General features: G+C 70.1%; 76 protein-coding genes and 2 pseudogenes. 31 read left to right on the forward strand and 47 right to left on the reverse strand.

Annotated features, from left to right (window positions below; all coding sequences use genetic code 11):
* Positions 1-326 precede the first annotated feature (326 nt).
* A pseudogene (locus ACLQ3K_RS24900) lies at positions 327-1,592 on the reverse strand (IS3 family transposase).
* On the opposite strand from ACLQ3K_RS24900, the gene ACLQ3K_RS24905 reads away from it, so the two are divergent.
* Together ACLQ3K_RS24905 and ACLQ3K_RS24910 are read left to right on the forward strand one after the other, a co-directional pair.
* Positions 1,591-1,920 carry an integrase core domain-containing protein gene (locus tag ACLQ3K_RS24905; RefSeq protein WP_426002097.1) on the forward strand — a complete coding sequence of 110 codons (330 nt, stop codon included), beginning with the start codon at positions 1,591-1,593 and terminating at the stop codon, positions 1,918-1,920. The pseudogene ACLQ3K_RS24900 and the gene ACLQ3K_RS24905 sit on opposite strands and share 2 nt — an antisense overlap.
* 1,786 nt (positions 1,921-3,706) lie before the next feature.
* Entirely contained in the window at positions 3,707-4,159 is a 453-nt protein-coding gene (locus tag ACLQ3K_RS24910) for a hypothetical protein (RefSeq protein ID WP_426002098.1), read from the forward strand.
* Positions 4,160-4,233: 74 nt separating this feature from the next.
* Here ACLQ3K_RS24910 and ACLQ3K_RS24915 read toward each other — a convergent pair whose 3' ends face one another.
* The 4 genes from ACLQ3K_RS24915 to ACLQ3K_RS24930 all read right to left on the reverse strand — a co-directional run bounded on the left by ACLQ3K_RS24915 (position 4,234) and on the right by ACLQ3K_RS24930 (position 6,851).
* Positions 4,234-4,479: a hypothetical protein gene (locus ACLQ3K_RS24915; RefSeq protein WP_426002099.1), complete on the reverse strand. Its 246-nt coding sequence runs from the start codon at positions 4,477-4,479 to the stop codon at positions 4,234-4,236.
* A gap of 101 nt (positions 4,480-4,580) precedes the next feature.
* Positions 4,581-5,279 carry a hypothetical protein gene (locus ACLQ3K_RS24920; RefSeq protein WP_426002100.1) on the reverse strand — a complete coding sequence of 233 codons (699 nt, stop codon included), beginning with the start codon at positions 5,277-5,279 and terminating at the stop codon, positions 4,581-4,583.
* 236 nt (positions 5,280-5,515) lie between these two features.
* On the reverse strand, positions 5,516-6,178 hold the full coding sequence (locus ACLQ3K_RS24925; protein ID WP_426002101.1) for a hypothetical protein: 663 nt from the start codon (positions 6,176-6,178) through the stop codon (positions 5,516-5,518).
* Position 6,179: 1 nt separating this feature from the next.
* A complete protein-coding gene (locus ACLQ3K_RS24930) occupies positions 6,180-6,851 on the reverse strand; it encodes a hypothetical protein (protein WP_426002102.1) in 672 nt (223 codons plus the stop codon).
* A 401-nt stretch (positions 6,852-7,252) separates the two neighbouring features.
* On the opposite strand from ACLQ3K_RS24930, the gene ACLQ3K_RS24935 reads away from it, so the two are divergent.
* The 3 genes from ACLQ3K_RS24935 (at position 7,253) to ACLQ3K_RS24945 (ending at position 10,749) form a co-directional block, all read left to right on the forward strand.
* Positions 7,253-7,624 (forward strand): hypothetical protein, encoded by a 372-nt coding sequence (locus tag ACLQ3K_RS24935; RefSeq protein WP_426002103.1) that lies wholly within the window; start codon positions 7,253-7,255, stop codon positions 7,622-7,624.
* Between the two features lie 310 nt (positions 7,625-7,934).
* Positions 7,935-9,779: a serine/threonine protein kinase gene (locus ACLQ3K_RS24940; RefSeq protein ID WP_426002104.1), complete on the forward strand. Its 1,845-nt coding sequence runs from the start codon at positions 7,935-7,937 to the stop codon at positions 9,777-9,779.
* 421 nt (positions 9,780-10,200) lie between these two features.
* Positions 10,201-10,749: a hypothetical protein gene (locus ACLQ3K_RS24945; RefSeq protein WP_426002105.1), complete on the forward strand. Its 549-nt coding sequence runs from the start codon at positions 10,201-10,203 to the stop codon at positions 10,747-10,749.
* A gap of 145 nt (positions 10,750-10,894) precedes the next feature.
* On the opposite strand, the gene ACLQ3K_RS24950 is transcribed toward ACLQ3K_RS24945, so the two are convergent.
* The 4 genes from ACLQ3K_RS24950 to ACLQ3K_RS24965 form a co-directional block, all read right to left on the reverse strand.
* Positions 10,895-11,266, reverse strand: a complete 372-nt coding sequence (locus ACLQ3K_RS24950; protein WP_426002106.1) for a hypothetical protein — start codon at positions 11,264-11,266, stop codon at positions 10,895-10,897.
* Between the two features lie 190 nt (positions 11,267-11,456).
* Positions 11,457-13,805, reverse strand: coding sequence for a protein kinase domain-containing protein (locus ACLQ3K_RS24955; RefSeq protein WP_426002107.1), 2,349 nt, complete (start codon positions 13,803-13,805; stop codon positions 11,457-11,459).
* Between the two features lie 8 nt (positions 13,806-13,813).
* Positions 13,814-14,296, reverse strand: coding sequence for a lipoprotein LpqH (locus tag ACLQ3K_RS24960; RefSeq protein ID WP_426002148.1), 483 nt, complete (start codon positions 14,294-14,296; stop codon positions 13,814-13,816).
* A gap of 133 nt (positions 14,297-14,429) precedes the next feature.
* A complete protein-coding gene (locus ACLQ3K_RS24965; protein ID WP_426002108.1) occupies positions 14,430-14,663 on the reverse strand; it encodes a hypothetical protein in 234 nt (77 codons plus the stop codon).
* A 271-nt stretch (positions 14,664-14,934) separates the two neighbouring features.
* Here ACLQ3K_RS24965 and ACLQ3K_RS24970 point away from each other — a divergent pair, with 271 nt between their 5' ends.
* On the forward strand, positions 14,935-16,131 hold the full coding sequence (locus tag ACLQ3K_RS24970) for a DUF7373 family lipoprotein (protein WP_426002109.1): 1,197 nt from the start codon (positions 14,935-14,937) through the stop codon (positions 16,129-16,131).
* Positions 16,132-16,572: 441 nt separating this feature from the next.
* Here ACLQ3K_RS24970 and ACLQ3K_RS24975 read toward each other — a convergent pair whose 3' ends face one another.
* The 5 genes and pseudogenes from ACLQ3K_RS24975 to dapB all read right to left on the reverse strand — a co-directional run bounded on the left by ACLQ3K_RS24975 (position 16,573) and on the right by dapB (position 19,247).
* Complete coding sequence (locus tag ACLQ3K_RS24975; RefSeq protein WP_426002110.1) at positions 16,573-17,292, reverse strand: hypothetical protein; 720 nt, start codon at positions 17,290-17,292, stop codon at positions 16,573-16,575.
* Between the two features lie 3 nt (positions 17,293-17,295).
* Complete coding sequence (locus tag ACLQ3K_RS24980) at positions 17,296-17,775, reverse strand: flavodoxin family protein (protein WP_426002111.1); 480 nt, start codon at positions 17,773-17,775, stop codon at positions 17,296-17,298.
* Positions 17,776-17,797: 22 nt separating this feature from the next.
* Positions 17,798-18,028: pseudogene (locus ACLQ3K_RS24985) on the reverse strand (flavodoxin family protein); the annotation flags it as partial.
* Positions 18,028-18,507, reverse strand: coding sequence for a hypothetical protein (locus ACLQ3K_RS24990; protein ID WP_224650583.1), 480 nt, complete (start codon positions 18,505-18,507; stop codon positions 18,028-18,030). The pseudogene ACLQ3K_RS24985 and the gene ACLQ3K_RS24990, both read right to left, overlap by 1 nt.
* Complete coding sequence (dapB, locus tag ACLQ3K_RS24995) at positions 18,504-19,247, reverse strand: 4-hydroxy-tetrahydrodipicolinate reductase (RefSeq protein WP_224650585.1); 744 nt, start codon at positions 19,245-19,247, stop codon at positions 18,504-18,506. The genes ACLQ3K_RS24990 and dapB overlap by 4 nt, the downstream gene beginning before the upstream one ends.
* A 23-nt stretch (positions 19,248-19,270) precedes the next feature.
* Between dapB and ACLQ3K_RS25000 the strand changes: the two genes are divergently transcribed.
* Together ACLQ3K_RS25000 and ACLQ3K_RS25005 are read left to right on the forward strand one after the other, a co-directional pair.
* Positions 19,271-19,651, forward strand: a complete 381-nt coding sequence (locus tag ACLQ3K_RS25000; protein WP_224650587.1) for an MmcQ/YjbR family DNA-binding protein — start codon at positions 19,271-19,273, stop codon at positions 19,649-19,651.
* A gap of 9 nt (positions 19,652-19,660) precedes the next feature.
* Complete coding sequence (locus tag ACLQ3K_RS25005; protein WP_224650590.1) at positions 19,661-20,632, forward strand: magnesium transporter CorA family protein; 972 nt, start codon at positions 19,661-19,663, stop codon at positions 20,630-20,632.
* Here ACLQ3K_RS25005 and ACLQ3K_RS25010 read toward each other — a convergent pair.
* The 7 genes from ACLQ3K_RS25010 to ACLQ3K_RS25040 all read right to left on the reverse strand — a co-directional run bounded on the left by ACLQ3K_RS25010 (position 20,610) and on the right by ACLQ3K_RS25040 (position 30,197).
* Positions 20,610-22,745: an MMPL family transporter gene (locus ACLQ3K_RS25010; protein ID WP_426002112.1), complete on the reverse strand. Its 2,136-nt coding sequence runs from the start codon at positions 22,743-22,745 to the stop codon at positions 20,610-20,612. The two genes, ACLQ3K_RS25005 and ACLQ3K_RS25010, sit on opposite strands and share 23 nt — an antisense overlap.
* On the reverse strand, positions 22,742-23,578 hold the full coding sequence (locus ACLQ3K_RS25015) for a GNAT family N-acetyltransferase (RefSeq protein ID WP_224650596.1): 837 nt from the start codon (positions 23,576-23,578) through the stop codon (positions 22,742-22,744). The genes ACLQ3K_RS25010 and ACLQ3K_RS25015 overlap by 4 nt, the downstream gene beginning before the upstream one ends.
* Positions 23,575-24,894, reverse strand: coding sequence for a SidA/IucD/PvdA family monooxygenase (locus ACLQ3K_RS25020; protein ID WP_426002113.1), 1,320 nt, complete (start codon positions 24,892-24,894; stop codon positions 23,575-23,577). The genes ACLQ3K_RS25015 and ACLQ3K_RS25020 overlap by 4 nt, the downstream gene beginning before the upstream one ends.
* Positions 24,895-24,987: 93 nt before the next feature.
* Positions 24,988-27,693, reverse strand: coding sequence for an MGH1-like glycoside hydrolase domain-containing protein (locus ACLQ3K_RS25025; RefSeq protein ID WP_426002114.1), 2,706 nt, complete (start codon positions 27,691-27,693; stop codon positions 24,988-24,990).
* A gap of 89 nt (positions 27,694-27,782) precedes the next feature.
* The gene (locus ACLQ3K_RS25030; RefSeq protein WP_426002115.1) at positions 27,783-28,505 is read right to left on the reverse strand and encodes a pirin family protein; all 723 of its coding nucleotides are present in this window, start codon (positions 28,503-28,505) and stop codon (positions 27,783-27,785) included.
* A gap of 26 nt (positions 28,506-28,531) precedes the next feature.
* The gene (locus tag ACLQ3K_RS25035; RefSeq protein WP_426002116.1) at positions 28,532-29,620 is read right to left on the reverse strand and encodes a 2,3-butanediol dehydrogenase; all 1,089 of its coding nucleotides are present in this window, start codon (positions 29,618-29,620) and stop codon (positions 28,532-28,534) included.
* A gap of 85 nt (positions 29,621-29,705) precedes the next feature.
* On the reverse strand, positions 29,706-30,197 hold the full coding sequence (locus ACLQ3K_RS25040; protein ID WP_426002117.1) for an Lrp/AsnC family transcriptional regulator: 492 nt from the start codon (positions 30,195-30,197) through the stop codon (positions 29,706-29,708).
* A gap of 115 nt (positions 30,198-30,312) precedes the next feature.
* Between ACLQ3K_RS25040 and ald the strand changes: the two genes are divergently transcribed.
* Positions 30,313-31,428 (forward strand): alanine dehydrogenase, encoded by a 1,116-nt coding sequence (gene ald, locus ACLQ3K_RS25045; protein WP_426002118.1) that lies wholly within the window; start codon positions 30,313-30,315, stop codon positions 31,426-31,428.
* 23 nt (positions 31,429-31,451) lie between these two features.
* Here ald and ACLQ3K_RS25050 read toward each other — a convergent pair whose 3' ends face one another.
* Entirely contained in the window at positions 31,452-33,332 is a 1,881-nt protein-coding gene (locus tag ACLQ3K_RS25050) for a putative nucleotidyltransferase substrate binding domain-containing protein (protein ID WP_426002119.1), read from the reverse strand.
* A 142-nt stretch (positions 33,333-33,474) separates the two neighbouring features.
* On the opposite strand from ACLQ3K_RS25050, the gene ACLQ3K_RS25055 reads away from it, so the two are divergent.
* Both ACLQ3K_RS25055 and ACLQ3K_RS25060 read left to right on the forward strand, forming a co-directional pair.
* Entirely contained in the window at positions 33,475-34,983 is a 1,509-nt protein-coding gene (locus tag ACLQ3K_RS25055) for an amino acid permease (RefSeq protein ID WP_426002120.1), read from the forward strand.
* Positions 34,984-35,516: 533 nt separating this feature from the next.
* Entirely contained in the window at positions 35,517-36,521 is a 1,005-nt protein-coding gene (locus tag ACLQ3K_RS25060; RefSeq protein WP_426002121.1) for a glycerophosphodiester phosphodiesterase, read from the forward strand.
* A gap of 13 nt (positions 36,522-36,534) precedes the next feature.
* Here the strand turns inward: ACLQ3K_RS25060 and ACLQ3K_RS25065 are convergent, their stop codons facing one another.
* Positions 36,535-37,380, reverse strand: coding sequence for an alpha/beta fold hydrolase (locus ACLQ3K_RS25065; RefSeq protein WP_426002149.1), 846 nt, complete (start codon positions 37,378-37,380; stop codon positions 36,535-36,537).
* A 59-nt stretch (positions 37,381-37,439) separates the two neighbouring features.
* Between ACLQ3K_RS25065 and ACLQ3K_RS25070 the strand changes: the two genes are divergently transcribed.
* Complete coding sequence (locus ACLQ3K_RS25070; protein ID WP_426002150.1) at positions 37,440-38,036, forward strand: TetR/AcrR family transcriptional regulator; 597 nt, start codon at positions 37,440-37,442, stop codon at positions 38,034-38,036.
* Positions 38,037-38,066: 30 nt separating this feature from the next.
* Here ACLQ3K_RS25070 and ACLQ3K_RS25075 read toward each other — a convergent pair whose 3' ends face one another.
* Genes ACLQ3K_RS25075 through ACLQ3K_RS25085 form a run of 3 tightly spaced genes read right to left on the reverse strand, consistent with a single transcriptional unit; the run spans position 38,067 to position 42,000 of the window.
* Positions 38,067-38,423 carry a hypothetical protein gene (locus tag ACLQ3K_RS25075; RefSeq protein ID WP_426002122.1) on the reverse strand — a complete coding sequence of 119 codons (357 nt, stop codon included), beginning with the start codon at positions 38,421-38,423 and terminating at the stop codon, positions 38,067-38,069.
* Between the two features lies 1 nt (position 38,424).
* The gene (locus tag ACLQ3K_RS25080; RefSeq protein ID WP_426002151.1) at positions 38,425-39,756 is read right to left on the reverse strand and encodes a M16 family metallopeptidase; all 1,332 of its coding nucleotides are present in this window, start codon (positions 39,754-39,756) and stop codon (positions 38,425-38,427) included.
* Positions 39,757-39,759: 3 nt separating this feature from the next.
* A complete protein-coding gene (locus tag ACLQ3K_RS25085) occupies positions 39,760-42,000 on the reverse strand; it encodes a polyribonucleotide nucleotidyltransferase (RefSeq protein ID WP_426002123.1) in 2,241 nt (746 codons plus the stop codon).
* A gap of 322 nt (positions 42,001-42,322) precedes the next feature.
* Between ACLQ3K_RS25085 and lysX the strand changes: the two genes are divergently transcribed.
* Both lysX and ACLQ3K_RS25095 read left to right on the forward strand, forming a co-directional pair.
* The gene (gene lysX, locus ACLQ3K_RS25090) at positions 42,323-45,697 is read left to right on the forward strand and encodes a bifunctional lysylphosphatidylglycerol synthetase/lysine--tRNA ligase LysX (RefSeq protein WP_426002124.1); all 3,375 of its coding nucleotides are present in this window, start codon (positions 42,323-42,325) and stop codon (positions 45,695-45,697) included.
* 203 nt (positions 45,698-45,900) lie between these two features.
* Complete coding sequence (locus ACLQ3K_RS25095) at positions 45,901-46,650, forward strand: SDR family NAD(P)-dependent oxidoreductase (RefSeq protein WP_426002125.1); 750 nt, start codon at positions 45,901-45,903, stop codon at positions 46,648-46,650.
* A 170-nt stretch (positions 46,651-46,820) separates the two neighbouring features.
* On the opposite strand, the gene rpsO is transcribed toward ACLQ3K_RS25095, so the two are convergent.
* Together rpsO and ACLQ3K_RS25105 are read right to left on the reverse strand one after the other, a co-directional pair.
* Positions 46,821-47,090 carry a 30S ribosomal protein S15 gene (gene rpsO, locus ACLQ3K_RS25100; protein WP_224649620.1) on the reverse strand — a complete coding sequence of 90 codons (270 nt, stop codon included), beginning with the start codon at positions 47,088-47,090 and terminating at the stop codon, positions 46,821-46,823.
* Positions 47,091-47,180: 90 nt separating this feature from the next.
* Entirely contained in the window at positions 47,181-48,143 is a 963-nt protein-coding gene (locus tag ACLQ3K_RS25105) for a bifunctional riboflavin kinase/FAD synthetase (protein ID WP_224649622.1), read from the reverse strand.
* 34 nt (positions 48,144-48,177) lie between these two features.
* Between ACLQ3K_RS25105 and ACLQ3K_RS25110 the strand changes: the two genes are divergently transcribed.
* On the forward strand, positions 48,178-48,876 hold the full coding sequence (locus ACLQ3K_RS25110) for a metal-dependent transcriptional regulator (protein WP_426002126.1): 699 nt from the start codon (positions 48,178-48,180) through the stop codon (positions 48,874-48,876).
* On the opposite strand, the gene ACLQ3K_RS25115 is transcribed toward ACLQ3K_RS25110, so the two are convergent.
* Positions 48,866-49,465: a TetR/AcrR family transcriptional regulator gene (locus tag ACLQ3K_RS25115; protein WP_336670516.1), complete on the reverse strand. Its 600-nt coding sequence runs from the start codon at positions 49,463-49,465 to the stop codon at positions 48,866-48,868. The two genes, ACLQ3K_RS25110 and ACLQ3K_RS25115, sit on opposite strands and share 11 nt — an antisense overlap.
* A 79-nt stretch (positions 49,466-49,544) precedes the next feature.
* On the opposite strand from ACLQ3K_RS25115, the gene ACLQ3K_RS25120 reads away from it, so the two are divergent.
* Both ACLQ3K_RS25120 and ACLQ3K_RS25125 read left to right on the forward strand, forming a co-directional pair.
* Positions 49,545-50,300: an SDR family oxidoreductase gene (locus ACLQ3K_RS25120; RefSeq protein WP_426002127.1), complete on the forward strand. Its 756-nt coding sequence runs from the start codon at positions 49,545-49,547 to the stop codon at positions 50,298-50,300.
* On the forward strand, positions 50,300-51,490 hold the full coding sequence (locus tag ACLQ3K_RS25125) for a Cmx/CmrA family chloramphenicol efflux MFS transporter (RefSeq protein WP_426002152.1): 1,191 nt from the start codon (positions 50,300-50,302) through the stop codon (positions 51,488-51,490). Before ACLQ3K_RS25120 ends, ACLQ3K_RS25125 begins: the two co-directional genes overlap by 1 nt.
* Here ACLQ3K_RS25125 and ACLQ3K_RS25130 read toward each other — a convergent pair.
* The 3 genes from ACLQ3K_RS25130 to ACLQ3K_RS25140 are packed head-to-tail and all read right to left on the reverse strand — an operon-like array spanning position 51,477 to position 54,283.
* Positions 51,477-52,145, reverse strand: coding sequence for a DNA alkylation repair protein (locus tag ACLQ3K_RS25130; protein WP_426002128.1), 669 nt, complete (start codon positions 52,143-52,145; stop codon positions 51,477-51,479). The two genes, ACLQ3K_RS25125 and ACLQ3K_RS25130, sit on opposite strands and share 14 nt — an antisense overlap.
* Positions 52,142-53,167 (reverse strand): ABC transporter substrate-binding protein, encoded by a 1,026-nt coding sequence (locus ACLQ3K_RS25135; RefSeq protein ID WP_426002129.1) that lies wholly within the window; start codon positions 53,165-53,167, stop codon positions 52,142-52,144. The genes ACLQ3K_RS25130 and ACLQ3K_RS25135 overlap by 4 nt, the downstream gene beginning before the upstream one ends.
* A gap of 42 nt (positions 53,168-53,209) precedes the next feature.
* Positions 53,210-54,283 carry a citrate/2-methylcitrate synthase gene (locus tag ACLQ3K_RS25140; RefSeq protein ID WP_426002130.1) on the reverse strand — a complete coding sequence of 358 codons (1,074 nt, stop codon included), beginning with the start codon at positions 54,281-54,283 and terminating at the stop codon, positions 53,210-53,212.
* Between the two features lie 54 nt (positions 54,284-54,337).
* Here ACLQ3K_RS25140 and ACLQ3K_RS25145 point away from each other — a divergent pair, with 54 nt between their 5' ends.
* The 5 genes from ACLQ3K_RS25145 (at position 54,338) to ACLQ3K_RS25165 (ending at position 59,534) form a co-directional block, all read left to right on the forward strand.
* Complete coding sequence (locus tag ACLQ3K_RS25145) at positions 54,338-55,453, forward strand: citrate/2-methylcitrate synthase (RefSeq protein WP_426002131.1); 1,116 nt, start codon at positions 54,338-54,340, stop codon at positions 55,451-55,453.
* 9 nt (positions 55,454-55,462) lie between these two features.
* A complete protein-coding gene (locus ACLQ3K_RS25150; protein ID WP_426002132.1) occupies positions 55,463-56,578 on the forward strand; it encodes a GNAT family N-acetyltransferase in 1,116 nt (371 codons plus the stop codon).
* 72 nt (positions 56,579-56,650) lie between these two features.
* Complete coding sequence (locus ACLQ3K_RS25155) at positions 56,651-57,769, forward strand: GNAT family N-acetyltransferase (RefSeq protein ID WP_426002153.1); 1,119 nt, start codon at positions 56,651-56,653, stop codon at positions 57,767-57,769.
* 104 nt (positions 57,770-57,873) lie between these two features.
* Positions 57,874-59,001: a GNAT family N-acetyltransferase gene (locus ACLQ3K_RS25160; protein ID WP_426002133.1), complete on the forward strand. Its 1,128-nt coding sequence runs from the start codon at positions 57,874-57,876 to the stop codon at positions 58,999-59,001.
* A 122-nt stretch (positions 59,002-59,123) separates the two neighbouring features.
* Positions 59,124-59,534, forward strand: coding sequence for a hypothetical protein (locus tag ACLQ3K_RS25165; RefSeq protein WP_426002134.1), 411 nt, complete (start codon positions 59,124-59,126; stop codon positions 59,532-59,534).
* Positions 59,535-59,538: 4 nt separating this feature from the next.
* Here ACLQ3K_RS25165 and truB read toward each other — a convergent pair whose 3' ends face one another.
* The 3 genes from truB to ACLQ3K_RS25180 are packed head-to-tail and all read right to left on the reverse strand — an operon-like array spanning position 59,539 to position 62,127.
* Positions 59,539-60,444 carry a tRNA pseudouridine(55) synthase TruB gene (gene truB / locus ACLQ3K_RS25170; RefSeq protein ID WP_426002135.1) on the reverse strand — a complete coding sequence of 302 codons (906 nt, stop codon included), beginning with the start codon at positions 60,442-60,444 and terminating at the stop codon, positions 59,539-59,541.
* A 1-nt stretch (position 60,445) separates the two neighbouring features.
* On the reverse strand, positions 60,446-61,114 hold the full coding sequence (locus tag ACLQ3K_RS25175; RefSeq protein ID WP_308011468.1) for a 4'-phosphopantetheinyl transferase family protein: 669 nt from the start codon (positions 61,112-61,114) through the stop codon (positions 60,446-60,448).
* A complete protein-coding gene (locus ACLQ3K_RS25180; RefSeq protein WP_426002136.1) occupies positions 61,114-62,127 on the reverse strand; it encodes a metallophosphoesterase family protein in 1,014 nt (337 codons plus the stop codon). The genes ACLQ3K_RS25175 and ACLQ3K_RS25180 overlap by 1 nt, the downstream gene beginning before the upstream one ends.
* Positions 62,128-62,213: 86 nt before the next feature.
* Here ACLQ3K_RS25180 and ACLQ3K_RS25185 point away from each other — a divergent pair, with 86 nt between their 5' ends.
* The 3 genes from ACLQ3K_RS25185 (at position 62,214) to ACLQ3K_RS25195 (ending at position 65,831) form a co-directional block, all read left to right on the forward strand.
* Positions 62,214-63,155 (forward strand): ABC transporter substrate-binding protein, encoded by a 942-nt coding sequence (locus ACLQ3K_RS25185; RefSeq protein ID WP_426002137.1) that lies wholly within the window; start codon positions 62,214-62,216, stop codon positions 63,153-63,155.
* 70 nt (positions 63,156-63,225) lie between these two features.
* Positions 63,226-64,038 (forward strand): ion transporter, encoded by an 813-nt coding sequence (locus ACLQ3K_RS25190; protein ID WP_426002138.1) that lies wholly within the window; start codon positions 63,226-63,228, stop codon positions 64,036-64,038.
* A gap of 95 nt (positions 64,039-64,133) precedes the next feature.
* Complete coding sequence (locus tag ACLQ3K_RS25195; protein ID WP_426002139.1) at positions 64,134-65,831, forward strand: purine-cytosine permease family protein; 1,698 nt, start codon at positions 64,134-64,136, stop codon at positions 65,829-65,831.
* 15 nt (positions 65,832-65,846) lie between these two features.
* On the opposite strand, the gene ACLQ3K_RS25200 is transcribed toward ACLQ3K_RS25195, so the two are convergent.
* Positions 65,847-66,233 (reverse strand): HNH endonuclease, encoded by a 387-nt coding sequence (locus tag ACLQ3K_RS25200; RefSeq protein WP_426002154.1) that lies wholly within the window; start codon positions 66,231-66,233, stop codon positions 65,847-65,849.
* A 128-nt stretch (positions 66,234-66,361) separates the two neighbouring features.
* Between ACLQ3K_RS25200 and ACLQ3K_RS25205 the strand changes: the two genes are divergently transcribed.
* Both ACLQ3K_RS25205 and fmdA read left to right on the forward strand, forming a co-directional pair.
* Complete coding sequence (locus tag ACLQ3K_RS25205) at positions 66,362-66,646, forward strand: zinc ribbon domain-containing protein (RefSeq protein ID WP_259139984.1); 285 nt, start codon at positions 66,362-66,364, stop codon at positions 66,644-66,646.
* 43 nt (positions 66,647-66,689) lie between these two features.
* On the forward strand, positions 66,690-67,946 hold the full coding sequence (gene fmdA, locus ACLQ3K_RS25210; RefSeq protein WP_336670527.1) for a formamidase: 1,257 nt from the start codon (positions 66,690-66,692) through the stop codon (positions 67,944-67,946).
* Between the two features lie 103 nt (positions 67,947-68,049).
* Here the strand turns inward: fmdA and ACLQ3K_RS25215 are convergent, their stop codons facing one another.
* The 9 genes from ACLQ3K_RS25215 to rimP all read right to left on the reverse strand — a co-directional run bounded on the left by ACLQ3K_RS25215 (position 68,050) and on the right by rimP (position 76,681).
* Positions 68,050-68,475, reverse strand: coding sequence for a hypothetical protein (locus ACLQ3K_RS25215; protein ID WP_224649678.1), 426 nt, complete (start codon positions 68,473-68,475; stop codon positions 68,050-68,052).
* Between the two features lie 41 nt (positions 68,476-68,516).
* Positions 68,517-69,872: an MATE family efflux transporter gene (locus tag ACLQ3K_RS25220; protein ID WP_426002140.1), complete on the reverse strand. Its 1,356-nt coding sequence runs from the start codon at positions 69,870-69,872 to the stop codon at positions 68,517-68,519.
* 22 nt (positions 69,873-69,894) lie between these two features.
* Complete coding sequence (locus tag ACLQ3K_RS25225; protein WP_224649682.1) at positions 69,895-70,836, reverse strand: DHH family phosphoesterase; 942 nt, start codon at positions 70,834-70,836, stop codon at positions 69,895-69,897.
* A complete protein-coding gene (gene rbfA / locus ACLQ3K_RS25230; RefSeq protein WP_224649685.1) occupies positions 70,833-71,300 on the reverse strand; it encodes a 30S ribosome-binding factor RbfA in 468 nt (155 codons plus the stop codon). Before rbfA ends, ACLQ3K_RS25225 begins: the two co-directional genes overlap by 4 nt.
* Before the next feature lie 137 nt (positions 71,301-71,437).
* Positions 71,438-71,728 carry a DUF503 domain-containing protein gene (locus tag ACLQ3K_RS25235; protein WP_224649707.1) on the reverse strand — a complete coding sequence of 97 codons (291 nt, stop codon included), beginning with the start codon at positions 71,726-71,728 and terminating at the stop codon, positions 71,438-71,440.
* Positions 71,729-71,810: 82 nt separating this feature from the next.
* Complete coding sequence (gene infB, locus ACLQ3K_RS25240) at positions 71,811-74,654, reverse strand: translation initiation factor IF-2 (protein ID WP_426002141.1); 2,844 nt, start codon at positions 74,652-74,654, stop codon at positions 71,811-71,813.
* 174 nt (positions 74,655-74,828) lie between these two features.
* Positions 74,829-75,098, reverse strand: a complete 270-nt coding sequence (locus tag ACLQ3K_RS25245; protein ID WP_224649968.1) for a YlxR family protein — start codon at positions 75,096-75,098, stop codon at positions 74,829-74,831.
* Positions 75,095-76,096 (reverse strand): transcription termination factor NusA, encoded by a 1,002-nt coding sequence (nusA, locus tag ACLQ3K_RS25250; RefSeq protein WP_426002142.1) that lies wholly within the window; start codon positions 76,094-76,096, stop codon positions 75,095-75,097. Before nusA ends, ACLQ3K_RS25245 begins: the two co-directional genes overlap by 4 nt.
* A complete protein-coding gene (rimP, locus tag ACLQ3K_RS25255; RefSeq protein WP_426002143.1) occupies positions 76,097-76,681 on the reverse strand; it encodes a ribosome maturation factor RimP in 585 nt (194 codons plus the stop codon).
* Between the two features lie 88 nt (positions 76,682-76,769).
* Between rimP and ACLQ3K_RS25260 the strand changes: the two genes are divergently transcribed.
* From ACLQ3K_RS25260 to ACLQ3K_RS25270, 3 genes are read left to right on the forward strand one after another with little or no spacing between them, the layout of a single operon-like run.
* On the forward strand, positions 76,770-77,273 hold the full coding sequence (locus ACLQ3K_RS25260; RefSeq protein WP_336670531.1) for a hypothetical protein: 504 nt from the start codon (positions 76,770-76,772) through the stop codon (positions 77,271-77,273).
* On the forward strand, positions 77,270-77,704 hold the full coding sequence (locus ACLQ3K_RS25265) for a DUF4439 domain-containing protein (RefSeq protein WP_336670532.1): 435 nt from the start codon (positions 77,270-77,272) through the stop codon (positions 77,702-77,704). Before ACLQ3K_RS25260 ends, ACLQ3K_RS25265 begins: the two co-directional genes overlap by 4 nt.
* Positions 77,705-77,735: 31 nt before the next feature.
* Complete coding sequence (locus tag ACLQ3K_RS25270) at positions 77,736-78,524, forward strand: DUF4190 domain-containing protein (RefSeq protein ID WP_426002144.1); 789 nt, start codon at positions 77,736-77,738, stop codon at positions 78,522-78,524.
* 57 nt (positions 78,525-78,581) lie between these two features.
* Here ACLQ3K_RS25270 and ACLQ3K_RS25275 read toward each other — a convergent pair whose 3' ends face one another.
* Positions 78,582-80,339, reverse strand: a complete 1,758-nt coding sequence (locus ACLQ3K_RS25275; protein ID WP_426002145.1) for a proline--tRNA ligase — start codon at positions 80,337-80,339, stop codon at positions 78,582-78,584.
* Positions 80,340-80,364: 25 nt separating this feature from the next.
* Here ACLQ3K_RS25275 and yaaA point away from each other — a divergent pair, with 25 nt between their 5' ends.
* Positions 80,365-81,111: a peroxide stress protein YaaA gene (yaaA, locus tag ACLQ3K_RS25280; RefSeq protein WP_426002146.1), complete on the forward strand. Its 747-nt coding sequence runs from the start codon at positions 80,365-80,367 to the stop codon at positions 81,109-81,111.
* A gap of 13 nt (positions 81,112-81,124) precedes the next feature.
* On the opposite strand, the gene ACLQ3K_RS25285 is transcribed toward yaaA, so the two are convergent.
* The gene (locus tag ACLQ3K_RS25285; RefSeq protein ID WP_426002147.1) at positions 81,125-83,515 is read right to left on the reverse strand and encodes an MFS transporter; all 2,391 of its coding nucleotides are present in this window, start codon (positions 83,513-83,515) and stop codon (positions 81,125-81,127) included.
* Positions 83,516-83,801 lie beyond the last annotated feature (286 nt).

Below are 83,801 nucleotides of genomic sequence, written 5' to 3' on the forward strand. Positions count from 1 at the left end.
TAGGCACGATGGCCATCCTTCCAGGCCCACCCCTCGGGCAAGCCAGATCAGATGTCACCTATCGGTGCAGCAGTCCCAACCCGGTGTCATACGACGGATGGCTCAGCAGTGTCTCGTCGGGAGGTTCCGCGCGTGCTTGCGAGCAGATTGTCTAACATCGATCTGGTGTGGATGAGTTGGTCGATGTCGCCGGTGTTCAGGCGACGCTCTCCTTCGAGGCGGTCCCGGCAATGAACCGCCCCGGGTAGTCCGAGACTCCGAATGTTGGAAGGTTGGAGTCATGGCAGGGAGCACATTGAACCGCCCCGGTGTGTTCGGAGACTGACTCAAACGGTCACCGGCACCTGATGGTGGGGTGCCTTCGAAGCGTAGTACGCGGCCTCCAGCTCCGCGGGTGGGATGTCGCCGCAGTATTCGTAGGGCCCGCGGTGGTTGAACCAGTCGACCCATTCCGCGGTGCCGTATTCGACCTGCTCGACCGTATTCCACGGTTTGCGGGGCTTGATCAGCTCCGTCTTGTAGAGCCCGTTGATCGTCTCCGCGAGTGCATTGTCGTACGAATCACCAACGCTGCCAATCGACCCCGAGATACCGGCGCCGACAAGTCCTTCCGCGAACCGGACGGAGGTGTATTGAGATCCGGCGTCGGTGTGGCGAATGACCCCGGCCGGATCATGCCCTTCGCGGCGGCGCGACCAAACCGCGTGATCGAACGCGGCCAGCACGAGATCTGTCGTCATGGTCGAGCAAACCGACCAGCCGATGATCCGGCGCGCGTACGCGTCGGTGACGAAGGCGACATAGGCCGATCCGGCCCAGGTCGACACGTACGTCATGTCCGCAACCCCACAACTGATCCGGGCGGGTCGGTGCGAAACCACGTTGGACCAGGTCTGGGTGCCGGTCGGCGCCGCGGTCAGCGATCGTGGTGCGTTTCACCTTGCCCCGCACCGCCCCGGTCAGGCCGGCTTCGCGCATCAACCGCTCGACCGTGCAGCGGGCCACCGCGATGCCCATCCGATTGAGGACGATCCACCTCTTCCGCGCCCCGAACACCGAATAGTTCGCCGTATGAACCTCACGGATCTGATTGGACAGCACCGCCTCCCGATACTCCGCGGCAGTCACGGGGCGATCGACGTGCTCGTAATAGGTGGACGGGGCGATCTTCACACCATGCTCAGAAAGGACCGTGCAGATCGGTTCGACACCCCACCGCAGACCACCCGCCTCACGCCGGCCGACATGAGAACGGATGAAATCCACGATCAGCCGCGTGGCCGGTCGAACTCGGCCGCGAAGAAAGCCGACGCCGCCTTCAAAATCGCGTTCGCCCGCTTGAGCTCGGCGTTCTCCCGTTTGAGCCGGCGGATCTCCTCCGACTCCGCCGACGTCACCCCGGACCGTTCACCCGCGTCGACCTGCGCTTTCCGGAACCACTTGCGGACCGACTCCGCCGAGGTCACCCCCAACAACGCAGCAACCCGCTGCATCGCCGCGTACTCCGTCTCCTCCTCCGGCCGCTCCGCGACCATCCGCACCGCCCGCGCCTTCAACTCAGCCGGGTACCGATTCGATGTGCTCCCTGCCATGACTCCAACCTTCCAACATTCGGAGTCTCCGGACTACCCGGGGCGGTTCACTGGTGACTTCGCCCGGATCGTCGGACGACGCACGCGACATCAGAAGACGAGGCCGTACACCCCGCGCCACAACGGGAAAGTTGAGCGCTACCAGCGAATCCTGGTCGAGGAGCTGCTCTACACCCCCGGGTTCAATAGCGAGCAGGCCCGTAGTTCCGCGATCGCCGTCTGCAACGTCCACTACAACTACCACCGCCCGCACAGCGGAGCCGGTGGGCGGCCGCCAGCATCTCGACTTCGGGGCGTCGTCACCAACGTTCAGCCCTCATACAGCTAGTCGTCGCCTAGCGTCCACACAGATCGCCGTGGGCGGCGCGACCACACAGGGCGCGAAGCCTCACGTCGTTCCACCAGGCCGATGAACGCTCGACATGGATCGTCCGTTGTCGCCACCTTTGCCGCGAGATGCGCAACATCGTCAGCGACCATCCAACATTCGAGGTTCAAATCACGGAACCTGATTGGCATCTCCAACCCGTCACGATCTAGATAGATTTCATCATCCGAAAGAGTGTATATCCATTCCTCAGGGATGATATGGAAAGAGTAATTCATTGGACCGTTGTCGAGCTGATCAAGATTGATGTAGATCCAGCCCGAACAGTCAACAAGAAGATGCGCTCGTGAAATCAAGTCGGCTACGCCCGTGAATACCGTCGGTACTGAAATCAACACCCCTCCCCGTCAGTGAAGACAAACAAACCCGACTCGCGAACTGCCTGCGCAATTGTACACATCATTCTGCAAGGCTACACGATTTCGTCCGACGGCAATAGTGTCATGCGAGCACCGAAGCAGCTGCGTCAGCACGCTCGAGCAGGCCTACGGGAAAGTCGCGGCAACCCCGGCTTGACCTCAACTTACACCTAGGTTCTAGAGTGTGAACACAACCAAAGGAGCTGAAGACATGGACAATACCGAACGAGTAGAGCCCATCATTACCTCAATGACACACGTATGAAACTGCGGCAATGTAGACGCATACGGAGAGCTTTTCAGCACCGACGCCCTATTCATCGACGTCACCGCAGAATCCAGAGGGGGAGGCACACCATATCCTCCGAGCACTTAAAGATATTCGAGACGATCTATCACGGAAGCACCTTCGAAGGCCTGGTAGAGGACGCGGAAGTTCTCCGCGATCACACGGTCGCCACGACACGCTCCCGAATCTGGTTCCATCGGGCCCACGACAGGGCACGCGGGATTCAATTCAGACACTGATAGTAACCAGGGGGCTGATCAGCCAATTTCACAACACGCTGCAAACCTCGCTCGCCGACTTCGCTCTCCACGACGCCGACCTAGCCCGCCAGAAGCCTGCTGGTTGGGAAAGCTGAATGCTGTCCGCACCCATGCCCAGCCCCAAACACCCACAGGTCGGGGATACGGGTCAGCCATCAGCTCAAATCAGAATGGCGCGGACCGTTCTCGGGTGGCGTGTCGAACAGCGCTGGAGCCACCTCGTGGCGGGCAGGCACCGCTTCCTCCCCGACGAGCCGGCGTATCGGTGGCCGGACGGCGCGGGAGATCTGCGCCACCAACTGTTAGTCGTCGCCCCTCGCTGCGAAGCGCGACAGATGGTAGACGCCAGGCCGCCCCGAGTTCCGCGCCACGGCCTCCACGGTTCACCCAGAATGAAGGCGACAGGTCAGTAGCGCTAGGCCGACGACTACCGCCATGAGTATCCAGCCGCCCGGCAAGACTGCGCGGCGGGTGCATGATCTCGTTATGAGTATTAGGGCCGCCGTGTCGCCCGAAGACCACGCCAACGCGTGCTGCACCTCCCTTGCCCGTCACAAGTCGGCAGTTCAGTCAGGGACCAGCATCCACCAGATGATCGCGAGAAGGGGCGCCGCAAGCACGATCAGGACCGCGCTGCCCGTCAGCGGTACCGCTCTTGACGTTCTCGGTCCATGTCACCCAGCGGGACATATCGCTTCCCGACTCGGAGCGGATACGCGCATCGAGCAGCGGCTGCGGATTCGTGGAGCCTGTTCACCACCGCTCCGTCGCACCGCGCGTACCCTCCGCCTGACCACAAGTTCGGAGGAACTGGCACCATGGTCACTGTGCGACCACATCTGTATCCGCAGATCGACACTCGTTGGGAGCCTGCCATTGCAGCAGCGTACGAGGCGCTCGAAAGCGGAGCCGATCCGTCCGTCACTGCTGCCGAGCTGACGCACGTCGACCTAATGACGGATGGCGCTTGGCTCGACGCAGCTTTCGGTTCCATGTCGCCCGGCGACGCCGCGATAGCCGCGCACACACTCTCAAGTTCGAGCGAGATCACCGGCCTCGATCCGTCCCCGACCGAGCTCGCGGAGATGGTCCGCCTCATCATGTCTGCGGACCAGCTGTCATCGTGGTGGAGTGAAGTCCTCGCGGCGCACGTCCCGCACCCATCGCCGATCGATCTGATCTTCCACCCACCTGCAGACCTCCCCGTCGCAGAACAAACACCCGAACGGATCGTTGCCCGAGCGCTCGCCTACCGAGCAATTCAACTCTAAGGTTGCGAACTCAGCAGCCGGCGCCTCCCTTAAGGTTGGGGACGTCCACCGCCTCCGGAACCAAGGACCTGATCCTATGCGTCATGGATGCTGTAGTACATGATGCGGTTCACGAGCTCCTGATCGATCACCGTCGGTACGTCAAGCATCATTTCCTTGATGATCGTGAGGTCCAGCACGTACGTCCACTCCCCCTCGTCCATCAAGTCCGAATCGATTACGCACGCCGCTGCGCCGAGCGGAATCTCCCCGGCCTCGTACACGACTGCCGGGACGTACATGCTGCCGTCCGGTATGTCCGCGTACTCGGTCGCGAGCACGCGATGGAGGATCTCTTCGACGCGAACAGGCGTATCGCGGTCGTACCCCCATGTACCGTCACGCCCCACCTGCGCTCGGTGGCCCCCAGCGCGTGCCACGTTCAGCTCTGAGCTGCTTTGTCGATGGATTTCGCGAGGAGCTCGTCGAAGAGCTTCTTGTCCGGGGAGCCGCTCAGCGCTTTCACACTCACCGTCACCGCATAACCGCCGACCTGGGCGTAACCCTGGTACGACTGCTGCGTCACGCGCTGGCCGGCGGCGTTCGACGTCGAATCCTCACGCACCACGAGCAGGTCGGTCGCTTTCCCCTTCGGGGAGTCGAGCACGGTCCTGGTGATCTGCGACGACACAGATACTCCCTGGGAGGTCAGGTCCGCCGTCATCGTCTTGCACGGGCCAGTGAAGGCCGCGCGTAGCTTCGCGATGTCCGGGTGGGCCACGAGTACGGACTCCGACACCAGGCCGGACTTCGAACTGCCGGCGATCATCCCGAATCTGGAAACGTCTAGTTGCGCGGTGGCGCCGACGATCGCGGTCTTGGAGCCGCATTCCGCAGGAGCGGCCTTGAGGGTGTCGGCGGAGGTGGTGATCTGGTCGAGCGCTGACTGTAGCTGCGCATCCGTCACCGGGAGCACCTCGATGCCGGCCGGAAGCTCCGCGGCGGTCAGCACCTTGTCCTTCGCGGGCTTGCTGACCGTCGGGGCTGCGGCTTCCGTCGTGCCGCCACCGCCGACAGTCGACGTGCTCGATCCACCGCACCCCGCGAGGAGGGCCGCTATGGCCCCCACGGTCGTGATCACGCAGGCGGGACGCTCTATTGTGGTCATCTGAGTCTCCTTGGGTCGGTTGAGGTTCGGGCTTAGATCTGTACGCTTTTACTTGGGCATTCGTGTCTGGCGGACGGACAACGCGGTGCCATATCTCGCTATTGGCCGCCATAGCGTCCTGATCTGCAGTGCAAAGTCGTGGGGGATTCCGTTCGCAGACAGCCTGCCCAGTTTCGTCAGAGACTCTGGCCTGGGTGCATCGGCAGCCGTCATGCCGTAGAAGCGATGCAGTTCAGCGTCTCGAGATCCCGAAGATCGTTCAGGGCATCGGCATTGGTCAGTCTCCCGCTGTCCGCGCCTGTGTATGGCCGGAACGGGTGATCGGGCGTTCCCGACAGGAAAAGATGCACCAACTGAGGAAATCTGCTTACGAGATCCGCACAATCGAGCTCTTCGATCCGGTGGAGGAATAGAGCGAATACCTCGCCGTCCGGACGTCCCGCCAGGGCCGTACCGAGCTCCGACTGATTGCAATCGACGAGCCAGGGGCACGGCGGTGCTCCGGCGGCATGTCGCTGCGCTTCGTCCAGCAGAAAGCCCACCGTCCAGTCTCCCAGCACGTTTCCCGGCGGAAGTTCGAGGGGCGGCGTGTTTCCGAGTACTCGATACGACGTCGGCAGCAGTCTGGGTACGTTGATCTGGGCAAAGCGCGGAAGCTCACACCGCCCCTGTGGATTGACTAAGGGGCTGATCTCGCCCAGATCGGCGACCGCACGTGGCTGTGTTGGTGAGACCCAGTCGAGGTCAACGATCTCCACTGTCTTCCCTCCGTAGGAATCGCGGAGCACTTGGGCGCCGGTCCATCCAGCCAACCATGCGCAGTAGGTGATCACCACGTCGCCCGGTACCAATGGCCGCAGAAGTTTCGCCATGTCAGATGTGCAGGTCCGGTCGATAGTGCCGCAGCCACGCGCCGACGGCGCCTGCGGTCCAATTGTCCTCGAACTCCGCGGGGAAGATCAGGCCGTTTGGACTCTGGTGCGGCTGTCCCTTACGAAGATTCGATCCGCCCGACCGGTCGTGCGCCTGGAGCATCTTGCGCGAGGCGCCCTGCAGCGGCGTGATCGTCGCCTGCCCGACAATGCCCGCAGCGATCTTGGTATTGGCCGCGGCGATCGCGCCGTTCGCTGCGCCGCCGAGGGCCCCTCCACCTACCACACTCCTCCCGCTGGCGAGCGCCGAGTTCCGCACTTCGATCCGGGATATCCCACTCCAGGGCATCTCGATCGCGATCGTTCCGTCGACCTTCCGCAATCCCTGAGGAGTCAGCGTCAACCGCTGCTTCTCACTGTAGGTGTGAGTGAGCTGCGCCCTCTTCATCGAATACATCAAGGTCGCTGAGCCGATCCACGCGACCAGTGCTCCGATGGCTGAAACCGCGCCCACCGACGGGAACGCCAACCCCAATACCAACGCCACCAGGATCGCCACCGCGAATCCAAAGATCACAGCCAGCGGAATCATCCGCTTCATCGTCGACGCCGGGTCGAGGATGCACTTGAGCTCGACCGGCCGAGTGAAGTCATTCGCGGTCTGCCCACCCACTGGCATCCGCGCCGGGAACCGACCGCCAGACGGATGCCCCGGCGGCAGGAACCCTCCCTGTGCAGGTGCCGAGGGCTGGAACCCGACCTGTGGCTGACCCGCAGGCGCTCCGCCGTGCACCTGCTGCGGGCCCGGATATCCGTCCTGCTGTGACGCCGGTGGGACCGACCACTGCGGGGCGGGAAACCGACCCCTCTGGGTACCGAACTCACGGCTTCGTGGATCCTGCGGTTGATTCATGACCCCAGTACACTCCTTGAGGGTTCTCTCCGCCTTAAGAATCGCTTGTCCTCGCAGACCACGGTGCAGGTCAACGTCGGCGACATTGCGCCGAATCGGCCGCGATCTAGCCCCGCCGTCAGCCGAAGTACGCATAGACGACGCTAAGCTAGACTTATCCGGTGCGCCATCTCACCGAATCCCAGGCTCGGGCTGCGATTCGGCGTGGCGCAGTTATCGAGCAATTGCTCGCAACCTCGACTGCGGGAGTCGTGTCATGGTTGACAATCAGACCGGGCCCGAACTGCGTTAATCTCCTGCGGAACGACCGACTGGACTGCGGCACGGATCACTTCTGCGATGTGTACGAGTTCGAACCCATGGATCCAGAATCGTACGATGAGCACAGGCTGCTGACGTGCGCAGATTTCGCCGAAGCATTCGCGGCAGCGATGAGCCTCGGCGCGCGGGCGGACAGATGGGTGAACGAAGGGCTGATCGACGCGGAATACAGCGATCTACGCCGTGCAAGTCGCCAGTCATCGATCGACTAGTCCCAACGAAGAGACCTTGAGCGAACGATGATCAGAGCAAGAAGTCGCGGCCTTTCAAGTCCCGGTCGCGTCCGCCGACAGCAACGATTCATGCAGACCGCCGAGGCTCCTGCCTGTGGGACGCGGGCCGTGACGCGTAGCGATGCCCTCAAAGTCCTCGCGCCGCATTTGGGCGCTGATCCACAGTTCCGGGCGAGGTTCGAGCGCGAAGCCGATCTCGCGGCGTCGATGTCGCATCCTGCGATCGTGAAGGTCCACGATCGAGGAGAATCCGGCGGGCGGTTGTGGATATCCATGGACCGTCGGGACCGTGAACTACGCCTCACCGGAACAGTTGCAAGGACGTCCTCTGGACGGTCGCTCCGATCAGTACTCCCTGGCGTGCACGGCCTTCCAACTGCTCACCGGAGAGGCGCCGTACGCCGATTCGAACGCCGCGATCACCATCGCCGGGCACCTCGGGCGGCCGATGCCGTCGGTACGAGTGCGGCGGCCTGATCTCGCGCCAGTGGTCGACGACGTCCTTGCGCGCGCCACCGCGAAAGCGCCTGACGGCCGCTTTATCTCGTGCAGCGAGTTCGCGGAGGCCCTCGAACAAGCCACCGCTGCCCCTGCCCCGGCGGGCGGGTTCCTGGCACCGCCACTCTCGCCCAGCGACGATCCCGATCGCACCGTCGTCCCAGGTACCGGCGACCCGAATCCGACTGTTGTACGGGCCCGCCCGGCCGGCCCGGGCGATGACGGCCCCACTGCGCTGCGGCCGCAGCCTGGAAAGTCTCGACGCCGAGTGATGCTCGTGGCGGGCGCGGGTGTCCTCGTGATCGCCTTGGTGGCGGGTGTCGTCGTATGGCAGCGGGGCGGATCGGACGCGCCACGGGTGTCACCCGAGGCCGCCGGCTTGCCGAAGATCATGGCCACGCCGTACCTAGGATCGCTCGCTCAGAAGCCGGCAGGTCCGAAATGGACCTACACCCCGTCCCCGACCCAGGACTATCAACGGATGACCGGCGTGATCGGCGGTACCACCGCGACTGCGATGATCTCACGGACGGCCGGCTCGGATGAATTCCTCGACCTCGTATCAGCCGATACGGGTAGCCTGCAGCGGAGCATCCCGCTCGGACGGGACCGTCTCGACACCTGCGCCGTAGCAACCGACGGAAAGGTGGCGCTATGCCGGGACACGACCGGTTCCGACGGCAGGATCGCTGTCATTGATCTCGTCAACGGCACCAGCGCCATCGTGCCCACAGGACTGAGCGGGATTCAAGAGCCCTACACCGATGGGGACCGCTTCATCATCACTGGATCACGGCCAGGCGGACCTCTCGAGGCGCGCGCGTACGACTCCCTTGGGAAGCTTGTGTGGCGAGAAGCGATGCCCTCCGTGATCCCACTACCTGGCTCAGGTGTCGTGGCCTCCGTTGCGGATACCGGTGGCCCGTACTCCAAGATGGTCCTATCCGTCCGCCGGGTTAGCGATGGGAAGGAGGTGCTCCGCCGCGAGGCGACCTCGGCCGATCAGCGGCCGACGGTCGCGGGCTTCGCAGGCGGCTTCGCCGTCACCACCGCTCGCACGACGGAGCTGTTCTCATCCGACGGTGCGCGCACCGCACAGATCCCGATGGGGTGGACGGTGCTCGATGGAGAGACCGCGTTCGGCTTCCTCTACCGGGTGCCCTCGCTGCCTGTTCTCGTCGACCTCCAGACCGACCGGATCGCCGCGTTCAATCCGCGAACGGGAACGGTGCTGTGGAGCGGAGAAGGAGTCGACAGCCCGTTCAGCGGCGGCATCGGCGGTCCCGGGGTCGCTGTCGGGTTCGGGACGAAGATCGTACAGATCCGATACCGAAAGCACTCGCCCGAAGACGGGTACTGGGATGCGCGCTGGTTCGACACCTACACCGGGACGGGGAACTCCTTCAAGTTGGCGGGCACGGGGCTCGCCGACGGTGCGAAAGCGAAGGTTCTCGGTACCGACGGCTCAACTTTCGTGACGTCCATCAGCGCTGGGCCCTCCGAGGGTTCGAGCCTGTCCGCCCCGCTTCCTGGCGGCTCTGATGCCTGGACGATCACCTACGCGAACAATCTGAATGGGACAAGGGTCACCGCATGCGCAGGCCGAATCTATGCAGGCGCCACCCGGGTGCTGTAGCAGAAGATGCTGGTGCCGAAATGGCGCGCGCCGCGCCACGGATCCCGTCTCGGTATTCCCGCCGCTCTGAGCGAACTTTCGCACGGCGGGGGTTGCATGGATCATGTTGTACCAGGCAGATCCAACTTAGGCCATAGGAGCTGCACGAAATCCTCGTTTGTCACGGCGATCTTGAAAGATCGAGGGTTAAGGTCGTTGCATGGCACGAGTTCGCGGATTCATGCTGGCCATCGTGGCCGGCGCTATTGGTCTAACAGGGTGCGAGAGCGACTTGTCCTCCGGATCTGCCGCGAGCAGCAGCGCCGTGGCGGACACTCACGTCACCAGCACGCAGGGGCCCGCACCGGCTTCGCGCTCCGAGGCGGTGAGGTCGGCTCGAGATCTCGCTCTGACGGCGTCGGAGTTGCCGTCTGGTACGACTGTGGCCGATTTCGAGATGGACGAGGACACGGTACGGGCGGTGATCAACCCGCTGACCGGTGTGAGGTCCGCCGGCTCGACCGTCGAGCCTGCTGAGTGCGCGATGGTGGTGTCGATGTTCGCTCAACCTGTCAAGATCGAGCCGTCCGACGCCGGTGTCGTGGCCGGCGAGGGGAGACGTTTCGAGACCTTCACGGAGATTGTCCTCAACCGGCGTCCGGATATCGCCGCTGTTTCAGAGCGCTTCCAACGATGCACTTCGATACGGGAGTCAGTCGAAGTACAACCTGCTCCCGCGGCTGCGATAGCGCCGGTGACGACCAAATACACCGTCCTCGATGGATTCCGCTCCCGAGCTGATGAACTGGTTATCGTCGACGAGGAGCCAGAGGATCCCCTCTCGAAGCAACGTGCGCTCTTGGCGTATGCCCGCGTCGGCGACTACGGCATCTTCGTAAGGCTACGCACTTTCCAAGGCCGCCCGATCGACCGAGAGCTGTTCGACCGACTGTTGACGGCATCGATCGACAAGGTCATCCGCGCCGGGTAATCCCGAGCCGCTGCAGGCATGAGATCGCGCCCAGCGATGGCTCGCGGATGTGGTCGTCTGCAGGCTGGAGTCCTGCCAGCGTCGATGCAGCGGCGAGCCGCTGGTTGGAAGTCGGCGGGCGCCTCACCTGTTCGGTGCTCGGAGGTTAGGCGAATGCTGCGAAATGCATGAGCGCGGTGCCCAAGAGCGCGGCCGCGGCGATGGTTCCGAGACCCTTGCCCGCAGCGACGGCAACCTTCCTGGGATTCGTATCGGCACGGACGAGGCTGTAGTGGCCGATGGTCAAGCCGGTGACGCTGCCGCCCCACCACACTGCGATGGCGAAGAAGAACAGAAAATCGTTGCATCCTCCGTTGGAGGAGCAGGATATCGATCCGAGGCTCGCCACGAGCATCGACCAGATCACGGTGGCAATGCTCGAGATCCACATCAGGATCACCGCTACGATAGTGAGTGCCGCGCCGAGCGGATGGCCCTTACGTGGGCTGCGGCCTTCGCCAGGAGGTGTGTCGTTCATGTCTTCTAGGTTCGCCCGCGGCGTGGGTGCCGCGAATCCGTAGTCACCCTCGGATCCACAGGGGGAACTACTCAGTCCTCAACCTCACGGAGCGGGCATTCCCGATGCGTGGGATGCCCGAGCTCACCAACGCCCTAGCAGCCGACGATGGTCGTATCACCCGGCCCCCGGCTGGGCCGCGGCCGCGTTTCTACAGGATTCTCGCCGGCTTGTCGCCAGACGTGTAGAGGCCACTGCCGATCACCGCCGGCTGCGCGTCCAGCGACATGGACCATCCGGGCTCACCTGGCCTGTCGGAGACGATGATCATGCCACCATTGCCGGATCCTCGTTTCCACGCTGCCACCCTCGAGCCGTCGGTTCCGAGGATCGGGTCATCTCGGTTGCTTCCGACCGACGTCTCGTCAGCCGTGTACGCGTCGTACGCGAACGTGCTTCTGTTGCCCCGTATCACGATCTTCGAACCGACGCCCTGAACCTGCATCGACCCGATCGGAGCGTCCACTGCCCGCCGCCACAGTTCGGTACCCGTAGCCGGATTGAAGACCCCGATCACTGTCCGGCCCTGATCGTTTCGAACCAGCACCGGCAACGGAGGAGACGCCTGCTGATGCCCGCCCCCGACCGTTCTCGGCGCGTCCGCGACCGTCCAGCCACCATCCGCTGCTGCCAACGCATTCCCGTCGAGGTCGTAAAACTGAACGCTTCCGACGGTACCGATGGAGCCCTTCGGCGTCACGGCGAATCCGCCACGATAGGCGAGGACCGACGAGCGTGCCCCCTCGTAGAGCTTCTTGCCATCGGAGATCCGGAACACTCTCGTCCCGTCAGTCTCAGCAGATAACGGATCGGCAGCTTCCGCTGTGAACGATGTCACGGCGATTCCCACGTCGGGAACGAATTGGTCTTCGGTACGTTCCTTTTCGCCCGACAGCCTCGGACCGACACGCCATGCTTCCGTACCGTCGAGCCGATACGATCGCGAGGTCACGGTAGGACCGTCGGGAGGGATGTACGCGTTCGCCGCGAACAGATTCCCGGACGCGAACACATCGCCGAACTTTCTGAACACGTGATCAGCAGTCACTCGCTTCGCAGCGACGTCGATCATGATGAGGTGCTTGTTGTCCCCTCTGGCCTCGTAGGCCACACAGGCGGCGGTGTCCGCCACCATGGCACATTGTGTGAGGCCGCCCAGGCTCGGCGAGAGGTCAACGATACCGGTTGATTGGCCGCTCGCCGCGTCGACGATATCCACCGCGGGGTTGGTGTACGACGAGGGCGCCGGAGCGTACCGCGTCACACCAACAAGTACGCGTCGATCGTCGCCGCCGTCGATGCGCGGGGAGCCGAAATTGAACCCTGCGGGTGCCGCGTAGACCCACCGAGACCGTCCCGGTTGCGAATTCAGTGATTTCAGCAGAGGCGTGGCCAGCGCAGGAGTCAGTGACCTCGCCTCCGGGGACACGGCGACTTGGTCACCGCCACCATCTGCCGCGCCTCGGACGATCACGACCACGCCCACGACCACCGCGATCACCAGGACGACGGCGATCCCAGCCAACACCGGACCACGCTTCCGCGATCGTTGCGCCGCGTGAAGCCGGGGACCAGGAACCACAGTCGCGGCATCCGGCGGTATCTCTCCCTGCACCACCGTGCGAGCAGAATCCACCCCGACGGTGTCGACCACGGGCGCGCCCACGGCGTCCTGAGGCACTGCCGCAGCAAGCGCCTGCGCGAACGCCTTGGCGGTCGGGAACCGCTGCTGAGGATCCTTCGCCATCCCTCGTGCGATTACCTGATCCACCGCGGGCGGCAGGTCCGGACGAGCCGTCCGCACGCTCGGCACCGGGCGGGTCGCGTGCGCGATGATCACCGCACCCGCATTGGTGTCCGCGAACGGAACACCACCCGTCAAGAGGTGAAAAGTGGTCGCAGCCAAAGCATACTGATCCGAGCGCGGGTCCAGGACATCACCACGCAGCTGCTCCGGCGACGAGTAGTTCATCGTCCCGACAGTGGTCCCCGTCGCCGTCAGCTCCGAGTTCTCCGGCCCCATCCGCGCGATACCAAAATCCGTCAGCAACACCCCACCAGCGGACGACAGCAGGATGTTCGCCGGCTTCACATCACGGTGAATCAGGCCCCGCGCACCCGCGTAGTCCAACGCATCCGCCACGGCCGAGACGATCCGCACCGCCTCCGCACCAGCGATGCCGCGCGGGCTACCGCGCAGCAGCGCACCCACATCCCGGCCGTCGATCAACTCAAGCGCCATCCACAGGTGACCGTCGAACTCGCCTCGGTCGTGAACGGAGACGATGCTGTGGTGCGAGAGCCCCGCCGCCAGATCCGCCTCCCGCTCGAACCGCGCCCGAAATTGCGGATCCATCGCGAACTGCGGCGCCAACACCTTCAACGCATCTGACCGCGGCAACCGCGGGTGCCGCGCGACGTACACCTCACCCATGCCACCCACGCCAAGCAACCGCTCTATCACGTACCCCGCGACGACATCACCCTGCTCGAACGCCACGGGCACTCCTAGTTGTTCTTCGTTGTGCAGGTAAAGGTGATCCGGAACGGCTTTGTCACCTCGGGCGTGACGTCCCAGCTCCGCGCCATACCCTCGACCACGAACCCGTCGCCGTCCTTCGAGGCCGTCGCGGAGGTGCCGGGCCGGTTCTCGGCCACGCTGTAGCGCACGCCGTTCACTCCGAACGATACGGCCGTGTCTGGTGTGGTCCTTCCCAGCGAGGCGGTGGCCGTCGGGCCATGTGTGGGGGTATCCGAACTCCAGTTGTACAACTGGACCTCGTCGCCCCGCTGCTTGCAGGAGTACTGGCGCGCCGGCTGCACGGGCACGTCAACACCGTCGACCGTCAGCGTCACCTTCTCACCGGTGGGGATCCGCGTCACCTTCGACGGGCTCCCACCGGAGTCCGACGAGGTCCCACCTCCGCACGCAGTCAGGACCAGCATCGCCCCGATCCCTGCGATCGCGCCTACCCGATTCATCGTCATCATCTCCACCCTCCGATTCTCGATACCATATCGTCCGCAGCTCTTCGAGACGCCAGATCGCTTAGTAGTTCTCGACCTCACGGAGCAGGGCATGCGCGTTTGCTGCCGCGCTGTCGATTCGATGGCGGGGTTCGCCCTAACTATATTTGACGATGATCCAGACCCCGGCGCCCGCGAGGACCAGTGCCGCGAGCAGGCCTTGGATGGCGCGGAACCGCATGCCAGACCGGCTCGGCCGGTTCGCGTCCGGATCCTGCCACTTCCAGCCTTCCTGAAGGCCCCACGAATCTTCCGGTCGCCGAATCAGGTCGACCGAAAGGACAGCGCCGATGATCGCGACCCCGATCAGACAAATTCCCAACACCCCCATCACGGCGCACCAGGAGCAAGGGCAGGGCGGACCAACGATCGGGTCACCGACACATCGTCTTGACCAGCGAAACTACGCATCGACACCGCCAGACAATGACGAGCGACAGCGCCATCATTGGCTACATGATTAATCACCCTCCAACCAGATCAGTAGGCGCTTAACCGCCACTAGTAGATGACCAGGCGGCGGAGCGCATACGCTGTTCAGCGTGTTAGGTCAGCGTTAAGTATGGGTGAAGCGTCTCCTGGTCAAATCTCCACGAACCGTCATGAAGGAGTGGGAAATGCGCAGAATCTATGTGCCAGCAATCGCGGTCGCATTCGTGGCATTGCTGGGAGCTTGCGCCACGACAGTGCCCGGTGATCCCGCGGCTCGCGGGGCAGGCAGCTCCGCCAGCACTGCATTGGACACCGTTGACGTACCGACCGGATTGGATACTGGCCAGTATCCGACGACGACGTCGGCGCCCGCGGCACTCGATAGCAAGTCCGGGTGGGTGGTGGAAGGAAACCGCATGGCGGATGCGTTAATCCAGGTCAGCGAGGTCGACAAGCGGATGTCGATCGGTGGCGTCGGTCTGCGTTCCTACCCTGTCATTGAGGGGAGTCAACTGAGCAGTCGGGTTCCCGACGCCACCGCGGCGGCGTTCGAGGCGTTCAACATGAAGGTGGGGATGACGACCACGCGGGGAGATGACTTCGATAGACCGACGATTGCTATGCGGATCGGTCTGTATCGGTTCGGCAGTATCGATGATGCGACCAAGGCGTTCGAGATGATCAAACGGTCCAGCATCAGGAACAAGCAGGCAGATGTGCCCCTGACCGGTGCGATGGCCAAGGCTGCCAGCGCCACCGAGTTCAAGCCCGGGACTGTCGACTCGTACCGGGTTGAAGGGCCTTTCGTCATCAACATCAGTGGAACTGCGGCGACCACTGAGGCTGCCGCGAAGCTCGTCGAGAGGGGCTACGAGCTAGAGGTGCCCAAGGTCCAGGACTTCAAGGGGACACCGGCTGATCGCGTGACGCAGCTGCCCAACGACGTCAACGGGGCGTTGGCTCGAACACTGGGTAGTACCGTCCGCAACGACTACACCGCCGCGATCGCAATCGGGGTATACGGTCTCAACGGACTTCTGCACCGCATCCGCAACATCAACGATGGCTCGATTTACATCAAAGCCGGCGTCGATTCGGTCGCCCAGGGTGACGCCGTCGTCTACCGCACCCGCGATGCTGGCGCAGCGAACCAGCTCGTGGCGGATCTCGCCGTTGTCAATGGCAGGACAGGGACGAAGGTCACTGCACCGCAGCAATTGCCGCAGATGATCTGTTTCGACCGGAAGGAGAACATCAACTGCGCGATCGCAGCTGGCCGATGGGTCACCACAGCAGGCGGCGCAACGCTCACCCAGGCGCAGCAACGTGCCTCTGCTCAGTACGTGATCTTGGCCAAGAATCCCTAGCCGCCAACGCAAGCTACGGTCCACTGCCTCCGCCAGAACGCACATCATCTTCCTCTGTCGACCATAATCTTTGCCCCTGTGGCGGCTGCGGTCGATCAATTGAGGAAGTCGGCTCCGGAATTTCCTGATGGGTCAGCTGACAGCAACGATTCATGCATGCAGTCCAAGGTCCGGCCGGTGGGGACGCGATTCGAATCAGTTTCCATCAACACCACACCCGGTAGACCCTGCGGCGACGTTGTCAGGTCCACGAGGGTGCCCTCCGACAGTTTGAGAAGTAATGCGAAGACGGTCTCGTACGCGATGAGGGTTGCCACCGAGAGCACGTCGGACGCGTCCGCTCCGCTCGCCAAAAGGCGTTTCCCAGCAGAATTCGCCGCGAGATAGTTGCTCGAGTCAATCGCCGACAGTTCGTCCCAAATCCCGCGAAGCACCAGAGCCTCAGCGACAACGGGCCTGTTGTCTTCGATCGCGAACCGTGAAAGAGGACCAGGGTCCGCTATGTCGAGGGTTCCAGCTGGGTGTGACATCTGTGTCGGGGAACCAGCTATGCTCGCCGTCCCGAAACCGCCAGGCGAAGCGTCGGCGCGACAGAGTGGGGCGGCGTCCAGCTGCCGTCGCCGACGCACGAATCTTGACCCCTCGGCGGCGGTTCGAGTTGGACGCTTCGCTGGCGACGAACGGCCACAAGTGGAACACCTCGCTCGTCACCGCCCCGGCCTCCAGCCTCACCGGAGGCTGTCCACGCCCCGTGGCCTGTTCCTGGGGTTTGTGGTCCCGCTCGTGGAACGACATCGGTACCGCGGTGCGTCGCCCGCGCCTGAACCACCGCGTTCGGCCGAGGTCCAGAGAGATGTTCTCGACCGAAACCGGCGACCGCCCCACGTTCGTCACTCGCACCCGAGCGCACTCGATGCCTAGCGGGTCCGCGAGCCCCAACGGATCGACGGCGGCCATCCCTGCAGACTCCCACGACCGACGCCGGGTGCCGGTGAGCGAGCGCGTACAACCGTCGTTCCGGAACTCGAACACCAACTGCACCTGCAACCGGGCGCCCGACAATCGATAGAGCGTCACCTGCCAGATGAGCCCGCCAAAGGTGATCAGCCCGCTCACGCTGGCGATGCACACCGCGACGATCGCGACGGTGGTTGCCTCCATCGCCTACCCCTCCATGAGCTGTGCCGCGACCGTCGCGCCGAGGTTCCAGCACGCCTCCAGGTCGGCCTTCAAGGGCTTGCCGGACACCACCACGTTGGGCGTGACCTTCTCCCAGCCGAGCCCGCCGGTGATCGAATCGGCCGCCCGCTCGGCCCCCTCGGTGCCCTCGTTGCCGTGGACGTAGAAACCCCACGGCCGCCCCCGCGTCGAATCCAGGCACGGGTAGTAGATGTTGTCGAGCCCGTGCTTGAGCGCGCCACTGAGGTACCCGAGGTTCGCCGGCGTCCCGAGCACGTAGCCGTCGGCCTCCAGCACGTCGGCCGGCGACAGAGTCAGCGCAGCACGCCGCACGACCTCCACGCCCTCGATGTCGGGATCGGTCGCCCCCGCCACCACCGCCTCGAACATCTCCTGGCAGTATGGAGACGGCGTGTGGTGCACGAGCAGGAGGCGACGCGGGGCGACGGAATCAGGCGCTGACATGGGCAAACTCCCTATTACAGGGGTAATTGACATTGAAGTGCTTGAGCGCCCCGGAGATGTAGCCGAGGTTCGCCGGCGAGCCGAGGACGTAGCCGTCCGCGGCCAGCACGTCCGACGCGGTCACGGCGAGCGCCGCGCGCCGCACCACCTCGACGCCCTCGATCTCGGGGTCGGTCGCCCCGGCGATCACCGCCTCGAACATCTCCTGGCAGTGCGGAGACGGCGTGTGGTGGATCACGAGGAGCACGGCCATCAGCGGGCCTTCTTCTCCATCGAGACGGCCTTTGTCATCCAGTCGCGGGCGCGGGAGCGGTCGCCCGCGTAGTCGTACGCGCGGGCGAGGCGGTAGGCGTTCACCCAGGACTCGGGCTCGGCCTCGTACTCGGCCTTGACCTGCGCGAACAGCTCGTCAGCGGCGTCCCGCTGCACGCGACCCGAGGGCATCTTCGGCAGCTCCGAGACGTCGAGGTCGCGCCCCAGCGCCTTCGCCGACGCCGCGAGCTTCTGGTGCGCGTAGCCGTTGCTGAGCACGGACCAGAGGATCCACAGACCGACCAGGCCGACCAGGACCATGCCGAAACCGAGGCCGAGGTTCGCGCCGCCGCCGCGGCGGGCGATCATCCACGCCCATGCGCCGATGAGACCGATGTACGTGAGCATCGCGACGGATAGGAACCCGATGACCAGCAGCTGGCCCAGGTTCCCCCGATCGCGGCGCTCCACGGGGCTCACAGGTCCATGAACGGCTCGATGCCCACGGTGAGGCCGGGCCGCGAGGAGATGCCGCGCACGCCGAGCAGCACGCCGGGGACGAAGGAGCTGCGGTCCAGCGAATCGTGCCGGATGGTGAGGGTCTCGCCCTGGGTGCCGAGCAGCACCTCCTGGTGCGCGACGAGGCCGGCGACGCGCACGGAGTGCACGCGGACGCCGTCGACGCGGGCGCCGCGGGCGCGGTCGAACTCCGCGGAGGTGGCGTCGGGCATCTTGCCGCGCCCGGCCTGCTCGCGCGCCTCGGCGATGAGCTCGGCGGTGCGGGTGGCGGTGCCGGACGGGGCGTCGGCCTTGTAGGGGTGGTGCAGCTCGATGATCTCGACCGAGTCGAAGAACCGGGCGGCCTGCGCCGCGAAGCGCATCGTGAGCACGGCGCCGATGGCGAAGTTCGGGGCGATGAGCACGCCGACGCCGGGCTTCTCCGCCAGCCAGCCGCGCACCGTGTCGAGCCGGTCGTCGGTGAAGCCGGTGGTGCCGACCACGGCGTGAATCCCGTTGTCGATGAGGAACTCCAGGTTGTCCATCACCGCGTCCGGGTGGGTGAAGTCGATCACCACCTGGGTGTTCGAGTCGAGGAAGCCGGTGAGCATGTCCCCCGCGTCCACGGTGGCGCTCAGCGCCAGATCGTCGGCCGCCTCCACGGCGTCCACCATTGCGCGGCCGACCTTGCCGCCGGATCCCAACACACCCACGTTCAGCATGCGCCCGACGATACCCTTGCCCGGTGACCACCCGACCGGACGTTCCCGACGAATGGATCGACCGCCTCGCCGACGTCCTCGAGGCCTTCCCCGAATGCGTCGCCGACCGCGCCTGGGTCGGCACGCGCTGGCGCGTCCGCGGCGCGACGGTGGCGCACGTCTTCGGCGGCGAGGACCAGCAGTTCCGCCTCATCTTCCGGGCCGAACCCAGCGAGGTCCCCGCGTTCGAGAATCTCGGCGACCCGTACTTCCGGGTGAACTGGGGCGAGAGCACCGTCGGCATCATCGTCGACGAGAACACCGACTGGGACGAGGTCGCCGAGCTCCTCACCGACTCGTACTGCGTGCAGGCCCCCGCGACGCTCGCGGAGCAGGTCGAGCGGCCGGAGTCCGACGGGTCCTAGGGTTGCCCCATGGACGTGACCATCCGGACCTTCGTGGACGACGCGGACGACTGCTTCGACGTCGTCCACCACGCCGCGACGGACGCCGCCACGCGGGCGCTGGCCGCACCGTCGGGCCTGATCTGGGTGGACGTGCTCGACCCGACCGAGGCCGAGTTCGCCCCCTTCGTCCAGACCATGGGACTCGACAAGCTGGCGGTGGAGGACGCGCTCACCGTTCATGAGCGCCCGAAGTCCCTGCGCTACGGCGAGATCCTGTTCGTCACTGCCTACACGGTGGCCGAGGACGGTGCCACGAGCCGACTCTCGCTGTTCCTGTTCGAGCACGGGGTGCTGACGGTGCGCCTGGGCGAGGGCTTCCCCGTCGACGACGTGGCGGAGAACATCTCCGACAACGCTGATCTGTTGCAGTACGGCCCGAAGTCGCTGGAGCTGATGCTGCTGGACGCGGTCGTCGACGGCTACACGGCGCGGGTGACCGCGGTCGACGAGCGGCTCGACGACGTGGAATCGATTCTGTTCGACGGCCGCTCGAGCGACCGGGTCTCCCAGGTCACGTTCGATCTGCACAAGCAAGTGGGCGAGCTGCGCCGCATCGTCCTACCGATGCGCGACGTGGTGGGCTCGGTGCTCCGGCGGGTGTCCGCGGCCCCCGATCTACACGATCTCCTGCCCTACGCCGAGGACGTCTACGACCACACCATGCGCGCCGCGGATTGGACGGAGGGCCTGCGCGACAACGTCGAATCCGTGCGCTCGACCAACCTGGCCCTGGTCGACAACCAGCTGAACACGGTGATGAAGAAGCTCACCAGCTGGGCGGCGATCATCGCGGTGCCGACCGCCATCACCGGCTACTTCGGCCAGAACGTGCCCTACCCGGGCTTCGGCAAGGAGTGGGGCTTCTGGCTGAGCCTCCTGATGATGCTCACCCTGGCCGGCGGCCTGTACGCGGCCTTCAAGCGCCGCGGCTGGCTCTGAACCCCGGCCACCAGTTGGCGGTGCCCGCGATCCGCATGAACGCCGGCAGCAGCACCAGCCGCACCAGGGTGGCGTCGAGCAGCACGGCGATCGCGAGGCCCACGCCCAACATCCGCATGAAGGACACCTCGGAGAAGCCGATCGCGGCGAAGACCACGGCCATGAGCAGTGCGGCGGCGGTGACCACCCGCGCGGTGCTCGCGATGCCGCGGGCCACGGCCTCGTCGTTCGCGGCGCGGTCCCGGCCGGGCGATCCCTGCCACTCCTCACGGATCCGCGAGAGCAGGAAGACCTCGTAGTCCATCGACAGCCCGAAGGCGATGCAGAACATCAGCACGGGCATGTCCGCGATGAGGTGTCCGGTCACGGTGGTCCCCAACCCGCCGAGGTGCCCCTCCTGGAAGATCCACACCATCGCGCCGAAGGTCGCCGAGAGCGAGAGCACGTTGAGCACCAGCGCCTTTAGCGGCAGCAGCACGCTGCCGGTGAGCAGGAACAGCAGTAGGAAAGTGGTGATCGCGATCGCGACGAGGACCCGCGGCACCGCACCGAGGATGGAGTCGACGGCGTCCCGGTCCGCCTGCGCCGCACCGGCGAACAGCGTCGGGGCGGGCGCGGGCACCGCGCGCAGCGCGTCCAGCTGGGTGCCGCCGTCCGCCGACCGCGGGTCGTGCTCGCTCGCCACCGTGATCAGGCGCGCGAAGCCCGCCCGGGACGTCGGATCCCCGTCGGCGACGCGGTCTCCGCGCAGCCATGTCCCGTCCGGCCCGACGACGGGGCCCGTGCCGGCGGTCCGGGACAGCTCCCGGGCGTAGTCCTCGGTGCCCGACGGTGCGCCCTCCGGCAGCAGGATCAGGACGTCTGCCGTGGGATTCGGGTGGAAGCCGGTGCGCAGGTCGTCGCCGACGGCGTGCGACGAGGCGGCGGTCGGCAGGGTCCGGTCGTCGGGGTAGCCGAGCTTCGCGCCGAGGAAGGGCGCACCGAGTGCGACCAGCAGCGCCACCACGGCGATCCCGAGCGGGACCGCTCGGCGTTGCACGGCCTTCACCGCGCGGTACCAGCGGGATTCGTCCGTCGGGCGCGGGCCGCGACCCACGCGGAGCCGATCGATGCGGTCGCCCAGCAGCGTCAGGATCGCCGGCGTCACGATCAGGGTCGCGATGGCGGTGAAGCCGACGACGACCAGGCCGGCGTAGGCGAAGGAGCGCAGGAAGTACATGGGGAACAGGACCATCGCGGCGAGGCTGAGCCCGACCGTGATCGCGGAGAACAGGACCGTGCGCCCGGCCGTCGCCATGGCGGTCACGAGCGCCTCCTCGCGGCCGCGGTCGGGCACCTCCTCGCGATACCGGCTCACCACCAGCAGCGTGTAGTCGATGGCCAGCGCCAGGCTCATGGCGGTGATGAGGTTGAGCGCGAACACGGAGACGTCGGTGACCTCCGCGACGAGCCGCAGCAGCCCGGAGGTCGCGATGATCGCCGCGACCCCCACCACGACGGGCACCGCGGCGGCGACCAGCCCGCCGAACGCCCACACGAGGACGAGGAAGGTGAGCGGCAGGGCGATCAGCTCCGCCCGCACCAGGTCCTTCCCGGACTGCTCGTTGATCTGCAGGTAGGTCATGGCCTCGCCGCCGGCCTCCACCCGCACCCCGTCGGGCGGGCTCGGCAGGCCGTCGACGATCGCGCGGGCGTGGTCGGGTGCGTCCCCGGTGCCGCCGGTCAGGTTCGCGACGACGAGGCCGGTGCGGCCGTCCGCCGACGTCAGGCGCGCCGCAGCGGCGGGATCGGTCCAGGCGGAGACGGCGGCCTGCACCGCAGGGGCGCGCCGGACCGCCTCCGCGATCGCGCGACCGTGGTCCGCGGCGGCCGCCGCCGCCTCGGGCGTCAGCGCGCGCACCGTCAGCACGAGGGACGACCCGCCGCGCCCGAAGTCGTCCTCGAGAACCTGCTGCGCGCGGGCGGATTCGGCGCTCGGGTCGGTGCTGCCGCCGCTGCGGAGCGCGCCGCCGACGCCGGCCCCGAGCCAGCCCAGCACGACGAGCAGGAGCAACGACGCCGTGAGCACCGTGCGGGGCCGCGCGGCGACGGCGCGCGTGAGCCGGGCGATCACAGCGCCGCGAGGAACGAGCGGACCTCGTCGAGGCAGCCGGCCGCACGCATCCGCTCGTCCTCGAACAGGACGAGGAAGTCCGCCATCTCGAAATCGGGGTCGTACGAGGGCATGCCGCAGACGACACCGCCGTACCGGACGGCGATGCGGATCGTGGGCGGCACCAGGTCCTCGTCGGCGCCATCGGGCCGCGGGAGCTCGCCGATGGGGACCCCGTCGACGGCGACGGGCCTGATCGGATCGGCGCGGACCGCGCCGTCCGCGAGGGCGTCGTTGTCGGCGAGGAAGCCGAGGGCGGCGCGGACCAGCGCGGCGCGCGGGTGCACGCCGTCCTCCATGCGGACGGACATGCAGCCCATCGCGAAGCGGAAGCCGGAGCGCTCGTAGAAGGCCAGCAGCGCGATCCGCAGCAGCACCGAGACCACCCCGCCGCGGTAGTCCGCCGCGATGGTGGCGCGCCCCCACTCGGCGACGTCGTCGGCCATCGCGGCGAACGCCGGGCTGAGCCGGAACATGCTGGTGGTGAACACCTCCCGCTGCCCGCTCGGGGCCGGCAGGATGATCCGGTAGCAGCCCACGATCTCGTCGGTCGGGTCGTGCCGCACGAGGAGGTGAGCGCTGTAGTCGTCGAACCGGTCCACGTCGATCGGCCGGCCGAGCCGCTCGCTGATCACTGCCCCGGGCAGCGGCGCGCCCAGCTCCGTGGAGAAGGCGTCGTACCGCAGGGCCTGTGCGCGTTCGATGTCGCGCGGGTCCTCGGCGACGAAGACCGTGAACGGGGTGCGTTCGGTCGCCGCGAAGAGCACGGTGCCCGCCGGTGTCCTCGTGGTCATGGCGACTCCTCCTGGTGCAGCGCGCGGGCGATCTCGCCCGCGCGGACGGCGACGTTGGACAGCAGCGTGGTCCCGAGACCGTGGCCCGGGAGGTCGGCGCCCTGCACGTACAGGCCGGGCACCTCGGCGCCGTCGATCACGGCGCGGTGCGTGCGGGCGACGCGCACATCGGCGGCCGGCGGCGCGATGCCGTCCAACCCGCTGAGGCCGCCGGGCCGGAATCCGGTGGCGCACACCACGGCGTCGTAGGTCGCCGCGGTCCGCTCGCCGGTGGTGAGGCGGCGCAGCTCGGTCGCGACGCCGCCGCCGGGCGCGGCGTTCGCGGCGACGACCTCGCTTGTGCGATGCACGCCCAATCGACTTGGGCCGCCGACCTTCTGCCGGTACCAGCGGTCGTACAGGTCGCGGGTCAGCGCGTGCTCGACCGCCGCGTAGTTGGTGTTGCCGTGCCGATGCAGCAGCGCCTCGCGGGCCTCCGGAGGCGCGACGGCGAACTCGTCGACCACGTCCGGGTCGAAGACCTGGTTGACGAAGGGACTCTCGTCCACGTCCGCGAGCCCGAAGCCGTGGAAGGCAAGGTCCACGCGCGCCCCCGCGTCGTGCAGGTGCAGCGCCACCTCGGCGGCGGACTGGCCGCCACCCACCACGAGGAAGCGCCCGCCCGCGACCCCGTCGGAGAGCTCGCGCTCCAGCTCACCGAGCCGCGGGACGAGGTCGATGTTGTGGAAGACGCGCCGCGGGTCGAGCCCGTCCGTCCACGCGGGGAGCACGGGCCGCAGTCCGCGGGCCACGACCACCGACCGTGCCCGGGTCACTCGTTCGTCGCCGTCGGGGCCCCGATGGGCGACGGCGAACCTCGGACCGTCGGCGCAGCGGATCAGACCCGTCACCGCTCGGCCGTACCGCACCTGATCGGCGAACGACGCGGCCGCCCAGGCCAAGTAGTCCGCGAACTCCGCCCGCTCGGGGGTGAGGACGGCGCGATTGACGAAGTCCACGAGCCGGCCCCGGGCGCCGAGGTACGCGACGAAGGAGAACGGGCTGGCCTGGTTGCGCAGCGTCACCAGGTCCTTGAGGAAGCTGATCTGCATCGACGTGCCCGGCAGCAGCATTCCCGGGTGCCACGCGAAGGCCTCGCGGCGCTCCAGGAACCGCACGGTGCCGATCCGGTCGGGCGACTCCGCGAGCGCGATCGCCAGCGCCAGGTTGGCGGGTCCGAATCCGACCCCGAGTACGTCGACGACGTCGCCGTCGTCCACCGGTTCCGTCGTGCGCATCACACCCTTCCCCACCGACGTCGGGGCGGTGCTGGGCATCCGCCTGAACGGATCGTAACCCTGCAAAGATCCTGTACACCGTACTTGATGACAGATTTTTCACGCTTTGCAGTGTGAAAAACTCCGCGCTCGTCAAGCCCCCGGAGCGCGCGGAGGCTCCATGGGTAGACGGGGGTTGTGCAAGTGCGCGACGAGGCCGGTCCACCCCGTCTGGTGCGTGGCTCCCAGGCCCTCGCCGGTGTCGCCGTCGAAGTACTCGTAGAAGGTGGGGTGCTGGGCCCAGAGCGGGTTGTCGCTGCCCTCGATCCGCCCGGCGTCGGCGGGGCGACGGGCGCCGCCACCGTCGGCCCGCGCGACGGGACGGAACAGCCCGACGAGGCCCCCGTCGATGACGTCGGCGGCCTCCTCCAGCGTGCACAGGTTGTCGGAGCCGGTGGGGATGGCGATGGTGAAGTCGTCACCGAAGTGCCGGCCGTAGGTGCGCAGCTTGTCGGCGAGCAGCACGTTCACCGGGAACCACACGGGCCCACGCCAGTTGGAGTTGCCGCCGAACATGCCGGTGGTCGACTCGCCGGGCTCGTACTGGATGGAGACGGTGTTCCCGTCCACGTCCTCGGTCACCTGTTGCTCCGTCTTGGACAGCGAGCGGATGCCGTAGGGCGCCAAGAACTCCGCCGGGTCGAACATCCGCTCCAGCACGCGGCGCAGCCGGTCGGGACCGACGAGGGACAGCAGCATCCGGCCGTCCCCGTCGCCGCCGGCCGAGGCGCCGGAGAGCACGGGCTCGACGAGCTCGGGGCGGCGGGAGCGCAGCCAGTTCAGGCGCGCCGTCACGTCGGGGCACTCCTGCGCCACCCACGCCGGCACGTCGGTGGTGCCCAGCAGCGGGAGCAGGCCCACCATGGAGCGCACCCGCATCGGGAGCGCGCTGCCGTCGGGCCGGACGAGCACGTCGTAGAAGAAGCCGTCCTCGTCGTCCCACAGCGAGAGGCTGTGCGAGCCGAAGTTGTAGGTGGCCTTGGAGATCTGCAGGAAGTGCTCGAGGAACTTGGTGGCACAGTCCTGCCACACCGGGTCGTGTCGGGAGAGCTCGATGGCGATCTTGAACATCTGCTGGCAGTAGAAGGCCATCCAGCTGGTGGCGTCGGACTGCTCGAGCCGGTAACCGGGCGGCAGCGGCGCGGACCGGTTGAAGAAGCCGATGTTGTCCATGCCGAGGAAGCCGCCCTCGAAGACGCCGGCGTCGTCGGAGCCCTTGCGGTTGACCCACCAGGAGAAGTTGAGCAGCAGCTTGGTGAAGACGCGCACGAGGAAGTCCTGGTCGCGCCAGCCGTCGATGCGGTAGACGTGCCACGCCGCCCACGCGTGCACGGGCGGGTTGACGTCGCCGAACTCCCACTCGTACGCCGGCAGTTGGCCGTTCGGGTGCATCGCCCACTCGCGGCACATGAGGACCAGCTGTTCCTTGGCGAACTCGGGGTCGACGTGGGCCAGCGGGATGCAGTGGAAGGCCAGGTCCCACGCGGCGAACCAGGGGTACTCCCACTCGTCGGGCATGGAGATCACGTCGGCCAGCGAGAAGTGCTTCCACGTGGTGTTCCGGCGGCCCGGGTCCGCCCGCTCGCGCGGCGACGGGTCCACCGCCGGATCGCCCTCCAGCCAGGACTCAACGTCGTAGCGGTAGAGCTGCTTGTTCCACAGCATGCCCGCGTAGGCGCGACGCGCGACGGCGCGGTCCTCGCCCTGCACGTCCTCGTGGATCACGGAGCCGTAGAACTCATCCGCCTCCTCGCGCCGGTCGGCGAAGACGGCGGCGAAGCCCGGGCCGAAGGTGTCCAGCGACGGCGCGGTGCGCGAGAGCCGCAGCCGCACCGTCACGCTCTCCCCCGCCGGCACGGAGGCGAAGCGGTACCAGATCGCCGCCTTGGTGCCGCGCTCCTCCGGGTTGACGGCGGCCTCGTCGCCCTGCACCACCCGCGTGGTGATCGCGTCCTTCGGATAGGGCGAGGCGTTGGCCGCGGCACCGAAGAGCTCCACGGCATCGGTCTCGTTGTCGCAGAACAGGAGCTGCGGGGAGCCCTCGGCCGCGAGGTGGTACTCGCCGAGCCACTGGTGCGTCACGCGGACCGCCTCGAGGCCGCCGGCCTGCGGCGAATGCACGCGGGTGATCTCACCGCGGCGCTCGTCGTGCCCCCACGCCCACGTGTTGCGCAGCCACAGCTGCGGCAGCAGATCGAGCGGCGCGGGCGACGGACCGTGGTTGACGGCCTCGATCTCCACGCAGATGTCGTCGGGCGCGGCCTTGGCGTACCGCACGTGCACGTCGAAGAAACGGTTGTCCGCGAGCACGCCCGTGTCGGCGAGCTCGTACTCGCGCTGCGTGCGGTCGCGGGCGGCGTTCGCGTCGCGGAGCTGCTGGTACGGGTACTCGGCCTGCGGGTACCGGTACATCCAGTGCATCCAACTGTGGGTGGGCGTCCCGTCGACGGGCCACCAGTACTCCTTGACGTCCTCGCCGTGGTTGCCCTGCGCGTTGGTCAGGCCGAACAGGCGCTCCTTGAGGATGGGGTCGTTGTGGTTCCACAGGCCGACGGCCAGGTTGAGGAAGCCGTAGCGGTCGCAGATGCCGCCGAGCCCGTCCTCGCCCCACCGGTAGGCGCGACGGTGCGCCTGGTCGAAGCCGAAGCTGGCCCACGCATCGCCGCTGCCGCTGTAGTCCTCCCGGACGGTGCCCCACTGCCGCCCCGCGAGGTACGGGCCCCAGAGGCGCCACGGACCGTCGGGGCCCGGGCTCTCCGCGAGGCGGCGGTGTTCGGCGGTGGATTCGGAGTTCTGCACCGGAGAATCCTCCTACACCGCGGGCCGCGCCGCAGGCGGTGGAGCGAGCCGAAGGCGAACGGGCCCGAACGGGCATCGCCCGTGCGCGATCAGCGCGCGGAGACCGCCTGCGCATGCATCTCCCAGAACAGGATCTCGGCGGGCTCGGTGGCAGTCGCCGTGAGGGCCCCGGTGTGGACGGTGCGCAGCGCGTCGCCCTCGGCGAGCCGGTCGTCGCCGACGACGACCGAGCCGGAGACGACGAAGAGGTGCCCGTAGGGCGCCGGCGGCAGGACGACCGACTTCCCTGCCGCCAGCCGGGCCGCGTGCAGCGCCGCGGCGTCGTTGTTGATCGCCACCGCCGGGTCGCGGCCCGCGATCCCGGAGGCGACGAGGACCAGACCGAGCCCATCGAGCGGGACGTCGGCGGTACGGTACTCGGGCTCGCCGCCGGGCTCGTTCGGCGGCAACCACATCTGGATTACCCGGGCGACCACGCCGGTGGAGCGGGGGTTCTGCTCGCGGTGATTGACCCCGCTGCCCGCGCTCATGGCCTGCACCTGGCCGGCGCGGACCAGGCCCGTCTCGCCGGACGAATCGTCGTGGTGCACCTCGCCCGCGATCACCCAGGTGACGATCTCGGCGTCGCGGTGGAAGTGCCGGTCGACACCCGAGCCGGGGTCGATGAGGTCGTCGTTGTGCACGAGCAGCTGCCCGTGCGCGTTCTCACCCAGATCGAAGTTGCCGGTGAAGGGCATCGACTGCCGCGTGTAGATCCCCTCGCCGCGCCAGTGCGTGCGGTCGGCGGCCGGGACGATCCTGCTCTCACTCACCACGACAGCCTAGGCCGGTGCCGCCGTCAGACTCCGGCGGGCAGCCCCGCCCCCGAGGGAGAGACGAGGATCTTCACCGCGGTCTCGTTGTGGTGCAGGAGCGTGTCGTAGCCGACGGTGACCAGGTCGTCGAGGCCGATCCTGCCGGTGATGAACGGCGCCAGGTCGACGGTGCCGCTCTCGACCAGCGCGATCGTCTCGGCGTGGTTGTTCACATAGGCGATAGTGCCGCGCATGTCGATCTCCTTGAGCACCAGCTTCTGCATGTCGACGCTGCCGGGGTGGCCCCAGATGGAGACGACGACGAGCACGGCCTGCGGCCGCAGCGCGTCGAAGAGGGTGTCGAGGGCGGGCTGCACCGAGGTGCACTCGAAGCCGACGTCGGCGCCGCGACCGTCGGTGAGGCCGCGCACGGCCTCGACCACGTCGACCTGCGCGGGGTCGAAGACGTGGTCGGCGACGCCGGTCTCCGCGGCCCGGCTGCGGCGCAGGGAGCTGGGCTCGCTGATCGCGACGGTCAGCCCCTTCGCCTTGCACACCGCGGCGGTCAGCAGTCCGATCGGCCCGGCGCCGGTGATGAGGGCGAAGGCGCCGGCGCCCGCACCGGAGCGCTGCAGCGCGTGGTAACCGACGGCGAGCGGCTCGATGAGCGCCGCCTGGTCCAGCGGCACGTCCTTCGAGACCCGGTGCACCCAGCGGCGCTGCACGACGATGCGCTCCGAGAGCCCACCGCCGCGGCCGCCGAGGCCGATGAAGTTCATGTTCGGCGAGAGGTGGTAGTCGGTGCTGTCCGGCCCGGTGTCCACGTCGTCGGCGATGATGTACGGCTCCACCACCACGTGATCGCCCACCTGCAGGTCGTCGACGCCGGCGCCGACGGCCGCGACGACGCCGGACATCTCGTGCCCGATCGTCAGCGGCGCGGCCTCGCCGCTCACCGGATTCGGGTGGCCGCACGGCGGCACGAAGATCGGGCCGTCCACGTACTCGTGCAGGTCGGTGCCGCAGATCCCGCACCACGCGATGTCGATGGCGACGGTGCCGTCCGTCACCTCGGGCGCGGGGACGTCCTCGATCCGGACGTCGTTGCGGTCGTAGTAGCGCGCTGCTCGCATGGGATTCCTCCGGTCGTGGACGTGTGACCCGTCCCACAGTCGCCGCGGTCCGGCCGCCCCGTCGATCGTTGCAGCGGGTTGCAGCCTAGAGCGGCGCCGAACCGCGGACGTGCTCGAAGACGAGGGAGGTGTTGGTGCCGGCGACCTCCTCGCGGGCGCTGAGGTACTCGACGAGGTGCCGCAGGTCGTCGGTGTCGACGGCCGCGATGTGCAGGAGGTAGTCGTCGCCGCCGGCGAGGAAGTACGCGTCTATGACGGGCGGCAGGTCGATCACGGACTCCACGAACTGCCGGATCCGGTGCCGGGCGGTCGAGCGCAGCGTCACGGAGATCATGGCGCGCAGCGGCCGGCCGACGGCCGCGGGATCGACGTCTGCGTAGAAGCCGCGGATCACGCCCGCGTCGGTGAGTCGCCGGACCCGGGTGTGCACCGTGGACGGGGCCAGGCCGACCTCCTCCGCGAGGGCGGCGTTCGAGACGCGTCCGTCCCGCTGGAGCACGAGCAGGATCCGCCGGTCGGCGTCGTCGAGCAGCGGTCGACGATCGTTCGACGATGGTGGGCGATACGCCGTTCTCACAGAATGTACGTCAGCCACGTCTCGACCTTTCAGAATCTTCTTCCGTGCCCTTGATCAGTTCTCGATGTTTCTTCAGACTATGTGACACAAGCCACCCGCCGGACAGGAGCATACGATGCGCGTCGGAATCCCCACCGAGATCAAGAACAACGAGTACCGCGTGGCGATCACGCCCGGCGGCGTCGCCGAGCTGACCCGCCGCGGCCACGACGTGCTGATCGAGGACGGCGCGGGCGTCGGATCGGCGATCGCCAACGAGGACTTCACCGCGGCGGGCGCCCGCATCGTGCCGACGGCGGACGACGTCTGGGGCGAGGCCGACCTGCTGCTCAAGGTCAAGGAGCCCATCGAGGCGGAGTACGCCCGGATGCGCGCCGACCAGACGATCTTCACCTACCTGCACCTGGCCGCCTCGCGGCCGTGCACCGATGCGCTCCTGTCCTCGAAGACCACGTCGATCGCGTACGAGACGGTCCAGCTCCCCGACGGCTCGCTCCCGCTGCTCGCCCCGATGTCCGAGGTGGCGGGCCGCCTCGCGCCGCAGGTCGGCAGCTACCACCTGATGCGCTCCAAGGGCGGCCGCGGCGTGCTCATGGGCGGCGTCCCCGGCACCGCGCCCGCGAAGGTCACGGTGCTCGGCGGCGGCGTCTCCGGCATCAACGCGGCGCAGATCGCCGCGGGTATGGGCGCCGACGTCACCGTCTTCGACCTGGACGTGCGCAAGATGCGCGCCGTCAACGCCCAGTTCGGTGGCCGCGTGCACACCAGCTACTCCACCTCGCTCGCGCTCGAGGAGGCCGTCGTCGAGTCGGACCTGGTCATCGGCGCCGTGCTGATCCCGGGCGCCGCGGCGCCGAAGCTGGTCTCCACGGACCTGGTGCACCGCATGCGCCCCGGCGCCGTGCTCGTCGACATCGCCATCGACCAGGGCGGCTGCTTCGCCGACTCGCACCCCACCACGCACGACGACCCGACCTTCACCGTCGGCGAGACCGTCTTCTACTGCGTCGCCAACATGCCCGGCGCCGTGCCCCGCACGTCCACCTTCGCGCTGACCGGCGCCACCCTGCCCTACGTGCTGCGCCTCGCGGACAAGGGCTGGAAGACCGCGTGCGCCGAGGACGCCGCCCTGGCCGCGGGCCTGTCGACGCACGACGGCGTGCTCCTCAACGCGGGAGTCGGAGAGGCCCTGGGCATCGAGTCGAAGGCGCCCGAGGCCGTCCTCGCCTGAGCCGCGACGTCACCCGCGCCGGTTCACCATTCGCCGGCGTCGAGGTACTGCGCGAGGTTGGCCATGCGGCGCTGCACCGCGGCCACCTCGCGCACGCACTGCTCGAGGAGCCCGCGATCCAGGGAGGACATCCGCCGGATGGACAGGACGTCCCCGGGCGCGCGCCCGGCGCCCATCTGCTGCACCTGATGCTCCAAGCGGAGGCGCTCGAGGATCGAGAAGGCCTCGCGCAGCACCTCGGCGGAATCGTCCGGCAGCACGGGCGAATCCGCGCCCGCGGCGAGCCGGTTGCGGGTCTGCAGCTTGGTCGAGCCGCGGCTCAGCGCCGCCCAGCGCGCGATGTTCACCACCGGCACCAGGGCGTGCGCCTTGATGTCGAAGGTGCCGCCCCGCAGGGAGATCACGTCGCGCACGGAGCGCAGCCGCGCCTTCGCCGTGAGGGCCTCGCGCAACATCAGGATGAAGGCACGGGGATGCTCCGAAAGATGCTGATAGACACCGGCCACCGGTTGCAGAGTCAGGTCGCCCCACACGGGGCGGCCGTCCACCAGCAGCGAGGCCATCATCATCGCGTTGTTCGAGAGCGGCGCGTCGATCCACTCACCGGCGGCGTACAACCACTCCGACTCGGTGCGGCAGAAGCGGGGCTGCGCGGCGACGGCGCCGTTGGTGTCCGACGGGATGCCGCACTCCTCGAGCCGCGTGTGGACCGCGGCGGCCAGGGCAAGGGCGGCGGACCGTCGGACCTCGATCTCCTCCGCGGACGCGCCGGGCAGGTCCTTGAGGATGATCGCGCTGTCGACGTCCGAGCTGGGCACCACCTCGCGGCGCGAGACGCTGCCGAGGGAGAGCCAGGTGAAGTCGCCCTCCCGGAGCCCCGTGTGCACCGGCAGCTCGAGCTCGATGCAGCGGCGGACCATCGCCTCGATCGCCACGGCCGCGACGCCCGAGATGTGCCGGACCGGCGCCTGCTGGCCCCACAGCACGGGGAAGATCTCGCGGATCGTCGCACCGATCTCGGGCAGCTCCGCCGCCTCCGCGCGCTCGATCCGCCGCTGCAGCGCGAACGTGGACGTCGTGGGCACCGTGAGGAAGTCGACGTCCTGGACGACGCCCCGCACGGCCGCGTGCTCGTCCAGCACCGCCATGTAGTGGAGCTTGCGGTCGAGCATCTCGATCAGCACGTCGGACGAGAGCGCGGACTCCGGGACGGCTGCCAGCGGCGCCGTCATCACCGCCGTCACTGGGTCGGTCACCGGCCGCCCCACGGAGATCACCCGCGCCCGCAGGTCGTGATCGGTGACGATGCCGAGCGGCTCGCGGGCGGCGTTCTCGACCAGGATGTAGCCCGACTTCGCGGCCGTCATCGCCGTGGCGGCCTCCTGGACGGTGACGGTGGGCGGGCAGACGACGGGTGGGCGGCGCACGATCTCGCCCGCCGTGCGCTCGCGGATCTCGTCCGCGGAGACGGCCGTGGTCGGCTTGGCGAGCTCGGTCGCCAGGAACGCCGCGCCCGCGGGAGTGGAGAACATGTCGCCGACGGCCCAGGCCGGCAGGCGCAGCAGCGTGACCTCCGAGAGGGCGACGGCGCGGGGCCCACCCTTCGCACCCACGAGGATGACCACGTAGCCGAACACCCCGCCCGGGCCGACCACCTCGTCGACGTCACCCACGTCGGTCGGCGAAACCGCCGGGAAGTTCCACACCCCGACCCGGCCGGCGAGCACCACGAAGGCGTGGTCGGGCGAAGCGGACAAACCGTCCAGGATCGTCGCGCCCTCGGCGAACTCGCTGATCGACGATTCGGCCGCCAGACGTGCGCGAACGTCGTCGGGCAGGCCGTCGAAGGGCGCGTGTCCGGAGAGGAAGGCGAACAGCTCCCCGAGGTCCGAGAAGTCGGTCATGGACCTATGTTTACACGTCGGCGGCGATCGACATCCCCAAGTCATCTCTCGGTAACGCGTCCGCGGAAGCGTTGCGAGGTCTACATTCCCATCCAGCGCACAACCCCATGCGCACCGATACGTCGAGGAGAAAGACTCATCCATGACGCATTCCGTCGATAAGTTCGCCGCCGAGCAGGAGGGCTACAAGCAGACCCTCGGTCGGCGACACGTGCAGATGATCGCCATCGGCGGCGCCATCGGCACGGGCCTGTTCCTGGGCTCCGCCAGCCGCCTCAACAGCACGGGCCCGGCGCTCCTCTTCAGTTACGCCTTCGTCGGCGTGATCGCCTTCTTCCTGATGCGCGCCCTCGGAGAGCTGGTGCTGTACCGCCAGAGCTCGGGCGCCTTCGTCTCCTACGCCCGCGAGTTCTTCGGCGAGGCCGCGGCCTACGCCGCGGGGTGGCTGTACTGGATCTTCTGGGCACTCACCGGCGTCGCCGAGCTGTCGGCCGTCGCGGTGTACGTCCGGAAGTGGTGGGAACTGCCCAACTGGGTCTCCGTGATCATCGCGCTCGCCGTCGTCCTCGTGATCAACCTGCTCTCGGCCCGCGCCTTCGGCGAGTTCGAATTCTGGGCGTCCGTCCTCAAGGTCGGCGCCATCGTGATCTTCCTCGTCGTCGGCCTCGTCATCGTGATCGGCCAGGTCACGGTGGGCAGCGGCGATCTGGCGCACAAGGCGGGCATCTCCAACCTCTGGTCGAACCCCGGCGGATTCTGGCCCCACAGCGACACCTTCGGCTGGATCGCGCCGATCGTCGTGATGTCGGGCGTCGTCTTCGCCTACGCCGCCATCGAGATGGTCGGCATCGCCGCGGGCGAGATGCAGAACCCGCAGCGCGAGGTGCCCAAGGCCGTCAACTCGGTGATCCTGCGTATCGCGGTCTTCTACTGCGGCTCGATCTTCCTGCTCGTGTGCATCCTGCCGACCAGCCAGTACGGCAACAAGACCGCCGCCGGCGATCTCGAGTCCCCGTTCGTCACGGTCTTCGAGCGCATGGGCATCAGCTGGATGGCGACCCTCATCAACGGCGTGCTCATCGTCGCCGCCATGAGCTCGCTCAACGCCGGCCTGTACACCACGGGCCGCATGCTCCGCAGCCTCGCCGCCAGCCGCGAAGCACCGAAGATGTTCATGAACATGAGCAAGTCGGGCGTCCCGGCGACCGGCATCATCGTGACGTCGATCTTCTACGTGCTCGGCGCCGTGCTCAACGCGCTCGTCCCCGGCCACGCCTTCGACATCGCCCTCGAGGCCTCCGCCATCGCGGTCGTCGGCGTGTGGAGCCTGATCTTCCTGTGCCACATCCGCTACCGGAAGCTCTCGGACGCGGGCATCGTCACCAAGAGCCCGTTCCGCGCCCCGCTCGCGCCGTTCATGAGCTACGTCGGCCTGGTCTTCCTGTTCCTCGTCCTGGTCGGCATGGCCTACTCGGGCTACAAGTCCGACGGTGGCTTCTGGGACAAGACGAACCTCATCGTCGTCATCCTGGGCATTCCCGCCTTCGTCGCCATCCTGGCCATCGGCTGGATCGCGGTGAAGCCGAAGGTGGTCGAGCACACCGGAGGCGACCTCGCTCCCACCTGGTCGCTCAAGGACAAGAAGGACTGACCTCCCCGCTCACACGGACGCCCGCCGGTTCGCCGGCGGGCGTCCGTCGTCTCTCGGGACCTGGACGGGACGCGCCTGCGACCGGACGCGGATACGACGGTGACGGGACGCCCCTAGCGTCGGCACCGGCCGCCCGCATCCGGGCGCGGCGGCCCTTCACCAGGGAGAGAAACCATGTCGATCCTCATCGCCGGCGGACGCCGGTTGCTCCTCGCCGCCGTCGCCGCAGCCGCGCTGGGCGTCCCGCTCACGGCGGTGGCGCACGCCGCGCCGGGCCCGCTCCCCGCGCCGGCCGCTCCCGGCGCGCCGGCGCCGATCCCCGTCTCCGTCTCCGTCTCCGTCCCAGGGAAGCCCGTACCTCCGGCACCCGGGTTCGTCCTCCGCGCTCCGGGGGCACCCGCCCCGCCGGGAACACGGCGCCGGGCGCTCCGGCGACCGCTCCTGCCGCACCGCCGCTCGCCTGACCGCACCTCCGTACGGCGGCGCCCGCGCCCGTTCACCCGCGATTCATCGTGTGCGATTACGTTGCCGCCATGACCACCCGCTCCCGCATCCTGTCCCGCGCCGCCGCGCTCGCGGCGGCCGTCACCGTCGCCCTCGGCGGCGGGGCGGTCGCCGCCCCCGTGTGGGCGGCCCCGTCGGGCTCCTTCGACCTCCAGTCGCACCGCGGCGGGCGGGGCGAGCACACCGAGGAGTCGCTGTACGGCTTCGCGCGCTCGCTCGAACTCGGGGTGACCACGCTCGAGCTCGACGTCGTGCTCACCAAGGACGACGTGCCGCTGATCTGGCACGACCCGACGGTGCAGGCCGACAAGTGCACCGACACCGCGCCCGCGACGCCCGGGGACAAGCAGTTCCCGTACGTCGGCAAGACCATCCACGACCTCACCTACGCCCAGGTGCAGACGCTGGTGTGCGCCAAGAAGCTGGCGAAGTTCCCGACCGCGAAGGTGGTCGAGGGCAACCGCATCGCGACGCTGCCGCAGCTCTTCGACCTGGCCGCGCAGTACCAGGGCAACCGCGTGCGGTTCAACATCGAGACCAAGATCGAGGCCGAGGAACGATCGAAGTCCGCGGAGCCCGCCGCCTTCGTCGCGCAGATCCTCGGCGCCGCGCGCCGGGCGGGCGTGCTCGACCGGATCGCGGTCCAGAGCTTCGACTGGCGTTCCCTGCCGCTGGTGCGGGCGCAGGCGCCGTCGGTGCCGCTCGTCGCGCTGTACGACGCGACGACCTGGAATAAGAGCTCGGCGTGGCTCGGCCCCGTCGACTACGAGCGGTCCGGCGGCGACGTGGTCCGGGCGGCGAAGGACGCGGGCTTCGACGTTCTCTCCCCCGACTTCGAGCTGTCCGACGCGAAGACCGTGACCGCCGCCCACGCCGCAGGCCTGACGGTCATCCCGTGGACCGTCAACGAGGAGAAGGACATGCGCGCGCAGCTCGCGCTCGGCGTCGACGGCATCATCACCGACTACCCCACGCGCCTGCGCGGCGTGCTCGCTGCGGCCGGCAAGCCGCTCCCCCGGGCGTACGCGAAGTAGACGCGGACGAGGGTCACTCCCGCGGCGACGTGGTCGGCGCGCCGAGGAAGGCTGCGAGCTCGGCGGCGACGGCGTCCGGACGGTCCATCATCGCGAGCACGTAGGAGTCCGGCAGCTCGACGAGCCGACCGCGCGGCAGCAGGCCGGCGAGCCGGCGGCCGTGATCGCGCGGCATGACCGTGCCGTCGGCGATCCAGAGGACGAGGGCATCCCCGGCGAAACCGCGCAGCGCCTCCGTCTGCCGCGTCAGGACGGCGCGGTCGAACGGCGCGCGGGCGTGCTTGAGCAGGTCGCGGCGGATCAGCGGGTCCTCGATCGCGGGCCGGGTCCAGGCCCGCATTGTCGCGTCCGGGATGTCGTGCGCCATGCGCCCGAACAGGATCGGCAGGCGACGCACGGCGCCGATCCGCATGGCCCGCAGGCCGAGGGTGAGGCCGGGGAGCCGGGCGGCGACGGTGGCCGCCTCGCCGGGGAGGCCGGGCGGGAAGTTGTCGAAGGCGGTGCTCGGCAGGATCACGAGGCGCCCGATCCGCTCGTCGCGGCCGAGCGCCGTCAGGAGCAAGCCGCCGCCCCAATCGCTGTGCACGAGGGTGACCCCGCGCAGGTCGAGCGCCTCGAGGAAGTCCGCGATGAGGTGTGCGATCCCCTCGTTCGACAGGTCCGCGTCGGTATTCAGCGGGATCGGATGGGCGCCGAGCGGCAGGTCGGGCAGCAGGTAGCGGTGCCCCTCGGGAAGGAGCGGCAGCAGGGCGTCCCACACCGTGTGGTCCATGAGCAGGCCGTGCAGCAGGACGACCGGCGGGCCGTCGCCGAACTCCTCGTAGTGGACCCGGCCCGCGGGGACGGAGACCTCCGGCATTCCCATCACCTCCATTGGAGCGAACGCTCTAGAGTGGATACTCTAGAATCTAGAGCGTGATGGTCGACCGGTCAATGCCCACCCGCGAGCGCCTCGTCGTCGCGATGGGCGAACTCCTCCGCCGCCAGGGCTACGGGGCGACCACCGTCAAGCAGCTGACCGAGGCCGCCGGCGCCACGATGGGCTCCCTCTACCATCACTTCCCGGGCGGAAAGCCCGAGGTCGCCGCGGCTGCGCTGCGCTCCTCCGGCGCGGCGTACATGGCCCTCCTACCCGCCCTGCTCGACGGTGCGCCCGACCTCGAGGACGCGATCCCGGGCGCGTTCGCGCTGGCCGCCGAGCACATCGCGGAGGCGGGCTGGATCACGATGTGCCCCGTGGGCACCGTCGCGGGCGAGGTCGCCGACTCCGAGCCCGAGGTCGCCGCCGCGGCGGCGGAGGTCTTCGCCGACTGGATCAGTGGCGGTACCGCGTACTTCGTGGCGCGCGGGCTCGACGACGTGGCGGCGCGCGAGTTGACGCTGGCGGTGCTGAGCTCGCTGGAGGGCGCGTTCATCCTCGCCCGGTCGCTGCGCAGCGCGGCTCCCCTGCTGGCGGCGGGTTCCGCACTGCGCGAACACGTTCGGCTCGCCATACCCTCACCCGAGCAGGCGTAGCGCCACTGGCGACGACGACACGCTAACGGCTCAGCGCGCATCGTCGGACGACGTGCTGGGATCATCGGGACGTCCCCGCCCGTCGTTCCAGCGATCAGGTCGCACGAAGTCGATATTCATGCGCAGCGCCATCGCCGCCCACAGGAACGGAACGGCGACGACGGCGAACATCACCCCACCCGGGAACGGCCACGTCGCGACGACCACCAGCCCGGTCGCGGCCGCAAGTCCCCAGTACACGGACCGCGCGACACGGAAATGGGGCGACGACCGATCGAAATAGCCGGTACCGATGGCGAGGAACGTCAACGCGCTCGCGATGACGAAACCTGCTCGCTGCACGCCGGTCCACGAGTCCCAGCCGCCTGCAGCGAGGAAGTGCGTCATGTCAGCCCAGCCAGTTCCGGACCGGCGCGGGCACGCCCCGTCGACCACGGTGCGGGCCGAGGACCGCGCCGCCGAAGGGCTGCGAGAGCAGATCCCGCGCGACGCGGTTCACGTCCGCTGCCGAGACCTTGTCGATCGTCGCGAGCGTGCGGGTGATGGTGCGCTGGTTCTGGTAGTTGATCTCGCTGCGGCCGATGCGGTGCATGCGGGACTGCGCGTCCTCCAGGCCCAGCACCAGCCCGCCGCGGAGCGAGCCCTTGGCGCGAGCCAGTTCCTCGTCGGTGAGGCCGTCGTCGCGGACGTCCTCGAGGACCTTCCGCGCGACCGTCGTCACCTCACCCAGACGGTCCGGGGAGCACCCGGCGTACACCGAGAACAGCCCCGTGTCGGCGTAGGTGTCGACGGCCGAATAGACCGTGTACGCGAGGCCGCGCTGCTCCCGGATCTCCTGGAACAGGCGCGAACTCAGGCCCCCGCCGATCGCGGTGTTGAGCACGGACAGCGCCCATCGGTCCGGGTGGAACCGGCCGTACGCGCGGGTGCCCGCGACGAGGTGCGACTGCTCCCCGTCCCGGTTCACCACCTCGAGCGTCGGCGCACCCGGTCGGCGCCGGGCGCCCGTGCGGATCGGCGCGGAATCGGCGGCACCGTCGACCCGGCCCGCGAAGGCCTTGCGCGCCAGCTTGACCACCTGCGCGTGCGTGACATTGCCAGCGACGGCCAGGACCATCTTCTCCGGCGTATAGCGACGGCGATGGAAGCCCCGCAAGCGAGCGGCGGTCATCGCGGACACCGATTCCTCGGTCCCCAGCACGGGCCGCGCCAGCGGGTGGTCACCCAGCAGGGCCGCGGTGGCGGCCTCGTTGACCAGGTCCTCCGGATCGTCGTCGCGCATGGCGAGTTCCTCGAGCACGACCTCGCGCTCCACGTCCACGTCGGCGGGGCGGCACAGGCCGCCGAGGACCACGTCGGTCACCACGTCGACCGCGAGCTCGAGGTCGACGTCGAGCACGTGCGCGTAGTAGCAGGTGTGCTCCTTGCTGGTGAAGGCGTTGATCTCGCCGCCGACGGCGTCCACCTCGGCGGCGAGGGACGCCGCGTCGCGATGCGGCGTCGCCTTGAACAGCAGGTGCTCCAGGAAGTGCGCGGACCCCGCGGAGGTGGGGTGCTCGTCGCGCGAGCCGACCGCGACCCACAGGCCGACGGCGGCGGACCGGGAACCCGGCACCGTCTCCGTGACCACCCGCAGGCCGCCGGGCAGGACGCTACGACGAACGGGGGCACCCGATCCGGATGCCCCCGTCCGCGCAGCCCGTGATGTCAGGCTGCTCAGTTCCTACTCCTCGCCCGCAGGAGCGGCCTCGGCGGCCTTCTCCTCCACGACGGGGATCAGGCTGATCTTGCCGCGCTCGTCGATGTCGGCGATCTCGACCTGCAGCTTGCTGCCGACGTTGACCACGTCCTCGACCTTGTTCACGCGCTTGCCGCTGCCCAGCTTGCTGATGTGCACCAGGCCGTCGCGGCCGGGGACCAGCGAGACGAAGGCGCCGAACGCCGTGGTCTTGACCACGGTGCCCAGGAAGCGCTCGCCCACCTTCGGCAGCTGCGGGTTGGCGATGGCGTTGATCCGGTCGATCGCCGCCTGGGCCGACGGGCCGTCGGCCGCACCGACGAACACGGTGCCGTCATCCTCGATCGAGATGTTGGCGCCGGTCTCCTCGGTGATGGAGTTGATCGTCTTGCCCTTGGGTCCGATGACCTCGCCGATCTTGTCGATCGGCACCTTGATCGTGGTGATCCGCGGGGCGTACACGCTCATCTCGTCGGGCGCGTCGATCGCCTCGGCCATGACCTCGAGGATCGTGGTGCGGGCGTCCTTCGCCTGGGCCAGCGCGCCGGCCAGGACCTGCGACGGGATGCCGTCCAGCTTGGTGTCCAGCTGCAGGGCGGTGACGAAGTCGGACGTACCGGCGACCTTGAAGTCCATGTCGCCGAAGGCGTCCTCGGCACCGAGGATGTCGGTCAGGGCCACGTAGCGGGCCTGACCGTCGACCTCGTCGGACACCAGGCCCATGGCGATGCCCGCGACGGGCGCCTTGAGCGGCACGCCGGCGTTGAGCAGCGACATCGTCGAAGCGCAGACCGAGCCCATCGACGTGGAGCCGTTGGAGCTGAGGGCCTCCGAGACCTGGCGGATGGCGTAGGGGAATTCCTCCACCGAGGGCAGCACCGGCACGAGGGCACGCTCGGCGAGCGCGCCGTGGCCGATCTCGCGGCGCTTCGGCGAGCCGACGCGGCCGGTCTCACCGGTCGAGTACGGCGGGAAGTTGTAGTGGTGCATGTAGCGCTTCGACTTCTCGGGTCCGAGCGAGTCGATCTGCTGCGCCATCTTCACCATGTCCAGCGTGGTGACGCCCAGGATCTGGGTCTCGCCGCGCTCGAACAGGGCGCTGCCGTGGGCGCGCGGGATCACGGCGATCTCGGCGCTCAGCGAACGGATGTCGGTGATGCCACGACCGTCGATGCGGAAGTGGTCGGTGAGGATGCGCTGGCGCACCAGCTTCTTGGTCAGCGAGCGGAACGCCGCGCCGATCTCGCCCTCGCGGCCCTCGAACTGCGGGCCCACGGCCTCGAGCACCTCGGCCTTGACGACGTCGGTGGCGTTGTCGCGCTCCTGCTTGCCGGCGATCGACAGCGCGTCGTTGAGCTTCGCGGCGCCCGCGGCCTCGACGGCGGCGAAGACGTCGTCCTGGTACGGCGGGAACAGCGGGAACTCGCCGGTGGGCTTCGACGCCCCGGCGGCCAGCTGCTTCTGCGCCTCGCAGAGCACGGCGATGAAGGGCTTGGCGGCCTCGAGGCCCTCGGCCACGACGGTCTCGGTGGGCGCGGTGGCGCCGCCCGCGATGAGGTCGATGACGTTCTCGGTGGCCTCGGCCTCGACCATCATGATCGCGACGTCGGCATCCTTACCGGAGCCCGAGACGATGCGGCCCGCGACGACCATGTCGAAGACGGCGCGCTCGAGCTGCTCGACGGTCGGGAAGGCGACCCACTGGCCGTCGATGAGCGCGACGCGCACGCCGCCGACGGGGCCGGAGAAGGGCAGGCCCGCGATCTGGGTCGACGCCGAGGCGGCGTTGATCGCGACCACGTCGTACAGATCCTTGGGATCGAGCGACATGACGGTCACGACGACCTGGATCTCGTTGCGGAGGCCGGCGACGAAGGACGGGCGCAGCGGCCGGTCGATCAGGCGGCACGCCAGGATCGCGTCGGTCGACGGGCGACCCTCGCGACGGAAGAACGAGCCGGGGATGCGACCCGCGGCGTACATGCGCTCCTCGACGTCGATCGTCAGCGGGAAGAAGTCGAAGTGCTCCTTCGGCTGCTTGCTGTGCGACGTGGCCGAGAGCAGCATCGTCTCGTCGTCGAGGTACGCGGCCACGGAGCCCGCGGCCTGCTGGGCGAACCGGCCGGTCTCGAACCGGATGGTGCGCGTGCCGAAGGAACCGTTGTCGATGACGGCGACCGCTTCGGTGATGTCGTCGTCGTACTCGACCTGAGTGTTGTCTGTCATGAAGAGTGAAGAAACCTTTCTTCGCGCGGACCGTCCCCACCTGGCGGCGCGCATGCTGCGCGCGGCCGGAGTCGTTCGACATGGCGGCGGGGCGCCGAGGGCGCGGTCATCGATCGAAGCCGCCGGACCCGCTCGTCGAGACGACGAGGTTTCCGGCAACCACTACCGAGGACCACCCCGCGGGGAGTGACACCGTGACGGCGCACCGCAGAAGTCGGGGACCGGTTCTACCGGCACCGACGTCGGACGGACCTGCACCAAGGCTATCATCGGGAGTCTTTTCCACGTGAGTCGCACACGCCGTGCACACCCCCCGAGGAGGATGTCCGTGTCGCAGAGCAGCCGGGAACGCGTGCAGGAGGCGACGGCGACGTGGCTGGCGCACATGATCACGGCCGCGGGCATCGTCTCCCTGCTCAGCGTGGTCATCCGCAGCGACCGGATCCTGCCCCTGGTGGCGGACCTCCTCGGCATCGTCGGCATCCCCTCGCACCCGAGCCTGCTGCTCGTCGCGGCGCTCACCGTGCTCCTGGGCGCGCTCCGCCGGCGCCTGCGCGCCGCGCACACCGTCGCCGTCATCATGATGTCGCTGCAGGTGCTGGTGAACATCGCGACGCTGGTGATCGTCGCGACCGACCAGCTCGACCCCGACGAGACGCGCCACCTCCCGCCCTTCATCGAGGCGTACGTGTCCGTGCGCTTCTCCCTGCCGGGCGCCGCGCTCACCGCGGCCATCAGCGCCGTCTGCCTCGCGCTGGTCATCGCCGCCCGCCCGCAGTACCCCGCGAAGCTCGCCCGGGGTTCGCGCCGCGCCGCGTTCGGCGTCCTGGTCGGCGGCTTCGTCGGCGTCTACCTCGTGGTCGTCGCGCTCGCGTTCACCTTCCCGGGCCGAGGGTCGAATCGCCTCAACGGCACCGTCGAGATCCTCGTGTGGTCGCTCCGATCCACATTCGGCGTGGCGGTTCCGCGACGGATCGACGTCGCGCTCAACGGGCACTCCGGTCCGATGTGGCTCTACTCGCTGGCCGGCGTCCTGTCCGCGTCGGTGCTGATCCTCGCCCTCATGGCCTTCTGGCGGGCCGGGCGCGGCGACGAGCTGATGACCGAGCCCGAGGAACTCGAGGTGCGGCGGCTCCTGCTCGAGTACGGCGAGGACGACTCCCTGGGCTACTTCGCCACCCGGCGCGACAAGGCCGTGATCGCCTCCCCCGACCGGCGGGCCGTGGTGACCTGCCGCGCCGTCGGGCCCGTGTCGATGGCGAGCGCCGATCCGATCGGCCACCGCGACTCGTGGCCCGCCGCGGTCGCGGCGTGGATCGAGGACTGCCGCTCGCACAGCCTCTACCCCGCCGTGCTGGCGGCGAGCGCCGACGGCGCCACCGCCTACGAGGACGCCGGGCTGCGCACCCTGACCATCGGCGACGAGGCGATCATCCACGTCGACGCCTTCACCCTCAAGGGCCGCGACATGCGCGCGGTCCGCCAGGCCGTGACCCGCGTCGCCGGCGCGGGCTACATCCTCAAGGTCCGTCGGCACGGCGACCTGTCCGCCGCGGAGTTGGCGGAGGTGGCCGCGCTCGCCGAGCAGTGGCGCGGCGAGGAGACCGAGCGCGGATTCTCGATGGCCCTCAACCGGATCGGCGACCCCGTCGACGGCCGCTGCGTGCTCGTCTCCGCCCACAGCGCCGACGGGGTGGTGCGGGGCCTGCTCAGCTTCGTGCCGTGGGGCACGCGCGGCCTCTCCCTGGACCTGATGCGGCGCGACCGCGACGCCGAGAACGGCCTCAACGAGTTCATGGTCGCCAAGCTCATCGAGCACTGCGGCGAGATCGGGATCCGGCGGATCTCCCTGAACTTCGCGGTCTTCCGGTCCGTCTTCTCCGAGGCGGACCGCGTCGGAGCGGGGCCCGTCACCCGGATGGTCGACTCCGTGCTGAGCTTCGCGTCGAAGTTCTACCAGCTCGAATCCCTGTACCGCTCCAACGACAAGTACCGCCCGGACTGGGTGCCGCGGGTCCTCTGCTACGACCCCTCGCTCAGTGCGGTCCGCGCCGGTATCGCCGTCGGCACCGCCGAGGGCTTCCTGCCGCAGATCGGCCCGAAGTTCCTCGCGGGACCGTCGATCCCGGACGAGTTCCCGCGCGACACCGAGTTCGTCGACCGGCTGCTCGCCGAGGAGGAGCGCCTCCTTCGTCGGGAGGCTCCGCCCGTCCGGCTCTCCGAGCAGCAGCGGGTGCGCCGGCGCAAGCTCCGCGCCCTGGAGGACGCCGGGATGCCCGGCTATCCCCCGTCGGTGCCCCGCACCACCTCGCTCGCGGCGGTCCGGGAGCAGGCGTCCGGCCTCGCGCCCGACGGTGCCTCCGGCACCGTCGTCTCGGTGACCGGGCGGGTGCGCGCGGTACGCGACTACGGCGGCGTCACCTTCGTCGACCTGCACGAGGACGGCGCCCATCTGCAGGTGATCGCCGAGCGCACCCGAACCCCGGACGACGCTCGGGCGCTGTGGCGCACGGCGATCGACATGGGCGACCTGGTGTCGGTGACCGGCGAAGTCGTCCGCTCCCGTACCGGCGAGCCGTCCGTCCTGCTCGGGTCGTGGGCCATGGCCGGCAAGTGCCTCTCCCCCGTCCCGAAGACGCGCGCACGGCTCGGCGACGAGACCCGGGCGCGGAACCGCCCGCTGGAGCTCATCACCGACGACGGCGCCGTCGACCTGCTGTACCGGCGCTCGCGCGCGGTCGCCGCGATGCGCGCCGTGTTCGTGGGCCGCGATTTCACCGAGGTCGAGACGCCGATGCTGCAGTCGGTGCACGGCGGCGCCGCGGCCCGCCCCTTCACCACGCACATCAACGCCTACGACATGGGGCTCTACCTGCGGATCGCGCCGGAGCTCTACCTCAAGCGCCTGGCCGTGGGCGGCATGGGCCGGATCTTCGAGCTGAACCGGAACTTCCGCAACGAGGGCGCCGACGCGACGCACAACCCGGAGTTCACAGCGCTCGAGGCCTACGAGGCGTACGGCGATTACACGACGATGCGGACGCTCACGCGCGAGGTGATCCTCGCCGCGGCCGTGGCGGTCAACGGGCGACCGGTCGCCGTGCGGCCCGACGGTGCCGGGGGCACGCGCGAGGTGGACCTCACGGCGGAATGGCCCGTCGTCACGGTGCATTCCGCGGTCTCGACGGCGGCGGGCGTCGACCTGACGTCGGCGTCGACGCTCGAGGAGGTGTCCGCGGTGTGCGCGCGGCACCACGTGGCGGTGCCGCGCGGCGCGACCGCAGGCAAACTGGTGATGGAGCTGTACGAGGCGCTGGTCGAGAAGCAGACCGAGTTCCCGACGTTCTACTGCGACTTCCCGGTCGAGGTGTCGCCGCTGGCGCGCAGGCACCGCGACGATCCGCGGCTCACGGAGCAGTGGGATCTGGTGGGCTTCGGCGCCGAGCTCGGCACCGCGTACACGGAGCTCACGGACCCGATCGATCAGCGCGAGCGGCTCACGAAGCAGTCGATGGCCGCGGCCGCCGGCGATCCCGAGGCGATGGAGCTCGACGAGTCCTTCCTCGACGCCCTCTCCTACGCGATGCCGCCCACCGGCGGCCTGGGCATCGGCGTGGACCGCATCGTCATGCTGCTGGCGGGCGTGAACATCCGCGCCACCCTGGCCTTCCCGTTCGTCAAGCCGCAGGACCGCTGAGCGCCCGCGTTCACGACCTGGGACGGGGTGGCGATCCTGCTGACCACGGCCAGATTGCGACCGGATCAGGAAGCCGCTGTGAATCCACGGCTCAGATCCACACGAGGCAGATTCTGGCTTCGTGTGCGCCTGAGCCGTGGATTCACGGCCCGCCGGCGATGCGCGCCCCTGCGGGCTCGCCGAAATCGTGAGACATTCGAACGATGACGAGGCGTGCAGTGGTGACGGGCGGCGGAACGGGGATCGGGCGGGCGATCGCGCACCGTCTGGCCGCCGACGGGAACGACGTGGTGATCGTGGGCAGGCGTGCGGACGTGCTCGCGGAGACCGCGGCCACGATCAACGCCGCGCTCGGTGCGCAGCGGGTATCCGCCGAGGTCGCGGACGTGGCCGATCCGTCGGCCGTCCACGCTCTCGCCGACCGGATCGGCGCGGGCGGCACCGTCGACGTGCTGGTGAACAACGTGGGTGGCAACCCGGCCCGCGAGGGCGCGCCGGGCGGCCTCGCAGGGACGGCGGAGGCGTACGCCACGACGTTCCGGCTCAACGTGATCACGGCCGTCCTCGCGACCGAGGCGCTGCGGCCGCACCTCGCCCGCCCCGGCGGCCGGATCGTCTCGATCAGCTCGATCGCGGGGCTCCGCGGCCCCGGCGCGTACGGCGCGGCGAAGGGCGCGCTGCACGCCTGGTCGGCGGGGCTCGCCCTGGAATTGGCGTCCGAGGGCGTCACCGTCAACGTGGTCGCGCCCGGGTTCGTGCCGGCGACGGAGTTCTGGGCCGACCGACTCACGACCGAGCTCCACGACAGCCGCGTCGCGCAGATCCCGGCGGGCCGCCCCGGCACCCCCGAGGAGGTCGCCGCGGCGGTGGCCTACCTCGCCGCGCCCGACGCGGGCTGGACCACCGGCCAGATCCTGCAGGTCAACGGCGGCACCCTGCTGGGCCGCGGCTGACGCGCGCCTCGTGCTCGCTCACGATGTCGAGTTCTGCACGGACACAGGTGCGTGAGAACACGCGTACCCGCCGGAACCTCGACATCGTGAGGCGCCCGGGATCGGCGGACCCGGAAACGCCGAACGGCCCGCCCCCGGGGATCCGGGAAGGAGCCGTTCGATGAAGGCTCTTAGCGACGCAGGCCGAGGCGCTCGATGAGCGCGCGGTAGCGGTTGATGTCGACCGAGGCGACGTACTTCAGCAGACGGCGACGACGGCCGACCAGCAGCAGCAGGCCGCGGCGGCTGTGGTGATCGTGCTTGTGCTGCTTGAGGTGCTCGGTCAGGTCGGTGATGCGCTTGGTCAGCATCGCGACCTGCGCCTCGGGGGAACCGGTGTCGGTCTCGTGGAGGCCGTACTCGGCGAGGATCGACTTCTTCTGCTCAGTGGTGAGCGACATGGAGGAACTCCTTGTTTCAGTATCGCGTCGTCATGGATCCGTGCCGCCACCGCGAACCGCAGCAGGCACGATCGACCACGTTACCAGGAGTCAGGGGATTCCCAGAATCGCGCGGGTCTTGTCGACGTCCCCACCCATCGCGATGAGCAGCGCATCGATGGAGTCGAACCGCTCCATGCCGCGCACCCGGTCCACGAAGTCGACGGCGACGTGCTGGCCGTAGAGATCGGCGGACGTGTCCAGTACGAAGGCCTCGACGGTGCGCGTACGCCCCGAGAAGGTCGGGTTGCTGCCCACCGACACCGCGGCCGGATAGCGCTCGCCGGGCGTGACCTGCCCCACGACGGGGCCCGCGCCGAGCACGGTGAACCACGCGGCGTACACGCCGTCGGCGGGGATCGCGGCGAACATGGGCGGGGCGACGTTCGCCGTCGGGAAGCCCAGCTCGCGGCCGCGGCCGTCGCCGCGCACGACGACGCCCTCCACCCGGTGCGGGCGCCCCAGCGCCTCGGCGGCGGCCTTGACGTCGCCCGCGTCCACGCAGGAGCGGATGTACGTCGAGGAGTAGGTCACCGAGTGCTCGGTCAGCAGCGGCACCGCGTCCACGGAGAAGCCGAACTTGTGCCCCAGGCGGGCCAGCATCTCGACGTTGCCGAGGGCCCGGTAGCCGAAGGTGAAGTTGTCCCCCACCACGACCGCGGCGGCGTGCAGCCGCTCGACCAACACGGAGTGCACGAAGTCCTCGGCCGGTTGCGCCATGACGGTGGCGGTGAAGGGCATCACGCAGAAGACGTCGATGCCGAGCTCCTCGGCGAGCTCGGCCCGCCTGGTCAGCGTCGTCAATTGCGGCGGATGCGATCCGGGCCGCACCACCTCCGCGGGATGCGGATCGAACGTCATGAGGACCGCGGGGAGGCCACGTTCGTGGGCCTCCGCGGTCGCTCGTGCGATCAGTTGGGCGTGTCCACGGTGAACACCGTCGAACACGCCGATCGTTACGACACACCGTCCCCAGTCCGCGGGAACGTCATCGAGCCCTCGCCAGCGAAGCACGCACTCACCCTATCGGACGGCCTATGGTGGGTGCGTGCCCAAGCCTCCCCTGCCCGATTCGCCGCGCCCCGTCGGCGAGCTATCCGCGGTCACGCAGGACTACCTCAAGCAGATCTGGACCGCCCAGGAGTGGTCCGATGTGAAGGTCACGACGAAGTCGCTCGCCGATGCGCTCGGCGTCTCCGCGTCCACCGCCTCCGAGGCCATTCGCAAGCTGGCCGACCAGGGGCTGGTCGACCACGAGAAGTACGGGGCGGTCACCCTCACCGACGACGGGCGCGCCGCGGCCACGGCGATGGTGCGCCGGCACCGGCTCCTCGAGACCTTCCTGGTCTCGGAGCTGGGCTACGGCTGGGACGAGGTGCACGACGAGGCCGAGGTCCTCGAACACGCCGTCTCCGAGCGCTTCCTCGCACGCCTCGACGAGCGGCTCGGCTACCCCGACCGCGACCCGCACGGCGACCCGATCCCCCAGCCCGACGGCACCGTCCCCACCCCCGACGCCTGCCTGCTGTCCGAGCTCACGGCGGGCCAGTCCGGCACCGTCGCCCGGATCTCCGACTCCGACCCCGAGATGCTGCGCTACTTCCAGGAGGTCGGGATCGCGCCCGACGCGCGGATCGAGGTCGTGGAGCTGCGCAAGTTCCTCGGGACCGTCGCCGTCACCGTCGACGACGGTGCGCCGCTGGACCTGGGCGACGTGGCCGCGCAGGCCATCTGGGTCAGGAGCTGACGGGCCAGGCGCCCGCGGCGATCGCGGCCACCGCCTCCAGCTCCTCCAGCGGCACCCCCTCGCGCGCCGCCGCGGCGAGCCCGTTCAGGGTCGCGAAGACGAACCGCGCGAGCGCGAGCGCGTCGACGGTGGCGGGCAGCGCACCGCTGTCGATGTCGCGGGCGATGCGCTCGGCCAGCCGCGCGACGTTGGCGGACCGCATCGCGATCATGTAGCCCGTGACCTCGGCGTCCGCCGTCCCGGCGTCGCCGCTGACGACGAGGCAGCCGCGGGGCAGGCCGGCGCGCGTGTACCTCCGGGGCCCCTCGGCGAGGAGGCGGAGAACCACCGCCTGTGCGGTGGACTCCTCCGCGAACGCGAGGTCGATGAAACCCCCGTAGGTGCGGTCGTATTCGGCGACCGCCTCCTCGAAGAGGCGCCGCTTGTCGCCGAAAGCGCGGTAGAGGCTCGGCGCCTCGACACCGAGCCGCTCCGTCAGATCGCGGATCGAGGTGGCTTCGAAGCCCTTCTCCCAGAACAGCAGAGCGGCGGCGCCGAGCGCGGCGCCCCGGTCGAAGGAGCGCGGCCTGCCTCGGGTCGTCGTCGCCATGACCCCATTCTATAGCGATCGCTACGCATTGCTGCTAGATTCCTTTTCGTAGCATTCACTACGAAAAGGAGCGGAACACGTGAGCGACGATCTGGCAGGCAGGTACGCCCTGGTCACGGGAGCGAGTCGCGGGATCGGGCGCGCGATCGCGGACGACCTCGCGGACCGGGGGGCGACGGTGGCGGTCCACTACGGCGCGGACCGTGAGGCGGCGGAGAGCGTCGTGCATGCGATCGAGGAGCGCGGCGGCCGGGCGTTCCCGATCCGCGTCGACCTCGCCGACGAGGAAGCGCCGGCGCAGCTGTGGGAGCAGTACGACAGGGAGGCCCCGCGCGCCGACATCGTGATCAACAACGCCGGAATCCTGGGCGGGCGAATCCCGTTCGCCGACGTCGAGCCGGACGTCTTCGAGCGAGTCATGGCGATCAACACCCGCGCGCCGTTCTTCGTCCTCCAGCACGCGCTCCCGCGGCTGGCGGACGGCGGCCGGGTGGTGAACATCTCCACGCGCTTCACCCACGGCTCGTACAACCCCGCGCTGCTCCCCTACGCGATGTCCAAGGCGGCGGTGGACGCGCTGACCCACGCCCTGGCCAAGGAGCTGGCACCCCGGGCCATCACCGTGAACGCGGTCGGACCGGGCGGGACGGCGACCGACATGAACGCTGCCCGGCTCGCGACGCCGGAGGGGCGCGCGGCCATGGCGGCGGACTCGCCGCTCGGACGGGTCGGACAGCCTGCCGACGTGGCGGGGATCGTCGGCTTCCTGGTCTCCGACGCAGCCGGTTGGGTCACCGGGCAGTGGATCGACGCGAGCGGCGGGTCGCTGCTGTGATGCCACCGGCCGTCGTCGTCCTCGGATTCGGCATCTTCGCGCAGGGGACATCGGAGCTGATGCTCGCCGGGATCCTGCCCGACGTCGCCGCGGACCTGCAGATCTCGATCCCCCGGGCGGGCCTGCTCATCTCGGTCTTCGCGCTGGGCATGATGATCGGCGCCCCGATCCTCGCTCTCGCCACGCTGCGCTGGCCGAAACGGCGGGCGCTGCTGGTGTTCACCGGGATCTTCGCCGCCACCCACCTGGTCGCCGCGACCACCGACTCCTTCGCGGTTCTCCTCGCGACCCGGTTCGCCGGCGCCTTCGTCTACGCCGGCTTCTGGGCCGTCGCCGCGACGACGGCGATCGCCCTGGTACCCGCCGACCGCCGCGGGCGCGCGATGAGCGTCGTCGCCGGCGGGCTCACGCTCGCGACGGTCATCGGCCTCCCGGCCGGGACCGTGCTCGGCCAACACCTCGGCTGGCGCGCGACCTTCCTCGCGGTCGCGATCGCGACCGTCGTGGCGGGGGTGGCGATCGCGACCACGGTCCCGGCGCGGATCACGGCGAGCGGACCGGCGCGCCCCCGGGAGGAGGTGCGCGCGCTGCGGACCGGCCGGCTGTGGACGTCGTACGCCATCACCGCGTTCTCCATCGCCGCGCTGCTGATCAGCTTCGGCTACCTCGGCGCGATGCTCGTGGAGAGCTCGCACACCGCCCCGGGCACGGTGCCGGTCGTGCTCGCGCTCTACGGCGTGGGCGCCGTGGCCGGGATCGCCGCCGGCGGGCGGCTGGCGGACCGTCGACCGGGCTCGGTCCTGGTGGGCGGCACGGCGGCCCTGGCGCTGTCCTCCGTGGCGCTCGCGGTGGCCCTGCCCCATCCGGCCGCTGCCGCGGTCGCGGCGGCGCTCCTCGGGGCGGCGGGATTCGTGACGAACCCGGCCCTGAACTCGCGGGTCTTCGCCCTCGCCCCGGGTGCGCCGACGCTCGCCCCGGCGTTCACCGTGGCGGCCTTCAACGTCGGGATCGCGGTGGGGCCGTGGCTGGGCGGAACCCTGCTCGACCTGGGGGCGTCGTACCGCGCTCTGCCCCTCGCGGGCGCGGTCCTCGCCGTCGTCGCCGCCGCGCTCGCGGCGCTGGACGGCGCCGCCGCACGGCGGCCCCGGCCGCCCGCGGAGCGAGCGGCCGTGTGTCTCACAGGTTCTTGAGCGCCTCGCGGCGGGAGAGGCCGCTGAGCTCGGCCTCGTGAGCGGCCACGTAGGCGCGGACCCAGTCCGGGTCGGTCTTGGCGTGCTCGCGCAGCGCCCAGCCGATCGCCTTGCGCAGGAAGAACTCCGACTCGGGCAGGGCGGGTTCGATCACATCGGTGAGCAGCGCGGTGTCGAGTCTGTCCTTCCGGCCGAGCTGGGAGACGATGGCGAGCCGCCGCAGCCACAGGTCGTCGCCGCGGCTCCACGCGCGGACCACCGCCGCCGTGTCCTCGGGGTGTGCGTCGTGCAGGGCGGCGATGTGCCGGGCGGTCTCGTCGACGTGGTCCCACCAGGCCCCGGTGACGGCTATGTGCTCGTGCAGCTGGAGCAGCGCGGGGTCGCCCGTGCCGAGGCGGTAACGCAGGAGATTCTGCGCGGCGTAGCGCTCCTCGCGGTACTCCGCGTCGTCCCACAGCGCGAGGACGACGGCGCGCAACTCGTCGAGGTCGGCGGGCGGGTGCCGACGTCGCACGGCGGCGGTGATCGTGCGCACCTGTGGCGAGGGCACGCCGAGGAAGGGCATCGCGGACTTCATGTACGCCTGCATCTTCGGCGCCCGCGCGGGGTCCGCGGCGGCGCGCAGCTCCGTCCGGATCCCGTCGACCAGCTTCACCTCGTCATCACGCGCGCGATGCTACTCGCGAGGGTGTCGACGACGGTGGGAATACTGAGCACCGTGCCCCAGGTCCACGCACCCGACACCACGGGGTCGTCGATGAACACGGAGCGGCCGGAGCGGACCGCGGGCACCGTGCCGTAGATCGGCAGTCCCTCGATCTCGTTCCGGATCGCGGGGGTGCTGCCGATGTTCCACACCAGCACGTCCTGGTTCAGCTCGGCCATGCGCTCATCGGGCAGGTTCGTGCCGTCGTTGCCGCCGGATCCGCTGCCCGCGACGTCCGGGACGGTGAAACCGAGCTCCGTGAGCAGCCGTGACCGCGGATCACCGGGGGAACGCACGAAGGTGGATCCCGGCTGAAAGCGCTCGACGACCACGGCCGTCCGCCCGGCGAACTCGGGATGCGCGCCGCGCACCTGCGCGACCTTCGCGTTCACGGCGTCGACGGCACGGTCGGCGCCGTCGCGCCGACCGAGAGCGTCGCCCGCGAGGCGCGTCGCGACGTCCCACGGAGCGGTGAACTCCTTGTACCCCACAGGCGGGCCGACGGTCGGCGCGATGCGCGAGAGCCGTTCGTACTGTTCGGCGTTCATCTCCGTGTACAGGCCGAGGATGAGGTCGGGGCGGAGCGCGGCGATCTCCTCGTACCCGTAGTCCGGGGTGCCGGTGAACTTCCCCTTGTTCAGCACGGCGGGGCGCTGCGCGCCGAGCGCCTCCTGCGCCCACGGCCACGTCGCGAACTCGTAGTCCCCGTACCAGTCCGTGACGCCGGCGAGGGACCCGCCGAGCGCGAGGACGGGGTCCTGGTCGCTGAAGCCGACGGTGACGATCCGGCGCGGATCGTCCGGCACGACGGTGCTCCCCCGCAGGTGTTCGACGGTCCGCTTCCCGGGCGCGGCCGGGTCCGGCTCCCCCGCGCCGCAGGCCACGGCCAGGGTCGCCGCCCCGAGGAGTCCCGCGCCGCGGAGCAGATCGCGGCGGGTGGCGGGGCGAGCGAGCGGCGCGGCGACGGGCATGCGATTCTCCTAAGGTTTGGCTAACCTAGTGAACCACAGGCGTCAGCGCACGCCCCCGCTGTTCGTGCCCCGCCAGCGCAGCGGCGCCTCCTCGTACTCCTCGGCGATGTGCGCCGCCATCCCGACGGTCCGGCCGTACTGGAACAGCACCTCGGTGGCGCGCGCGGGGAGCCCGAGCGTGTGCGCGACCGCCGCTCCCGCGAGGTCGATGTTGACGGACCGGCCGGTCCGGGCGGCGAGGTCCGCGACCGCCCGCAGCGCCGGTGCGTCGGGGCGGTCCGCCCGCATCAGGCCCAGCACGACGGTGGCCCGCGGGTCCTCGCCGGTGTAGACGATGTGGCCGAAGCCCGCGAGGTGCCCGCCCCACGCCGCGTCCGCGATCGCCGCGTCGATGTCGCCGCCGTCCAGCACCCGCCCGAGCATCGCGTGGGCGGCGGCCGGCGCGCCGCCGTGCAGCACGCCCGCCATCGCCCCGTACCCGGCCAGCAGCGCGTCGTAGAAGCCCGCGCGCGCCGACGCCGCGACCCGCGCGGCCGTCGTCGACGCGGCCAGGCCGTTGTCGATCAGGCACGTGGCGAGCGCGTCGACCCAGGGGTGATCGAGGCGGGCCTCCGGTACCAGCCCCGCGAGCACCGGCAGCAGGCCGAGCGTGCGCTCGGCGACGTGGGACCGGTCCGCCCGCACCGGATCCCGCGCCGCGAGCAGCGCGACGGCCAGCGGGATCCTGCGCTCGAGCGCCACCGTCCGCGCGACGTCCAGGTCGACGGCCGGCGGGGCGGCGACCTGGTCCGCCTCCAACGCGAAGCGCGCGGCCGCCGCGAAATCCATCGTCGCGCAGACCTCCGCGATGGGACGGCCGCGCAGATACAGCGCGTCGCCGCGGAGCGCCGAGACCCGCGTGGTCACGGCCCGGAACCGGAGCAGGCGGTCGGCCTCCCGCCGGCCGTCGTGCTTGACCGCGGCGAGGGAGTCGACCTCGGTGCGGTCGAACAGCGACTCCGCTTGCCCCGGCATGCGCCGCGAGTGCAGCACGCCGCGACTGACGTAGGAGTACAGGGTGCCGCGTTTGACCCCGAGCCGCTCCGCGGCCTCCGAGGTCGTGATCCACCGGTCCACGGGTTGATTGAATCAACATTGCGGGTGTTGATCAATATCGCCCACACTCGGGGCATGACCACACCGCTCATCGCCCCGGCCGGGCTCAAGAACGTCATCGTGACCGACACCGAGATCGGCGACGTCCGCGGCGAGGAGGGCTACTTCCACTACCGCGGCCACGACGCCACGCGCCTCGCGGCGGAGGTCACCTTCGAGGACGCCTGGCACCTCGTGCTGTTCGGCCGCCTGCCCGGGCCGTCCGACGGTGCTGCCTTCGCCCGTCGCGCCGGCGCCCTACGGGTCCTGCCGGGCGGCGTGCTCGACCTGCTGCGGGCCACCGTCGGGCCGAATACCGAGCCGATGCACGCACTGCGCCTGGCGCTCGCCGGCCTCGGCCTCGGCGACCGGCCGCTCATGGACGTGCCGGAGGCCGAACGGACCGAGGCCGCGCTGCGGTACGCCGCGGCGACTCCGGCCATCCTGGCCGCGGCGCACCGTCTGGCACGGGGCGAGGTGCCCCTCGATGCCGACCCGGACGCCGGCCACGCCGCCGACTACCTGCGGATGGCGACCGGGACCACGGACGCGGCCGCCGCGGCCGCGCTGCAGACCTACCTGGTCGCGACGATCGACCACGGCTTCAACGCCTCGACCTTCGCCGGCCGGGTGATCGCCTCCACGGGCTCCGACATGTCCTCGTGCCTGCTGGGTGCGCTCGGGGCCTTCCTCGGGCCGCTGCACGGCGGAGCGCCGAGCCGAGCGCTGGCGGCGCTCGACGAGATCGGCGATCCCGCGAACACCCGCGCGTGGGTGCGCGGGAAGATCGCCCGCGACGAGAAGATCATGGGCTTCGGGCACGCCGTCTACCGCACGCACGACCCACGGTCGGAGCTGCTCAAGGAGGTGGTGACCCGGTTCGACTCCCCGCTGGTGCGCCAGGCGCGCGCGGTCGAGGCCGAGATCGAGGCGGGGATCAACGAACTCAAGCCCGGTCGGCGCCTCTACGCGAACGTCGAGTTCTACGCGGGCGTGCTCATGACCGAGGTCCGCCTGCCGCCGTCCATGTTCACGCCGACGTTCGGCGTGGCACGCGTCGTCGGCTGGACCGCGAACATCCTCGAGCAGGTCCGCCAGGGCAAGATCATCCGGCCCTCCGCGCAGTACGTCGGGCCGGAGAATTTGCAGTAACATCGCCTGGTGGGTATCGATTCCGCATCCGGTCGCTACCGGATCGGCGACCACGTCCTCGAGCTCCGCGCACCGCGGCTCGGGGACGCGGACTCCTGGCGCACCACCAACCTCCTGCACGAGAAGCGCCTCCGCCCCGCATTCGGCACGGCGATGACGGACTGGAGCACGGAGCACTCCGCCGCCGCGTGGGCGGATCGGTGGTGGCGGGCCCACACCGACCCCTTCGTCGTGCACGCCCGGGTGCTCGTCGCCGAGGACGGTCCCGTCGCCCATGTGGTGGGACAGGTCGACCACGTGGGACCGGACCGGCGCACCGGTCACGTCGAGAGCTCCATCTGGCTCGCGGGCGTCCCGCATTCCACCCCGGTCTCCCGGTGGGCGCTCGCGACGACCGTGCTCGACGTCCTCCGGACGCATCCGGAGGTGCCTCGGATCGTCGCCCCGGTGTACGTGCACAACCGCCCCGCGATCGCCCTCCTCGAGGCGGTCGGCTTCCACCACGTGCAGACCCTGTTCCGACTCCGCGAGTACGCCGGGGAGCCCGTCGACCACGACGTCTTCGCCGTCGAGAACTCCGCGGCAAGCCGGGTGGAGCTGGAACGGATCCTGGACGCGCTCGCCGCGCAGCCCCTGCCCGCACGGCGGGCCGAGAAGCCGTCCGTGTCCGCGGCGTTCGGCGCGGCCCACCTCGTCGCGCGCCGCCTACGTGCGCGCACGACACCCTCGCGGCCCGCGGACCCGCTCCTGCCGGCCGTCACCCACACCGCCGACCGGCACACCGTCGCGTTCGACGCCGGTCGCGATGCGCGGTACCGGGTGCACATGGACGGCGCCCCCATGGGCGACCTGGAGGTGACCGTCGACCTGGGGACCTCGACCACCGAGATCATCGACCGGCTCGCCCCGAGCGCGGTTCCCGAGGTCGGCGGCGTCGTCGCCGCGGCGTGTCGCGCGGCCGCAGCACGCCAGAGGACGCGGCGCCTCACGATCGCGCTGGCCGATCGGCATGCCACCGCCTCCCAGGAGCTCGTCGGCCTCGGCTTCGTCTCCGAAGGGCCCGCGCTCCCGTCCCGCGGCGACGAGCGCACCCCGCGAGAGTCGTGGACCCGACTCCGGGAGTGAGTCGTCGATCACTCGATGCAGCCGCCACGGCGCATCACAACACTGTTTGCAGTAGCATCGTCGGGCGTGACGATGCCCTCGCACGCCGGCCGCTACAGGATCGGCGACCACACCATCGAACTCCGCGCTCCGCGCCTGTCCGACGCCCGATCCTGGCGGCGCACGGTACTCGAGCACGAGGAGCGACTCCGCCCCGCGTTCGCCACCCCGGACACGGACTGGGCGACGGAGCACTCCACCGCCGCGTGGGCGGAGCAGTGGTGGAACTCCCGCAACGCCGAGACCACCGTGCTCTCGCGCGTGCTCGCCGTCGACGACGGCTCGAGCCAGCGGGTCGTCGGCCAACAGGCGATGCTCGGACCCGACCCGCGCGCCGGACACGTCGAATCCCTCACGTGGGTCGTCGGCCTGCCCGAGTCGAAGGCGGTCACGCTCTGGATGTCGGCGGTGAACGTCCTGGACACGTTCGCGCAGTCCCCCCACGTCTCGGCAGTCCTGGCCGTGCAGCCCGTGGAGAATCGTGGCTCGCTCGCGCTGGCCAAGGCGCTCGGCTTCACCTATCTCCAGACCGCGCGCTCACTGCGCATCTACGAAGGCGAACCCGTCGATCACACCATCTACGTCATGCACAACACCACCGAATCCCGGCGTGACCTGCAGCGGATCATCGACTCGGTCGATCCGCAACCTTTGCCGGCGAGCCGCGCGCCGCTGCCGCCCGCCCACGCGGCGGTCGACCTGGCCCGGATCGGCGTCCGACGCCTGCGTGCCGGTCGCGCGGCGGGACGGGCCGTCCCCACCCGCGCGTTCCCGTCGCTCGCGCGCACCGACGACGGACTCGACATCGCTTTCGGGGCTCCGCGCGACGGAGGCCATCCCGTGACCGTCGACGGTGCGCCGCTCGGTGCGCTCGAGATCGACGTCGACGGCGGGAGCTCGACGACCACGATCATCGACCGGCTGCGCGCCGACGCGCCGTCCGCCCTCGCGGCCGCGGTCATCGTCGCCGCCTGCCGCGCCGCGGCGGAACGCCAGGACACCCGGCGCCTCACCGTGGCACTGGCCGATCGGCACTCCCCCGCCCACGACGCGCTCGCCGCGATCGGCTTCGCCTCCGAAGGACAGACCCTACCGACACTCGGGGACGAGGGCACGCCGCGCGAATCGTGGACCCGCCTCCGGGCGGAGTGACCGCGACCGCTCGGGCGACGGGCCGGACCACGAGGACGGAGTTCACGCACTTCCCCTACTTCTTCGCGCGTCACTGCAGAGAGTATTTGCAGTAGCATTGTCGGGTGAGAACTCAGTCGGCCTCCGGCCGCTTCCGCATCGGCGAACACGTCGTCGAGCTCCGTGCGCCCCGGCTCTCGGATGCCGACTCGTGGCGCCGCACCTGCTTGGAGCACGAGGAGCGGCTACGCCCCGCTTTCGGCCAGGCGAATGCCGATTGGCGCAAGGAACACTCGTCGACCGCGTGGGCCGACAAGTGGTGGTCCGCCCGTACCGACCCGTTCGTCGTCCACTCCCGGGTCCTGATCGCCGGGGACGGAGCCGGCGCACGCGTGGTGGGGCAGGTCGAGCACGTCGGACCGGACCCACGGACGGGCCACCTCGAGTCCTCGATCTGGATCGCAGGAATGCCGCGCAGTTCCCCTTCCATCGCGCAATGGGCACTCGCGATATGCGTGTTGGACATCTTCCTCGCGTTCCCGGATGTCCCGCGCATCATCGCACCGGCGTGCGTGCAGAACCGCGCCGCGGCCACCCTCGCAGAATCGGTCGGTTTCCAGCACGTCCAGACTCTGCGCCGGCTGCGCGAATACGCCGGAGAGCCCGCCGATCACGCGATCTACGCGATCGAGAACACCGCCGAGGCCCGCGCTCGACTGGCCGCGACACTCGACGCGATCGGGGCGGTGCCCCTGCCTCGACGGAGGGCGGCCGCGCCATCACCGGCGGCGACGTTGGGAGCCGCCCGCCTCGGCGCACGCAAGGTGCGTGTTCGCATGCGCCCGTCGAGGCCGGAGGAGGCACTCCACGCCCTCCCGCGAGTCACGGGCACCGGCGATGCAACCACCGTCGAATTCGAGCCAGGGCGTGACGGGCTGTACGAGGCACACGTCGACGGCCGTCCAGCCGGCGCGGCCCAGGTCTCCGTCGACCTGGGGACCTCGACGACCGAGATCATCGACCGCACGGCACACGAGGTGCCCGACGGAACGGCCGACGCCGTGATCATCGCCGCGTGCCGGGCCGCTGCGGAGCGCCAGGACACCCGGCGGTTGACGATAGCCGCGGCCGACCCCAGCCCACATCTCACGGACGCGCTCGCAACCATCGGCTTCCGCCGCGAAGGCACCACCTGGCCCACCCGCGGCGACGAATCCACGCCGCGGGTGACATGGACCCGCCTGCGTGAGTAGTCGATCCGGCGTTGCCGTAGGACGATGCGCACGGCCCGGGCCTGCCACTCACCGGGGCTAGTTCGCCTAGAAAATCACCCCAAATGAGTGATTAGTCGCATTTTTGCGGTACCATCGCGGTCATGACCATGACGCCGACCGCCGGTCGATTCCGCATCGGCGAGCACGAGAACAGCACTTGCGCAGTGACGTTCGAGGCGGTGAGCGACGGGCTGTATCAGGCGTTCACGGATGGCCGGCGAGTCGGCGACGTACAGGTGTCCGTCGACCTGAGGACCTCCACGACGGAGATCATCGACAGGATCCCACCCGACGCGGCGACGGACGCGGCGGTCATCGTGATCATCGCCGCCTGCCGCGCGGTCGCGGAGCACCAAGCAACCCGACGGCTGACGATCGCTGTGGCCGACCGGCACATGTCAGCTGCGCCCGCGCTCGAAACTCTCGGATTCGCCTCGGAGGGCCCTACGTGGCCCACGCTCGGCTACGAGTCCACGCCCCGCGCATCGTGGACTCGATTCCTGGACGGCTGACCGCTCAGGCGGCGGGGCGGACCACGAAGACCGAACTCGCGCGCTTCCCCGACTCCTGGAGCAGCGCGAAGACGCGGCCGTCGGGGGTCGCCGCGGCGTACACGCCGGGGAGGCCGACCGGATCGAGCCATCGCCCCAGCGCGAGGTCGACGGACTGCTCGTCGGTGATCTCGCGAACGGCGAAGCCCGCGGCGATCGCCTCATCGATGCCGTAGGACAACCGCGGGGTCTCGAAGAGCTCGTCGAGGGTGATCGCGTGGTCGAGCCCGTACGGCCCGACCCGGGTGCGGCGCAGCGCCGTGAGGTGGCCTCCGACGCCGAGGCTCGCACCCAGATCGCGCGCCAGCGCCCTGACGTAGGTGCCGGAGGAGCACTCGACGGTCACGTCGACGTCGAGGAAGTCCCCGTCGCGACGGAAGGCGTGCGCGACGAACTCGTCGACGGTGACCGGGCGGGCTTTGAGCTGCACGTCCGCCCCCTCCCGGACCAGCTGGTGCGCCCGCTTACCGTCGACCTTGATGGCACTCACCGAGCTCGGAACCTGCTCGATGTGGCCCGTCAGCGGCGCCATCGCGGCGCGCACGGCGTCCTCGTCCAGGCCGGTCGCGGGGGCGCCGCCCGTGGTCTCGCCCTCGGCGTCGTCGGTGGAGGTCGACGCGCCGAGCCGGACGGTGGCCGCGTACGCCTTCGTGGTGAGCGCGAGGTGGCCCAGCAACTTCGTGGCGCGCTCGATGCCGATCACCAATACGCCCGTCGCCATCGGGTCGAGCGTGCCGGCGTGGCCGACCTTGCGGGTGCCCATCGCACGCCGGCAGCGCGCGACGACGTCGTGGCTGGTCAGGCCCGCAGGCTTGTCGACGATGACGAGCCCGGCGCCGTCGGGCTCGAGAAAGGTCCTGGCGGTGGTCATCTCACACCACCGCGATCGAGGTCACGATGAGGCCGTCGGTGATCCGCCACCGACCGTCGAACGCGGCGACCGGCGCGCCACCGTCGACGGTCCTGCCGTCGATGAGGATCCGCGAGTGGAAGGTGCCCTCCGCCGCGTCGTCGGCGCGCTCGGCGAGGTCGAAGGTGATCTCCGCATCCTCGAAGCCCAGCCAACGCCCGGTGATCGGGTTCCACGCCTTGTACGTGGCCTCCTTGGCGCAGAACAGCAGGCGGTCCCAGTGCAGCCCGTCGTCGGGGCGCGCGGCGAGCACCTCCCGCTCGGACTCCACGGAGACCGTGGGCAGCACCTTGTCGGGCAGGGCGAGATGCGGCTCGGCGTCGATGCCGATCGTGCGCACCCCCATCCGGTAACCGACGACCGCGCCGCGAAAGCCGTCGCAGTGCGTGAGGGCGCCCACCACGTTGCGCGGCCAGTCCACCCCGCCGCCCTCGCCCTTGACGAGGACGGCGTCGCCGATGCCCAACTCGCCCAGGGCCTCCCGGGCCAGGTGGCGCACCGTCGCGTACTCGGCCTGCCGCTTGGGCACGGCCTTGGCGATCTGCGCCGCCTCGCGCGGATGCAGGGGCGCGTCCAGATCGGCGTGCGCCTCCCGGGCGACCACGCCGCGCGGCAGCATCGACTGCAGGATCACTTCTCCCCCTCCTTCGCGCGCGCCGCCCGGCGCTCCGCGATCCGTTCGCGTGCCGCGACGCGGCGGTCGCCGAGGCGGGCCTGGGCCTTCGCGCGCTCGGCGGCGAACCGCTCCGGGTCGTCCCGGTACTTCGGGTCGACCCGGAAGTGGACGCCGTAGTGCCCCAGCGACTCCTCGGTGTAATCCGGCGCCGGCAGGATCCGGCGCAGCAGGGGCTCGGGCAGGCCCCGCTCCTGCCATTCCCGCGGGTAGCCCACGGAGACCTCCTCGAACCGCACCCCGTCGTACCAGGTGGTGCGCGGGATGTGCAGGTGGCCGTACACGACGGCCTCGGCGTTGTAGTCGACGTGCCAGTCCGCCGTCGCGGTGGTGCCGCACCACAGCGAGAAGTCCGGGTAGAAGAGCACCTCGGTGGGTTCGCGGCGCAGGGGCCAGTGGTTCACGAGCACGGTGCGGGTGCCGGCGGGCAGGGCGGCGAGCCGACGGCGGGTGTACTCGAGCCGGGCGCGGCACCAGGCGTCACGGGTGGCGTAGGGCTCGGGCGAGAGCAGGAACTCGTCGGTCGCGACGACGCTCTTCTCCTTCGCTCGGGCCAGCGCCTGCAGCACGGTCAGCCCCTCGTCGCGGAAGCTGTAGTCGTAGAGCAGGAACATCGGAACGATGGTGACGGGCCCGGCGTCGGCGTCCTCGAACACCGGGAACGGGTCCTCCGGCGTGAGCACGCCGTGGTGCCGGCAGATCTCCACCAGGTGGTCGTACCGGGCCTCGCCGAAGACCTGCATCGGGTCCTTCGAGGTGGTGTAGAGCTCGTGATTCCCCGGGACCCAGATCACCGTTGCGAACCGCGGGGCGATGGCGGCGAGCACCTCGTCCAGCTGGTCGGTGCGTTCACAGAGGTCGCCCGCCAGGATCAGCCAGTCGTCGGGCGACTCGGGCCACACCGTGTCGACGACGCCCTCGTTCCCTCGGTGCCCGACGTGCAGGTCACTGATCGCCCAGAGCTTCGCCACCCCTCCACGCTACCGGGCGGCGCCGGGGAGATCGCACACCCCGACCAAACACCAAGGCAAGCCTAACCGAATGCTATCTTTCCGGCATGACGATCGCATCAGGACCGAACCGCCGCCGATTCCTCGCCGCCACCCTCTCGGTGGCGACCGCCGTGACGCTCACCGCGTGCGGATCCGGCGGCGGCGACGCCGCACCCGCCCAGACGCGCACCGTCGCCCACGCCATGGGCGAGACCCAGGTACCGGCGAACCCGCAGCGCATCGTCGTCATCGACTCGCCGCACACGGACGCCCTGGTCGCGCTGGGCATCAAGCCGGTCGGCGCCGCCGTCGCGGCCGCGAACGAGGGCTTCCCCGGCTACCTGCGCGACGAGCTCGACGGCACGGAGAACGTGGGCCTGATCGCCGGTCCCGACATCGAGGCGATCGCGAAGCTCCGGCCCGATCTCATCATCGGCTCGAAGGTCCGGCACGAGAAGCTCTACCAGCAGCTCTCCGCCATCGCCCCCACCGTGTACTCGGTGGACACCGGCACCAACTGGAAGGAGCAGGCGAACATCACCGCACTGGCGGTGAACCGCACGGATCAGATGGCCGCACAGCTCGCCGCGCTCGACGCGCGCGCCGCCGAGGTGGGCCGCAAGGTCGGGGCCCCCGGCAAGTCGGTCTCGATCGTGCGGTGGCGGGCGAACGGCACGTTCCGGATCTACGGCCCCGGCACGTTCTCCGGGAGCGTGATCACCGCGATGGGCTTCAGCATCCCGCCGAAGCCGTGGGGCGAGTACTCGATGATCGAGCCGTCGCTGGAGAACTTCGCGGAGATCAACGGCGACTACGTCTTCCACACCCCTGGCGCGAACTCGTCCGCCACCCAGCGGACCGTGACCGACCGCTGGGGCGCGCTGCCCGCCGTGGCCGCGAACCGCGCGTTCGCGGTCGACGACGAGACCTGGATGGTGGGGATCGGCGTGCTCGGCGCCGGCCGCATCATCGACGACGTGCAGCGGCACCTGCCTCCCGCGGCGTGATCGCGTCCCCCGGGGCCGGTCCGCACGGACCGGCCCCCGGGCGCGCGGCCGCTCAGTAGTGTCGGACGCGATGAACGCCACGACCGACGCCCGACTCGCTCCGTACCCGCGGAAGCCGCCCGTCCTGTGGACCGACTGGGCCATGGTCGCGCTGGCCTTCGTCTCCGTGGGGCTGATCGTGTGGATCACGTTCTTCGACGTCTCCCCGACCACTCTCCGGACGGTCCTCATCGTCGACGCCGTGATCTGTGCGGTCTTCGCCGCCGAGTTCCTGTGGCGGTGGCGCCAGGTGGGCTGGCATCGCCGGTTCCTCCTCGTCAACTGGTACGAGATCCTCGGCATGATCCCCGCGCTGATCGTGCCGAGCCCCGCGCCGCGACTGTTCCGACTGATCCGCATCGCGGTGGCCCTGGCCCGGCTCGCGCGGGCGATCGACCGGCTCTACGGCGACCGGATCACCGCGGCCGTCGTCAACCGCGCCACCGACACCGTCGTCGACGCCGTCAAGCGCCCGATCACCGTCGCCGTCCTCGACGAGGTCGCCGAGGTGCTCAAGTCCGGGCACTACACCAAGAACATCGCGGCCGCGCTCGAGGAGAACAAGCCCGAGATGACGGGCATGATCCTGGAGACGATCAAGAACGACCCGCAGACCAGGCGGGTCAAGTACATCCCGTTCCACGACGAGATCATCCAGCTGATCGTCGACACCAGCTTCCGAATGGTGCTGCAGGTGCTCGCCGACGAGCGGACGGACGAGCTGGTCGCCGACATGCTGCGCGAGAACATCGACCAGATCCGGGACTCGGTCAAGCGCAAGGAGGACGCGGTGGCGAAGGCGAACGCGGGCAACACCGCCGTCACACGCCGCCCGGCGCCGTAACCGACCCGTTACGACGCAGTCACCCCCGCTGAACGCCGCGGCAGCACGATTTCCCCAACCCCGCACCGGGTGGTGCGGGCCGGAAGGGAACAACCGTGACCGCACTGCAACCCGCGGAAGCCGACGGCGCACCGTCGACCGCGCTTCGCGACGCCGCCGCGCGCGAGACGCTCGAGGACTACACCCTGCGGTTCGCGCCGCGCAGCTACCGCAAGTGGGGGCCCGCCGTGGTCGCCACCTCGGCGCTGGGCGGCATCGCCTACCTGGCCGACTTCGCCATCGGCGCGAACATCGGCATCGCCAACGGCACCGGCAACGCACTGTGGGGCATCGGCTTCTTCGCGCTGGTCATCGTGCTGACCGGTTATCCACTGGCGTACTACGCGGCGCGGTACAACATCGATCTCGACCTGATCACCCGCGGCAGCGGCTTCGGCTACTACGGTTCGGTACTCACGAACGTGATCTTCGCGTCGTTCACGTTCATCTTCTTCGCCCTCGAGGGCTCGATCATGGCGCAGGGCCTCGAACTCGGCCTGGGCATTCCGCTCTGGCTCGGGTACCTGCTGTCGTCCGTGCTGATCATCCCGTTGGTGATCTACGGCATGAACACGCTCGCGAAGCTGCAGGTGTGGACCACCCCGCTGTGGCTCGTGATGATGGTGCTGCCGTTCGGCTACCTGCTGTTCAAGCATCCCGAGGCCATCGGCGACTTCTTCGCCTTCGGCGGCATCGACACCGCCACCGGCGAGCCCCTGCACAAGGGCGTCAGCTTCGCGGGCACCATGCTCGCCGCGGGCGTCTGCCTCTCCCTCATCGCGCAGATCGCCGAGCAGATCGACTACCTGCGCTTCATGCCGCCCAAGACCCCCGAGAACTCGCGGCGCTGGTGGACCGCCGTGATCACCGCGGGCCCCGGCTGGGTCTTCTTCGGCGCCATCAAGCAGATCGTCGGCCTGTTCCTGGCCGTCTACCTTATCGGGATCACCATCGACAACGCGGGCATCGCCAACCAGCCGGTGCACCAGTTCGTGGAGATCTACCAGGACTTCCTGCCGCACTGGCTCGCGCTCACCCTCGCCGTGATCCTCGTGGTGATCAGCCAGATCAAGATCAACGTGACCAACGCCTACTCGGGCTCGCTGGCGTGGACCAACAGCTTCACCCGCGTCACCAAGACCTACCCCGGTCGCCTGGTCTTCCTCGTGTTCAACGTGGTCATCGCGATCGTGCTCATGGAGGCCGACATGTTCAGCTTCCTCAACAACCTGCTGAACTTCTACGCCAACTGCGGCATCGCCTGGATCGTCGCCGTCGCCAGCGACATCGCGATCAACAAGTACCTGCTGCAGATCTCGCCGAAGGTCCCGGAGTTCCGACGCGGCATGCTCTACGACATCAACCCGGTCGGCTTCGTCTCGGTGATCGTCGCTGCCGGGCTCTCCATCGCCGCGTTCTTCGGGCTCCTCGGCTCCGGCCTGCAGCCCTACTCGCCGCTGGTCGCCCTGGTCCTCGCCCTCGTGCTGCCGCCGGTCCTCGCCGTCGCCACGCGGGGCAAGTACTACCTGCGTCGCGGCGACGACGGCATCGACCTGCCGATGTTCGACGAGTACGGCAACCCGTCGGGCGAGAAGCTCCTGTGCTGCGTGACCGGCGTCGAGTTCGAACGGCCCGACATGGCGGCCTCCGCGGTGCCCGGCCCCGACGGCGAGAAGCAGTACATCAGCTCGCTGGCCCTCTCGACCGACAAGTCGGGCGCGCACGTCCTGCCCGCGGATCCGCCGGTGAAGTAGGGACGCGTCTCCCGCTCAGGCGTCCGACGGTGCGCCGACCTCCCCGGTCGGCGCGCCGTCGTCGGCGTTCCGCTCCCGCAGGTGCATCAGGATCTCGGCGTGCCCCTGCAGGAAGGCCCGCTCGTCGAGCTTCTTGCGCCGCATCCACCCCGTGACCTCGGAGTTGCACTTGCTCGCATTGCACGAACGGCACGCGGGTACCACGTTCTGCTGGGTGTAGCGACCCCCGCGCGAGATCGGGAGCACGCAGTCCTTCTGGTAGGGCCCCGTTCCCCCGCAGTAGGCGCACGCACCCCACAGGCCGACGAGCTCGTCCCACTGCGCGCCGGTCAGGTCGTTGTCGGCGGCGGCGACGCGCTTCGCGCGACGCCGCGCGATCCGCGCCTTGCGGGTCCGCGACACGGGCGGCCTCGCGCGTTTCGGCGGCGGCGTGGACGACTGGGCTGGCACGGACTCACGATACCCACCAGATTCACTACCGATTCGGTAATTACCCTCCGGCGGCCCAGCGAAAGGAATACCGTCCACTCATGCCTACGTATGAATTCCGCTGCGCCCGTTGCGGACCGTTCGACGCGACCTTCAGCATGCGCGACGTCCCCGACGCGACGGCGTGTCGCTGTGGCGATCCGGCCCCGCGCGGGGTCACCGCGCCGCAGATCGGCCGCGCCGACCGCGGCGCCATGCGGCTCCTCGACGCCACGAAGGCCACCGCCGAACGACCGGCCGTCGTCGGCTCCCCCGCCGGCGCGCCGCGTCCGGGCCGGGGGCCGGCACCGTCGGACCCGCGGCACGCGCACCTGCCCCGCCCCTGAGTTCCCACCCGAGAAGGTCCACCGAAGAAGAGAGGTCCGTCCCATGCCAGAGGTCGTATTCCCGCTCGACTCCTCGAAGAAGTTCACCGATCAGGAGAAGATCGGGCACAACCGGTGGCACTACGCCATCCCGCCGGCGGTCACCGTCAAGCCCGGCGACACCTTCCGGGTGCACTGCCGCGAGTGGTTCGACGGTGCCATTCACAACGACGACTCCGCCGAGGACATCCTCAACGCGCCGCTGACGACGGTGCACACGCTGTCCGGGCCGATCGCCGTCGAGGGCGCGAAGCCGGGCGACCTGCTCATCGTGGACATCGTGGACGTGGGCCCGATCCCGCAGGAGGACAGCGGCCCGCTCGCCGGGCAGGGCTGGGGCTACACCGGCATCTTCGCCAAGGAGAACGGCGGCGGATTCCTGACCGACCAGTTCCCCGACGCCTACAAGGCCGTCTGGGACTTCACCGGCCACACCGCCACCTCGCGGCACGTGCCGCACGTCAGCTTCACCGGCATCATCCACCCGGGCCTGATGGGCACGGCACCGTCGAAGGACCTACTGGCCCGCTGGAACGCCCGTGAGGCCGCGCTGATCGCGACCGATCCGGACCGTGTGCCGCCCCTGGCGCTGCCGCCCGAGCCGAACGACGCCATCCTCGGCACCCTCACCGGCGACGCCTTCGCCGCGGCCGCCGCGGAGGGCGCGCGCACCGCGCCGCCGCGCGAGAACGGCGGCAACCAGGACATCAAGAACCTCACCCGCGGCACCCGCGTCTTCTACCCCGTGTTCGTCGACGGCGCGAACCTGTCGGTCGGCGATCTGCACTTCAGCCAGGGCGACGGCGAGATCACCTTCTGCGGCGCCATCGAGATGGGCGGCTTCATCGACCTGCACGTCGACATCATCTCCGGCGGCATGGAGACCTACGGCGTCAGCGAGAACGCGATCTTCCTGCCCGGCGGCGACGTGGGCCCCCGGTACGAGCAGTTCCTCGCCTTCTCCGGGACGTCGGTGACGCTCGACGGCGAGCAGCGGTACCTGGACTCGCACCTGTCGTACCAGCGCGCCTGCCTGCACGCTATCGACTACCTCACCAAGTTCGGCTACAGCCCGGAGCAGGCCTACCTGCTGCTCGGTGCGGCGCCGATCGAGGGCCGGCTGTCCGGCGTCGTCGACATCCCGAACTCCTGTGCCACGGTGTACATCCCGACGTCGATCTTCGACTTCGACGTGACCCCGGGCAAGAACGGTCCGGTGCAGATCGATCCCGGTCAGGGGGCGCCGCGCGCCTCGCGCTGATCCGCCCCTCCCCCGGCCCCGGGTGCACGGCCACGGCGAACCGCCGCCCGCGCCCCGGGGCCGAGGCGTGCCCGGGCGACGAGAGGGCCGTGCCGAGGCGCGGTCAGCGCGGGAAGGGCAGGCCCGGGGGGATGGTGATGGTGCGCGGCGCGCCCGGCGGCAGGTCGATGCCGGGCGGGATGACCACGGTCGTCGGGTACGGCTGGGTGGTCGTCGGGGCGGCCGTCGTCGTCTCCGCCGTCGGGTAGGTCGTGGTGGGCGCGACGTACGGCGTGCCGCCCGCCGGCTGCTCCTGGGTGGCCGTCGGGGCGGGCGCCGTGGTGGTGGCCGCCGCCGAGGCGGAGGACGACGCGCGGGACGACGGGCTCGCGGGCGCGCTCTGCGCCGCCGAGGGATTCACGGTGAAGGAGGGCACCGACTCGGGGTCAGACGGGGTGCAGGCGACCGCCGCGCCGCACGCCGCGAGGACCGCCGCACCGGCGAGGGTCTTGCGGAACGCGGCCGTGCTCGTGATCACAGTGAATGCCATATGCGCTATCCGATCGTATTCGGGGCCGCATTGCAAGCCGGTCACGCCGGCGCGGTGCCCACCCGTTCCCACCGGTGCCCCTGGAAGCGGACGACCACGGCGGCGCAGCGGAGCACCATGAACGCCGCCAGGCCCGACCAGATCCCGGCCAGTCCCCAGCCGAAGGCGTACGACAGCCAGATCAGCGGCAGGAAGCCGACGAGCGCCGCGGCCATCGTCGCGGACCGGAGGTAGGCGGCGTCGGCGGCCCCGAGGAGCACCCCGTCGAGCGCGAAGACCACCCCCGCCACGGGGATCATCCCGACGAGGAACCACCACGGCACGGTGAGGGCGTCGAGGACGGCGGCGTCGGTGGTGAACAGCCGCGGCAGCACGCCCTGCAGCGCGGCGAGCGCCGCGGCGATCCCCACCGCGAAGACCGTCGACCACGCGGTGACCCGGCGGCCCAAGGACCGCGCTGCGCCGGTGTTCCCCGCCCCGAGGGCGGCGCCGACGAGCGTCTGCGCGGCGATGGCCAAGGAGTCCAGCACGAGTGCCACGAAGTTCCACAGCTGCATGGCGATCTGGTGCGCGCCGACGTACTGCGCGCCCGCCCGCGCGGCGACCGCGCCCGCGGAGATGAAGCAGATCTGGAAGGAGAGGCTGCGCACGATCAGGTCGCGCCCCAGCACGAGTTGCGCCCGCACCAGATCGAGGCGCGGCCGCAGCGCCGCGACCGAGCCGCCCCCGCCCGCCCGGGCCGCGCGCACGACGGCGCCGAGGAAGAGCAGCCCGCTCACGATCTGCCCGGCGAGGTTCGCCCACGCGGAGCCGACGAGGCCGAGCTCGGGCGCACCGCCCCAGCCGAAGACGAGGGCGGGGCACAGCACCGTCGACAGGCCCAGCCCGACCAGCACGAAGACCAGGGGCGCGCGGGGCCGCTGCACGCCGCGGAGCCAGCCGTTCCCGGCCATCGTGATCAGGATCAGCGGGATCCCGAAGGAGGCCACGCGAAGCCACGACTCGGCGGCCTCGGCTATCTCCGCGCGGCCGGCGATCACCCGTGTGATCGGGCCGGCGAATCCCTGCACGAGGGCCAGCAGGACGGTGCCCACGGCGAGCGCGATCCACGTCGCCTGCACGCCCTCGACGACGGCGCCGCCGGGGTCGCCCGCGCCGTAGCGGCGGGCCGAGCGCGAGGTGGTGCCGTAGGAGAGGAAGGTCAGCTGCGTGGAGACGGTGGCGAGGATGAGGCCGCCGACTGCGAGGCCGGCCAGCGGCAACGCGCCCAGGCGACCGACGACGGCCGTGTCCCACAGCAGGTACAGGGGTTCCGCGGCGAGTACCCCGAGGGCGGGCAGTGCCTGGCCGACGATGCGCCGGCCGAGCCCGGTGGGCACGGCTGCGGTCTCGGTCACGCGGTTCCCGTCATACGGGAGATCAGACCCGGGCGAGGAAGGCGACGACCACGTCGTCGCTCGTCCCGGTGGCGGAGTAGCCCGCGGCGAGCCGGTGGCCGCCGCCGCCGAAGCCGCGTGCCACTTCCGAGACGTCGAGATCGGTGCGCGCCCGCAGCGAGGCGGACCATTCGCCGCTGTCGCTCTCCTTGAAAAGGGCGGCGACCTCGCAGTCCTCGGCGGTGCGCAGCAGGTCGATGAGCGATTCCGCGGCGTCCCAGCCGAGCGGCCCGCGATCGGCCGCGCGGCACACGGCGTACACCGCGCCCCGTCCGCCGAAGGCCTCGGGAACCGCGGTCGCGGAACCCAGCACCGCGGCGACCATCGAGAACCATGCGCGGGGGTGGCTGTCGAGCAGGTCGCGCGAGAGCTCGCGCCCGCGCGCGCCCGCGGCGAGCAGGCGGCCCGCCACGACGTGCCCGGCGGGCGTCGCCCAGCGGAACGAGCCCGTGTCGGTGATCAGCCCGGCGTACAGGCAGTCGGCCGTCCCCGCGTCCAGCTCCGCGCCGAGCGCGTCGATGACCGCGAGCACGAGCTCGGTGGTGCAGTTGGCAGCCGGGTCGATCAGGTCGACGGTGCCGAATCCGGTGTTCGTCGCGTGGTGGTCGATGACCACCCGCACGGGGTGGCCGTGGAAGGACTCCTCGAGTCCCGCGAGCCGCTCCGAACTGGCGCAATCGACCGCGACGGCGACCTCCGCATCCGCGTTCGGCGCGGTGAAGCCGTCGACGCCGGGGAGCAGGCCGATCCCGGACGGCAGGTCCGGGCCCGGATGGCTGACGGTGACGTGGGCGCCGCGGGCGCGCAGCACCCGCGCCAGGCCCAGTCCCGAGCCGAGGGTGTCCGCGTCGGGGCGCACGTGGCAGTACACCGCCACGCTCCGCGCACCGTCCAGCGCCGCCGCAGCGGCGGCGGCGTCTGTCACCGCTCGGCCCCGTCCGGTTCGTCGTCGGCGTCCTCGTCGTCGTGCTTGTAGGGGTCCGCCTCGCCCGCGGGCTTCGCGGTGGCGGCGACGGCGGCGACCCGCTCGTCCTGCTCACGGGCCTTGGCGAGCAGCGCCTCCATGTTCGCGACGGCGGCGGGCACCCCGTCGAGCTCGAACCGCAGGGTGGGCGTGAACCGCACGCCCGTGCCCGCGCCGACCTTGCTGCGGAGCTGGCCACGGGCCTTCTCCAGACCGGCGGCGGCCGCCTCGTAGTCGGGCTCGACGTCGAGCGTCGGGCCCATGACGGTGTAGAAGACCGTCGCGTCGTGCAGGTCGTTGGTCACGCGGGTATCGGTGACGGTGACGTAGTCGAGCCGCGGATCCTTGATGTCGTGCTCGATCGCGGTCGCGACGATGGTCCCGATCCGCTTGGCGAGCCGAGCGGCCCGTGCCGGGTCAGCCATGGCCAGTCCCTCCCTTACGCGTCGAACGGTCGATCAGTGGAACGGTGTGATCAACCGATGGAACAGCGAGCATATCCCGGTGTGGGACTGCAGCGTCGGCACCTGCGTCCACCACACTCAATCCCGTGTCGGGCGCTTCAGTCCTCCGGCCCCCAGAGGCGCCGCCGCACCGACAACAATTCCACCTCGGGGTGCCCCGCGGCGGTGCGTTCGCACCGATCGAGGACCTCCCCGACGTGGCCCGCATCCGGCCCGACGAGCCCGACGCCGATCAGGGCGCGTCGATGCAGGTCCTGGTAGCCCACCTCGGCGGCGCTGACGGAGAACCGGCGCAGCTCCGCGAGGATCGGCCGGAGCACGGAACGCTTGTGCTTGAGCGAGTGCACGTCGCCCAGCAGCAGATCTATCTCAATGACACCTGTGAACATCTGTCGGGCCACCCGGCCCTGGGGATAGTCGGGCGGGTGCGGCCGGCGCAGGTCGCGCCGGCCGCACCCGGCCGAAGGAACATCAGTCGCGCGGCTTCTCGACCAGCTCGTAGGTCTCGATCACGTCGCCGACCTTGATATCGGAGTACGAGAGCGTCAGACCGCATTCGTAGCCCTCGCGGACCTCGGTCGCGTCGTCCTTCTCGCGCTTGAGCGAAGTGACCGTGAGGTTCTCGGCCACGACCTTCGAATCGCGGAGCAGGCGCGCCTTCGCGTTGCGGCGCATGATCCCGGACTGGACCATGCAACCCGCGATGTTGCCCACCTTGGACGACTTGAAGATCGCGCGGATCTCGGCCTGGCCGAGCTCCTTCTCCTCGTAGACCGGCTTGAGCATGCCCTTGAGCGCGGCCTCGACCTCGTCGATCGCCTGGTAGATCACCGAGTAGTACCGGATCTCCACGCCCTCGCGGTTGGCGAGCTCGGTGGCCTTGCCCTCGGCCCGCACGTTGAAGGCGATGATGATCGCGTTCGACGCGGACGCCAGGTTGATGTTGGTCTCCGTGACGCCACCGACACCGCGATCGATGACCCGCAGCTGCACCTCGTCGTCGATCTCGATCCCCAGCAGGGCCTCCTCGAGCGCCTCCACGGTGCCCGAGTTGTCGCCCTTGAGGATGAGGTTGAGCTGGCTGGTCTCCTTCAGCGCGGCATCCAGATCCTCCAGCGAGACGCGCTTGCGCGACTTGGCCGCCAGGGCGTTGCGCTTGCGCGCCGCGCGCCGGTCGGCGATCTGCCGGGCGATCCGGTCCTCGTCGACCACGAGCAGGTTGTCGCCTGCGCCGGGCACCGAGGTGAAGCCGATGACCTGGGCGGGACGCGAAGGCAGTGCCTCCGTGATGTCGTCGCCGTTCTCGTCGACCATGCGCCGGACGCGACCGTAGGCGTCGCCCGCCACGATCGAGTCGCCGACCCGCAGGGTGCCGCGCTGGATGAGCACGGTGGCCACGGGGCCGCGGCCGCGGTCGAGGTGCGCCTCGATCGCGACGCCCTGCGCGTCCATGTCGGGGTTGGCCCGCAGGTCCAGCGAGGCGTCGGCCGTCAGCAGCACCGCTTCGAGCAGCGCCTCGACGTTCGTGCCCTGCTTCGCGGAGATGTCGACGAACATCGTGTCGCCGCCGTACTCCTCGGGGATCAGGCCGTACTCGGTGAGCTGGCCGCGGATCTTCTCCGGCTGCGCGCCCTCCTTGTCGATCTTGTTCACCGCGACGACGATCGGCACGTCGGCCGCCTGCGCGTGGTTGATGGCCTCCACCGTCTGCGGCATGACGCCGTCGTCGGCCGCGACCACGAGGATCGCGAGGTCGGTGGCCTTCGCACCACGGGCACGCATGGCGGTGAACGCCTCGTGACCCGGGGTGTCGATGAACGTGATCAGACGCTCGTTGCCGTCGAGCTCGGTGAGCACCTGGTAGGCACCGATGTGCTGCGTGATGCCACCGGCCTCGCCCTCGCGGACGTTCGCCTTACGGATCGTGTCCAGCAGTCGGGTCTTACCGTGATCGACGTGACCCATGACGGTGACCACCGGCGGGCGCTGCTCGAGGTCGTCCTCGTCGCCCTCGTCCTCGCCGTAGGTGAGGTCGAAGCTGTCGAGCAGCTCGCGGTCCTCGTCCTCGGGGCTGACGACCTGGACGACGTAGTTCATCTCCTCGCCCAGCAGCACGAGGGTCTCCTCGTTCACCGACTGGGTGGCGGTGACCATCTCGCCCAGGTTGAACAGCGCCTGGACCAGCGATGCCGGGTTCGCGTCGATCTTCTCGGCGAAGTCGCTCAGCGACGCGCCGCGGGCGAGACGGATCGTCTCGCCACCGCCACGGGGCAAACGGACGCCACCGGCGATCGGCGCCTGCATGCTTTCGTACTCGGCGCGTTTCGCCCGCTTCGACTTACGGCCACGACGCGGCGCGCCACCGGGACGACCGAAGGCACCCGCGGTGCCGCCGGGACGGCCACGACCGCCGCCGCCACCGGGACGACCGCGGAAACCGCCCGCGGGAGCACCCGTGCCTGCACCGGCACCGCCGCCGGGACCACCGCGGTAGCCACCGCCACCGCCGCCGGGACGACCACCGGGCCCACCACGGCCACCGGGGCCGGGACGGCCCTGTGCCGCCGGACGCGCAGCGCGCGAGGGCATGGCACCGGGGTTCGGGCGGGGAGGCATGCTGCCCGGGGTCGGACGCGGGCCGCCGGGGCCGGCCGCCGGGCGACCGCCCTGGGGACGGGGACCGCCCTGGCCGGGAGCCGGACGGGCGCCGCCCTGCGGACGGGGACCGCCCTGGCCGGGAGCCGGACGGGCGCCGCCCTGCGGACGCGGGCCACCGGGGCCCGGCTGCGGACGCGGCGCACGCTCTACGGGAGCCTGCGAGGAGAACGGGTTGTTGCCCACCTTCGGGGTGCGCGGACCGGGCTTGGGGCCGGCCGGGCGCGGGCCCGGACGTGCCGCCGGAGCGGCGGGCGCCGCCGCCTCGGGCGCCGACGGTGCCGCGCTCGCGGCGGGAGCCGCGGGAGCGATGGGCGCCGCCGGTGCGGCGGGCTCCGGGGTCGGCTCCGGCGCGGCCGGCGCCGCGGGACGCGGGCCGGGTCGAGCCGAAGTGGGACGGGGTGCATCCGCGGCGGGTGCCGAGGGCGCGGGGGTGCTCGCGGCCGCGGGGCCGGGCTTGCGGGCCGGGGCGGGGCCCGGCTTGGCGCCGCCGTCGGACTTGGGTCCGTACGACTCGCGCAGGCGTCGCGCGACGGGGGCTTCCACCGTCGACGACGCGGACTTCACGAACTCGCCCTGCTCACTGAGCCGTGCGAGAACTTCCTTGCTGGTGACACCGAGCTCTTTAGCCAACTCGTGCACGCGGGCCTTGCCTGCCACTCTTCTCCTCAAATGTGAGGTCGAGGGCATCACTGGTCCCGCCGACCTCGGTTAGTTACTCCGATTGCCGTTCATCGCTGGTGCTTCACGGTGTGCTCATGTCTTCAGCTCGATTCCTTCATCTCCGAGTAGGTCGGCCTTGGGAAAGACCTACCGTCTTCAGACCGCTCATAATCATAGCGCGTCCTGGCAAGTCGTTTCGCCGAGGGAGTCGTCGAGCGGTCCGGAGACGCGCAGCGCCCGGCGGAACGCGTTCCGCTTGCGCGCGAGCTCGTGGCACGACGGGTCGTCGTGCAGCCACGCCCCCCGGCCCGGGAGGCGGCGCCGCGCGTCGACCACGACGGTCCGCGCACCGTCGTCCGCGGCGGGCGCGACCACCCTGATCAACTCGCCCGCGGGCGCCCGGCGCCGGCACCCGATGCAGGTCCGGACCGGTGCGCTCACTTCGGCTCGGCGCTCTCCGCGTCCGAGCGGATGTCGATCCGCCAGCCGGTGAGCCGGGCGGCGAGGCGGGCGTTCTGCCCCTCCTTGCCGATCGCGAGCGAGAGCTTGAAGTCGGGGACCACCACACGGGCGGCCTTCTCCTTGGGGTCGACGATGGTGACGGACACCACCGACGACGGCGACAGGGCGTTGCCGACGAAGACCGCGGGGTCGTCGTCGTAGGAGATGATGTCGATCTTCTCGCCCTCGAGGTCGCTCATCACGTTCCGCACGCGCTGACCCATCGGTCCGATGCACGCGCCCTTGGCGTTGAGACCCGAGACCGAGGTGCGCACCGCGATCTTCGAGCGGTGCCCGGCCTCGCGCGCCACCGACGTGATCTCCACGCTGCCGTCGGCGATCTCGGGCACCTCGAGCGCGAAGAGCTTCTTGACCAGGTTGGGGTGGGTGCGCGAGAGGGTGATCTGGGTGCCGCGCTGGCCGCGGCTGACGCCGACGACGTAGAACTTCATCCGGTCGCCGTGCGCGTAGGACTCCCCCGGCACCTGCTCGGCGGGCGGCAGCAGGCCCTCGTGGCCCTCGCGCTCGCCGCCGATGCGGACCACGACGAAGCCACGGGCCGCGGCGCGGGCATCGGCCTGCACCACACCGGAGACGACCTCGCCCTCGTAGACGGCGAACTCGCCGAAGGTGCGGTCGTTCTCGGCGTCGCGCAGGCGCTGCGTGATGAGCTGGCGCGCCGAGTCCGCGGCGATGCGGCCGAAGCCCTCGGGGGTGTCGTCCCACTCGGTGATGATGTTGCCGTCGGCGTCGACCTCCTGGGCCAGCACCTTCACCTCGCCGGTGCGCCGGTTGACGTCGATCCGGGCGTGCGACTGATGCCCGTCGGTGTGCTTGTACGCGGTGAGGAGGGCCACCTGGATCGCGTCGATCACGGTGTCGACCGAGATGTCCTTCTCCGCCTCGATCGCCCGCAGGGTCGCCATGTCGATGTTCATCTAATCCTCTTCTTCTTCGGCGTCGTCGCCAGTCAGATCTGCGGGTTCGGCGCCGGGGAGCACCCGGCCCGGGGTGATGCCGGAGAGCTCCAGCTCCACGGGGTTGGGCTTGCGGAACTCCACCCGCGCGGCGGCGGCGGCCACGTCGGCGAGGGTGAGGTCGCGGGTCGTCGGAGCGCGCCCCTTCGCGCCGGGCAGGACGACGGTGACCGTCGTCCCGTCGTCCGCGAGCGGCCCGATCCGGGCCAGCAGGTTCGTGCCGTCGGCCAGCTCGATCGCCGCCTGCCGGCCGCGGGCGCGGCGCCAGTGGCGGGGTTCGGTGAGCGGGCGCTCCGCGCCGGGCGTGGTGACCTCGAGGGTGAACGCCTGGGCGCCGAAGACGTCGTCCGCGTCGTCGACCGCGGCGGACAGCGTCCGCGCGACCTCGGCCAGTTCGTCGAGGGTCGGGCCCGCGTCGCTGTCCACGACGACCGCGATGGAGGACTTGGTGCCCGCGTTGTTGATCTTGACCCGCTCGAGATCGAGCCCGGCCGCGTCCAGGTGGGGCGCGATCACGGCCTTCACCGCCGATTCGTCGTAAGCCATACGCGCCTCCCTGTGAAATTGTCACCGGACGTGCCCGGTGTCGAACGCTGCGGCCAGTGTACCCGGGCGCGCCGTTAGACTCGCCCCCGTGATCGCCCTACCCCCGCGCCGCGGCATCGACCGACGCACCGCCCTCACGTCCGTCCTCCTCGCGGGCGGCGCGCTCGCGGGCGGGACGGCGCTGACGGGGTGCACGACGCCCGCGGACCGCGCCGACGATCCGCAGGCCGTACGGCTGCAGGCGGCCGCCGCGCAGGCCCAGGCCGACGCGGACGCCGCCCGCGGCCTGGCCGTGTTGGACGGCGCCTCCGGACCGCAGCTGCGGCTCATCGCCGATCAGCGCGGGCAGCACGCGTCGGCGCTGGCCGACGAGTTGTCGCGGTACGTCGAGCGCCCGACCTCCGTCACCGCCGCACCGTCGTCGACCCCGGCGGCCCCCTCGCCTCTGTCCCGGGCCTCGCTGCACGCCCAGCTGACCCGCTCGGCGAAGGACGCAGGCGATGCGGCGGTCGCCGCCTCCGGCTATCAGGCCGCCCTGCTCGGCTCCGTCGCGGCCGCGACCCGCGTGCACGCGGAGGTGGTGCTCGCATGACCCCCGCCCAGGACGCCGTGGCCGCCGCCCTCCAGTCCGAGCACGCCGCCGTGTACCTGTACGGCCTCGTCGAGGCCTACGCCGCGCCGACTCGGAAGGCCGAGATCGCGACCTATGCCGCGGAGCACCGCTCGCAGCGGGACGCCCTCGCCCGGGTACTCAGCGCCACCGGCGCCGAGGTCCCCGTCGCCGCCCCCGCCTACGCGCCGCCGGAGCCGGTCACCGACCCCGTCAGCGCCGCGAAGGTGGCCGCCGCCGTGGAGGACGACTCGGCGGCCGCGCATCGGAACCTGCTCTCCCGCGCCGACGGTGACGGGATCCGGCACCTCGGCGTCACGGGCCTCGGCGGGGCCGCGGTCCGGGGCGCCCGGTGGCGGGTGGCACTCGGGGTCTCCCCCGTGACCACCCCCTTCCCCGGCATCCGCACCTGACGTTCCGTTTACGGGCCTTTACACTCGGGGGATGACGTCCAGTGATCCCCAGCAGCCCGGCGACGGGACCTACGACCCGACCGCGATCCGCCCGGTGGAGCCGAATCCGTCCACGCCCGACCTGACGAAGCGCGACGGCGATCAGAACGTCGGCGGCGATCCCGACGCCGCGACCACGGTGCACCAGACCGCGCAGCCGGATCCCTACGCCGCGCCCTCGGCGTACACCCCGCCGGCGGACCCGTACGCCGCGCCCGCCGATCCGTACGCGGCGCAGCAGAACCCGTACGGTGCCCCGGCCGATCCCTACGCGGCGCAGCAGAACCCGTACGGCGCCCCCGCGGATCCCTACGCCGCGCAGAACCCGTACGCCGCGCCGCCCCAGTACCCGGGCCAGGACCAGTTCGGTCAGCAGCAGTACCCCGGCCAGGCGTTCCCGGGCCAGCAGCCCGGATACCCCGCGTACCCGGGGCAGCAGGCGGGCTACGGCGGCTACCCGGGCCAGCAGCCGCAGACGGGGACCAACGGCCTCGCGATCGCCTCGCTCTCGACGGGCATCATCGCGTTCCCGTTCTCGTGCATCCCGTTCCTCGGTTACGGCTCGATCTTCATCGCGATCGCGGCGATCGTCATGGGCGTGATCGCCATGAAGCAGACCAAGCAGACCGGCCAGCAGGGCCGGGGCATGGCCATCGCCGGCGTGGTGCTGGGTGGCGTCTACCTGGCCCTGTTCGTGATCGGCCTGATCTTCGGCATCGCGTATGTGGCGACCGACGGTTTCGGCAACGGCTCCGATTTCCTGCTCACGCTGCTCGGCTGAACGCAGACCCCACGAGGGGCCCGCACCGATCCGGTGCGGGCCCCTCGTGGTTGTCGACTACTTCGCGGCGGCGACGATCTCCGCGGCGGCGTCGGCAACGGGGATCTCGCGGGACTCGCCGGTGAGCCGGTCCCGGAGTTCGACGACGCCGTCGGCCCAGCCCCGGCCGACCACGACGACGGTCGGCACGCCGACCAACTCGGAGTCCTTGAACTTGATGCCGGGCGAGGCCTTGCGGTCGTCGAGCAGCACCTGCAGGCCGGCGGCGTCGAGCTCGGCGGCCAGCGACTCGGAGCCGGTCCAGGCGCCCTCGTCCTTGTTCGCGATCACCACGTGCACGTCGAACGGGGCGATGCCCTTGGGCCAGCGCAGGCCCTTGTCGTCGTGCTGCTGCTCGGCGATGACGGCGACGAGGCGCGAGACGCCGACGCCGTAGGAACCCTGGGTGAGGCGCACGGGCTTGCCGTTCTCGCCCAGCACGTCGACCTCGAAGGCGTCGGTGTACTTGCGGCCCAGCTGGAAGATGTGGCCGATCTCGATGCCGCGCGCCGACTGCAGCACGCCCTTGCCGTCGGGCGAGGCGTCGCCGTCGCGGACCTCGGCGGCCTCGATGGTGCCGTCGGGCGTGAAGTCGCGGCCCGCGGTGAGGTTCACGACGTGCTGCCCCGGCGCGTCGGCGCCGGTGATCCAGGCGGTGCCGGTCACCACGCGCGGGTCGACGAGGTAGCGGACCTCGTTCTCCAGCAGCGCCTTCGGGCCGATGTAGCCCTTGACGAGGAACGGGTACTTCGCGAAGTCCTCCGCCTCGATCAGCGCGACCTCGGTGGGCTCCAGCGACGCCTCGAGACGCTTGAAGTCCACCTCGCGGTCGCCGGGCACGCCGACGCCGAGGAGCTCCCAGTCGCCGCCGGGGGCACGGGTCTTGACCATGACGTTCTTGAGCGTGTCCCCCGCGACCACCTCGCGGCCGAGGACGGAGGCACCGTCGGCGGCCTCGTTCGCCCAGGCGACGAGCGTGTCGATGGTGGGCGTGCCGGGGGTGTCGAAGACCTGCGCGGCGGGCAGCCCGTCGAGCGGGATCGCGGGCGGCGCGGGCGTGACCACGGCCTCGACGTTCGCCGCGTAGTCCGACTCGGTCGAGTGCACGTAGGTGTCCTCGCCGACGGGGCTCACCGCGAGGAACTCCTCGGAGGCGCTGCCGCCCATGGCGCCGGACGTGGCGGAAACGATGACGTGCTCGACGTTCAGGCGCGCGAAGATCTTCTGGTACGCGGCGCGGTGCTGGGCGTAGGCCTCGGAGAGGCCCTCGTCGGTGGTGTCGAAGCTGTAGCTGTCCTTCATGACGAACTCGCGGCCGCGGAGGATGCCCGCGCGGGGCCGCTCCTCGTCGCGGTACTTGGTCTGGATCTGGTACAGGATGACCGGCAGGTCCTTGTACGAGTTGTACTCGCCCTTCACAGTGAGGGCGAAGATCTCCTCGTGGGTGGGGCCGAGCATCATGTCGGCGCCCTTGCGGTCCTTCAGCCGGAAGAGGCTGTCGCCGTACTCGGTCCACCGGTTGGTGGTCTCGTAGGGCTCGCGCGGCAGCAGTGCGGGCAGCAGGATCTCCTGGCCGCCGATCGCGTTCATCTCCTCGCGGACGACCTGCTCGACGTTCCGCAGGACCCGCAGGCCCAGCGGCAGCCAGGAGTAGACGCCGGGCGCGATGCGCCGCACGTAGCCGGCACGGACGAGCAGCTTGTGGCTGGGGACCTCCGCATCCGCGGGGTCGTCGCGGAGCGTGCGCAGGAACAGCTGGGAGAATCGGGTGATCACGACGCCACAGCTTAGTGTGTCCGGTGTGCTGATCCTGCTTCCCCCGTCCGAAACCAAAGCCGGCGGCGGCTCGGGCGCGCCCCTCGACCTGGGCGCGCTGACCTTCCCGTCGCTCACCGCGACCCGCGAACGCCTCCTCGACGCCCTCATCGCCGTCTCGCAGGACGACGGTGCCGCCCGCGCCGCCCTGGGCCTCTCGGACGGGCAGACCGACGAGCTGGAGCGCAACCGCGCGCTGCGCACCGCCGCCACCCGGCCCGCGATCGAGCAGTACACAGGGGTGCTCTACGACGCCCTCGACGTCCGCGGGCTGACCAAGGCGCAACGCGCGAAGGCCGACGCCCGCCTGGCCGTGGGCTCGGCTCTGTTCGGGACGGTGGGCGCGCAGGACCCGATCCCCGCCTACCGGCTCTCCTCGAGCTCGAAGCTGCCCGGCCTGGGCACGCTGGCCGCCGCCTGGAAGCCCGCGCTGGCCGAGGCGCTCGCCGCCGCGGACCGCGGCCTCGTCGTGGACCTGCGGTCCGGCGGCTACGCGGCGCTGGGCCGGGTGCCGGGGGCGGTGACCGCCACCGTCGTGACGGAGAGGGCCGACGGCTCGCGGTCCGTGGTCTCGCACTTCAACAAGCACCACAAGGGGCTGCTGGCGCGGGCGCTGGTGGTCAGCCGCGCCGAGCCCGGCGACGCGCGGGGCGTGGTGAAGGTGGCCGAGAAGGCCGGGCTGCGTGCGGAACTCTCGTCGCCGACCGAGGTCACGATCGTCACCGCGGGGTGACTCGGGCTCGCCGCTAGTCCTCGTCGAGGCGGTGCCGCCGGGCGCGGCTGACGCGCTCGGCCTGCGCCGAGGTCTCGGGGTGGTGCATGGCGTCGGGCTCGGGCAGCGCGTGCCGCCCGCCGTTCGACGGTGCCTCCGGCTCCTGGGCGGCGGGCGGGCGCTGGATCGGCGCGCTGGGCCGCTGCACGGGGCCGCTCGGGCGCGGCCCGGGACCGCCGGGCTGCGGCGGCGCCTGCCGACCGGGGCGCTGGATCGCGCCGCTGGGCCGGTGGACCGGCGGGCCCGCCGGACCCTGCGGACCGGGCACCGGCCCGCTCGGGCGCGGCATCTGCCCGCTGGGACGCTGGACCGGGGCGCTCGGGCGCGACACCTGACCGCTCGGGCGCTGGATCGGCGCGCTCGGGCGCTGCCGGGCGTGCGGGGGCACCGGGGGCCGGTACTGCGGGTCCGCCGCGGGGCGCGGGGGCTGCGGCGGGCGCGGCAGGTCGGTGCTCTCGCGCTGGATCGGGCCCGACGGCCGGGCGACGCCGGCGAGGCCCTCGCCGGGCTGTCCGGTGCGGGGAAGCGGGTCACTGGGGTGGGAGTACGCCTGCTGCGGCTGCGGCGGCGCGACCGGGGGCGCCTGCGGCGGCTGCGCGGCCGGTCGGTGCTGCACGGGTTGTTGCCCCGTGGCCTGCGGGCGCTTGATCGCGCGGAAGCGGTCGGTGAAGTACATCGGCTCCGGATCCCCGGGCTTCTCGTTGTACGCGCGGTCGAAGTCCTCGCGGCGCACCGCCGGGAACGAGCCGGACGTGACGTCGCCCTCGAGGGGCTCCCAGTCGTCGTCGACATCGTCGTCGTCGTGGTCGAACGCCTGCGCCGGGAAGGAGGTGGACGGGATCGATCCGCCGGACTTGCTCGATTCCTGGGCGGCCTGCCCCTCGGCGACCTCCTCCGGGGTGAACCGCATGAAGGGCACCACGACGAGGCCGGCGAGGATGAGGATCGCGGCGCAGGCGATGAACGCCAGGCCGTAACCCGACGCCAGCGCGCTGCGCTGCGCGTCATCGAGCATCTCGTGGGTGATCTCGCCCTTGGTCGGGCCGCCCTCCTTCATGATCCGGGAGGTCACCAGGACCTGCACGGAGGCCAGGCCGACGATGCCGCCGATGTTCTGGCACACCTCGACCAGCGCGGACATCGGACCGGTCTCCGACGGACGCACCCCGGCGAGGGCGCAGATCGGCAGCGGGATCATCGCGAAGCCCACGCCCAGGCCGATGAGGAACACGGGCAACCCGATGTACGGGAAGTAGCTGACCGCCGACGGGTCCTTGGTCATGAGCGTCGGCACGTAGAGGCACGGCAGGAAGACGATGAGGCCGCCGATCGCGACCAGCCAGCGGGCCTGGAACTTCAGCGCGAGCTTGGACGAGATGGGGGCGGCGATGCCCATGCCCACGGCGAACGGGATCAGGGCCACGCCGGACTGCAGCGGGGTGTATCCGAGCACCTGCTGGAAGGTCTGCGCGACGTAGAAGCCGAGTGTCGGGATCAGGGCGCCGCAGACGAGGATGGCGACCATCGCCGCCACGCGGTTGCGGTTGTGGAAGAGCGAGAACGGCAGGATCGGGTTCTTGGCGGTGCGCTCCACCACGAGGAACGCCGCCAGGCAGACCACGCTGACGGCGCCGGCGATGTAGATGCTCGCGCCCTGCCAGTGGGACTCCGGCCCCATCGTCAGGGCGTATACGCCGGCGACGCAGCCCGCCACGGCGAGGAAGGCGCCCTTGATGTCGAGGGCGTGGCGACGCTCCGAGGTCGACTCCTCCAGGGCGATGACAGCGCCGATGACGCACACGATGCCCACGGGGACGTTGATCCAGAAGACGAAGCGCCAGTCCCACGTCGCGAGCAGGCCGCCCGCGACGAGGCCCGACACCGAGCCGAGCCCGGCCATCGCGCCGAAGATCGCGAAGGCCTGGTTGCGCGCCTTGCCGGGCGCGAAGGTGGTGGCGATCAGCGCCAGCGCCGTGGGGCACGCGATCGCAGCGAAGAGGCCCTGAGCGGCGCGCGCGACGAGCAGCGACGCCTCGTTGGTGGCGAAACCGGTGAGCAGGGAGGCGAGGGTGAATCCCGCGACGCCGAGGATGAACATCCGTTTGCGCCCGAAGGTGTCGCCGAGGCGCCCCCCGAGCAGCATGAAGCCGCCGAAGGTGACCGCGTAGGCGCCGAAGACCCAGATCTTCGCGGCGTCCGAGAGGTGCATCGCGTCCTGGATCCGCGGCAGCGCGACGAAGACGACGGTGCCGTCGAGGACGGCGAGGAACATCATGCCGGAGAGGACGACGATGGCGACACCGAGAGCGCTGCCCTTGACGCGGTACGTCTGCGCCGGGGCCCCCGGGGCCATCGTTGAGGTCATGGAGACCGAGGCTACCGGCTGAGAGAAGTCGCGAAGAAATCGCTCACGCCGGTTTTCGGGTCGTGTCGCCCGGCCGGACGCCCCGATGCGTGCACTCAGCAATCATCGGAGCCGGCGCTTTCCGCAGACCAGGGACGGTATCGGGAGGAAGCGGCAGGATTCGCTCGCCCCATCGATCACATCTCGAGCGACACGCCCGGGGCGCGAACCGACGCTCCTATGGGTGTCAAGTAGTCCACGGGTGCTCAAGTAGGCGGTAGAGGTCGCGGGCGATGTAGCGCTTGAG

It is taken from the genome of Tsukamurella sp. DT100 (genome assembly GCF_049844855.1).
Lineage (GTDB): Bacteria > Actinomycetota > Actinomycetes > Mycobacteriales > Mycobacteriaceae > Tsukamurella.

Bases quoted from the DNA above. Each gene is read 5' to 3' on its own strand.
- ACLQ3K_RS25055 (WP_426002120.1), top strand. From the start codon at position 33,475: ATGACGCATTCCGTCGATAAGTTCGCCGCCGAGCAGGAGGGCTACAAG.
- ACLQ3K_RS25265 (WP_336670532.1), top strand. From the start codon at position 77,270: ATGACCCCCGCCCAGGACGCCGTGGCCGCCGCCCTCCAGTCCGAGCAC.
- ACLQ3K_RS25185 (WP_426002137.1), top strand. From the start codon at position 62,214: ATGACGATCGCATCAGGACCGAACCGCCGCCGATTCCTCGCCGCCACC.
- ACLQ3K_RS25060 (WP_426002121.1), top strand. From the start codon at position 35,517: ATGACCACCCGCTCCCGCATCCTGTCCCGCGCCGCCGCGCTCGCGGCG.
- ACLQ3K_RS24925 (WP_426002101.1), bottom strand. From the start codon at position 6,178: ATGGCGAAACTTCTGCGGCCATTGGTACCGGGCGACGTGGTGATCACC.
- fmdA (WP_336670527.1), top strand. From the start codon at position 66,690: ATGCCAGAGGTCGTATTCCCGCTCGACTCCTCGAAGAAGTTCACCGAT.
- ACLQ3K_RS24905 (WP_426002097.1), top strand. From the start codon at position 1,591: ATGACTCCAACCTTCCAACATTCGGAGTCTCCGGACTACCCGGGGCGG.
- ACLQ3K_RS25205 (WP_259139984.1), top strand. From the start codon at position 66,362: ATGCCTACGTATGAATTCCGCTGCGCCCGTTGCGGACCGTTCGACGCG.
- ACLQ3K_RS25145 (WP_426002131.1), top strand. From the start codon at position 54,338: ATGACCACACCGCTCATCGCCCCGGCCGGGCTCAAGAACGTCATCGTG.
- ACLQ3K_RS24910 (WP_426002098.1), top strand. From the start codon at position 3,707: ATGGTCACTGTGCGACCACATCTGTATCCGCAGATCGACACTCGTTGG.
- ACLQ3K_RS25135 (WP_426002129.1), bottom strand. From the start codon at position 53,167: ATGCCCGTCGCCGCGCCGCTCGCTCGCCCCGCCACCCGCCGCGATCTG.
- ACLQ3K_RS25125 (WP_426002152.1), top strand. From the start codon at position 50,300: ATGCCACCGGCCGTCGTCGTCCTCGGATTCGGCATCTTCGCGCAGGGG.
- ACLQ3K_RS24960 (WP_426002148.1), bottom strand. From the start codon at position 14,296: ATGATGACGATGAATCGGGTAGGCGCGATCGCAGGGATCGGGGCGATG.
- ACLQ3K_RS25285 (WP_426002147.1), bottom strand. From the start codon at position 83,515: ATGACCTCAACGATGGCCCCGGGGGCCCCGGCGCAGACGTACCGCGTC.
- ACLQ3K_RS25235 (WP_224649707.1), bottom strand. From the start codon at position 71,728: ATGTTCACAGGTGTCATTGAGATAGATCTGCTGCTGGGCGACGTGCAC.
- ACLQ3K_RS25050 (WP_426002119.1), bottom strand. From the start codon at position 33,332: ATGACCGACTTCTCGGACCTCGGGGAGCTGTTCGCCTTCCTCTCCGGA.
- rbfA (WP_224649685.1), bottom strand. From the start codon at position 71,300: ATGGCTGACCCGGCACGGGCCGCTCGGCTCGCCAAGCGGATCGGGACC.
- ACLQ3K_RS25005 (WP_224650590.1), top strand. From the start codon at position 19,661: ATGGACGTGACCATCCGGACCTTCGTGGACGACGCGGACGACTGCTTC.
- ACLQ3K_RS25190 (WP_426002138.1), top strand. From the start codon at position 63,226: ATGAACGCCACGACCGACGCCCGACTCGCTCCGTACCCGCGGAAGCCG.
- ACLQ3K_RS25035 (WP_426002116.1), bottom strand. From the start codon at position 29,620: ATGCGAGCAGCGCGCTACTACGACCGCAACGACGTCCGGATCGAGGAC.
- ACLQ3K_RS25270 (WP_426002144.1), top strand. From the start codon at position 77,736: ATGACGTCCAGTGATCCCCAGCAGCCCGGCGACGGGACCTACGACCCG.
- ACLQ3K_RS25215 (WP_224649678.1), bottom strand. From the start codon at position 68,475: ATGGCATTCACTGTGATCACGAGCACGGCCGCGTTCCGCAAGACCCTC.
- ACLQ3K_RS25155 (WP_426002153.1), top strand. From the start codon at position 56,651: ATGCCCTCGCACGCCGGCCGCTACAGGATCGGCGACCACACCATCGAA.
- rimP (WP_426002143.1), bottom strand. From the start codon at position 76,681: ATGGCTTACGACGAATCGGCGGTGAAGGCCGTGATCGCGCCCCACCTG.
- ald (WP_426002118.1), top strand. From the start codon at position 30,313: ATGCGCGTCGGAATCCCCACCGAGATCAAGAACAACGAGTACCGCGTG.
- ACLQ3K_RS25115 (WP_336670516.1), bottom strand. From the start codon at position 49,465: ATGGCGACGACGACCCGAGGCAGGCCGCGCTCCTTCGACCGGGGCGCC.
- ACLQ3K_RS24965 (WP_426002108.1), bottom strand. From the start codon at position 14,663: ATGGGGGTGTTGGGAATTTGTCTGATCGGGGTCGCGATCATCGGCGCT.
- ACLQ3K_RS25075 (WP_426002122.1), bottom strand. From the start codon at position 38,423: ATGACGCACTTCCTCGCTGCAGGCGGCTGGGACTCGTGGACCGGCGTG.
- ACLQ3K_RS24975 (WP_426002110.1), bottom strand. From the start codon at position 17,292: ATGGAGGCAACCACCGTCGCGATCGTCGCGGTGTGCATCGCCAGCGTG.
- nusA (WP_426002142.1), bottom strand. From the start codon at position 76,096: ATGAACATCGACATGGCGACCCTGCGGGCGATCGAGGCGGAGAAGGAC.
- ACLQ3K_RS25165 (WP_426002134.1), top strand. From the start codon at position 59,124: ATGACCATGACGCCGACCGCCGGTCGATTCCGCATCGGCGAGCACGAG.
- ACLQ3K_RS24950 (WP_426002106.1), bottom strand. From the start codon at position 11,266: ATGAACGACACACCTCCTGGCGAAGGCCGCAGCCCACGTAAGGGCCAT.
- ACLQ3K_RS25095 (WP_426002125.1), top strand. From the start codon at position 45,901: ATGACGAGGCGTGCAGTGGTGACGGGCGGCGGAACGGGGATCGGGCGG.
- ACLQ3K_RS25020 (WP_426002113.1), bottom strand. From the start codon at position 24,894: ATGCCCAGCACCGCCCCGACGTCGGTGGGGAAGGGTGTGATGCGCACG.
- ACLQ3K_RS24970 (WP_426002109.1), top strand. From the start codon at position 14,935: ATGAAGGAGTGGGAAATGCGCAGAATCTATGTGCCAGCAATCGCGGTC.
- ACLQ3K_RS25065 (WP_426002149.1), bottom strand. From the start codon at position 37,380: ATGCCGGAGGTCTCCGTCCCCGCGGGCCGGGTCCACTACGAGGAGTTC.
- ACLQ3K_RS25085 (WP_426002123.1), bottom strand. From the start codon at position 42,000: ATGACAGACAACACTCAGGTCGAGTACGACGACGACATCACCGAAGCG.
- ACLQ3K_RS25070 (WP_426002150.1), top strand. From the start codon at position 37,440: ATGGTCGACCGGTCAATGCCCACCCGCGAGCGCCTCGTCGTCGCGATG.
- ACLQ3K_RS24980 (WP_426002111.1), bottom strand. From the start codon at position 17,775: ATGTCAGCGCCTGATTCCGTCGCCCCGCGTCGCCTCCTGCTCGTGCAC.
- dapB (WP_224650585.1), bottom strand. From the start codon at position 19,247: ATGCTGAACGTGGGTGTGTTGGGATCCGGCGGCAAGGTCGGCCGCGCA.
- lysX (WP_426002124.1), top strand. From the start codon at position 42,323: ATGTCCGTGTCGCAGAGCAGCCGGGAACGCGTGCAGGAGGCGACGGCG.
- truB (WP_426002135.1), bottom strand. From the start codon at position 60,444: ATGACCACCGCCAGGACCTTTCTCGAGCCCGACGGCGCCGGGCTCGTC.
- rpsO (WP_224649620.1), bottom strand. From the start codon at position 47,090: ATGTCGCTCACCACTGAGCAGAAGAAGTCGATCCTCGCCGAGTACGGC.
- ACLQ3K_RS25015 (WP_224650596.1), bottom strand. From the start codon at position 23,578: ATGACCACGAGGACACCGGCGGGCACCGTGCTCTTCGCGGCGACCGAA.